Annotated in this window: 92 protein-coding genes and 1 pseudogene (2 of these 93 cut by a window edge); 58 read left to right on the forward strand and 35 right to left on the reverse strand. The window is 50.5% G+C overall.

Features of this window, described 5'->3' with window-relative positions; translation table 11 throughout:
• On the reverse strand, positions 1 to 566 hold the 5' portion of the coding sequence (locus ACF8PK_RS05630; protein ID WP_038151059.1) for an OmpA family protein. 46 nt of this gene lie to the left of the window's left edge; only the first 566 of its 612 coding nucleotides appear in the window; it begins with the start codon at positions 564 to 566; its stop codon lies beyond the left edge, outside the window.
• A 1-nt stretch (position 567) separates the two neighbouring features.
• Complete coding sequence (locus ACF8PK_RS05635; RefSeq protein WP_392440614.1) at positions 568 to 1,845, reverse strand: TolC family outer membrane protein; 1,278 nt, start codon at positions 1,843 to 1,845, stop codon at positions 568 to 570.
• A 363-nt stretch (positions 1,846 to 2,208) separates the two neighbouring features.
• Between ACF8PK_RS05635 and ACF8PK_RS05640 the strand changes: the two genes are divergently transcribed.
• The 4 genes from ACF8PK_RS05640 (at position 2,209) to nspC (ending at position 12,804) form a co-directional block, all read left to right on the forward strand.
• Positions 2,209 to 6,840, forward strand: coding sequence for a cadherin repeat domain-containing protein (locus ACF8PK_RS05640; RefSeq protein ID WP_392440459.1), 4,632 nt, complete (start codon positions 2,209 to 2,211; stop codon positions 6,838 to 6,840).
• Between the two features lie 554 nt (positions 6,841 to 7,394).
• The gene (locus ACF8PK_RS05645; protein ID WP_158140718.1) at positions 7,395 to 10,280 is read left to right on the forward strand and encodes a pyridoxal phosphate-dependent class III aminotransferase; all 2,886 of its coding nucleotides are present in this window, start codon (positions 7,395 to 7,397) and stop codon (positions 10,278 to 10,280) included.
• A 15-nt stretch (positions 10,281 to 10,295) separates the two neighbouring features.
• Positions 10,296 to 11,540 carry a carboxynorspermidine synthase gene (locus ACF8PK_RS05650; protein ID WP_004725628.1) on the forward strand — a complete coding sequence of 415 codons (1,245 nt, stop codon included), beginning with the start codon at positions 10,296 to 10,298 and terminating at the stop codon, positions 11,538 to 11,540.
• Positions 11,541 to 11,670: 130 nt separating this feature from the next.
• Positions 11,671 to 12,804, forward strand: coding sequence for a carboxynorspermidine decarboxylase (gene nspC / locus ACF8PK_RS05655; RefSeq protein WP_392440461.1), 1,134 nt, complete (start codon positions 11,671 to 11,673; stop codon positions 12,802 to 12,804).
• A 52-nt stretch (positions 12,805 to 12,856) separates the two neighbouring features.
• Here the strand turns inward: nspC and ACF8PK_RS05660 are convergent, their stop codons facing one another.
• Together ACF8PK_RS05660 and ACF8PK_RS05665 are read right to left on the reverse strand one after the other, a co-directional pair.
• Positions 12,857 to 14,464, reverse strand: coding sequence for a methyl-accepting chemotaxis protein (locus tag ACF8PK_RS05660; RefSeq protein ID WP_014204979.1), 1,608 nt, complete (start codon positions 14,462 to 14,464; stop codon positions 12,857 to 12,859).
• 220 nt (positions 14,465 to 14,684) lie between these two features.
• Positions 14,685 to 15,197, reverse strand: a complete 513-nt coding sequence (locus ACF8PK_RS05665; RefSeq protein WP_004725634.1) for a glycine cleavage system protein R — start codon at positions 15,195 to 15,197, stop codon at positions 14,685 to 14,687.
• Positions 15,198 to 15,530: 333 nt separating this feature from the next.
• Between ACF8PK_RS05665 and ACF8PK_RS05670 the strand changes: the two genes are divergently transcribed.
• The 5 genes from ACF8PK_RS05670 to gndA all read left to right on the forward strand — a co-directional run bounded on the left by ACF8PK_RS05670 (position 15,531) and on the right by gndA (position 20,520).
• Entirely contained in the window at positions 15,531 to 16,547 is a 1,017-nt protein-coding gene (locus ACF8PK_RS05670; RefSeq protein WP_004725636.1) for a TRAP transporter substrate-binding protein, read from the forward strand.
• A 63-nt stretch (positions 16,548 to 16,610) separates the two neighbouring features.
• Positions 16,611 to 17,168, forward strand: a complete 558-nt coding sequence (locus ACF8PK_RS05675) for a TRAP transporter small permease subunit (protein WP_004725638.1) — start codon at positions 16,611 to 16,613, stop codon at positions 17,166 to 17,168.
• Entirely contained in the window at positions 17,161 to 18,477 is a 1,317-nt protein-coding gene (locus ACF8PK_RS05680) for a TRAP transporter large permease subunit (RefSeq protein ID WP_014204981.1), read from the forward strand. The genes ACF8PK_RS05675 and ACF8PK_RS05680 overlap by 8 nt, the downstream gene beginning before the upstream one ends.
• A 61-nt stretch (positions 18,478 to 18,538) precedes the next feature.
• Positions 18,539 to 19,036: a gluconokinase gene (locus ACF8PK_RS05685; protein WP_392440464.1), complete on the forward strand. Its 498-nt coding sequence runs from the start codon at positions 18,539 to 18,541 to the stop codon at positions 19,034 to 19,036.
• The gene (gndA, locus tag ACF8PK_RS05690; RefSeq protein ID WP_283512976.1) at positions 19,033 to 20,520 is read left to right on the forward strand and encodes an NADP-dependent phosphogluconate dehydrogenase; all 1,488 of its coding nucleotides are present in this window, start codon (positions 19,033 to 19,035) and stop codon (positions 20,518 to 20,520) included. Before ACF8PK_RS05685 ends, gndA begins: the two co-directional genes overlap by 4 nt.
• A 149-nt stretch (positions 20,521 to 20,669) precedes the next feature.
• On the opposite strand, the gene ACF8PK_RS05695 is transcribed toward gndA, so the two are convergent.
• Positions 20,670 to 21,608 (reverse strand): DUF3943 domain-containing protein, encoded by a 939-nt coding sequence (locus ACF8PK_RS05695; protein ID WP_370447161.1) that lies wholly within the window; start codon positions 21,606 to 21,608, stop codon positions 20,670 to 20,672.
• A 136-nt stretch (positions 21,609 to 21,744) separates the two neighbouring features.
• Here ACF8PK_RS05695 and ACF8PK_RS05700 point away from each other — a divergent pair, with 136 nt between their 5' ends.
• Together ACF8PK_RS05700 and ACF8PK_RS05705 are read left to right on the forward strand one after the other, a co-directional pair.
• Positions 21,745 to 22,986, forward strand: coding sequence for a CinA family nicotinamide mononucleotide deamidase-related protein (locus ACF8PK_RS05700; protein WP_014204985.1), 1,242 nt, complete (start codon positions 21,745 to 21,747; stop codon positions 22,984 to 22,986).
• A 247-nt stretch (positions 22,987 to 23,233) separates the two neighbouring features.
• Positions 23,234 to 23,482 carry a hypothetical protein gene (locus ACF8PK_RS05705; RefSeq protein ID WP_004725650.1) on the forward strand — a complete coding sequence of 83 codons (249 nt, stop codon included), beginning with the start codon at positions 23,234 to 23,236 and terminating at the stop codon, positions 23,480 to 23,482.
• 72 nt (positions 23,483 to 23,554) lie between these two features.
• On the opposite strand, the gene yfaE is transcribed toward ACF8PK_RS05705, so the two are convergent.
• The 4 genes from yfaE to ubiG form a co-directional block, all read right to left on the reverse strand.
• On the reverse strand, positions 23,555 to 23,833 hold the full coding sequence (gene yfaE, locus ACF8PK_RS05710) for a class I ribonucleotide reductase maintenance protein YfaE (protein WP_004725654.1): 279 nt from the start codon (positions 23,831 to 23,833) through the stop codon (positions 23,555 to 23,557).
• Positions 23,833 to 24,966 (reverse strand): class Ia ribonucleoside-diphosphate reductase subunit beta, encoded by a 1,134-nt coding sequence (nrdB, locus tag ACF8PK_RS05715; RefSeq protein ID WP_392440468.1) that lies wholly within the window; start codon positions 24,964 to 24,966, stop codon positions 23,833 to 23,835. Before nrdB ends, yfaE begins: the two co-directional genes overlap by 1 nt.
• Positions 24,967 to 25,038: 72 nt before the next feature.
• Positions 25,039 to 27,321 carry a class 1a ribonucleoside-diphosphate reductase subunit alpha gene (nrdA, locus tag ACF8PK_RS05720; protein ID WP_004725657.1) on the reverse strand — a complete coding sequence of 761 codons (2,283 nt, stop codon included), beginning with the start codon at positions 27,319 to 27,321 and terminating at the stop codon, positions 25,039 to 25,041.
• Positions 27,322 to 27,770: 449 nt separating this feature from the next.
• Positions 27,771 to 28,478, reverse strand: coding sequence for a bifunctional 2-polyprenyl-6-hydroxyphenol methylase/3-demethylubiquinol 3-O-methyltransferase UbiG (gene ubiG, locus ACF8PK_RS05725; protein ID WP_004725659.1), 708 nt, complete (start codon positions 28,476 to 28,478; stop codon positions 27,771 to 27,773).
• Positions 28,479 to 28,831: 353 nt separating this feature from the next.
• Here ubiG and gyrA point away from each other — a divergent pair, with 353 nt between their 5' ends.
• The 10 genes from gyrA (at position 28,832) to ACF8PK_RS05775 (ending at position 41,110) form a co-directional block, all read left to right on the forward strand.
• Positions 28,832 to 31,459: a DNA topoisomerase (ATP-hydrolyzing) subunit A gene (gene gyrA, locus ACF8PK_RS05730; protein ID WP_392440470.1), complete on the forward strand. Its 2,628-nt coding sequence runs from the start codon at positions 28,832 to 28,834 to the stop codon at positions 31,457 to 31,459.
• 517 nt (positions 31,460 to 31,976) lie between these two features.
• Positions 31,977 to 32,156 carry a hypothetical protein gene (locus tag ACF8PK_RS05735; protein WP_004725663.1) on the forward strand — a complete coding sequence of 60 codons (180 nt, stop codon included), beginning with the start codon at positions 31,977 to 31,979 and terminating at the stop codon, positions 32,154 to 32,156.
• 171 nt (positions 32,157 to 32,327) lie between these two features.
• Complete coding sequence (gene ribA, locus ACF8PK_RS05740; RefSeq protein ID WP_004725665.1) at positions 32,328 to 32,975, forward strand: GTP cyclohydrolase II; 648 nt, start codon at positions 32,328 to 32,330, stop codon at positions 32,973 to 32,975.
• Positions 32,976 to 33,129: 154 nt separating this feature from the next.
• Positions 33,130 to 34,389: an imelysin family protein gene (locus ACF8PK_RS05745; protein WP_392440473.1), complete on the forward strand. Its 1,260-nt coding sequence runs from the start codon at positions 33,130 to 33,132 to the stop codon at positions 34,387 to 34,389.
• Positions 34,390 to 34,512: 123 nt separating this feature from the next.
• Complete coding sequence (locus ACF8PK_RS05750; RefSeq protein WP_392440475.1) at positions 34,513 to 35,895, forward strand: di-heme oxidoredictase family protein; 1,383 nt, start codon at positions 34,513 to 34,515, stop codon at positions 35,893 to 35,895.
• 8 nt (positions 35,896 to 35,903) lie between these two features.
• Complete coding sequence (locus ACF8PK_RS05755) at positions 35,904 to 36,929, forward strand: imelysin family protein (RefSeq protein ID WP_286279139.1); 1,026 nt, start codon at positions 35,904 to 35,906, stop codon at positions 36,927 to 36,929.
• Positions 36,919 to 37,995, forward strand: a complete 1,077-nt coding sequence (locus ACF8PK_RS05760) for a DUF1513 domain-containing protein (RefSeq protein WP_014204990.1) — start codon at positions 36,919 to 36,921, stop codon at positions 37,993 to 37,995. Before ACF8PK_RS05755 ends, ACF8PK_RS05760 begins: the two co-directional genes overlap by 11 nt.
• A 114-nt stretch (positions 37,996 to 38,109) precedes the next feature.
• The gene (locus ACF8PK_RS05765; protein WP_392440478.1) at positions 38,110 to 39,663 is read left to right on the forward strand and encodes a murein L,D-transpeptidase; all 1,554 of its coding nucleotides are present in this window, start codon (positions 38,110 to 38,112) and stop codon (positions 39,661 to 39,663) included.
• 178 nt (positions 39,664 to 39,841) lie between these two features.
• Complete coding sequence (locus tag ACF8PK_RS05770) at positions 39,842 to 40,390, forward strand: DUF882 domain-containing protein (RefSeq protein ID WP_014204992.1); 549 nt, start codon at positions 39,842 to 39,844, stop codon at positions 40,388 to 40,390.
• 63 nt (positions 40,391 to 40,453) lie between these two features.
• Positions 40,454 to 41,110: an MBL fold metallo-hydrolase gene (locus ACF8PK_RS05775; protein WP_014204993.1), complete on the forward strand. Its 657-nt coding sequence runs from the start codon at positions 40,454 to 40,456 to the stop codon at positions 41,108 to 41,110.
• On the opposite strand, the gene ACF8PK_RS05780 is transcribed toward ACF8PK_RS05775, so the two are convergent.
• The gene (locus ACF8PK_RS05780; RefSeq protein WP_154181217.1) at positions 41,104 to 41,781 is read right to left on the reverse strand and encodes a DUF2982 domain-containing protein; all 678 of its coding nucleotides are present in this window, start codon (positions 41,779 to 41,781) and stop codon (positions 41,104 to 41,106) included. The genes ACF8PK_RS05775 and ACF8PK_RS05780 overlap by 7 nt on opposite strands.
• 221 nt (positions 41,782 to 42,002) lie before the next feature.
• Between ACF8PK_RS05780 and ACF8PK_RS05785 the strand changes: the two genes are divergently transcribed.
• The 6 genes from ACF8PK_RS05785 (at position 42,003) to ACF8PK_RS05810 (ending at position 47,885) form a co-directional block, all read left to right on the forward strand.
• The gene (locus ACF8PK_RS05785; RefSeq protein ID WP_004725680.1) at positions 42,003 to 42,392 is read left to right on the forward strand and encodes a hypothetical protein; all 390 of its coding nucleotides are present in this window, start codon (positions 42,003 to 42,005) and stop codon (positions 42,390 to 42,392) included.
• A 371-nt stretch (positions 42,393 to 42,763) separates the two neighbouring features.
• Positions 42,764 to 43,852, forward strand: a complete 1,089-nt coding sequence (locus tag ACF8PK_RS05790) for a TRAP transporter substrate-binding protein (protein ID WP_004725682.1) — start codon at positions 42,764 to 42,766, stop codon at positions 43,850 to 43,852.
• 104 nt (positions 43,853 to 43,956) lie between these two features.
• Entirely contained in the window at positions 43,957 to 44,496 is a 540-nt protein-coding gene (locus ACF8PK_RS05795; protein ID WP_038151068.1) for a TRAP transporter small permease subunit, read from the forward strand.
• Positions 44,497 to 44,508: 12 nt separating this feature from the next.
• Positions 44,509 to 45,792 (forward strand): TRAP transporter large permease subunit, encoded by a 1,284-nt coding sequence (locus tag ACF8PK_RS05800; RefSeq protein ID WP_014204996.1) that lies wholly within the window; start codon positions 44,509 to 44,511, stop codon positions 45,790 to 45,792.
• 103 nt (positions 45,793 to 45,895) lie between these two features.
• The gene (locus ACF8PK_RS05805) at positions 45,896 to 47,263 is read left to right on the forward strand and encodes a cache domain-containing protein (RefSeq protein WP_004725687.1); all 1,368 of its coding nucleotides are present in this window, start codon (positions 45,896 to 45,898) and stop codon (positions 47,261 to 47,263) included.
• The gene (locus ACF8PK_RS05810; RefSeq protein ID WP_154181216.1) at positions 47,247 to 47,885 is read left to right on the forward strand and encodes a response regulator transcription factor; all 639 of its coding nucleotides are present in this window, start codon (positions 47,247 to 47,249) and stop codon (positions 47,883 to 47,885) included. Before ACF8PK_RS05805 ends, ACF8PK_RS05810 begins: the two co-directional genes overlap by 17 nt.
• Positions 47,886 to 47,985: 100 nt before the next feature.
• On the opposite strand, the gene ACF8PK_RS05815 is transcribed toward ACF8PK_RS05810, so the two are convergent.
• Positions 47,986 to 48,462 carry a MarR family winged helix-turn-helix transcriptional regulator gene (locus ACF8PK_RS05815; RefSeq protein ID WP_014204998.1) on the reverse strand — a complete coding sequence of 159 codons (477 nt, stop codon included), beginning with the start codon at positions 48,460 to 48,462 and terminating at the stop codon, positions 47,986 to 47,988.
• 380 nt (positions 48,463 to 48,842) lie between these two features.
• On the opposite strand from ACF8PK_RS05815, the gene ACF8PK_RS05820 reads away from it, so the two are divergent.
• Positions 48,843 to 50,420: a BCCT family transporter gene (locus ACF8PK_RS05820; RefSeq protein ID WP_004725692.1), complete on the forward strand. Its 1,578-nt coding sequence runs from the start codon at positions 48,843 to 48,845 to the stop codon at positions 50,418 to 50,420.
• Between the two features lie 202 nt (positions 50,421 to 50,622).
• Positions 50,623 to 52,506, forward strand: a complete 1,884-nt coding sequence (locus ACF8PK_RS05825) for a methyl-accepting chemotaxis protein (protein WP_004725693.1) — start codon at positions 50,623 to 50,625, stop codon at positions 52,504 to 52,506.
• A gap of 104 nt (positions 52,507 to 52,610) precedes the next feature.
• Here the strand turns inward: ACF8PK_RS05825 and ACF8PK_RS05830 are convergent, their stop codons facing one another.
• Positions 52,611 to 53,327 carry a 3'-5' exonuclease gene (locus ACF8PK_RS05830; protein ID WP_392440483.1) on the reverse strand — a complete coding sequence of 239 codons (717 nt, stop codon included), beginning with the start codon at positions 53,325 to 53,327 and terminating at the stop codon, positions 52,611 to 52,613.
• Positions 53,328 to 53,336: 9 nt separating this feature from the next.
• Complete coding sequence (locus ACF8PK_RS05835) at positions 53,337 to 55,226, reverse strand: DUF294 nucleotidyltransferase-like domain-containing protein (RefSeq protein WP_392440485.1); 1,890 nt, start codon at positions 55,224 to 55,226, stop codon at positions 53,337 to 53,339.
• A gap of 177 nt (positions 55,227 to 55,403) precedes the next feature.
• On the opposite strand from ACF8PK_RS05835, the gene ACF8PK_RS05840 reads away from it, so the two are divergent.
• Entirely contained in the window at positions 55,404 to 56,021 is a 618-nt protein-coding gene (locus ACF8PK_RS05840) for an Ail and OmpX (RefSeq protein WP_392440487.1), read from the forward strand.
• 85 nt (positions 56,022 to 56,106) lie between these two features.
• Here ACF8PK_RS05840 and ACF8PK_RS05845 read toward each other — a convergent pair whose 3' ends face one another.
• On the reverse strand, positions 56,107 to 57,297 hold the full coding sequence (locus tag ACF8PK_RS05845) for an amino acid aminotransferase (protein WP_014205002.1): 1,191 nt from the start codon (positions 57,295 to 57,297) through the stop codon (positions 56,107 to 56,109).
• A gap of 400 nt (positions 57,298 to 57,697) precedes the next feature.
• Positions 57,698 to 57,997 (reverse strand): hypothetical protein, encoded by a 300-nt coding sequence (locus ACF8PK_RS05850; protein ID WP_232657843.1) that lies wholly within the window; start codon positions 57,995 to 57,997, stop codon positions 57,698 to 57,700.
• 345 nt (positions 57,998 to 58,342) lie between these two features.
• On the opposite strand from ACF8PK_RS05850, the gene ACF8PK_RS05855 reads away from it, so the two are divergent.
• On the forward strand, positions 58,343 to 58,552 hold the full coding sequence (locus tag ACF8PK_RS05855; protein WP_004725704.1) for a hypothetical protein: 210 nt from the start codon (positions 58,343 to 58,345) through the stop codon (positions 58,550 to 58,552).
• A gap of 90 nt (positions 58,553 to 58,642) precedes the next feature.
• Here the strand turns inward: ACF8PK_RS05855 and asnS are convergent, their stop codons facing one another.
• Both asnS and ACF8PK_RS05865 read right to left on the reverse strand, forming a co-directional pair.
• Positions 58,643 to 60,043, reverse strand: coding sequence for an asparagine--tRNA ligase (asnS, locus tag ACF8PK_RS05860; RefSeq protein WP_014205004.1), 1,401 nt, complete (start codon positions 60,041 to 60,043; stop codon positions 58,643 to 58,645).
• A 164-nt stretch (positions 60,044 to 60,207) separates the two neighbouring features.
• The gene (locus tag ACF8PK_RS05865) at positions 60,208 to 61,821 is read right to left on the reverse strand and encodes a methyl-accepting chemotaxis protein (RefSeq protein WP_055466890.1); all 1,614 of its coding nucleotides are present in this window, start codon (positions 61,819 to 61,821) and stop codon (positions 60,208 to 60,210) included.
• A 282-nt stretch (positions 61,822 to 62,103) separates the two neighbouring features.
• Between ACF8PK_RS05865 and queD the strand changes: the two genes are divergently transcribed.
• Both queD and ACF8PK_RS05875 read left to right on the forward strand, forming a co-directional pair.
• Entirely contained in the window at positions 62,104 to 62,469 is a 366-nt protein-coding gene (queD, locus tag ACF8PK_RS05870; protein ID WP_004725710.1) for a 6-carboxytetrahydropterin synthase QueD, read from the forward strand.
• Positions 62,470 to 62,788: 319 nt separating this feature from the next.
• Positions 62,789 to 63,622: an alpha/beta fold hydrolase gene (locus tag ACF8PK_RS05875; protein ID WP_392440491.1), complete on the forward strand. Its 834-nt coding sequence runs from the start codon at positions 62,789 to 62,791 to the stop codon at positions 63,620 to 63,622.
• 69 nt (positions 63,623 to 63,691) lie between these two features.
• Here ACF8PK_RS05875 and ACF8PK_RS05880 read toward each other — a convergent pair whose 3' ends face one another.
• From ACF8PK_RS05880 to ACF8PK_RS05910, 7 genes are all read right to left on the reverse strand, one after another.
• A complete protein-coding gene (locus ACF8PK_RS05880; RefSeq protein WP_392440493.1) occupies positions 63,692 to 67,093 on the reverse strand; it encodes a hypothetical protein in 3,402 nt (1,133 codons plus the stop codon).
• 414 nt (positions 67,094 to 67,507) lie between these two features.
• On the reverse strand, positions 67,508 to 68,878 hold the full coding sequence (locus ACF8PK_RS05885) for an efflux transporter outer membrane subunit (protein WP_392440495.1): 1,371 nt from the start codon (positions 68,876 to 68,878) through the stop codon (positions 67,508 to 67,510).
• 6 nt (positions 68,879 to 68,884) lie between these two features.
• On the reverse strand, positions 68,885 to 70,843 hold the full coding sequence (locus tag ACF8PK_RS05890) for a MacB family efflux pump subunit (RefSeq protein WP_206980263.1): 1,959 nt from the start codon (positions 70,841 to 70,843) through the stop codon (positions 68,885 to 68,887).
• Positions 70,843 to 72,030 carry an efflux RND transporter periplasmic adaptor subunit gene (locus tag ACF8PK_RS05895; protein ID WP_055466885.1) on the reverse strand — a complete coding sequence of 396 codons (1,188 nt, stop codon included), beginning with the start codon at positions 72,028 to 72,030 and terminating at the stop codon, positions 70,843 to 70,845. Before ACF8PK_RS05895 ends, ACF8PK_RS05890 begins: the two co-directional genes overlap by 1 nt.
• Positions 72,031 to 72,197: 167 nt before the next feature.
• On the reverse strand, positions 72,198 to 73,559 hold the full coding sequence (locus ACF8PK_RS05900) for an L-serine ammonia-lyase (RefSeq protein WP_038151083.1): 1,362 nt from the start codon (positions 73,557 to 73,559) through the stop codon (positions 72,198 to 72,200).
• Positions 73,560 to 73,651: 92 nt separating this feature from the next.
• Positions 73,652 to 74,905 carry an aromatic amino acid transport family protein gene (locus ACF8PK_RS05905; protein ID WP_392440498.1) on the reverse strand — a complete coding sequence of 418 codons (1,254 nt, stop codon included), beginning with the start codon at positions 74,903 to 74,905 and terminating at the stop codon, positions 73,652 to 73,654.
• A gap of 296 nt (positions 74,906 to 75,201) precedes the next feature.
• On the reverse strand, positions 75,202 to 75,807 hold the full coding sequence (locus tag ACF8PK_RS05910) for a CoA pyrophosphatase (protein ID WP_055466883.1): 606 nt from the start codon (positions 75,805 to 75,807) through the stop codon (positions 75,202 to 75,204).
• An 84-nt stretch (positions 75,808 to 75,891) separates the two neighbouring features.
• Here ACF8PK_RS05910 and ACF8PK_RS05915 point away from each other — a divergent pair, with 84 nt between their 5' ends.
• The gene (locus tag ACF8PK_RS05915) at positions 75,892 to 76,434 is read left to right on the forward strand and encodes a heme NO-binding domain-containing protein (RefSeq protein WP_014205013.1); all 543 of its coding nucleotides are present in this window, start codon (positions 75,892 to 75,894) and stop codon (positions 76,432 to 76,434) included.
• A gap of 8 nt (positions 76,435 to 76,442) precedes the next feature.
• Entirely contained in the window at positions 76,443 to 78,149 is a 1,707-nt protein-coding gene (locus tag ACF8PK_RS05920) for an ATP-binding protein (RefSeq protein ID WP_392440501.1), read from the forward strand.
• On the opposite strand, the gene pabB is transcribed toward ACF8PK_RS05920, so the two are convergent.
• Positions 78,146 to 79,513, reverse strand: coding sequence for an aminodeoxychorismate synthase component 1 (pabB, locus tag ACF8PK_RS05925; RefSeq protein WP_392440503.1), 1,368 nt, complete (start codon positions 79,511 to 79,513; stop codon positions 78,146 to 78,148). The two genes, ACF8PK_RS05920 and pabB, sit on opposite strands and share 4 nt — an antisense overlap.
• Before the next feature lie 198 nt (positions 79,514 to 79,711).
• Between pabB and ACF8PK_RS05930 the strand changes: the two genes are divergently transcribed.
• From ACF8PK_RS05930 to ACF8PK_RS05965, 8 genes are all read left to right on the forward strand, one after another.
• Positions 79,712 to 81,229, forward strand: a complete 1,518-nt coding sequence (locus ACF8PK_RS05930; RefSeq protein ID WP_004725734.1) for a fumarate hydratase — start codon at positions 79,712 to 79,714, stop codon at positions 81,227 to 81,229.
• 142 nt (positions 81,230 to 81,371) lie between these two features.
• On the forward strand, positions 81,372 to 81,557 hold the full coding sequence (locus ACF8PK_RS05935) for a hypothetical protein (protein WP_004725736.1): 186 nt from the start codon (positions 81,372 to 81,374) through the stop codon (positions 81,555 to 81,557).
• A 130-nt stretch (positions 81,558 to 81,687) separates the two neighbouring features.
• Positions 81,688 to 83,067 (forward strand): YcjX family protein, encoded by a 1,380-nt coding sequence (locus ACF8PK_RS05940; RefSeq protein WP_004725738.1) that lies wholly within the window; start codon positions 81,688 to 81,690, stop codon positions 83,065 to 83,067.
• Positions 83,064 to 84,086, forward strand: a complete 1,023-nt coding sequence (locus ACF8PK_RS05945) for a YcjF family protein (RefSeq protein WP_143678956.1) — start codon at positions 83,064 to 83,066, stop codon at positions 84,084 to 84,086. Before ACF8PK_RS05940 ends, ACF8PK_RS05945 begins: the two co-directional genes overlap by 4 nt.
• Before the next feature lie 102 nt (positions 84,087 to 84,188).
• Positions 84,189 to 85,733, forward strand: coding sequence for a transcriptional regulator TyrR (tyrR, locus tag ACF8PK_RS05950; RefSeq protein ID WP_004725743.1), 1,545 nt, complete (start codon positions 84,189 to 84,191; stop codon positions 85,731 to 85,733).
• Positions 85,733 to 86,308 (forward strand): ribosomal protein S5-alanine N-acetyltransferase, encoded by a 576-nt coding sequence (gene rimJ / locus ACF8PK_RS05955; protein WP_392440506.1) that lies wholly within the window; start codon positions 85,733 to 85,735, stop codon positions 86,306 to 86,308. Before tyrR ends, rimJ begins: the two co-directional genes overlap by 1 nt.
• A gap of 1 nt (position 86,309) precedes the next feature.
• Complete coding sequence (locus tag ACF8PK_RS05960; RefSeq protein ID WP_004725748.1) at positions 86,310 to 86,900, forward strand: HD domain-containing protein; 591 nt, start codon at positions 86,310 to 86,312, stop codon at positions 86,898 to 86,900.
• Positions 86,901 to 86,910: 10 nt separating this feature from the next.
• A complete protein-coding gene (locus ACF8PK_RS05965; RefSeq protein ID WP_143678957.1) occupies positions 86,911 to 87,387 on the forward strand; it encodes a DUF2947 domain-containing protein in 477 nt (158 codons plus the stop codon).
• 77 nt (positions 87,388 to 87,464) lie between these two features.
• Here the strand turns inward: ACF8PK_RS05965 and ACF8PK_RS05970 are convergent, their stop codons facing one another.
• A complete protein-coding gene (locus ACF8PK_RS05970) occupies positions 87,465 to 88,343 on the reverse strand; it encodes a DMT family transporter (RefSeq protein ID WP_004725753.1) in 879 nt (292 codons plus the stop codon).
• A gap of 283 nt (positions 88,344 to 88,626) precedes the next feature.
• Here ACF8PK_RS05970 and ACF8PK_RS05975 point away from each other — a divergent pair, with 283 nt between their 5' ends.
• From ACF8PK_RS05975 to ACF8PK_RS05985, 3 genes are all read left to right on the forward strand, one after another.
• Positions 88,627 to 90,045, forward strand: a complete 1,419-nt coding sequence (locus tag ACF8PK_RS05975; protein WP_172475424.1) for a DASS family sodium-coupled anion symporter — start codon at positions 88,627 to 88,629, stop codon at positions 90,043 to 90,045.
• 72 nt (positions 90,046 to 90,117) lie between these two features.
• On the forward strand, positions 90,118 to 91,440 hold the full coding sequence (locus ACF8PK_RS05980) for an ATP-binding protein (protein ID WP_392440509.1): 1,323 nt from the start codon (positions 90,118 to 90,120) through the stop codon (positions 91,438 to 91,440).
• The gene (locus ACF8PK_RS05985; protein WP_014205019.1) at positions 91,427 to 91,900 is read left to right on the forward strand and encodes a response regulator; all 474 of its coding nucleotides are present in this window, start codon (positions 91,427 to 91,429) and stop codon (positions 91,898 to 91,900) included. The genes ACF8PK_RS05980 and ACF8PK_RS05985 overlap by 14 nt, the downstream gene beginning before the upstream one ends.
• A 9-nt stretch (positions 91,901 to 91,909) precedes the next feature.
• Here ACF8PK_RS05985 and ACF8PK_RS05990 read toward each other — a convergent pair whose 3' ends face one another.
• The 5 genes from ACF8PK_RS05990 to ACF8PK_RS06010 form a co-directional block, all read right to left on the reverse strand.
• Complete coding sequence (locus tag ACF8PK_RS05990; protein ID WP_038151421.1) at positions 91,910 to 92,851, reverse strand: LysR family transcriptional regulator; 942 nt, start codon at positions 92,849 to 92,851, stop codon at positions 91,910 to 91,912.
• Between the two features lie 108 nt (positions 92,852 to 92,959).
• Positions 92,960 to 93,256, reverse strand: coding sequence for a putative quinol monooxygenase (locus tag ACF8PK_RS05995; protein WP_014205020.1), 297 nt, complete (start codon positions 93,254 to 93,256; stop codon positions 92,960 to 92,962).
• A gap of 1 nt (position 93,257) precedes the next feature.
• Entirely contained in the window at positions 93,258 to 93,911 is a 654-nt protein-coding gene (locus tag ACF8PK_RS06000; RefSeq protein WP_004725762.1) for an oxygen-insensitive NAD(P)H-dependent nitroreductase NfsB, read from the reverse strand.
• A gap of 145 nt (positions 93,912 to 94,056) precedes the next feature.
• Complete coding sequence (gene nqrM, locus ACF8PK_RS06005; protein WP_004725763.1) at positions 94,057 to 94,260, reverse strand: (Na+)-NQR maturation NqrM; 204 nt, start codon at positions 94,258 to 94,260, stop codon at positions 94,057 to 94,059.
• A 9-nt stretch (positions 94,261 to 94,269) separates the two neighbouring features.
• Positions 94,270 to 94,755: a NifB/NifX family molybdenum-iron cluster-binding protein gene (locus ACF8PK_RS06010; protein WP_004725766.1), complete on the reverse strand. Its 486-nt coding sequence runs from the start codon at positions 94,753 to 94,755 to the stop codon at positions 94,270 to 94,272.
• A 306-nt stretch (positions 94,756 to 95,061) separates the two neighbouring features.
• Here ACF8PK_RS06010 and ACF8PK_RS06015 point away from each other — a divergent pair, with 306 nt between their 5' ends.
• The 4 genes from ACF8PK_RS06015 to mglC all read left to right on the forward strand — a co-directional run bounded on the left by ACF8PK_RS06015 (position 95,062) and on the right by mglC (position 102,218).
• Positions 95,062 to 98,154: a beta-galactosidase gene (locus ACF8PK_RS06015; RefSeq protein WP_392440513.1), complete on the forward strand. Its 3,093-nt coding sequence runs from the start codon at positions 95,062 to 95,064 to the stop codon at positions 98,152 to 98,154.
• Positions 98,155 to 98,526: 372 nt separating this feature from the next.
• A complete protein-coding gene (mglB, locus tag ACF8PK_RS06020; RefSeq protein ID WP_004725769.1) occupies positions 98,527 to 99,501 on the forward strand; it encodes a galactose/glucose ABC transporter substrate-binding protein MglB in 975 nt (324 codons plus the stop codon).
• A 190-nt stretch (positions 99,502 to 99,691) separates the two neighbouring features.
• Positions 99,692 to 101,200, forward strand: coding sequence for a galactose/methyl galactoside ABC transporter ATP-binding protein MglA (gene mglA / locus ACF8PK_RS06025; protein WP_004725771.1), 1,509 nt, complete (start codon positions 99,692 to 99,694; stop codon positions 101,198 to 101,200).
• A 10-nt stretch (positions 101,201 to 101,210) separates the two neighbouring features.
• Complete coding sequence (mglC, locus tag ACF8PK_RS06030) at positions 101,211 to 102,218, forward strand: galactose/methyl galactoside ABC transporter permease MglC (RefSeq protein ID WP_004725773.1); 1,008 nt, start codon at positions 101,211 to 101,213, stop codon at positions 102,216 to 102,218.
• 113 nt (positions 102,219 to 102,331) lie between these two features.
• Here mglC and ACF8PK_RS06035 read toward each other — a convergent pair whose 3' ends face one another.
• The 4 genes from ACF8PK_RS06035 to ACF8PK_RS06050 all read right to left on the reverse strand — a co-directional run bounded on the left by ACF8PK_RS06035 (position 102,332) and on the right by ACF8PK_RS06050 (position 106,130).
• Positions 102,332 to 102,643, reverse strand: coding sequence for a DOPA 4,5-dioxygenase family protein (locus ACF8PK_RS06035; RefSeq protein ID WP_392440615.1), 312 nt, complete (start codon positions 102,641 to 102,643; stop codon positions 102,332 to 102,334).
• Positions 102,644 to 102,894: 251 nt separating this feature from the next.
• Positions 102,895 to 104,445, reverse strand: coding sequence for a tripartite tricarboxylate transporter permease (locus ACF8PK_RS06040; RefSeq protein WP_041942538.1), 1,551 nt, complete (start codon positions 104,443 to 104,445; stop codon positions 102,895 to 102,897).
• A 9-nt stretch (positions 104,446 to 104,454) separates the two neighbouring features.
• Positions 104,455 to 104,952, reverse strand: coding sequence for a tripartite tricarboxylate transporter TctB family protein (locus ACF8PK_RS06045; RefSeq protein WP_004725779.1), 498 nt, complete (start codon positions 104,950 to 104,952; stop codon positions 104,455 to 104,457).
• Between the two features lie 206 nt (positions 104,953 to 105,158).
• Positions 105,159 to 106,130: a tripartite tricarboxylate transporter substrate binding protein gene (locus ACF8PK_RS06050; protein ID WP_392440517.1), complete on the reverse strand. Its 972-nt coding sequence runs from the start codon at positions 106,128 to 106,130 to the stop codon at positions 105,159 to 105,161.
• 278 nt (positions 106,131 to 106,408) lie between these two features.
• On the opposite strand from ACF8PK_RS06050, the gene ACF8PK_RS06055 reads away from it, so the two are divergent.
• From ACF8PK_RS06055 to ACF8PK_RS06090, 8 genes and pseudogenes are all read left to right on the forward strand, one after another.
• Entirely contained in the window at positions 106,409 to 107,008 is a 600-nt protein-coding gene (locus tag ACF8PK_RS06055) for a LysE family translocator (RefSeq protein WP_392440519.1), read from the forward strand.
• A 9-nt stretch (positions 107,009 to 107,017) separates the two neighbouring features.
• On the forward strand, positions 107,018 to 107,854 hold the full coding sequence (locus ACF8PK_RS06060; RefSeq protein WP_392440521.1) for a helix-turn-helix domain-containing protein: 837 nt from the start codon (positions 107,018 to 107,020) through the stop codon (positions 107,852 to 107,854).
• 164 nt (positions 107,855 to 108,018) lie between these two features.
• Positions 108,019 to 108,717, forward strand: coding sequence for a GntR family transcriptional regulator (locus tag ACF8PK_RS06065; RefSeq protein WP_038151103.1), 699 nt, complete (start codon positions 108,019 to 108,021; stop codon positions 108,715 to 108,717).
• 10 nt (positions 108,718 to 108,727) lie between these two features.
• Positions 108,728 to 109,624 carry a methylisocitrate lyase gene (gene prpB / locus ACF8PK_RS06070; protein ID WP_004725787.1) on the forward strand — a complete coding sequence of 299 codons (897 nt, stop codon included), beginning with the start codon at positions 108,728 to 108,730 and terminating at the stop codon, positions 109,622 to 109,624.
• Between the two features lie 233 nt (positions 109,625 to 109,857).
• On the forward strand, positions 109,858 to 111,003 hold the full coding sequence (gene prpC / locus ACF8PK_RS06075) for a 2-methylcitrate synthase (protein ID WP_392440524.1): 1,146 nt from the start codon (positions 109,858 to 109,860) through the stop codon (positions 111,001 to 111,003).
• 165 nt (positions 111,004 to 111,168) lie between these two features.
• Positions 111,169 to 113,766 (forward strand): Fe/S-dependent 2-methylisocitrate dehydratase AcnD, encoded by a 2,598-nt coding sequence (gene acnD, locus ACF8PK_RS06080; protein ID WP_392440526.1) that lies wholly within the window; start codon positions 111,169 to 111,171, stop codon positions 113,764 to 113,766.
• Positions 113,767 to 113,822: 56 nt separating this feature from the next.
• Positions 113,823 to 115,037, forward strand: coding sequence for a 2-methylaconitate cis-trans isomerase PrpF (gene prpF / locus ACF8PK_RS06085; protein ID WP_392440616.1), 1,215 nt, complete (start codon positions 113,823 to 113,825; stop codon positions 115,035 to 115,037).
• 13 nt (positions 115,038 to 115,050) lie between these two features.
• Positions 115,051 to 115,343, forward strand: a pseudogene (locus ACF8PK_RS06090) (propionyl-CoA synthetase) (its annotated part continues 1,597 nt past the right edge of the window); the annotation flags it as partial.

The following is a 115,343-nucleotide window of genomic DNA, read 5'->3' on the forward strand; positions in this document are numbered from 1 at the left end:
TCTTTTAGGCCAACCACGGTGGCCGTCACACGTCGGTTTACGGCGTGCGCAGAGTTGGTATCTCCGTCATCCAACAGACGTGTTTCACCAAAACCGATGATGCGCACGCGTTTGGGCGAGATGCCATAAGAGAGTAGTTTCCTTTCCACCGCTTCAGCGCGTTTTTGTGAAAGTTCTTGATTGTATTCATTGGTCCCCACTTTACTGGTGTAACCCTGAATCTCAATGGAAGCACTCTGATAGGTTTTCAAAAATTCAGCCATGGCCTGAATTTGATCGGCAAACACGGGGTTTATCTCATACGAGTCATTGGCGAACAGGATGTGCAATTGACGCTTCGCCGAGTTTCGAATCACTTCGCCGCAGCCGTCATTATCGATCTCTGCACCAGACGGTGTACCTGGGCAAATATCACGCGCATTGACGACACCATCGCTGTCATCATCTTGCAAATCAGCAATCTGATTCGCTTGCGGCGCCTCCATATAGTCATACTCATCGTTGGCATACGCCGGAAAGGTCAACAGACTCGCCAGTATGGAGATTGAAAAGAGTTTAGTCGTCATATCAGTACTCCACTTTCTGTGTCCATTCTTCCGGAACATCCACCAACAGGGCATCGATCAACACACCAATGGCGTTCATCACGCGATATTTGGCGTATTGCTCGGCGTAGTTTGCGTCGAGATAGTCTTTACGAGCTTCAAACAGTTCGTTTTCGGTGTTGAGTAAATCCAGCAACGTACGTTGGCCGATTCGATACTGTTTCTCGTAGGCAATGACCGTCTGCGAGGCAGAATCGACATGGTCTGCGAGGAAGTTTTTCTGTTGCAGTGTTAAGTCGAGCGCACTCCAAGACAGACGCAAGCTTTCTTCGATTTCGCGATAGGCGTTATCACGTAAATCTTTTGCTTTATTGAGTTGGTATGCAGCACTTTCACTGCGGTCGCTATCGCTGCCACCGTTATACAGGTTGTATTTCAGACGCAGCATGGCCACCGTTTCACTGGCTCCACCTTCATAGCCGCCCGCATCGTCTCGCCATGTTTGACGGGCTTCAATAGAGAGCGTTGGGTAGTTGGTGCCTTTCGACTGCTTGTATTGAAAGCGTGCCGAGTCGACGTCTGCGGCTGCAATCTGAATGACAGGGTGACTATCAAACGCTTCCACCAGTGCATCAGACAAAGACAATGGGATTTTAGACACATCCGCGCGCGGATAGAGCAGGCCCAGCGGCTCTTGTCCCACTAAACGCCGGAACTGCGTGTGTGTGTCGAACAAGTTGTTTTGCGCTGCAAGTAAGTTGCCTTGCGCTTTGGCGATCCGCGCTTCGACTTGCGTTAAGTCCGCCGTCGAGCCGACACCCGAATCAACCCGTTTTTTGATGTCACGATAAATTCGTTTATGCACCGCCAGATTACTCTCTGACAGAGCCAAGACTTCCGTCGCTTTCACGGCATTGAGGTAGACTTTGGTGACTTCCAACGCCATGTTGGACGCATCATCAAGAAGTTGTAGACGAACGGATTCAGCTTCCGCTGCTGTGCGATCCATGTCGTTGAGCGTGGCGTTACCGTCCCACAAAAGTTGGTTGAGGATGATGCTGGCTTCCTTTCGAGTCAGATCCGTATCGTCTCGGCCCACTGTATAAGCAGGTCGAATGCCTTCGTAACCGATCCCGGCATCTAAATCGATCGTCGGTAAGTAGGCGCCACCAGAAGCATCGCTTTCTTTCGCGCTACTGACGAACTGGTTGTAACTGGCTTTGATTTCAGGATTGTTTGCTAAAGCAAGCGCAACAGCCTGTTCTAACGTTTGGGCTGAAGCTTGAAGCGGCAAAAACAACAAACATCCTGAGAGAAGTGGAATGTTCCGTTTCACAGGGGTGCTCCTATGGTTTTTATGGGTCTGTTGCTTCTCGCGTTTCCGATCATCATGCGAAAGGTCAGCGTCGGAGCGTTCACAGGCAAACATAAGTTTACTGGAAGCTTAGTAGATAAATTATCAATATGAGATATTAGTTCAAAAAAGTACCAATGATTAATTCCCTTAGTTATTGACACCTTAGTGAATTTTTGAGTTTAAGCTCTACTTATTGAGTTGCGTGTCAATATCGGTCTCACTAACTTTAAATCATGAGAAATTGTGAACCGGGTGTTGGGTCAGTGGGGCCGGACGCCTCATCGCATGTATAAAGGACATACGCTCATGAGTACTCGAACCCTAACTCCATTTATGTTGGCTAACGTAACCTTAATCATTGATCGTCAGGGTCAGTTTCGGGAGCAAGCGGCTGGTGAACCTTTGAGACCGGGCGATGTCGTCGTGCAAGTGAGCGACGATCCATCACCGACCGTCACCGCAGAATTAGTCAATCCTGGCAATGCCGCACCGACCAATTTGGATGGTGAAATTGCCCAGATCCTTCAACAAATTGAACTGGGTGTCGACCCGACCCAAAACCCTGATTTGGCAACTGCTGCCGGGGGCCAAAATGGGTCGAGTCCTACCGCATCAGGTACGGTAAACCGGACTGGCGATGAAGTGTTGGCGTCTACCAGTTTTGAAACCCAAGGATTAGAAAGCTTGGGTTTGTCATCAACCCAAAGTATTGCGCTGGTTGATCTGGTGAGTGATACCGTTTCTGCCGTGATTGATACGCCACCAACATTTGACCCCAATGATCCCGACAATGATGCAGGACCGCGTTACAGCTTCAGTTACGATGAAAATCGCTCGGATAGCGACGTGATCGGGACGGTGCAAGCCACCGATGCAGAGGGGGAAAGCGTGACCTACGCCATTACCACCAATGTGTTTGATTCCGACAATAATGCGCTGTTTGAGATTGATGCAGAGAGTGGTGAAATCAGTCTGACCGCTGCCGGTGTTGCTGCGTTTGCTAATGATTATGAAGAAACGCCTAACGTGCATGACATTATTGTCACCGCGACAGAAGTTGACGGATTAGGTGAGCAGAACACAACCAGTGTCCTTGTGGAACTGAGTGAACGAAATCTGGATGAGTTTGCCCCAGAGTTCGACCCGAACGATCCGGACAATCCAGATGGCCCACGTTACGTGTTCTCGTATGACGAAAACAGCAGTGATGCGTATGTGATTGGGACTGTTTCGGCGACTGACGGCGATGGCGAAGCGGTGACCTATTCGATCACCACCAACGTGTATAACGATGCCGATGAAGCGCTGTTTGAAATTGATGTCAACAGCGGGGCAATTAGTTTAACGGCCGCTGGCGTGACGGCGTTCTCTAATGATTACGAGACCACGCCGAACATGCATGACCTCGTGGTGACCGCCACAGAAGTGGCGGGGTTGGGCGATCAAAAATCCACCGACATTCCCGTGCAGCTCAACGAACTGAATTTGGATGAGTTCGCTCCAGAGTTTGACCCGAACGATCCGGACAACCCAGATGGCCCACGTTACGTGTTCTCGTATGATGAAAACAGCAGCGATGCGGATGTGATTGGGACTGTTTCGGCGACCGACGGCGATGGCGAAGCGGTGACCTATTCGATTACCACCAACGTGTATAACGATGCTGATGAAGCGCTGTTTGAAATTGATGCCAACAGCGGGGCAATCAGTTTAACGGCCGCTGGCGTGACGGCGTTCTCCAATGATTACGAGACCACGCCGAACATGCATGACCTCGTGGTGACCGCCACAGAAGTGGCGGGGTTGGGCGATCAAAAATCTACCGACATTCCTGTACAGCTCAACGAACTGAACTTGGATGAGTTTGCGCCGGAGTTTGACCCGAACGATCCGGACAACCCAGATGGTCCCCGTTACGTCTTTTCGTATGATGAAAACAGCAGCGATGCGGATGTGATTGGGACTGTTTCGGCGACCGACGGCGATGGCGAAGCGGTAACCTATTCGATCACCACCAACGTGTATAACGATGCTGATGAAGCGCTGTTTGAAATTGATATCAACAGCGGGGCAATTAGTTTAACGGCCGCTGGCGTGACGGCGTTTTCCAATGATTACGAGACCACGCCGAACATGCATGACCTCGTGGTGACCGCCACAGAAGTGGCGGGATTGGGGGAACAGAAATCCACCGACATTCCCGTGCAGCTCAATGAGCTGAACTTGGATGAGTTTGCCCCAGAGTTCGACCCGAACGATCCGGACAACCCAGATGGCCCCCGTTACGTGTTCTCGTATGATGAAAACAGCAGCGATGCGGATGTGATTGGGACCGTTTCGGCGACCGACGGCGATGGCGAAGCGGTGACCTATTCGATCACCACCAACGTGTATAACGATGCCGATGAAGCGCTGTTTGAAATTGATACCAACAGCGGGGCGATCAGTTTAACGGCCGCTGGCGTGACGGCGTTCTCCAATGATTACGAGACCACGCCGAACATGCATGACCTCGTGGTGACCGCGACGGAAGTGGCAGGGTTGGGGGATCAGAAATCCACCGACATTCCCGTGCAGCTCAACGAACTGAATTTGGATGAGTTTGCGCCAGAGTTCGACCCGAACGATCCGGACAATCCAGATGGTCCACGTTACGTGTTCTCGTATGATGAAAACAGCAGTGATGCGGATGTGATTGGCACCGTTTCCGCGACTGACGGCGATGGCGAAGCGGTGACCTATTCGATCACCACCAATGTGTATAACGATGCCAATGAAGCGCTGTTTGAAATTGATACCAACAGCGGGGCGATCAGTTTAACGACCGCTGGCGTGACGGCGTTCTCTAATGATTACGAGACCACGCCGAACATGCACGACCTTGTGGTGACCGCCACAGAAGTGGCGGGGTTGGGCGATCAGAAATCTACCGATATTCCCGTGCAGCTCAATGAGTTGAACTTGGATGAGTTTGCCCCAGAATTTGACCCGAACGACCCGGATAATCCAGATGGCCCACGCTACGTGTTCTCGTATGATGAAAACAGCAGTGATGCGGATGTGATTGGGACTGTTTCCGCGACTGACGGCGATGGCGAAGCGGTGACCTATTCGATCACCACCAATGTGTATAACGATGCCAATGAAGCGCTGTTTGAAATTGATACCAACAGCGGGGCGATCAGTTTAACGGCCGCAGGTGTGACGGCGTTCTCCAATGATTACGAGACCACGCCGAACATGCACGACCTTGTGGTGACCGCCACAGAAGTGGCGGGGTTGGGCGAACAAAAATCTACCGACATTCCTGTACAGCTCAACGAGTTGAATCTTGATGATAACGCGCCAATTTTTGATGATGCCTATGTATTTACGTATCAAGAAGACAGTGACGAGACACATGTGATTGGCACCGTGTCAGCAACGGATGCTGACGGTGAAAATGTATCTTACAGCATTAAAACTAATGTTTACGATAGCGAAAATAGAGCGCTGTTTCGGATTAATTCAACGACGGGCGCTATCTATCTGACCTTAGATGGCGTGAACGCTTTTACCAATGACTATGAACTAGAATCCAATATTCACAATCTGGTCGTAACCGCGACTGAAGTGGCTGGGTTGGGTGATGTGAAATCCATCGATGTAGATGTCGTGCTTAAAGAGCTGAACCTGAACGAGCCACCGGTTGCAGAAGACTTCACTGTATTGCTGGGAGAGAGTTCTGAAACAACGATTGTGTTTGATTCTGACGTGGAAGCGGACGACCACATTTCCGACGTCGATGATGACTTTACCGACACGCAATTGAGCATCGTGATTACCTCACTACCAGACAGTGGGACCTTGTTGTATACCGATGAAAACGGTGTGACTCGAGAATTAACGGCTGCAGATGTTTATGTGGCAAATCAAGTCGGCGACCCAGTGCTGTTCAATCCCGACAACATTACCTTCGTTCCAGAAGGCAATGAAGTTGTCATTGGTTCAACAGAAGATGGCGAATTGGTTAAGGTTGATGACGATTATCAATTTGTTCTTGATAACGGCAATGTTATCTATATCTCTGCATACAAAACGATAGGGAATGACGAACAAGTCTCGCAACAAGTGACGTTGATCGACACAGTGCAGCAAGGGACAGGGCTGTCGGTGGCATCGGGTAACGGGATCAACACGCAAGATACGTTGCATGTCGATTTGAATGAAAACCCGTTGTATACCGTTACGTTTGGTGTCGACGGTTTGAATACCAATCATGCGGCCACGGTAACCTATTATCTCGCCAATGGAGACACCTATACGGAGACCTATCTGGGCGATGGCGAATACACTTATTCGGCGCCGTCAGATAGCCCCGTCGTTGGGTTGGACTTCACTGCTTCGGATAACGATGGTTCATCCGGTTCAAACTATGTGGTGACGCATTTGTCGGGTACCGAAACCGTGGTGGATAGCACCAGCTTCACGTATCAAGCCGTTGACTCGGACGGTGAGTTCAGTAATGAAGCGACAGTGACACTTGAGGCTGACAGTTCGACGCCGTCATACCATGTGTTCTCTGCGCAAGATGGCGAACCTGTGCTGAATGCCACAGCGGGCAATGATGTGCTGATTGGTGATGCGCAAGCCAACGTTTTCACTTGGTTGGATGACGCATTGGATAACAGCATTGATGTGGTGAAAAACTTTGAGTTGGGCACAGACAAACTTGATTTGTCGGCCGTACTGGATGGGGGCACTTTCGAAGATTTACTCGACCAAATTGAAGTGGTGGTCGGTGATGAAGATGTCACCTTACAGGTGTCCTACGATTCGGGACAAACGCAGTCGATTGTGATCGATAACGGGGTCGAAATCTTTGACATCACGGGGGCGTTATCTGACGCTGCTGCGGATACATTACTGAGTCAAATAGTTAAAAACGAAACCGTTTAACGGATGCAAATCATCAAGCCCTTATTCATGCGATAAGGGCTTGCTATTGGTTGGATTTTATAACGTTCTGAATAATAGATAACTGTGATATTTCCTGTTGAGTTAGTTGTTATTTGGTGGAGAAAAATGATTGCGGATGAGACACGTTTTGTGTTAACTTCCGCAGCAATCTCGGACAGTGCTTCCGAGGGATACGCGTAGTGACCATTCAGGCTGATTGGGACATTACGTAGGGTAGGTATCAGTAAGTCCTTTTACTGATAGACGGGATACTCTTGCTGTGGGAACAGCATGTGAATGGGATACCCAACATTGAACTCACTTAACTTACACACATTAATCAGCTTTGTACTTCCTCTATGCCCTGTTCGTCAGGACAGCAGCATAACCGAACCTTGATTCCTGTTTTTTTGTGATTTGTCATCAAGCTGATGACCTGCAGTATTTCCGAATTTGTCTGAGGACTCAGTCGGAACGTTTTGCTATTTGTCATTTCTCAAAAACAACGAACAGCCGAGAAATGAACAGCGGTTTAACCATTCAAGGGGACGAAGATGAGTACAGCCTTTGAAGTCGATAACACTATCGCAACCATGTTTACCAACCAAGTACCAGTTCTAGAAGGTACTTATGACCTTACTCCAGATGAAGTTTTGATTGAACAAGCAGAGCACGAATCTGAAGTACGTTCATACCCACGCCGTATACCTATCGCCATCAAACAAGCGTTTGGCTGTTTGGTTGAAGACACGCGCGGTCAGATCTTCCTAGACTGTCTGGCGGGCGCAGGTACTTTGGCACTGGGTTACAACCACCCAGAAATCAACCAAGCTCTGAAAGATCAACTGGATTCAGGTCTGCCTTACCAAACGCTGGATATTGCAACCAAAGCAAAAACCAACTTTATCAAAGCAGTAAAAGCATTCCTGCCGGAAGAGCTGGGTAATAACTGTGTGATTCAGTTTTGTGGTCCATCCGGCGCTGACGCCGTAGAAGCCGCAATCAAACTGGCAAAACAAACCACCGGCCGCAATACCATGTTTGCGTTCCGCGGTGCATACCACGGTATGACCAACGGTACGATGGGGATGATGGGTAACCTGAATACCAAAGCACGTCGTACTGGCCTGATGTCTGACGTTCACTTTATGCCATTCCCATACAACCTACGTTGTCCGTTTGGCCTAGGTGGTGATGAAGGCGCGAAAGCCAGCATCCGTTACATCGAGCGTCTACTGAACGACGACGAAGCGGGCATCATGAAGCCAGCGGCGATCATCGTTGAACCGGTACAAGGTGAAGGCGGTGTTATTCCTGCGCCAGCATTCTTCCTGCGCGAACTTCGCCGCATCTGTGACGAATACGGCATCCTGCTGATTTTTGATGAAATCCAGTGTGGTGTGGGTAAATCTGGCTACAACTTCGCTTTCGAAGAAGCGGGTATCGTACCGGATGTACTGTGTTTGTCGAAAGCGATCGGTGGCGGCATGCCAATGTCTCTTCTTGTGATCAACAAGCAGCATGACACATGGCGTCCAGGTGAACACACGGGTACATTCCGTGGTAACCAGCTGGCAATGGTCTCGGGTGCCAAAGCACTGGAAATCATTGAGCGCGATAACCTGGTTGAACAGGCAAACATCAAAGGCCAATACCTACGTATGGGTCTGGAAAAAATTCAAAGCCGCGTGAACTGCATTGCAGAAGTACGTGGTAAAGGTTTGATGCTGGGTCTGGAAATTCAAGATCCAAGTGGCGAATTGAACAAATTTGGTGAGCCAAAATCGGCACCTCAACTGACTCTGGGCATTCAGCGTGCAGCGCTGGAGCGTGGTTTGATGGTTGAAAAAGGTGGCCGCGAAGGTTCTGTGATTCGTTTCCTTCCACCGTTGATCATCTCTTTTGAGCAGATCGACTTCGCCTTGCGCACACTGGAAGAAGCGATTCTTGCCGCTGGTGGCGGTCAGAAAGATCCAGAACAAGCAAACCAAGAGTGGAAAAAACACTTCATTCATACCGGTCACATGGGCAGCCAAGAGTTCTCACAAGTGATGAACCACACCACTGCTGCAATGAAAGCCGTATTTGAAGAAGTGAACGCGCCGTATTCAGGCATCGACCCGAAAGCGCTAGAAGAAGCGATTTACGCGGTTGATCTGGATAACAAAAACGCATCGCTGAAAGACGTGATCTCTGACACTGCGGAACTGGTTGCGAAGCACTCAATCATCGTTCAGCACCCAGACTGCATTGCGCACCTGCACACACCACCCCTGATGCCTTCCGTTGTTGCGGAAGCGATCATCGCATCGCTGAACCAATCCATGGATTCATGGGATCAGTCGTCTGCGGCAACGTTTGTTGAGCAGAAAGTGATTGACTGGATGTGTGAGAAGTACGAACTGGGCGCGCAAGCGGACGGTATCTTCACCAGTGGTGGTACGCAGAGCAACCAAATGGGCCTGATGTTGGCTCGCGACTGGATTGCGAATAAACTGAGCGGTCACTCGATTCAGAAACTGGGTCTGCCAGAGTACGCGGACAAACTGCGTATTGTGTGCTCGAAGAAATCTCACTTCACTGTTCAGAAGTCTGCTTCTTGGATGGGTCTGGGTGAGAAAGCCATCTTGGCGGTTGACGCGCTACCAAACGGTACAATGGATGTGACGAAGCTGAACGCTGTTGTTGAACAAGCGAAAGCGGAAGGTCTGATCCCATTTGCGATCGTTGGTACGGCAGGTACAACGGACCACGGTGCAATCGACGACTTGGTAACCATCGCTGATGTTGCAGAGCAGCACGAGATGTGGATGCACGTTGACAGTGCTTACGGCGGCGCGCTGATTCTGAGCAGTCATAAAGCTCGTCTGAGCGGCATCGAACGTGCGCAATCAGTGAGCGTGGACTTCCACAAGCTGTTCTTCCAAACCATCAGCTGTGGCGCATTGCTGCTGAAAGATAAAAGTAACTTCAAGTTCCTGCTGCACCATGCAGATTACTTGAACCGCGAACACGATACACTGCCAAACCTGGTAGACAAGTCGATCGCGACCACAAAACGCTTTGACGCTCTGAAAGTGTTTATGACCATGCAAAACGTGGGTCCTAAACAAATGGGCGCAATGTACGATCACTTGCTTGACCAAACTCAACAAGTGGCCGAATTGGTTCGTCAGCATAAAGCCTTCGAGCTTTTGGCTGAACCATCTTTGTCTACTGTGTTGTTCCGCGCAGTAAACAGCCAAGCGTCTGATATGGATGAATTGAATAAAGTCGTTCGTATGCAGGCATTGGTACGTGGTGTCGCTGTACTTGGCGAAACCATTGTGGATGGCAAAACTGCCTTGAAATTCACAATCTTGAACCCATGCTTGAAGATTTCGGACTTCGAATCTTTACTGGCTAAAATTGAAACTCTAGCGGAAGAGCTAGCGAAATAAAGGTAAACGGATACTATGTCAATTCTACAGATTGGGGCGGGCGGCGTTGGCTGGGTTGTCGCACATAAAGCGGCACAAAACAACGACGTGCTGGGTGATATTACCATTGCTTCTCGTTCAGTTGAGAAGTGTGAGAAGATCATTGAATCAATCAAGGGCAAACAAAACTTGAAAGATTCTACTAAGAAGCTAGAAGCGCGAGCAGTAAATGCTGACGATGTTGACGCACTAGTAACGTTAATCGAAGCGGTCCAGCCTGATCTGGTGATCAACGCTGGCCCGCCTTGGGTTAACGTACCAATCATGGAAGCCTGTTACCGTGCAAAAGTGTCCTATTTGGACACTTCTGTTGCGGTGGATCTATGCTCTGAAGGCCAGCAAGTGCCAGAAGCGTACGATCCTCAGTGGGCATTCCGCGAAAAATTCAAACAGGCAGGCATCACCGCAATTTTGGGCGCTGGTTTTGATCCCGGAGTGGTGAGTGTGTTTGCAGCGTATGCCGCAAAACACCTGTTTGATGAGATTGATTCCATCGACGTGATGGACATCAACGCGGGCGACCACGGCAAGAAATTCGCGACGAACTTCGATCCTGAAACCAACATGTTGGAAATTCAGGGCGACTCTTTCTTCTGGGAAGAGGGAGAATGGAAGCGCGTACCATGCCACTCTCGTATGATGGAATTTGATTTTCCTCAATGTGGTCCTTTCAAAGTGTACTCAATGGCACACGATGAAGTTCGCTCACTAAAGGAATTTATTCCTGCAAAACGTATTGAGTTCTGGATGGGCTTCGGTGACCGTTACCTGAACTACTTCAACTGCATGCGTGACATTGGTCTGCTCAGTCCGGATCCGATTGCACTTCAGGATGGCACCGTGGTTCAACCATTGCACGTTCTGAAAGCACTGTTACCGGATCCGACCTCTTTGGCTCCAGGATACAGCGGTTTAACCTGTATCGGTACTTGGGTTCAAGGCAAGAAAAATGGTGAACAGCGTAGCGTATTCATTTACAACAACGCTGATCACGAAGTCGCTTACAAAGATGTTGAGCATCAGGCGATTGCATACACCACGGGTGTACCAGCAATCACGGCTGCGCTGCAATTCTTCCGTGGCGAATGGGCTGACGCTGGCGTGTTTAACATGGAGCAGCTCAACCCAGACCCGTTCCTCGAAACCATGCCGTCGATCGGCTTGAGCTGGAACGTGCAGGAATTACAACCGAGCCAACCGGTGATCAACATTCTTGATTGATCGAAGCGACTAAAAGGCATAACACCTTTTGGTTCTGAAACAAACAGCCGTCATTCGTGATGGCTGTTTTTTCCATTTTAAAGATTCAGAAACTGTTGCGATTAATGCGCAGCATTTAGGAACCGACACGATGCAAAAAAACGAACTCAAAACCCCATATTTCATGATTGACGAAGGCAAGCTGATTGCGAACCTCGAAATTGCGAAACGCTTGAAAGACATTTCCGGTGTAAAACTGGTACTGGCACTGAAGTGCTTCTCGACTTGGGGTGTTTTTGACATCATCAAACCGTACCTGGACGGTACAACCAGCTCTGGCCCATTTGAAGTCAAACTCGGCCACGACACCTTCGGCGGCGAAACACACGCCTACAGCGTGGGTTACAGCGAAGACGACGTCAAAGAAGTTGCCGACATCTGTGACAAAATGATTTTCAACTCACAGTCTCAACTGAGTGCGTACCGTCACTTGGTAGAAGGCAAAGCGTCATTGGGCTTGCGCTTGAACCCAGGCGTTAGCTATGCGGGTCAAGATTTGGCGAACCCAGCGCGTCAGTTTTCGCGTTTGGGCGTACAAGCCGATCACATTGATCCTGCGGTCTTTGAAACCATCAATGGCGTCATGTTCCACATGAACTGTGAGAACAAAGATGTGGATGCGTTTATCCACCTGCTGGATTCCATTTCAGAGCGTTTTGGCGCGTACCTGAACACATTGGATTGGGTGAGCCTCGGCGGCGGTGTCTTCTTCACTTGGCCGGGTTACGATGTGGAGAAACTGGGCCTCGCTCTGAAAGCCTTTGCTGAAAAGCACGGCGTGCAGCTTTACCTAGAACCGGGTGAAGCGGTGATCACCAAAACGACCGACCTGGTCGTGACGGTGGTGGACATCGTTGAAAACGGCATGAAAACCGCCATTGTTGACTCAGCAACCGAAGCGCACCGTTTGGACACGCTGATCTACAAAGAGCCAGCATCAGTATTAGAAGCGAGCGAGAGTGGCGAGCACGAGTACGTGATTGGCTCTTGTTCGTGTTTGGCGGGCGACCAATTCTGCGTTGCGAAGTTTGATGAGCCGCTCAAGGTCGGTCAAAAACTGCATATTCTCGACAGCGCAGGTTACACCATGGTGAAACTGAACTGGTTCAACGGCCTGAAAATGCCATCGGTTTACTGTGAACGCACCAACGGTGACATTCAGAAACTGAACGAATTTGGTTACGACGATTTTAAACGCTCACTCTCGTTGTGGTCGGTTAAATAATCGTTCGCTGATGAAAAAATCCACCGCATGCGGTGGATTTTTTGTTTGGCATCTAAAGCTTAAAGTGCAACAACTTCTCATCGAGCTGGCGTGACAGGTCGGCGAGTTTTTCACTCTCTTCGGCTAAGTAATTGGCGGCTTGTGACATTTCCAATGCGGCGTCGTTAATGCCACTGACGTTGCGATTCATCTCTTCTGCCACTGCGCTTTGTTCTTCTGCTGCGGTCGCAATTTGGGTCGCTTTATCGCTGACGTGCTGAATGTGATTCACTATCAATGACAAATCGCTGCCCGCATTTTCAGCGCGCTCTACGCTGCTGTAGGCCAAATCTTGACTGGTTTGCATCGCACTCGCGGTGGTGACCGCCAATTGTTGTAGGCGATTGATGGTGGTTTGAATTTCATCGGTCGAATGGTGAGTGCGGCTTGCCAAATTGCGCACTTCGTCTGCGACGACGGCAAAGCCACGGCCTTGCTCGCCAGCTCGCGCAGCTTCAATTGCCGCGTTTAAGGCCAATAGGTTCGTTTGTTCGGAAATGCCGCTGATGACGGCGGTCACTTCGCTGATCTGCATGACGCCTTCTTTCAGTTTATTGACCTGTTCGGCCGCAATTTCCAATTCATTAGACAGCGATTTGATGCTGTCGACACTGGAATGCACATCTTTGTCGCCAAGGCCCGCTTCGTTACTGGCATCGAGCGTATCACGTGCTGTTTCTTCGGCGTGTCCGGCGACATCGGCCACGGTGGCGCTCATTTCATTCATGGCGGTGGCGAGTTGGCTGAGCTGATCACGTTGGCTGACGACGGCTTGGCTGGTCTCTTCCGCGGATGAGGAAATGCGAATCGCCGCTTCAGCAACTTCATTGGCCGAGTTCACCGACTCCAACAATGCCCCGCGCATGGCGGCCACACTTTCGTTAATGCGTGTGGCAACGATACCAATCTCATCTTTGCCTTGTACTGGAATGGTGGCGGTTAAATCGCCTTGAGCCACTTTTTTCATCGAATCTTTGATCAGTTCCAACGGGCGTACAATGGCGCGGCTGATGACCACGCCGAACGCTGCCATGACGATAATCGCCACGAAGGTCGCAATCGCCATGGTCCAAAACTGGCGTTCTACCGCGTGCTCAATATCATCCAACAACATGCCGGAACCGAGTACCCAGCCCCAAGGTGCAAATCCATGCACCGCGGAGAGTTTGTCGGCCTCTTTACCGGCCGCGGTCTGCCAAGGGTAGGTGAGCACGCCATGTTGACCGCCTTTCGCCAAATCCACCATGGTGTACCAGAACCCATCTTCACCGCTGCGTTGTTCGCCCATCTGCTGCCCAACCAAGTCTTGGCGCAGTGGATGTACAAGCATTTTTCGCGTTTCATCCAGCACAAACAGATAGTTGTTACCATCGAAACGAATGGCATTGATCAGTGCCTTGGCTTGTTTTTGCGCGTCGTCTTTGGGCAGGGATTGTTCTAGAAAACTCACTTGGGACAAGGTGCTATTGATGACCGCGTATAGCCGAGCTTCTCGTTCTGCGATCAAATTGTGTTTGAGGGCGGTGGCTGCAATGAATAGCAGACTGATAAACCCAATGATGCTGACCAACAGAATAATTGCCAGCTTATAGCTGACCTTGATGTTTTTGAGCTTCAACATGATGTTTTCTACCTAGCCAAAGTTGTATGTGCTTTCTCGTTACAGAGTGCTGTTTATTAGAATAATGTTGGAATCGAGATCCCGAATTAAGCGTGGTAGAAAAGTGCGAGAATTCAAACGAATCGGACGAGAGTGTTATCTGGTTCAAGAAAATTAGGTGTCACTGATGAAAAAGGGAGGCCAAAGGCCTCCCGTCGAAATGATACATTCGTGTGTGCTGTTAGGCTTCGAGGATGACTCGGGTGTCTTCACTCAACGCTTCTAGCTCTTTGGCGACATCTTCGATGTCAATTTCTGGTGGTAAGCGAATCGCCATGTTGGCGGTAAATAGGCTGGAGCTGACGCCACCACCACCCGCAATAAAAACGCGTTGGCAGTCCATATCCAAAATGCTGATGCCTTGGCCATCCAACACATGAGTGATGTCGTTGACAATGCCGTAACGGTCATTGGCATCGAGGCGTAATTGGTAAATCGTATCTTCTTTGAGTGGTCGCGTATCGCAGTCGACGATATTCACCATCAAATCAGGGTAGGATTGGAATGCGTGTTTAACAACGTTTGCTTTGGCAAGCGGCATTTCAACCTTAATCACGGCTGCCACTTGATCTTCAATGAAATTTACTTTGCTGATTAACCACTTACCATCGTTCTCATGCGTAATGGCAGCCAGTTGTTTAATCGTGGACGGCGTGGCAGTTCCCACAAAGTTTACAATAAATGTACAAGTCATAATGGCCTCCGAACTTCACTTGGTCACTCTATCTTTGAGTTTAGGTGTTATGCGTCGATAAGGATTGACGAAAGTCAATTTTTTGGACGACAACGATGGGCAACTTTCAATACTTCAATCCTCTGCACAAATTTGACCTTGAGAGACAAAGGGTTATGTCATGTCGGTTACCAGAAATTATGCAATGTTGAGATTGTTGTTAATAATTGTTTAAAAGCTGTGATCGATCTCATGGACAATGAATGGTAGTTACCAGTAACATTCGCGATGCAAGTTACCGGTAACATAAAAATATAAACCGGTTTGTTACGTGAAACTCTTAAGGACGATTCAATGAAAACAATGACAAGAACACTGATCGCTGCGGCGGTCACGGGTTTGGTATCCATGTCTGCCATGGCGGCAGATTTCAAACTCAAGATTCAGTCTTCTGATCCCTCTGGTGACCGCAACTTCCAAATTCAGCAAAGCTGGGTGGATCGCGTCGAGAAAATGTCAGGTGGCCGCATCGACATTGACTTGCTGCCTGTTGGCGCGGTGGTGAAACACACTGAAACCCTGAGCGCGATTAAGATGGGGATTCTGGACGGTCATGTCACTGCGACGGAGTTTTTCTCGGGTCAAGATCCTGCATTTGGCCTGTTGGGTAACATGGTTGGTGCATGGTCTGACACCACTCAATTACTTCAATACATGAACTACGGCGGTGGGAACGAACTTTTAACCGAACTTTACAAACCATACGGCGTACATTTTGTTGGCGCTTCAACCACTGGCGTTGAATCTTTGGTATCGAAAAAGCCGCTGGATGGGGTCGCGGATCTGAAAGGTCTGAAACTACGTGCGCCAGAAGGTTTGGTTCAACAAGTCTTTGCTGCTGCGGGAGCTACGCCTGTGAACTTGCCGGGTTCTGAAGTGTTTACGGGGCTAAGCAAAGGGGTGATTGACGCTGCCGACTACACCGTTTTCTCCACCAACCAAAAAGCGGGCATGAACGACGTCGCGGTGCATCCAGTTCAACCAGGGTTCCACTCGCTGCCGCTGATCGATATCTCTATCAGCCAGAAAAAATGGGACAAGATGCCTGCGGATCTGCAGCAGATTCTTGAAACTTCGGTTCGTGATTTCTCGTACGACATCACCACGCAATTGAAGATTGCGGACCAAGCGGCGGTGAAAGAAGCCAGCGCGAATCCGAAAATTACCATTCACAACTGGTCTGATGAAGAGCGCAAGAAATTCCGTGAAATTGCACGCAGCCAGTGGAAAGTGTTTGCTGAACGCTCACCCAATGCGCAAAAAGTGTATGACTCAGTGACCACCTTCCTAGAACAAAACGATCTACTGTAATCACGGTTATTCCTTTCTTTCCGAGAGGGCGCTTTGCCCTCTCATTTTAAACAAGAGTTCGTTATGAGCGAGAATAAGCTTCCTGCTGCGTCTATCCATGACGGGCAGCCGAAAAATGCGCTGGATCGCTGGATTCTGCGTCTGGGCAACGCGCTAAGCTTGCTGTTTCTGTTTACGGTTGCGATTTCCTTTTACGAAGTGGTGATGCGTTATGTGTTCAATGCGCCGACCACTTGGGTTCATGAAACTGCCGCGTTTGTCGGCGGCACACTGTTTGTGTTTGGTGGCGTTTATGCCATGGCGGCCGACAAACACGTGCGTGTGGTGTTGATTTACGATCACGTTTCGCAGCGCACCAAACATTACCTCAACATCGTCCATCACATAGTTGGCCTCGCGTTTGCGGGCATGATGGCTTATGCCTCTTACGTGACGGTGGAAGCCGCTTGGTTTGCCCCTTGGGGGGAGTTTCGTTTGGAAACCTCGGGGTCTGCATTTAACCCGCCTTATCCGGCGCTGCTGAAAGCGGTTATTTTCATCACTTTAGTGATTCTGGTCGTGCAGTTCGTGCTGCATCTGATTCAAGAGATTCAAGCCCTGAGGAATAAACACGATGTTTGATCTGTCTTCGATAGGTATTGAGTGGGGCAGCGTATTGATGCTGGCGATGATGATCGGCCTGCTGCTCACGGGGATGCAACTGGCGTTCGTGACCGGTTTTGTCGCGATTTTCTTCACGCTAGGTTGGTTTGGGGTGGACGCGATTCCTCTGGTGACCAGCCGCATGTACAGCTTTGCGTCGGATTATATCTTCCTCGCGATTCCGATGTTTGTGTTGATGGCGGCAATGCTCGATCACTCGGGTATTGCTCGTGATTTGTTCGATGCGATGAAATCAGTTGGCCGTAGAGTGCGCGGCGGCGTTGCGGTACAAACGCTGTTGGTGGCGGTGCTGCTTGCATCGATGTCGGGCGTGATCGGTGGCGAAACCGTGCTGCTGGGTATTCTGGCGTTGCCACAAATGCTGCGCTTGGGCTATGACCGTAAACTGGCGATTGGTACCACGTGTGCCGGTGGTGCGTTGGGCACCATGCTGCCACCAAGCATTGTCCTCATTATCTACGGTATGACGGCGAGCGTCTCGATTGGCGATCTGTTTAAAGCTGCGTTTATTCCGGCCTTTATTTTGGCGGCGTGTTACATCGCGTATGTTCTGATTCGTTGTTATATGAATCCGGCGCTGGCACCAAGTTTTGAAGACGAGTTGGAAGATGAGACTCAACGACCGAATTACTTCAAAGCCTTGTTCTTCCCTTTACTTTCGGTGGCGGTGGTGCTGGGCAGTATCTATACCGGTGTGGCCTCGGTGACTGAAGCCTCAGCACTGGGCGTGGTGGGGATCATGATCAGCGCCATCATCCGCCGTGAAATGAGCTGGAATATGCTCAAAGAGAGTGCCGTCGCGACCATGCGGACTTGTGGGATGATCATCTGGATTGGCATTGGTGCGAGCGCGCTGGTTGGGGTTTATAACCTGATGGGCGGTATCGATTTCGTTGAAGAAACCATTTTGGCCCTGTCTGGCGGTAGCGCCATGGCCACACTGCTTATCATGATGGTGATTTTGTTGGTGCTGGGGATGTTCCTCGACTGGGTTGGGGTTGCGTTGCTGACCATGCCAATCTTTGTGCCGATTATCAGTAACTTGGGCTTTGACCCGATTTGGTTTGGTGTGGTGTTCTGTTTGAACATGCAGGTGTCTTTCTTGTCACCGCCATTCGGCCCTGCGGCGTTTTACCTCAAGTCTGTGGCACCGAAAGACATCAGCTTGGGCCTGATTTTTACCTCGCTGATTCCATTTATTTTCATGCAGATTTTCGTCCTGGCGCTGGTCATTGCGTTCCCGCAATTGGCGATGTGGTGGCAATAAACCAACCGATAACGAGTGTAGAGTGGCTCCATGATGTGGAGCCTTAGGGAAGATGTGTCCTATGAAACCGAAAAAAATATTAGTGATGGGGGTTTCTGGCTGCGGAAAGAGCTCGATTGGCAGTAAAATTGCCGATGTGCTGGGCCTGAAATTCTTTGATGGGGATGATTACCATCCACAAGATAACGTCGACAAAATGCGTCAAGGTATTCCACTGACCGACGATGACCGCTTGGGTTGGCTGCAAACGCTCAATCGTTTGTTCATCGAACAAGCGGGGGCAGTGATTGCCTGCTCCGCGTTGAAACCGGCGTACCGCGACATCTTGCGCGCCAACAACGACGACTTGGTGATTGTGTATTTGCAGGGCGATTACGAGACCATTTGGTCGCGTTTGCAGCAGCGTTCGGATCATTACTTCCAAGGTGAAGCGATGCTGAAAAGTCAGTTCGACACGCTGGTCGAGCCCGACGCCAATGAAGCCATTTATGTCGATATCTCTCAATCATTGGATGGGGTGTTAACGCAAGCGTTGCAAGCTTTGGAGGCGCAATCATGAGTTGTCAGATTGCGATGATTGGGCTGGGTGTGATGGGCAAAAGCTTGGCACTGAATTTGGTGGATCACGGTTTCTCGGTTGCGGGATATGATCTCAACCAAGCCAACCGACTGCGAACCTTACAAGAAGCCGCCTCGTTGAGTACCATTGCGGGTAAAGGCACGTTTGCCGCCGCTGACGATTTGACTCATCTGCTGCGCTTGCTGAACACGCCGCGCGTGATTGCGTTGTCGGTTCCCGCCGGCGATGTAGTGGATGAGGTGATTGCACAATTGCTCGACGCGGGTTTGTCACCGCAAGATATTGTTATCGATACTGGTAACAGCTTGTGGACCGACTCCGAGCGTCGCGAAAAAGAATACACGGGCCGTTTACGTTTCTTCAGCACTGCCGTCTCTGGGGGAGAACAAGGTGCGCGTCACGGCCCGTCTCTCATGGCCAGTGGGGATCCGGAAGCCTGGACATTCGTGCAACCGCTGTGGCAAGCGATTGCTGCAAAAGTGGATGCGTCGGGTCAGCCGATTGATTCCCATCAACAAGGTGAATCGTGCGCGGCGTATCTTGGCCCTGCGGGTGCGGGTCATTACGTGAAAATGGTGCACAACGGCATTGAATATGCGGATATGCAGCTGATTTGCGAAGCCTATCAATACTTGCGTGATGTGATGACGCTCTCCGCGCCCGAGATTGGTCAGGTGTTCGAACGTTGGAACCAAGGCGTGCTCAATAGCTATTTGATGGAAATCAGTGCCGATATTTTGCAGCAGCACGACCCTGAAACTGGTGCGGCGTTGGTGGAGATGATCCTCGATACCGCGGAACAAAAAGGAACCGGATTGTGGACGGCGGTCAACAGCCTGCAAAGTGGCAGTCCGGCCCCGAGTTTGGCGCAGGCGGTATTTGCGCGCTCACTCAGCGCAAACAAGGCGCGTCGCATGACGGCCAGTAAACAGTTGCCCGCGCAGACGTTGATTGCAGAGCCGTGCTTGGATTCGACATTGCGCGATTTGGAATCGGCTTTGTATTGCGCCAAGTTGGTGGTGTATGCGCAGGGCTTTGACCTGATGAAAACCACGTCGGATTCCGAAGGTTGGCAACTGAATTTCACTGACATCGCTCGCATTTGGCGTTCAGGCTGCATTATTCGTGCGGGCTTCTTACACCAAATTGCGCAGGCGTATCAGCATCAGCCGTTGTTGGATCACCTGCTGCTCGCGCCTGAATTTGTGTCGGAACTCTCGAAGCGACTGTTAGGTTGGCGGCACATTGCTGCACAATCGATGCAAAGTGGTGTGCCGATGCCATGCTTGACGTCGGCGCTGAGTTACTACGATGCGCTACGTTGCGAGGTGTTGCCTGCCAATCTGCTCCAAGCACAGCGTGATTATTTCGGCGCGCATACCTACGCACGAGTGGATCATCCAGCGGATAAGAAATTCCATGTATTATGGGAAAAATCACAGCGTCAGCAGGTTGCGCGTTAAGTCGTCAAGAGGTGACGAAGCGACAATGTGACAGGAAGGCCGTGACGGAAGATCGCGATAAAAAGTAAAAAACAAAAAGCGCCGAAGGGCGCTTTTTTACGTTCAATCTTGCAATTGTTGAAGCAATAAATCGAGTCGTGGCAGGCGGATCAGAATGTCACTTTAAAGGTTGCTCCCACAAACTGGGTGTCGTACGTGGCGCCGGAGTCGAGCGCAAATTTAGCCGCGTCTTGATTGCCAAACCACGGGTGACTTTCAAATTGAAATTCGGCAGAACCGCCCCAAGCATTGCTCACCCAGCCATGAATGTGGCCCACGGGGTTTAAGAAAAACAGCGTGAAGCTCCCCATGCGTTCAGAACCCCAAACTTCACCCCCGTTATCGACAATGTTCTGCTCGGCTTCAAACATCATTTCGCCCACCACCGCACCGAAAAATGGTGTAATAAACAGATCTTGCCAAGAGGGGACTTCGGCAAAGGCTTCTACGCCGTATTCCCAAAACAGGCCAGACATCGCGGCGGAGTAAAGGAAAGATTCAAACTCGTTAAACCCAGCATGACGTGCCGCCGTGTAGTAAACACCGCCAAAATATGGGTGCATGACGTAGTTGAGGTAATGTTCGTCGCGATCCCACGTTGGGCCGGAAGAGACGTTGTCTTTCCATTTCTTACCCAGACCACTGAGGTTGCGGTCTTCTTCATCCCATTGCGTTACCGACTCGGGCAATAAGGTCATCAAGCCCACTGTCGCAATACTTAAACCCAAAATGGTGTACGTTTGATCTTTCAGGTAATCCCAGTCTTTGGTGTCAGAAATGGTCAAGTAACGCGGTAAGGCGGGTTCATCCAAATGAAGTTCTGGCTCGCCAGCAAGATTCACCGCAAGGGGAGAACGCGCACGGTATGCCAACGGAGAGGCATCACTGCAATTGATGCTCTGACAGTTTGCTGAGTAAGAGAGTTCGATGTGAGGGCTTATCCCGTATGGCGCAGCACTGGCGCAAGCGGGGAGCGATAACATCAGCGCAGTGATGCTTTTAATTGACACAGTAGCTCCAAGACGTTGTTTTATAATGATCAGAATCACAATTATCTAGTAAAGTCCTAAGGATGAAAATAAGCAAATCGCTTATTGACATAAAACTGATGGAGATAGCAGGCCAATCAACGATATAGTGGCTTGATAATAGCCTCAAAGAAGGCCCGGAGATAAGGTCATAGTTATGCTGAAAATCGCAATGCTCAGTACTGGTGAGGAAGTACTACACGGTGATATTACCGATACCAACGCCGCTTGGTTAGCGCGAGAATTTTTCGAACATGGATTCTCGTTGACGAAACGCTCTACCGTGGGTGATGAACAATCAGCGCTGGTTGAAGAGCTGATGATGTTAAGTTTTAACAGCGATGTGGTGGTCGTCAATGGCGGTTTGGGGCCAACAACGGACGATTTGAGTGCTGCAGCGGCGGCTCAGGCAGCCGAGCAGCCATTGGTGCTGTTTCCCGAATGGCTGAAAGTGCTGGAGGCATTCTTTGCTCAGCGCAAGATGAAGATGCCAGAAAGCAACATCAAACAAGCGATGTTGCCCGAACAGGCGACGATTTTGGATAACCCGATCGGCACCGCGTGCGGTTTCAAAATGCAGATCAATGAGTGTTGGTTCTATTTCACGCCGGGCGTACCCAAAGAGTTCAAACGCATGGTCACGGAACAGATTCTGCCCGATTTGCATGCGCTGTTTCCCAATCAGGCTGGATTAGAATGTAGCCGCATATACACGTTTGGGACCTCTGAATCGGGTATTTCGGACAAGTTGGATAAGTTGCAGTTGCCGAAAGGGTATGTGTTGGGCTATCGCTCATATCTGCCATTCATTGAAGTGAAGTTGTTTGGCCCGCGCAAGGATTTAGAGACACGGGTGAAACTGCTGCAACTGATTTATTCTCACCTTGAGCAACATGTGGTCAGCGTTGATGAGCCAATGTTGGCGCATATTGGACACTTGATGGCCGAGAAAGGGTTGTCGCTGTCGATTGCCGAGCAAGCGACCAAAGGTTGGCTGTCCAATTGGTTGTTGAGTAATGAACAGATTGAACGCCTGAGTGGGCACAGCTGGATTTTGAGCCATCGCACCGATGCGGGGCTGGGAGAGAAAGATCCTCTCGCGGCCGTGTTTGCGTTAGCGGGGGCGACCAAAGATAAATGCAGTACTGATTTGGCGATTGTCACCGGCGCGTTGAGTGATGAGACCTTCAGCGTGGCGTTATCTGCGCCTCAAGGCGAGTGGGGGCAACTACTCAAATTTAACCGTGCGTATAGCGCGCAAGAGCAAAAAGAGCTAATTGGTACCGTGGCTGCGGATATGCTACGTCGTTACCTTGCTGGGAAACCGGTGCTGGCCAAATACGGCTCGGTCTCTACGGTGAAAGAGCTCTATTTGCCCGCCAATGTATTGAACGGTTAATCGGCGTTGTTATCGCTGAATTGCATATAAATAAAAACTGCATACGGTAAAAGGTAATAAGCAAATGATTTCGTTGCTTATTACCAAACCTCTTTTCTGCCTTCTTTTCTATTCGTAAATTGTCTAAATGATAAGCGCCTGATTTCTGAAGTGGTCCCGATTTTGTCTTAAAAATGAGCCGACTTTAGGACTTTTTTATTTGTACACTGAAATCTCGTTTGAACCATTACGTCGGCAGGAGGCTGGTATGTTCCATCAATCAAGAATTTTGGTTTGGTATGAGGTGGCAAGTCAAAAAGTGGTTTTGGGAGAAGCACTTGGCAGCGTTCATCGTGACGTGGTGTCGTTGTGGCTGCATGCCCCTGTAGACAATAACAACATCAGTTATCCGGGATACCGCTTGGCGTTGTATGATGATGATGGCCGCGAGATCGCCAATAAGTCCGTCTCCATGGGGACGGCAGACCAAATCTTATTTGGCGGCGTCGCCGAATGAATTAACTGTGTTGACCCTGCGTGCAAAACAGAAAAGCCAGAGCAATGCTCTGGCTTTTGACGTCATGGCTGATCAAGCGCGTTTGGCTTTCACCCGGTAGTTGACGTTCGTCAGCTCCAGTGCTGTTTTCGCTTTACAGATACACGGTAATATTTCATCACGTTGTGTAAATGCCATGGCAAAACCAACATATTCGACTTCGCCAGAGGCGAGGGTACAACGGCACGCGCCACAATGGCCATCTCGGCAGTTGTACTCAGGTTCTAATCCGGCCTGCTCCATGGTTTCCAGCAGCGTATTGGACGGGTTCGACTCAATGTTGACGACTTTGTTGATTTTGATCGTTGCCATTACAGTTCGAAACCTTCGAAGTCGTTTGCACGAACTTCGTTGTCGATTTGGCCGACAAGGTATGAACTGATTTCCGCTTCTTGTGGCGCAACCTGTACGTTGTCTGACGACAACCAAGCGTTGATCCATGGAATCGGGTTCGTCGTTGCGCTTGGGTACGCAGCATCAAGACCGACCGCTTGCATGCGGATATTGGTGATGTATTCCACGTACTGGCACAGAATGTCTTTGTTCAGGCCGATCATTGAGCCATCCTTGAACAGGTATTCTGCCCATTCTTTTTCCTGCTCAGCAGCTTGCTTAAACAGGTCAAAACACTCTTGTTTGCACTCTTCAGCGATTTGCAGGAACTCAAAATCATCCATGCCGTTGCGCAGCAGGTTGATCATGTGCTGGGTACCGGTCAGGTGCAGCGCTTCATCACGTGCAATCAGTTTGATGATTTTCGCGTTACCTTCCATCAGCTCACGTTCTGCGAACGCAAATGAACACGCAAAGCTCACGTAGAAACGGATCGCTTCCAGTGCGTTCACGGACATCAAGCATAGGTACAGTTTCTTTTTCAGGCCTTTCAGGCTGAAATGAACAGTTTCACCATTCAGTTCGTGTGTGCCTTCACCGAAGCGATGGTAATCGTTCGTCATCTGAATCAGGTCATCATAGAAGTGAGCGATATCTTTCGCGCGCTTAATGATGTGTTCGTTTTCAACGATGTCGTCAAACACGATCGCTGGGTCATTCACGATGTTACGAATGATGTGTGTGTACGAACGTGAGTGAATCGTTTCAGAGAACGACCATGTTTCAATCCACGTTTCGACTTCTGGCAGAGACACCAATGGCAGCAGCGCCACGTTCGGGCTACGGCCTTGGATTGAATCCAGTAGCGTTTGGTATTTTAGGTTTGAGATGAAAATGTGTTTTTCATGCTCGGGTAGTTTCGCGTAATCGATGCGGTCGCTGGACACGTCCACTTCTTCCGGACGCCAGAAGAACGACAGCTGTTTTTCGATCAGCTTTTCGAAAATTTCGTATTTTTGTTGGTCATAACGTGCCACGTTGACGGGCTGACCAAGAAACATCGGTTCTTTAAGTTGGTTATTCTTTTTCTGAGTAAAAGTACTGTAAGCCATTGTGCCTTCATCCGTTTGGCCCTTCGCCTTAGCGAAGGGCATGCAAATCATTAAGGGAAAGTTCGAATCTGATTAGATCTTACAAGCGCCGCCTGCACAATCGTCATCGGCAGGTTGCACCGCATCTTTCTGATCGTCTTTCGCACCATCACGAGTGTTATGGTAGTACAGTGTTTTCACACCAAACTTGTACGCGGTCAGCAAGTCTTGAAGCAGTTTCTTCATTGGGACTTTGCCTGAATCGTATTGGCTTGGGTCATAGTTGGTATTGGCGGAAATAGCCTGATCGACAAATTTCTGCATGATACCCACTAAGTGTAGATAACCATCGTTAGACCCGATGTTCCACAGCAGTTCGTAGTTCTCTTTCAGACGAGTGAACTCAGGCACAACCTGCTTCAAAATACCGTCTTTAGACGCTTTGACTGATACGTAGCCGCGAGGTGGCTCAATACCGTTGGTCGCGTTAGAGATCTGAGAAGATGTCTCAGAAGGCATCAGCGCGGTCAGTGTTGAGTTACGCAAACCATGTTCCATGATCTCTTCGCGCAGTGCATTCCAATCGTAATGCAGTGGTTCGTCGCATAATAGGTCAAGGTCTTTCTTATACGTATCAATTGGCAGAAGGCCTTTCGCGTAGTTGGTTTCATCAAACGCAGGGCACTTGCCTTGTTCTTTCGCCAGATTCACAGACGCTTTCAACAGGTAGTACTGCATCGCTTCAAATGTGCGGTGCGTCAGGCCGTTTGCGCTGCCATCTGAGTATTTCACGCCATGACGAGCGAGGTAGTATGCGTAGTTGATGACGCCCACACCCAGAGTACGACGGTTCATGGTTGATTTACGTGCTGCTGGTAGCGGGTAATCTTGGTAATCCAATAGCGCATCCAGAGCGCGAACAACCAGCTCGGCCAGCTCTTCGAAATCATCCAGTTTTTCGATGGCACCCAAGTTGAATGCAGACAGCGTACACAGCGCGATTTCGCCGCTGTCGTCTTCGACGTTCACCAGCGGTTTGGTTGGCAGTGCGATTTCCAGACACAGGTTCGACTGACGGACTGGCGCAACACTCGCATCAAACGGGCTGTGCGTATTACAGTGGTCAACGTTCTGAATGTAGATACGACCCGTCGACGCGCGTTCTTGCATCAGCAGGGAGAAGATCTCGACTGCTTTCACTGTGCGTTTCTTGATTGATGGATCGTTTTCGTATTTCACGTACAGACGTTCAAATTCGTCTTGGTCTTGGAAGAACGCGTCGTACAGTCCCGGAACATCTGAAGGCGAGAACAGTGTGATGTTGCCACCTTCAACCAAGCGTTTGTACATCAGCTTGTTCAGCTGAACACCGTAGTCCATGTGGCGAACACGGTTTTCTTCAACGCCGCGGTTGTTTTTCAGCACCAATAGCGATTCGGCTTCGCCGTGCCACAATGGGTAGAATACCGTGGCTGCACCGCCACGAACGCCGCCTTGTGAGCAACATTTAACGGCAGTCTGGAAGTACTTGTAGAATGGGATACAACCGGTGTGGAATGCTTCGCCACCACGGATTTCTGAACCCAGCGCACGAATACGACCCGCGTTAATACCGATACCCGCACGTTGTGACACGTAACGGACGATCGAGCTAGCGGTCGCGTTGATAGAATCTAGGCTGTCACCACATTCAATCAGTACACAAGAGCTGAACTGACGAGTCGGCGTACGCACGCCAGACATGATTGGCGTTGGCAGCGAGATCTTGAATGTGGACGTCGCATCGTAGAAACGCTTCACGTAATCTAGACGTGTCGCTTTCGGGTATTTTGCAAACAGGCACGCCGCAACCAGAATGTACAGGAACTGTGCACTCTCGTAGATTTGACCGGTGACACGGTTTTGTACGAAGTATTTACCTTCCAGCTGTTTCACAGCGGCGTAGGAGAAGTCCAGATCGCGGCGGTGGTCGATAAAGCCATTCAGCAGTTCAAACTCTTCGCGAGTGTAATCTTCTAGCAGGTGTTTGTCGTACTTGCCTTTTTCCACCATCGCTGACACATGGTCGAGCAGCGTTGGCGGTTCATATTGACCATAAGCCTTTTTGCGCAGGTGGAACACCGCAAGGCGCGCAGCCAGGTATTGGTAATCAGGGGTCTCTTCGGAGATCAGATCCGCGGCAGACTTGATAATGGTTTCGTGAATATCTGACGTGGTAATGCCATCGTAGAACTGGATGTGAGCGCGAAGTTCTACTTGCGATACAGAGACGTTATCGAGGCCTTCTGCAGCCCATGTGATTACGCGGTGTATCTTGTCTAAATCGATGTTTTCTTTGCGGCCATCACGCTTGGTGACAGTAAGTTGTTGGTTCATTCTGCTTTATTTCCCTAACAAAACTGATAAAAGCCGTGTTTTAGTGTAATTCTTGTAAAGTGAATCCCGGCTTTGTGATCAAGCTCGCCCTACATATAGTGTCATAAACACTATATGTAGGGGTGCATCAGTGTTCGCATTACAAGATAGTGCTATTGAGGGGGTATTGCAAGTTACAGATCGGGGACAGTTTGTGGATAACTAGCAAATTGAAAAAAAACAGTTAGTAGCCACTCACCGATGATCAAAGAGCAGAATTGATTGTAGAAAATCGTCATTTCAAGATTGGTTTTTTCATAACCACGATCGAAAAAAAATATCTTGATCTTTAGGTAAAAACTCTAGTGTGTTCCGGATTGATTAAAGTGGAATCTAGAGCACAAAAAACACGCTAAAAATCGATCGTAGAGTGTGCTATTTGACCATCGACTTTTAGCGTATAACACCCCTTAAATCAGGCGTGTATGGATGATGTAGTTGACGTCAACGTTTGCGCCTAAACGGTACGTGTCGGTCAGCGGGTTATAGAGTAATCCGGTGATGCCTTGCTCTTGTAAAGGTGTTGCATCGATCATCTTGAGCAGCTCAGAAGGACGAATGAATTTCTCATGGTCGTGCGTACCTTCCGGTACAATCTTGAGCAGCTTTTCCGCGCCGACAATCGCGAACAAGTATGACTTAAAGTTGCGATTGAGTGTAGAGAAGAACACATGACCACCGGGTTTGACCAACGCTGCGCATGATTGAATCACGGACAGTGGGTCGGGCACGTGCTCAAGCATTTCCATGCAAGTCACGACGTCATAAGTCTGTGGGTTCTCTTGCGCGTGATCTTCAATGGTACTTTGGATGTAAGTCAGCTTCGTGCCCGTTTCAAGAGCGTGTAGACGAGCAACTTCTAATGGCTCTTTGCCCATATCCAAACCCGTCACGTGGGCACCTTCGCGGGCCATACTCTCCGCAAGAATACCACCACCACAGCCCACATCGAGCACCGTTTTACCAAACAGCCCGTCGGCGCGTTCTAGCACATAGTTCAGACGCAGTGGGTTAATCTGATGAAGGGGTTTGAATTCGCCTTCAAGATCCCACCAACGTGAGGCCATCTCTTCAAATTTCTTGATTTCATTGGGGTCGACGTTTTGCGGTTTGCTCATGCTACTCGTTGCCTGTGTTATGCATCCATGAATAAGGGGGCATTATAGCGCCGTTGTCATTTCGCACCACTTGTTATCTTTGATTCCCAAATGGATGGACAAAAAATAACCGCTTATCAGTTGGATATGGGAGGAATGTGTAAATTCTCAGCAGTTGATTCACAACAAAGGTCACAACCTGATAAAAGGGGAGGGAAAGTGATGCCGAAGCTTAGGAACTTGTGTTATATTTTTTCACCTTATAAGTATCAATAATATTCAGGTCTTTCTGCATTCAATGTTTCATGCTGAGATTGGCATGCGCTGAATGTTGTCTGGATATACCGATCAAACTATAGAGGGATAATGGCTCTATGAGCGATCTAGCTAAAGAGATCACGCCCGTAAACATTGAAGATGAGCTTCGAGGTTCATACCTAGACTACGCGATGTCAGTTATCGTCGGTCGTGCTCTTCCAGATGTGCGTGATGGCCTAAAACCAGTTCACCGTCGCGTTTTGTTCGCGATGAACGTTCTGGGGAACGATTGGAACAAAGCATATAAAAAATCTGCCCGTGTGGTTGGTGACGTTATCGGTAAATATCACCCGCACGGTGATAGCGCGGTATACGATACAATTGTACGTATGGCGCAGCCGTTCTCACTCCGCTACATGTTGGTCGATGGCCAAGGTAACTTCGGCTCGATTGATGGTGACTCAGCGGCGGCAATGCGTTACACCGAAGTACGTATGGCAAAAATTGCCCATGAGTTGCTGGCAGACCTTGATAAAGAAACCGTGGATTACGTACCAAACTATGATGGTACTGAACAGATCCCTGCGGTTCTTCCGACCAAAATTCCTAACTTGCTGGTCAACGGTGCCTCTGGTATCGCAGTAGGTATGGCAACCAATATCCCACCGCATAACTTGACGGAAGTGATTGATGGTTGCTTGGCATTCATTGACAACGAAAGCATCACCATTGATGAGTTGATGGATTACATTCCGGGCCCGGATTTCCCAACGGCAGCATTGATCAGTGGCCGCAAAGGCATCGTTGATGCATACAAAACCGGCCGCGGCAAAATTTACATGCGCTCAAAAGCTGAAATTGAGGCGGATAAGCACGGTAAAGAAACCATCATCGTGACCGAAATTCCTTATCAGGTGAACAAAGCTCGCCTGATCGAGAAAATTGCGGAGCTGGTGAAAGACAAGAAAGTAGAAGGCATCAGTGCACTGCGCGACGAGTCAGATAAAGACGGTATGCGTATTGTGATTGAATGTAAGCGTGACGCGGTTGGCGAAGTGGTTCTGAACAACCTCTACGCGAACACTCAGCTACAAACCACTTTCGGTATCAACATGGTCGCGCTGGACAATGGTCAGCCGAAACTGTTTAACCTGAAAGAGATGCTGAAATGTTTCGTCGATCACCGCCGTGAAGTGGTGACACGTCGTACCATTTTTGAACTGCGTAAAGCGCGTGAACGTGCACATATCCTTGAAGGTTTGGCACTGGCGCTGGCCAACATCGACGACATCATCGACTTGATCCGTAAAGCATCGACGCCTGCTGAAGCGAAAGCAGGTTTGGTTGCACGTGGTTGGGCTTTGGGTAACGTTGCGGCGATGCTTGAGCGCGCGGGTACCGATGCAGCACGTCCTGAGTGGCTTGAGCCGCAATACGGTATTCGTGACGGCCAGTACTTCCTGACTGAACAGCAAGCGCAAGCGATTCTGGATCTGCGTCTACACAAACTGACCGGTCTGGAACACGAGAAGATTCTTGACGAATACAAACAGCTTCTGGAAGAGATCGCTGAACTGATGCACATTCTGGCTAGCACAGAACGTCTGATGGAAGTGATCCGCGAAGAACTGCAAGCTGTGCGTGATGGTTACGGTGACGCGCGTCGCACTGAAATCACCGCAGCAAGCCATGACATTGATCTGGAAGAACTGATCGCGCGTGAAGACGTGGTGGTCACGCTGTCTCACGAAGGTTACGTGAAATACCAGTTACTGAGCGACTACGAAGCTCAGCGTCGTGGTGGTAAAGGTAAGAGTGCGACTCGCATGAAAGATGAAGACTACATTGAACGTCTTCTGGTTGCGAATACGCACGACAACATCCTGTGCTTCTCGACTCGCGGTAAGACCTACCGCATGAAAGTGTATCAATTGCCGCTGGCAAGCCGCACCGCGCGTGGTAAGCCAATCGTCAACTTGCTGCCGTTGGAAGATAACGAGCGCATCACTGCAATTCTGCCAGTGACAGAATTTAGTGATGATAAGTTCATCTTCATGGCAACCGGTGACGGTACAGTGAAGAAAACTTCTTTGGATCAGTTCTCCAACGTACGTTCGAATGGCCTTATCGCCGTGAACCTGCGTGACGACGATTCTCTGATTGGTGTCGATATCACCAACGGCGACAGCGAAATCATGCTGTTCTCGAAATCAGGTAAAGTGGTTCGCTTCAACGAAGATCAAGTTCGTGCCATGGGCCGTACTGCGTCAGGTGTTCGCGGTATGAAGCTAATGGAAGGTGACCAAGTGGTTTCACTGATCGTACCGAAGACTGATGGCGATATCCTGACTGTGACTGAAAATGGTTACGGTAAACGTACTGTTCTGGCGGAATACCCAGCGAAGAGCCGTGCAACACAGGGTGTAGTCTCGATTAAAGTCTCTGAGCGTAATGGCCGAGTTGTCGGTGCCGTTCAAGCGGACGAAGGCGACGAATTCATGATGATCACCAATGCGGGCACACTGGTACGTACTCGTGTGGCAGAGGTGAGTCAAGTAGGTCGTAACACCCAGGGTGTTACGCTCATTCGTACCTCTGAAGACGAACAAGTGGTTGGTCTGCAACGTATTGAAGAAATTGAAGAATCCGAACTTCTTGAAGGAGAAGAAGGTTCAGAGATGACGGAAAACGTTGACGCGGCGGAAGCACCAGAAGCGCCAACAGAAGGTGATTCTGAAGCGTAACGCTTCACAAATTAAAAAGCCGGGCAAATTAGCCCGGCTTTTTTGTATCCTCAAGAAAGGCAATTAAATAGTTGAGTCGCACACTGGGTTAATAAAACGGTTTTAATATAGCTGGTGAACATTATTTAAAAATGCCGCTGTTAAAATTGACGATCATCAATTTTGTTCTTCGATCATACCGCTATGCCGCTTTAATTTGAGAATAAACGTTGGGTGATGTTGTTCTATTTTAGTGACAATTTTCCTTTATAAAGAGTAGGTTATCATCATTTTTTTGGCCTGTCGGTTTCCACGTTAGGTGCATAAAATAACGGCAATGCTACGTCGATATATAATAAAACGATCGTTGAATTGTTGATCAAATATAAGTGAACGGATCGGCGAGTTTTATTTGCGTTCTTTTTAACTTTAGCGGAAATAATGTGACGATTATTCCAATATTTAAATTTACACAACACTGACAAAGAGAAAATGTTATTATTTCCTCAGTGCAAATAATAATCAGCAGGAAAAGGCAGTGGACTATTCAGTGATTACACAGTTGAAAAAAGACTTTTACGCGCAAATTAGCGCGCTGCAGTCGTGCACGCTGCCGCAGTCGAAACCAACGTTGTCTATCCTCACGCCAGAAGAGTTGAAAGAGCTAGAACAATTGTGGGTTGAATTGGCCGTATGGAAGAAAACCCAAAGTCACTAATGCTCTGAACACGCTGAATTTTTGCAAACCCAGTTTACTCGTAAAGAGGCTGGGTTTTTTGTTGCGCAAATTTCAAATTGTTATAATATAACATTTATAGTAGTTTTGTGATCTTTTCGTTGAAAAGTGGGGTATCAGACCCCATAGTAAAGTCACAAGTAAGGTATAAGAATGCATACAATAACCAGCATGCATCCAGTAATGAATCAGGTGAGTGCAGATATGGCGGAAGTAAGAGCCAGAGTTGATTTAAAAGTAGGTGCGAAAAGTAATATTGATGCAGAAATCCTGTCTTTCAGAGGATTGAAGACCGATAAAGAGCACGTTGCCGTCATTTTCAAGTCAGCAGATAAAACCCAAGAAGTTCCACTCGTGCGCATGCACTCTGAATGTCTCACTGGCGATGTATTCCATTCATCGCGTTGTGATTGTGGTGAGCAACTCGAAGAAACGATCGCGAAAATGGGCGAACATGGCGGGATCATTTTGTATCTGCGTCAAGAAGGTCGTGGTATTGGCCTTTACAATAAGATTGATGCTTACCGACTACAAAGTCAGGGCATGGATACGTATCAAGCCAACAATCATCTTGGTTTTAGCGATGATCTTCGCGATTTTGCTGAAGCCGCTCAGATGCTGAACGCACTGAACGTCAATAAAATTCGCTTAGTGACGAATAACCCGAAAAAAATTCGTGAACTGAAAGAGTATGGGATCGAGATCGTGGAAGTCGTCCACACTGCTGCACACATCAAGTCAGGCAACGAGAACTACTTGAAAGCTAAAGTGGCGCACGGTAAACATCAGCTCAAACTCTGAGCAATTTTCGCTAATCGTTGATAAAAGCCTCACTTCGGTGAGGTTTTTTTCGTTACAGCTTGCAAAAAAAATGTAAATTTGTATTATCGCGGCTAAAAGTGCAAATGATAATAATTAGCACTAGCAATGAATCATGCTCAACAAGGATGCTTAAATGAAAGTTAAGTCACTTTTAGTCCAATCTATCGCAGCATCTCTGGCACTGGCCAGCAGTGCTAGTTTTGCCGCTGTCACCCAGGATCAGGTGGTCGCTCATTACGCCGATATCGCGCACGCTGTCTTTTCTGACTCGCTCACCACGGCAAAGAATCTTGAGAAATCAATCGATTCGTTCCTTGCTGCACCTTCTGAAGCCAAACTTCAGCAAGTGAAACAAGCATGGATTGTCGCACGCGTTCCTTACCAACAGTCTGAAGTTTTCCGTTTTGGTAACGCGGTCGTTGATGATTGGGAAGGCCAATTGAATGCATGGCCACTCGATGAAGGCCTGATTGATTACGTGTCCGACGATTACCAATATGAATTGGGTAATGAAGGCGCGAGCGCAAACATCGTTGGCAACGCGTCGATCACCATTGGTGCGACCACCATCGATGCTTCTAAAATTACGCCGGAGCTGATTGCAAGCCTGAATGAGGTCGGTGGTTCTGAGGCTAACGTTGCGTCCGGATATCACGCCATTGAATTCCTGCTTTGGGGCCAAGATTTGCACGGCACTCAAGCGGGTGCGGGTGAACGCCCATACACCGACTATGCTCAAGGTGATGCTTGTACGCATGGCAATTGTGATCGCCGCGCTCAATACCTGAAAGCATCTGCACAACTGTTGGTGCAAGATCTCGAGTGGATGGAAAAGCAGTGGTCTGAAAAAGAGAAAGGCAATTACCGTGAAGCGCTGTTGGCGGATTCATCAACGAATGGCTTGCGTAAAATGCTGTTTGGCATGGGGTCGCTGTCATTGGGTGAACTGGCTGGTGAGCGCATGAAAGTGGCTCTGGAAGCGAACTCTACTGAAGATGAGCACGATTGTTTCTCAGACAACACGCACAACTCTCACTTCTATGACGAGCAAGGCATCTACAATATCTACACCGGTACGTACACGCGTGCAGATGGCTCAACGCTAACGGGTGCTTCGATTTACGATTTGGTTGCACAGAAAGATGACGTCGCTGCGAAAGAAATCATGAAGCAATTCGATGCGGCGCGCGCTCAAGTGGGTGAGCTGGTGAATTCGGCAGAGAAAAACAATCAGCATTTCGACCAACTGATTGCGGCAGACAACAAAGCGGGTAACGCGCTGGTGAACAAAGCTATCATGGCTTTGGTGGCGCAGACGGCTTCAATTGAACGTGCTGCAAACGTGATTGGTATCGATAACCTGAACCCAGATACTGCGGATCACGAATTCTAAAAATCGATCGTAGGAGCCCGCGTCGCAGGGCTCTTTTTACCCAATCCTCAGCGTGTCAAAGAGCGTATTTTTGTCATGTATGGCGATTGGGTTTCTTGCTTTTTATTACACGAGAAGAATGGAATGAAGTTGTATTACTCCGCGCTCCTTCTTGGATTGATGTCGGCATCCGCGCTGGCGGGTGAACCCAAATCTGGCGGTGGTACTAGCACCACCAAATCAGGGCAGAATGCGTATTCAATGCCTGCCTCCAACTTACCGCTGTCTAAGCGCCTCGATTTCAGTGTCGGCAACAGTTTCTTTCGCAATCCTTGGGTCGCAGCGCCGTCGTCAACGGAAGCCCGTGATGGCCTTGGCCCGCTGTTTAATACCAACGGGTGTCAAAACTGCCACATCAAAGATGGCCGGGGTCATCCTCCAGAAGAAAACGACACGCAAGCGGTCTCTATGCTGGTGCGCATGAGCATTCCCGCCACATCACCTGAAGACCACGCGCTGTATGAAAAAGAGGGCGTGGTGCCAGAGCCAACGTATGGCGCTCAACTGCAAGATTTTGCCTTGCCGGGTAAAAAGCCGGAAGGGCAGATCCACATCACCTACGATGACGTGGCGGTGCACTTTGCCGATGGTACGCCGGTGATGCTTAGAAAGCCGAATGTGTCTATTGTTGAATTAGCGTATGGTCCGTTGCATGCAGATACACAGTTGTCTGCGCGTGTGGCGCCACCCATGATTGGTTTGGGATTGCTTGAAAGTATCCCGGAATCGACACTGCTTGAGTGGGCAGACGAACACGATCTCAACCGTGATGGGATTTCTGGCAAACTGAACCGCGTATGGGACGTTCAAGCCGAGAAAACCGTCATCGGTCGATTTGGCTGGAAAGCTGGTCAACCTTCGTTAATGCAACAAAATGCGGCGGCATTTAATGGTGACATTGGTTTAACCAGTCGGTTGTATCCACACGAAAACTGTACAACGAAGCAAACACTGTGCGACAGTTTGCCCAACGGCGGTACGCCGGAAGTGAGCGATAATATTCTCGATTTCGTTGAGTTTTACTCGCAACATTTGGCGGTGCCGGTACGACGGAATCTTGATGATCCACAAGTCATGAAAGGTGAACAGTTATTTCATGACAGCGGCTGTGTGGCATGCCACAAAACGCAGGTGGTGACGGCCAAACGCGCGTACCTTCCCGCGCTGTCAGAGCAGACGATCCATCCCTATACGGATCTGCTGTTGCATGATATGGGCGAAGGGCTGAGCGATGGCCGACCAGAAGCATTGGCGAGCGCACAAGAGTGGCGAACGCCACCGCTGTGGGGCATCGGGTATACGCAGGAAGTCAACGGACATACCTATTATCTGCATGACGGACGTGCGCGAAATGTAATGGAAGCGGTGTTGTGGCATGGCGGTGAAGCGAAAGCGTCGCGTGATCGTGTGTTGCAATTTGATCAACAACAGCGTGAAGCGCTGATCGCATTTTTGAATTCTTTATAGGTGTGAGAATGACGTTTAAATCAATGACACCAGTGGCACTCGCGCTGGTTTTGTCTGCTTGTCAAAGCACAGGGATGCCAGATTCCAAAGCCGAGCAGACACAACATGTCAGCCAGCCAGTGTACGTGCTGGAATATCAATCCGCGGAACGCTTTAAAACAGAGGCGGACCAATTGGCTCAGGCGTTTGGCCGTTATTGTGAACAGGCCGATCTGGATACGGATCCGTTGAAAACGCAGTGGCATCAAACCATGACGGCATGGATGGCGCTGCAAGGGCAGGAGCGTGGCCCGGCGGCGGCACTGGAACAGAGCTGGAATGTGCAATTCTGGCCTGATAAAAAGAACACCACCGGTCGCAAGATGGCTGCGTTAGTGCATCAAGACCGCGCATGGAGTGCTGAGCAAATTGCGCAGCAGAGTGTGACCGTGCAAGGGTTGGGGGCGTTGGAATGGTTACTGTACGATGCGACATCTCCGCTGACATCGGCACCGAAATCGGCGTGCCAATCGGCGTTGGGGATTAGCCAAAACTTGGCCAATAAAGCCGATGTGATTGCGCAAGCGTGGCAGCAGAACCCCTGGAAATCGATGGACGTCGCAACGTGGGAATCGGAATACATAGCGCTGCTATCGAATCAGTTGGAACATGCGATGTCGAAAATGACACGCCCACTGGCCAATGTTGGCAAACCGCGTCCCTATTTCTCGGAATCTTGGCGTTCGAAAACGTCCATGCTGAACCTGAAAGCAAACGTAGAAGCGATGCAGGCGCTTTATTTGGCAAGCCTGGATGGGCAACTTCGTGAGCGTAATCTGGTTGAACTGGCTGATCGCGTGAAAACTCAATACGCCAATCTGGTTGACACTTGGCCTGCGGAACCAAGTTTGTTTGATATGCTGCAAACCAAAGAAGGCTACCGCGACGCGTTGTCTCAGTACAACAAGTTGGATCAACTGAAATACCTGCTGCATGAAGAAGTGGCTGTGGCATTGGGTGTGGTGATCGGGTTTAACTCTAGCGATGGTGACTGATCAAACGCGTCGCTCGCTATTGAAAGCGGCATTGTTTGGCGCCTGTGCGCCGATGATGCCCTTTGGCTGCGCGAGCCAGCCTAACCAAACGCCTGCGCTGATTGGTTGCGCGATTAAAAATCGCAATCAGTTCAGTGCGGTCATTGCCAACAGCCAAGGTCAAGCCATTCACCAATTGCCGCTGCCTGGGCGCGGTCATGGTGTGGCGATTCACCCGACACTGACTCAAGCCGTGGCGTTTGGTCGCCGGCCGGGTGAGTTTTTGATGGTGTTTGATTATCAGACCCAAGCGATGATGCAACTACGCCCAGCAGATGACAATCGTCACTATTATGGTCACGGCGTGTACTCAAACGATGGACAATGGTTGTTTGCGACCGAAGGGGAGCGAGGCACCAGCCGAGGCATCATTGGTGTGTATGATGTCGCGCATCACTATCAGAAAGTGGCAGAATTGACCGGTTTTGGTATTGGCCCACATGAAGTGATTGTGATGCCGGATGATACCTTGGTGATTGGTGTGGGCGGTGTTCATACCAACGGTCGTGAACCGCTTAACATTGCCACCATGAAACCAAGCCTGACTTATTTGTCTGCGGAAGGCGTGATTCTTGATCAGGTATCCTTGCCGGACCATCATCTCAGCATTCGTCATTTGGCGCATGATGGGAGTGAGACGGTGCTGTGTGGTCAGCAATATCGCGGTCAACCCGATGACTACCCATCGTTGGTCGCGATGCATACTCGAGGTGGTGACATGATTCCGCTGTTGGCGGAGCCGGAACAGTGGGCGCGGTTTAACCATTACATCGCGAGCATTGCGGCGACGGATCAATGGATTCTGGCAACGTCGCCTGTGGGCAACTGTTACGGCATTTGGTCAAAAGAGACGCGTGAATTGGTTGAGCTGTCGGCATTGCCAGATGCGTCCGGTGTCGTGGTTCATGGCGACCGTTTTCAGGTCAGCTCCGGTTCGGCCTTGGTCGTGACCAGTGAATATCCGCAACCGGCCCAACAAACGGTGACCAATGTGCAGTGGGACAACCACTGGTCGGCGATTCTCTGACGCAATTCGTGATCGCCTCAAGCGAAAGCGCATTTCTGACACATTGATGAACTAACATATGCCCATTTCTTTTGCCATACTTGATGTATTGGCGAGTGATTTGGGCATTGTGATATGAAGCGTTGTTCATTTGTTGTTTTATTATTGATTTTCTTTAGTTTTCCTTCGGCTTCCTCACCTTACTTTGCCAATCTTGGCTGGGTCGACAGCCGCTCGTCGGTCACGCCTTTACTGCAATACCCGCAACAACTTGAACGCCTTTACCACGAAAACAATGACCAACTCATCTGGACGGATATGCTCACGATGCAGCATTTCGAGCAACAGCTGGATATGATTCGTCGCGCCAACATCAGCCCTTTGTTTGAACGCCAATATCACGCCTTGGTTCAGTATCGAGAAGCGGGCGAATGGTTTGAATATGACTTGCTCGCCACCGACACGTTATTGCTCTATCTCAGTTATGCCGAGCGAGCGCCGCAAGAGGGGATGACTTGGTTTTTTGAAGGCAATCTCAACCATTCGTTACCCTTGCCCAGTGAACAGGCGAGGCTGGCGCTGCATATCGCGGTGGGAATTCATGGCATCACAGATTTAATTGATGAGTATACACCGCAAGATGCGGCCTATCGTCAGTTGGTGAGCGCCTATCGCTATTTGAGTCAGATTGAGCCACAAATGCTGTCAGTGTACGTTCAGGCTCGCTTGAAGAGACCGGGCGATAAATTGGAAGATCGGCGCACGCTGATCCAGCGACTCTCTTTGGTCAACATTGATGTGGCTGGAATCAGTGACAATGTCACGTGGTACGACAACTCGCTGGTGGAACCGGTCAAACAGTTTCAAAAAATGCATGGCTTGAAGGTGGATGGCATCATCGGCCCTGATACGCTGAAGTGGCTCAATATGAAAGTTCCTGAGCGTTTGGCTCTCTTGGCGTTGAACGCGGAGCGGATGCGGCTTTGGAGCACTCAGGATGACACTGTGATTGTCGTTAATGTCCCAGGGTATAATCTCAAATATTGGTACTCGGGCAAGCCTGTGTTTGAATCCAAAGTCGTCGTTGGACGTGTCACACGCCCGACACCCGTTATGTCGACCAAGTTGGATTCTTTGATTCTGAACCCGACGTGGAATGTACCGCACAAAATCATGGTGGAAGATATTCTGCCGATGACCAAGCGTGATGCTTCCTACTTAAGCCGTCATCACATCGATATCATCGAGAGCTGGAAATCAGACCAAACGCTTGATCCCGCGTTGATTGATTGGCAAAACGTCAATCCGAAAACCTTTCCTTACCGCATGCGACAACAGGCTGGCAACCAAAATGCATTGGGGCTGTATAAATTCAACACGCCGAATAAACGGGCGATTTATTTACACGATACACCCAGTAAACATTTGTTTAATCACCCAACACGTGCATTCAGCTCCGGTTGTATTCGGGTGGAACACGCCGATCAGTTTGCCACCGCATTGTTGGAGACGCAGGGCATCAAGCACAGTGAATTGATTCCCAACCCTGACGCAGCCAATCGCGCCATTCCGCTGAAGAAGCGCATTCCCGTGCACATCATTTATCAAACGGTATGGTACGAAGGGGGGGAAGTGCACTATCGGGACGACATTTACCGCTTGGACCGAATCAAACCCAACCGTGGGTGATGCAGTTCAAAATTTACTAAAATATTACACAAGGAAAATTTCTTTACTGGTCAATTAGTAAGCTATTTGACCGGTAAAATGTGACCGAATTAGCACAAATTATGCATTTGATCTTCGCGGAGGAGTCCGGTAGTTTGCCGGATTGTTAAGATCGAATTCCGTAGTTAAAGGTGCTGTTTTGAGTCTGTCACGTCGAGATTTTCTAAAGTTTGCTGGTTCTGGTTTGGTGGTTGCGACTTGTGTCCCGGGGATTGCCCATGCCTCGTATCCCGATAAACCTCGTGTTTTAGCCATGAACAACCTCCATACCGGTGAAACATTAGAAACCTGTTATTTTAATGGTCAACGTTATGTACGTTCTGAATTGCAACGTTTGAATCATATCTGTCGTGACTTTCGTCAGAATGAAGTCCATCAAATGGATAAAAAGCTGTTTGACCAGATTTCGCGCATTCAGGCGGTGTTGGGCACCGAAGCTGAAGTGCAGATCATTTCCGGTTACCGTTCACCAGCCACGAACGAAATGCTGCGCGGGAAGTCATCCGGCGTGGCAAAGAAGAGCTTTCACATGTTAGGGCAGGCCATTGATTTCCGTTTGGATGGTGTGTCGCTCAAACAAATTCATGAAGCGGCGTTGAGCTTAAAAGCGGGCGGCGTGGGTTACTATCCCAAGAGTCAGTTTGTTCACATCGATACCGGCCCCGTTCGCCAGTGGCGTGGCGCCTAGCTTGTCAAATTAGAATGAGAGTGTCATAGTTCGAGCAAATTCGTTGTTCGAACAAGGTTTAGCATGTCTTTAAAATATCAAATTGTTCCCGTAACGCCGTTTGCGCAAAACTGCTCGATCGTCTGGTGTGATGAAACCATGGACGGTATCGTGGTGGATCCGGGCGGTGACGTGAAACAACTGAAAATGATGATTGATGAGCTGGGTGTGAACGTGGTCAAACTGGTGCTCACACATGGCCACTTGGATCACGTCGGTGGCACAGAACCGCTGGCCGCGTTGCTTGGCGGCATTGATATCATTGGCCCTCATAAAGACGATAACTTCTGGTTGCAAGGTTTGGAAGGCCAGAGCCAGATGTTTGGGTTTCCGTTGACCGAGGCGTTTGAACCGACGGCGTGGCTAGACGAGGGCGATACCATCACGTTTGGTCATCAGACGCTGAATGTGTTGCACACACCAGGGCACACACCGGGTCACGTGGTGCTGTTTAGCGACGAAGCGCGCTTAGCCTTTGTGGGTGACGTGCTGTTTAATGGTGCCATTGGTCGTACCGATTTCCCTCGAGGTGACTTCAATACCCTGATCACGTCGATTAAAACCAAACTATGGCCGCTGGGGAACGATGTGACGTTCATTCCGGGTCATGGCCCAACGTCGACCTTTGGTCGAGAGCGTGCAAGCAATCCGTTTGTTGCGGATGAAATGCCGCTTTACTGATTCAGTTCCGGCTCGGCCGCGGCAAGATAGCGCCGAGCCAATCCAACAAACTCCTCAGGACTGCGGTCGAGATCGCTGGCCGAAATAAACACATCATAATCATAGTATTGGCGCTGATAACGCATTCGGTTGGCCAGCATGGCCATCAACCCTTTATACACTTTGCCTTGGTGGCGTTCGCAATAAGGCTCAGCGTCTAACACCATGTCTTCAAATGCGGATTCTTGATTTTTCTGCCGTGCGCCGAGATAAAGCAGCGCGCGTTGACTGAGCAGAATCTCGGTTGCGATGCGCGGACAAATGCCATCGAGATAAGGTTCGTATTGCTTTAGCTTGATCCCAATCCAAGGCAAGGGCTGATACCAGCCTTCCTGCTCATAACTGCAAATGCCGATGCGGCTGATATTATTCCATTTCACCACCCAACCGCCATGAAACAGATGTTGCTGAAAATGGGTCGGCGTGAGTGTGTAACCCACCCAGCTTTTGCGAATGAGCCAATAGCCCAAACCGCACAATGTTGTCATCGCCAAGAGGGAAATCAGCGCTTGCGGCCAGCTTGGTGACAGAATGACCAGAAACAGCGTGGCGACGATCACGACAAAACCCACGACTTTGGCGTAAGGGGAGTTCAGGTCGAAGTGATGATTTGATAAATGAACAGTTTGCATACAGCTCGCTACAATGGTCTGAAATTTCTCTGTATTTATACCCAGTGGTGCGGCAAGTGATCACTTTACCTCATGGTTAAATTGTAGTCATCCATAACAGAAAAGCGTGTTTTTGCCCTCGATCTTGACCAACACCCTACAAAAGGCACTCGAATTTTGTTATAAAACGCGCTTCAAATTTTCACCACTGCGCCTTGTGCAGTGAAATGGAGACATACTCGATGAGACTTGCTCATAAGCGTAACGTGCAGGCTAAACTGCAAAAACGCATTAAAGCGATTGTAGCGAATCTGGCTCAAGCGCCTAAAACAGCAAAGCCTGTAACTGCGAAGCCTGTTGTTGAAAAGAAAGCGGCCGTGAAACCTGTCGCAGAAAAAGTTGCAGCAGCGACAAAAGTAGACGTAGCGTTAACTCCAAAGCAGCAACAGGTACTGGATATCGTTGTTGCGAATGCAGAAGGCATCAATCCTAAGTCGATTGGTCTGGCTGCTGGTCAAGAAGATGCAAAAGCTGCTTCTTGGGCCACCGGCGCTCTGAAAAAACTGCTGGATGAAAATCTTGTGGTGAAAGAGCAACTGGCAGGCAACAAAGTTATCTACAAAGCGAACTAAGTGTCTTTGCCGATAACGACAGTTTGTACGCAAAAAGCCTCGGTTTAGCCGAGGCTTTTTGTTGGGCACGATTCGTCGTTCATCACAGTTTTGATCACTTTCTGTATCAAGTACGTGGTGAAAAACAACTACGTATTTCTATCCTATTCAATTCAACCTTCCCTTCATTAATTCTCAATTAATCAACCAATTATCATTAGTTTTAGCGGATTAGCTACGTAGTTCTACCTACGACCTTGGTGGTATGCGCTGTTTTCGATGTTATCGGAATGCGTAATCACGCTCATTTCCTCTTGCGTTAAGTTCTTCCACAGTGACAACGAACCCATGGCTCGCATGAGCTGAGGAACAATAACAAAAGGACGTGAATAATGAGTCTGATTCATCAATCTGTAAAACGTGTTGTCACCGGCCTCGCGGCGGTTGCGACATGCTTCGCTCTGTTTTCTGCCTCTGCAAACGCTGCGGAGAAAGTCTACCGTTTGAAACTGGCCGAAACGTGGGGGCCAAACTTTCCCATTTTCGGCGATGCAACAAAAAACATGGCTGAAATGGCAGAAAAAATGTCAAACGGCCGCCTGCAAATCCGCATTGATTCTGCCAACAAACACAAAGCGCCGCTGGGCGTGTTTGATATGGTGAAATCGGGTCAGTACGACATGGGCCATTCGGCCTCTTATTACTGGAAAGGCAAAGTTCCAAACACCCTTTACTTCACTTCGATGCCTTTCGGGATGACGCCGCCAGAACAGTACGCATGGTTCTACTACGGTGGTGGTATGGAACTGATGGAGAAAGTGTATGAGCCGCACAATATGCTGTCTTTCCCCGGCGGGAACACAGATGTGCAGATGGGCGGCTGGTTCCAAAAAGAGATCAACACCGTCGACGACCTGAAAGGGCTGAAGATGCGTATTCCGGGGTTTGCGGGAGAAGTGCTGGCTGAAGTGGGCGCTAAACCGACCAACATCGCACCGGGTGAACTGTATACCTCGCTAGAACGTCGCACCATCGATGCGCTGGAATGGGTTGGCCCGTCACTTGACCTGCGTATGGGCTTCCACAAAATCGCACCGTATTACTACACCGGTTGGCATGAGCCAGCGACCGAGCTGCAATTTTTGGTGAATAAGCGTACTTGGGAGCGTCTGCCAGCGGATCTACAAGAGATTCTGCGTGTGGCAATGCGCACGGCTGCATACGACATGTATACCCAGTCAGTTCATGAAAGTGGCAAGAACTGGGCATCGATCACCACTGAATATCCAAACGTGAAAGTGAAAACTTTCCCACCGGCAGTGATTGACGCGCTCCGTGCTGCAAATGATCGTCTGCTAGCAGAACATGCAGCGGCAGACCCACAAGCCAAAGAGATTCAGGAATCTCAAGCGAGCTACATGAAACAGGTTCGTGCGTGGACGGATATTTCAACGCGCGCTTATCTCAATAGCGAGCAGTAAGACCGCTGGGAGCCAATCCCACGCACAGATTAAAAACTATAACGACAAGCTCCGCGAACGCGTGCGTTACGCGGAGCACTTTTCCGTTTTCCAGGGAGTGAGGAATGAGAAGTCTCATTTATATCGAAAGGTTGATCAATCGCATCAGTGATTTCTGGGGTTGGGTCGCCAGTGTGCTGTTTATTTTGCTGGTGGCCAACGTGGTTTATGACGTCGTCATGCGTTATGTCTTCAACGATGTGTCGATTGCGTTTCAGGAGCTTGAATGGCACCTGTTTGCGGCGGTGTTTCTGTTGGGCATTCCATACACCATTAAAGCGGGCGGCCATGTGCGCGTCGACATCATTTATGAACGTCTATCTTATAAAGCGCAAGCGATGGTCGATGTCGTCGGCACGTTGATTTTCCTCCTGCCGTTTTGTCTGCTCGTGATGTATTTCGGGATTGATTTCGCCAAAGAGAGTTTTGAACTGGGCGAGATGTCGGGCGATCCGGGTGGCTTGCCGCATCGCTGGCTGATCAAATCGGTGATTTCGTTGTCATTTTTCTTTATGGCGGTGAGTGGATTGGGGCTGTTGCTGCATTCCGTCAACAAAGTAGTGAATCCACGTCTGATGCATTCAGACCTCCATGATTCGAAGTAAAAGGATGACGCGATGATCGGTATTGTGATGTTTTTTGTGGCGTTGTTTGCGCTGCTCTTAGGGTTTCCTGTCGCCTTTACGTTTGGCGGCATTGCGTTAATTTTTGGTGTGTGGGCGGAAGGGATCGAGATGTTTGCCTTCATGCCATATCGCATTCAATCCATTATGGAAAATACGGTCATGATGGCCGTGCCGCTGTTTGTGTTCATGGGCTTGGTGCTGCAAAAGACCAAACTGGCGGAGCAACTACTCGAATCCATGGGACGTTTGTTTGGCGGCGTGCGTGGCGGTATTGCGATTTCGACCGTCTTAGTGGGCGCGCTCTTAGCGGCGTCGACAGGCGTGGTTGGTGCCTCCGTGGTGGCAATGGGGCTGATTTCGCTGCCGGTGATGCTTAAATACAACTACGACAAAGGGTTAGCATGCGGCACCATTTGTGCCTCGGGCACCTTAGGACAAATTATTCCGCCGTCCATCGTGTTGATTTTGTTGGGGGATGTACTCGGCGTGCCCGTGGGCGACTTATTCCAAGCCGCCCTGTGGCCGGGATTAGTCTTGGTTGGCGCGTACATTCTCTACATTCTGATTTATGCCAAACTCAACCCGATGGCGGCGCAGCCGATTGAACGCGATGACAGTATGAGCCGCTCTCAAGAAGTGGTGCAGGCTTTGAAAGCGGTGATTCCACCCTTGGCGCTGATCATCGTGGTGTTGGGGTCGATTTTTGCCGGTGTGGCGACGCCCACTGAATCGGCGGCGCTGGGCGGCGCAGGCGCGTTGCTGCTGGCAATCGCCTATCGTCAGTTCAGTTGGCGAATGGTGTACGATGCATCGAAAGAAACCGTGAAAGTCACGGCGATGGTGTTTGCGATTCTGCTGGGTGCGACGGCGTTTTCCATGGCGTTCACCTACACCGGGGGTGATTTGCTGGTGGAAGAGTGGATGCTCAGCATTCCGGGCGATAAATGGGGCTTTTTAATCGTCACCATGGTTGTGATTCTGATCTTGGGCTTCTTCATCGATTTCGTTGAAATCTGTTTCATCATTGTGCCCATCATTGCGCCAGTCGCCAGTTTGTTGGACATCGACATGACGTGGTTTGCGATTTTGGTGGCGATGAACTTACAAACGTCGTTCCTGACGCCGCCTTTTGGGTTTAGCTTGTTCTATCTCAAAGGGGTTGCGCCGAAATCGGTGACCACGATGGATGTGTATCGCGGCGTGATGCCATTCATCACCATTCAGATTCTGGTGCTGGCGTCACTCTTGGTATTCCCGGGTTTCTATGGAATGTGATCGAATTCGAGGTTGTTGACTTCGCGTTTCTTAGTCTGCTGACAACTTGCTACAGTAAAACAGCTTACTGATGTTCAGTAAGCTGTTTTTTATGGGGAAAGGAATGCCTCTTAAAGTCAAATTGATCCTGCTGACCTTGTTGCCGCTGCTGTTGGTGACGGCCAGTATCAGCTGGATATCCATCCATCAAGCCAAAAGCTTGGGGGAACGCGAAGTGGAAATCTTTCGCGCCAATCTGATCAAAGCTCGCGAAACGGCACTCAAAGACAGTGTGGATATGGCGTTGGATGCCATTGCACTCGTCTATAACGATCCCAACCTTTCCGATGATGAAGCGAAATCAAAAGTCAAAAAAGTCCTCACCAAGCTGCGTTACGGCTCTGACGGCTATTTCTTTGCCTATGATGCGAAAGGCATCAATTTGGTTCACCCCACACAACCTGAACTCATTGGCCGAGACTTGCTGAAACTGCAAGATCGCGAAGGTGACTATCTGATTGAAGCGCTACTGTTTCAGGCGCAATCCGGCGGTGGTTTCCATCAATATTTGTGGCAGAAACCCTCTTCTGGTGAAGTGGTGCCGAAACTCAGTTACGTGGAATGGTTAGACAAATGGGGCTGGATGGTTGGCACCGGTCTGTATATCGAAGATGTCAGTCAGGAAGTCGCGGCAATGCAGGCGACGATCAACAAAAACATCGACACGACCTTCTTTTCGGTGATGGTGATTCTGGCGGTGACCGTTGCGGTGATCATCGTCCTGACGCTGGCGATTAATCTGCATGAGCACCGCCTTGCGGATAAAAACCTCAAAGAATTAGCCCATAAAACGGTGATGTTTCAGGAAGATGAGAAGAAACATCTGGCGCGAGAGCTTCACGATGGTATCAATCAGTTGTTGGTGTCGAGTAAATGTCATTTGGAGCTGTTAGGTCATAAGCTGAAAGACGACACGCTCTCGGGGCACGTGGACAAAGCGCAGCAGTCGCTGATCACGGCGATCAACGAGGTGCGACGAATTTCCCACAATTTGCGCCCCAGTGCGCTGGATGACATTGGCTTACAAGCGGCAATCGTCACGCTACTGGAGGATTTTCAGTCGCACTCCGGCATTTTGGCCGACACCCATTTTGACACACTGCCAAGCACGCGGCTGCAGTCTGATGTGGCGACGACGCTGTATCGGGTCGTACAAGAGTCGCTGAACAATATTGAGAAACACGCGCATGCCAAGCAAGTCAGTGTGATGATTCAGCAAATGGGTGGTCTGCTGCAATTGATGATTCGTGACGACGGTGTGGGCTTTTCAATCAAAGACGCACGCGTCAAACGCGGTATCGGGCTGCGCAATATGAGAGAGCGAGTCGAATTTTTAGGCGGTGAACTGGAGCTGATGAGCGAACCAGGATTTGGGACTGAAATCACCGTGCTGTTGAATCTGGATGGATTAGTGTATGGAAAAGCCAATTAGTGTGGTGATCGTCGACGATCACCGAGTGGTTCTTGAAGGGTTTATGGCCCGGTTGGAAATGGAGCCGGAAATCGAGGTCATTGCGACAGCCAGCAATGGCTTGGAAGCGATTGACGTGGTCAAGCAGCATCGTCCAGATGTCATTTTGATGGACGTCAGCATGCCCATTATGAATGGCATTGATGCGACGCGGTTGATCAAAGAAGAGGTACCCAATGCCAAAGTGTTGATGCTGACCATGCATGACAATCGGGAATACATCATGAAAGTCATGCAGGCGGGGGCGGTGGGGTACATGCTCAAGGAAATTTCAGCCGAAAACATGGTGCAGGCCATCAAAACGGTCAAGTTAGGCTCAACCTATTTTTGCGAGTCCGTCACGCAAACGCTGTTTACGCAGGAGGTGATCCCCTCGGCGCAAAAACCAAACCCGCTCAGTCGCCGCGAAGAAGCCGTGCTGAAGCTGGTCGCACAAGGTCACAGCAGCAAGAAAATTGCCTCCCTGCTGAACATCAGTTATCGCACGGTGGAAACGCATCGCCAAAACATTAAACACAAGCTCGATATTCATTCGACCGCAGAGCTTGCACACTATGCGAGTCAGCGAGGTTTGTTGGAATAAGCCGCTGATTGTGAATGCGCTGGTCGTGAGCCGAAACGAAAAAAGGTTGGGATAACCCAACCTTTTCTATGTCCGCAAGGGAATGGTGTTGCCGCGCCGTTTATTCAGGCTTGGTGATGCTGCCAATTTCCAGCATCGGTGCCACATCAATCTTCTCGGCATTCATCATGGCTGATAATCGCTGCACCGAAGAGAGGAGCAGTGACTGTTCCCAATCTTCCAACTGATGGAAACGTTCGACGAAATCTTCTTGCAGAGGCTGAGGTGCTTCAGCCAGCAACTTGCGGCCCGGCTCAGTCAGGTGTGCGTGCACTTTGCGTTTGTCAGTACTGCTGCGAATACGTTGGACGTAGCCGTTGCGCTCAAGGCGATCAAGAATCGTTGTTGCAGTCGCCTGACTCATGTTCGTGTGCTTGGAGAGCTCACGGATCGTCACTTCCCCCAAATCCTGAATTGAACGCATCAGAATTAATTGAGGCCCGGTTAATCCGGCGCTTTTGCTAAGCTTCTTAGAGTGTAGGTCAATGGCTCGGATGATCTGGCGAATTGCGACCAGTACTTCTTCATGTTTTTCCACAATGGTCATCCACAACGTAGAGGAGAATTTAGGCGCGACGATACATCACTTGAAGACGGATGAAAAGTGTTGACTTCATACTTTTTTATCGACGATTTGACGCTATTTTGTGGCATGTTGGATGATGTGAAATGTTTTGTGTACGAATTAATTAGATACTATATTTGTTTAATATATAAACGTTCGTTAGTGTTTTTAATGAAAATTGGGTCATAAATTCGCCTTTGAGTAGATCTTTACCACTTGATATGTAAAATGTAGGTCAACTTTGAGTGCGCTTGATAGTTATGAGTACGAAATATATTTACTGGTTTGAAACTGAATTTATTTCGTTGTCATGGCTATAGAGTTCAATCTGGAATCAATAAAAGAGAGGACAAATGACGAAAGGTATCGATAAGTACAGTATCGACAGTACCGATTACACCGTCGGGCAGGACAATGTCCAAAAGTGGGGGTTTGACGTTCACAACCCTGTATTCGGTATCAGTGCAGGTTTGATTATGCTGTTTTTGCTCGCCACTTTGGTGGTCGATGCAGACACGGCGAAAACTGCGCTGGATGGCATTAAGTGGAAAATCATTGGCTCGTTTGACTGGCTGTTTATCTGGTCCGGTAACATTTTTGTGATTTTCTGTTTGGCGCTGGTGGTGTCACCCTACGGTAAGATTCGCTTAGGTGGCCAAGACGCAGTGGCCGATCACTCATTCATTTCATGGCTGTCGATGTTGTTTGCTGCCGGTATGGGTATCGGCTTGATGTTTTGGAGTGTGGCAGAACCGGTTGCTTACTTTACCGGTTGGTATGAAACGCCACTGGGCGTGGAAGCCAATTCGCCAGAAGCGGCAAAATTGGCGCTGGGCGCGACCATGTTCCACTGGGGGCTTCACCCTTGGGCCATTTACGGCGTCGTGGCTTTGTCGTTGGCATTTTTCTGCTACAACAAAGGCTTGCCACTATCGATTCGTTCGATTTTCTATCCAATCCTAGGCGATCGCGCATGGGGTTGGGCGGGTCACATTGTGGATATTTTAGCCGTGCTGGCGACCTTGTTTGGCCTAGCGACATCGTTGGGCTTAGGGGCTCAGCAAGCGGCGAGTGGTATTCATCACGTCTTTGGTATTGATGCGGGCATTGGCCTTCAAGTGATCGTCATCATCGGCGTCACACTGTTGGCGACCTTTTCGGTTATTCGCGGCATTGATGGCGGGGTCAAAGTGATCTCCAACATCAACATGGTGGTGGCATTCTTGCTACTGATTCTGGTGGCGTTGATTGGTTATGCGGTCACGTTCGCTTCAATTCCAACCACACTGATGGCTTACATTGAAAATATCATTCCATTGAGTAACCCACATGGTCGTACCGACGAAGCATGGTTCCAAGGTTGGACGGTATTCTACTGGGCTTGGTGGATTTCATGGTCGCCATTTGTGGGCATGTTCATTGCGCGTGTTTCGAAAGGCCGTACAGTGCGTGAATTCATTACCGCAGTGCTACTGGTCCCCACCGCTGTGACACTGATCTGGATGTCAGTCTTTGGTGGTCTGGCTGTGGATCAAGTCGTGAACCAAGTGGGTGAGCTCGGCACGAAAGGCCTAACGGATGTTTCGCTGGCGATGTTCCAAATGTTTGATGTGCTGCCTTACGGCACCATTTTGTCTGTGATTGCCGTGGTACTGGTTCTGGTGTTCTTTATTACCTCATCAGACTCTGGGTCATTAGTGATCGATAGCATTACCGCTGGCGGTAAGTTGGATGCGCCTGTTCTACAACGTATCTTCTGGGCATTGATGGAAGGTGCGATCGCGATTGCGCTCTTGTGGATCGGGGGAACAGAAGCGGTTCAAGCGCTGCAAGCTGGCGCCATTTCAACCGCGTTACCCTTTACCATCGTACTGCTGCTGATGTGTGTCAGCCTCATCTTGGGGATGCGAACCGAGCGGTTTGAACGTTAATCATCGAATGAATCAAAAGTCGGCTTAGGCCGGCTTTTTTTTGGTTTGTAAATTGACGTCTGTCAGCCTTTTGACGGGTTAAATATCTGTGAAAGCAAACACTTAATCGATTGTGAACGGATTTTTACTTAATGCGTGCAACGACAACAAAATGTAGCTAATATCTGACACGAATTGTTCCGAATTCTTACAAGAAATTGCGATGAAACTGACATTAAAACAAAAACTCATCGGCGCAAGTCTGTCTGCAGTGGTCGTAATGGCTGGTGCATTGACGTGGTTGTCTGCCGATCAATTGAAAGAACAAACCAGTCGTGGTGTCCTAGACCGCGCTGTGGCCATCTCTGAAACAGCGTCCAAAGGGATCTCTGACTGGATTAGCATCCGTAAAGAAATTTCCTCTGCGTTCAATGATTACACGAACCAATCCGATGTTGTTCCGTTCCTCCAACAAGCACGTAAAGCGGGCGGATTTGACGACATCTTCTTTGGTACGCCAAAGGGTGAGATGTATCGTTCGCACCCTGAACGTAATCGTGCGGACTACGATCCTCGCACGCGTCCTTGGTATAAAGATGCCAACAGCGCGGGCAAACAAATCATCACCACAGCTTACAAAGATGCCATCACTAATGCGTTGTTGGTGACTATTGCTGAACCAGTTCGTCAGAACGGCCAGTTTGCGGGTGTGGTGGGTGCAGACGTCTTGATCGATCAGTTGATCAACGACGTGTTGAGTATCGATGCGGGTGATAACGCGTACGCGATGCTGATTGACACGCAAGACGGCACGTTCCTGGCGCATCCCAACAAAGATCTGCTGCTGAAACCCGTGAACAGTTTTTCTAAATCACTGACCATGGGTACGATTGAAAACGCCGCGGCCGCGCATCAACTGATCACGCTGACGCGTAAAGGCAATGACGAGTTTTTCTACTTCACGAAAGTACCGAACACCCCTTGGGTATTTGCAGTGCAGATGGACAAAGACACTGAGTTTGCATCGCACATGCAATTATTGACCGGTCTGTTGGTGACAGCGGTCATCATCACCATCATTGTGGTGCTGATTGTTTCTTGGTTGGTGAGCTTCCTGTTCCGCGACTTGGGCCGCGTGTCGAAAGCACTGGCCGAGATTGCATCGGGCGAGGGTGATTTGACGCAACGTCTTGAACCACGCAGCGATGACGAAGTGGGCCAACTGGCGACCAACTTCAACACCTTTGTTGGTAACATGCACGCCATGGTGATGAAGCTGAGCCACGTCTCTCAATCGCTTTCGTCTCAGTCGCAAATGACCGCGGCGCACGCAGAAGAGCGTAGCGCACGGATTCGCATGCAGCAGGACGAAATCAACATGGTGGCGACCGCCATCAATGAAATGGCTGCGGCGACGCAAGAGATTGCAAACAACTCAGAAAACACCGCGCAAAATTCTTCTGAAGCGGTCAGCGCCTGTGTTCATGGCGCGAAGCAGGTTTCTCAAACTCAAAACTCGATTCACTCCTTAGCGCAAGAAGTTCAAGTTGCAACGGGTGTGATTCAAGAGCTTGAAGTGCACGGCAATCAAATCAGCACCATCTTGTCGACCATTCAGGATATCGCAGAGCAGACCAACTTGCTGGCACTGAACGCGGCGATCGAAGCGGCGCGTGCGGGCGATCAAGGCCGTGGCTTTGCGGTGGTTGCAGATGAAGTTCGCGTGCTGAGCCAACGAACACATGCCTCAACCAAAGAAATTCAAACCATGATTGAGACGCTGCAAGGCACAACGTCTAAAGCTGTCGGGATCATGAATGATAGCCGCATGCTGGCGGATACCAGTGTGGATGATTCAAACTCTGCAGCGGCAAGCTTGACGCAGATTCACAATGCCGTTGAAAACATCAGTGATATGGCGACTCAGATTGCATCGGCGGCTGAAGAACAAGCATCGGTCACTTCTGAGATCACGCGTAACACTGAAGGCATCCGTGATGTGTCAAACGATCTGGCTCAAGAAGCGCACGAAGCGGCTTCTCAAGCAGCTGAATTGTCTCAGCTCTCGTTTGAACTTGAACAAGAAATTCGTCGCTTCAAGCTGTAAGGTTGAAACGCGAATGAAGAAAAAGGAGCCATTTGGCTCCTTTTTGTGTATTTGCACTTTGTCTATCGCATTGGGGGAAGATGCGAACGGATGCGTTGTCGCGTTTAGAGCCAAAAGTTGCGAATGAGCTGGTCAGGGGAATAGTGATGCGCGATTTGAGCCTGCAACAGTTCTGCGGTGGCAATGGCATCGGTCAACGCGTGGTGCGGCGTATAAGCGGGCAGCCCGTAGCGCATGCGTGATTGTCCCAGCCGTACCGATTCCGGTTTCTTGCCGCGCAGTCGGTTCCACAGCCCCGCCGTCAGGCGCTTTTGAATTAACGTCTCGATTTCCATCGTATCAATCACCGGAAATTCAATGCCTTCGCCGATACGGCGCTTGAGCGCTCGGTCAAGAAACTCACGTTCGATGCGGTGGTAATGGACCACCAATACACGCCCCGCCAAGTGTTCCAACACCTCTTCAAAAATGTCGCTCAGATCGGGAGCATCCATAATGTCATTGTGTGTAATCCCATGAATGACGATGGAATGTTCATCCAGCTTTTGACGTGGGCGCACGGTCCAGTGTTTGGCGCGATTGAGGTAAATGCGCTCCAAAGTGAAAGGCACCAAGCCAATCGTGATGATTTCGTCTTTGTCGACACTCAGGCCGGTTGTTTCAAAATCCATCGCCACGAATTCCACCTCGCTCAGTGGCGTGTAGCCATCGGGGAGGGTGGCTGCATAAAACCGTTGCAGACACGGGTGACTGACCACATTCTGCTTGGCCCGGTATTTGTACGGCCAGTCGATGCTGGGCGCTTGAAAAAGTCTTTTCATGGTCGCTGCCTATTTGAAACTGTTGCTTGCCTGATAGCGGTACTTCAGGAAGTTTTGTGCGTTACTGAGGATCTGAAACGCATCTTTCAAATTTCGACGTTCAAATTCCGACAAGTTTTCGGGTTCGATGTTGTTGTCTGGGTCAATGTCGTTTTCCACATCGATGGCTTGGTGACGAATACGTACCATGGAGATGAACTCCAAGGCATCCCGCAGATCTTGTCCACGACCTTTGGGCAGTATTCCTGCGTCAATAATGTCATCCAGTCGTTCAAACGAGTTTTTCGCGCGCGAACCGACGGCGAGTGAGTGTACACGAATCAAGTCGGCGAGCGGCGCGGTCCCACGACGTTTGAGGTTGATGGAGTTGTTGTGGCGGCCATCTTTTTCCATCACGAAGTCTTTGAAAAAGCCCAGCGGCGGTGTGCGATTGAGCGCGTTTCGAGCCAGACACGCCAAGAATCGATTGTTGCGACGGGCGCGGCGGACGATGAATCCGTTGAGTTGCTCTGCCCATTTCAAACGGCCATAGACGCCATCTAAATCAAAGAAGATGGAGGCGTTGAGCAGCGCCTTTGGATTAGGGTCATCAATCCAATCTGCAAAGCATGCTTCCCACTCTTGGCGGGTCATTCGCCACATTGGGTTGGTGGCCATGATGTCGCCGGTGCAGTAGCTATACCCGCATTGATCAAGGCCATCGCAAACGAACTTAGCTAACGCTGCGAAATAGTCGCCGTGTTCGCTTTCATCGTAGCTGTCATCGAGAATAATGGCGTTGTCTTGGTCGGTCACGATCAATTGCTCATCGCGCCCCATTGAGCCTAGCGCAAGGAAGCAGTAAGGAATCGGCGCAGCGCCCAAATGCTCCTCGGCGAGTTCAATAATGCGTTGCTTGAAGCTTCGACCAATCACCGACATTGCGGTGCCAACCATGTGGGAATTTGCGTCTTCGTTGACCATGCGCACGAAGCTGTCTTTCACCTGCTTTGAAATTTGCGCCAAGTCGGCGATGGTGTTTTGTTGGAAAATGCTGCTCACCAGTAGCAGAGAGTTTTGCGATTCGTAACGTACGATGTCGGTTAAATCGATGATCCCAATCGGGGTCTGTTCTTTCAGTACCGGTAGGTGGTGAACGTTATAACGCAGCATGGTGAGCATGGCTTCGTACACATAGGCATTGTGATCGAGCGAGATCACTTCCGTGGTCATCACGGTGGTCACCGGCTCATTGTGGTCGATGCCGGTTGCAATGACGCGGCGGCATAGGTCACGATCAGTCAAAATGCCCATCAGCGGGCGACTGTCATCTTCTTCGTCTTGCAAAATTTCCGGGTCGATCACCAAGACGGACGAGACGTTTTCTTCCGCCATTTTTACCGCCACTTCTTGGATCGTTGCCGTGTTATGCACATAGGGCGCATCGCCGGTAATCAAGCGTTTGACCTTTACCGTGGTGAGGTCGTTTTGCTCGGCGGTATTGGACACGGTTTGACGCAGGCGAGCGTTGTCTTGCACTTCAACATAATCGGCAAAGGCATCGTGCTCTTCATACAACGATTGGAACATCGCTTCGGGAATGCAGTACACCAAGGTATCTTCAATGGCTGTCACCGGGAAGCGGACTTTGTTGTTGGTCAGCAGTCCCATTTGTCCAAACAACCCACCTTCGGTCAGGCGGTTATACAGCTCACCTTTGCGTCGGTAGACTTCCACCACACCGCTGCGCACCATGAACAAGTCTTCGATGTGATCACCAAAGCGAATGATGGGCGTGTCTTGACGGTAATAGGCGATTTCGATGCTGTGGGCGATCGCTTCCAGCGTCTCCTCGGGCAGATCGCTAAAAGGCGGGTATTGGCTGAGGAAGTTTTTTATTTCTAAAAGTTCGGCTTCCATCTTGGGCTCCTGTCGTTACGTCGTGCATGTTTCTCAAACAGACACAGCTTGGCGGTGTTGGAAACCATTAATTCTACACGAAATTTTGTCTTCCCGCAGAATTGCTCAAGATATCGCAGTCGCATAGCACGGTTTGGACTAAGATTGATCGAAGACGTTCGACACAAGGAGCCTGTGATGAGAAAACGTTGGGGAATCATGATGCTATTCGCTGTTGCATCGACCGTGTCTGCCCATCGTCTTAATGAACAATTGCCATTGCAATACGATTATCTGGATGCACACCTCAGTTCTGGGAGTGTCACGGGCTTATATGCGAAGGGTGAAAGCGACAACGTGACGAGTGTGGGGCTTGGCGTCAGCTATAAATGGCAAGAGTCCAATGGGTTGTTGGTTGGTGATTATAGCGCTCGGTTTTATCACCCGGATGACGACACCATTGAACGCTATCAATTGCGTTTTGGGGGCGGTTATCGCTGGTCATTGGCGAAGCAACTGGACTTGGTGACGCATGTGAAAGTTGGCGGGGTACGCATTCGAGTCGAACAGGGTGACAACGAAACTGATTTTGTGTATAGCGCGGATATCGGTTTACGTTATGCCGTCACGCCCAAGTTTGAGATGAGCTTGACGGGGGAAGCCATTCGCAATCAGTGGCAGGATGAAAACATCGCGACGTTGCGCGCGGATTACGCCTTGTTTCGCCGTGTGGCCTTGGGCGGGTTTATTGCCTACCGTGATGGGGAAGGGCATTACATCAATGAAATGGCGCTGACGCTGCGCTTCAATTACTAAGCCACGCTGTAACACGCCGTAGAACCGATGATACAAAAACAAAAAGCCGGCATTTGCCGGCTTTTACAGATGACCATCGCGGTGCTTATAAGACGGCTTTGATGCCTTCACACAGCGGTGCCATATTTGACTTCGTCATGCCTGCAACGCTGATACGGCCAGAGCCGACGATGTAAATCGCAAATTCATCTTTCAGGCGAGCCACTTGCTCTTTGCTCAGGCCAGAGAAAGAGAACATGCCGTTTTGACGCTCGATGAAGCTAAAGTCTGCGGTGACACCGATGTCTTTTAGTGTGGTTACGAACAGCTCACGCATCTCTTGAATGCGCTCACGCATTTCAGTGACTTCTGCTTCCCATTCTGCGCGCAGTGCGGCGTTGTTCAGAATGTGAGTTACCACTGCAGCACCATGTGCAGGTGGGTTCGAGTAGATTGAACGGATGATTGCTTTCACTTGAGAGAATGCAGTCGTCGCCACGCCTTCAGATTCTGCAACGATGGTGAATGCACCAACGCGCTCGTTGTACAGACCGAAGTTTTTCGAGAATGAGCTCGCAACGAGAATTTCTTTGTTGTATTTCGCAAATGTACGCAGGCCAGCCGCGTCTTCTTCCACACCTTTTGCGAAGCCTTGGTACGCAAAGTCAAACATCGGCAGCAAGCCTTTGTCTGCCACCAACTTCGCCAGAACTTCCCACTCTTCTGCGGTTGGATCGATACCGGTTGGGTTATGGCAGCATCCGTGCAGGAGAACCACATCGCCTGCTGAGGCGTTTTCTAGATCTGCAACCATGGCAGCGAAGTCTTTGTCTTTCGCTGCTGCATTGTAGTAAGCGTATTGTACGGTTTCTAGACCCGCTGCGTTGAACACACCGTGGTGGTTTGCCCATGTCGGGTTACTGATCCACACCTTAACATCGCCGATTTGGCGTTTGATGAACTCGCCCGCAACACGCAGTGCACCGGTACCACCAGGCGCTTGAGCTGTTTTTGCCAGCTTTTGGGTCACGATGTCAGAGTCGGCACCAAAGAGCAGTTTTTGAACCGCTAGGCCGTATTCTGCAGTCCCTTCAATTGTGAGGTAAGATTTGGTCTTTTCTGACTCAAGCAGTGCTGCTTCTGCTTTTTTCACTGTCGCAAGAACTGGTGTTTCACCGGCTTCATTCTTGTAAATACCAACGCCGAGGTTGATTTTTTCTGCACGAGGATCTTTTTTAAACTCTTCAGTGAGGCCAAGAATGGGGTCAGCCGGGGCCGCGACAACTTTTTCAAACATAATGCTCATCCATGTTAGTTAAGGAGGGTGGGAAATTTCATCGAAATTTATCGTATTTATACCTTTCTGAAATACCTGTGACAACTGCGCGTAACAGAAAAATTCAAAAAATTTTCATTTGGCGTTGAAGGTCAGAAAAAGCGATCGTTTTCGATGAAAAATCTGCGATAAAAAGCAGGGATTTTTAAATTTTATTGATGTGATGATGAAAAAGTGCGCAGCGTGCAAATGACGGAAATGCTCAGAAATACAGGTGTTGTGTCGAAAGATGCGTAAAGAAATTGTTATGCAATCGTTATCGTCGGCGTTGGGCGGCCACTGTGCGTGATTTTTACACATTCATGGGCCAGAAACGGGCGCACTTTAGTGGGTATAAGTGCCGCCCTGATTAAATTGTGCACTATCGCTTGAGATTGAATTCAGATTCGTGTGCTTGCGTTTCAATGTCGCCATGTTTGGTGAACTGATCCGCTGCCCATTGATTGATGTGTTTGAGAATCGCAGCAACCGCGTGCTGTTTGGTCGCGGTTTGTCCGGGTTTGATGTCGAGTGGGGTTGGCGCTTTTTGTCCGGTGGTGTCTTCAGCAATGTGCAGCCAGTCGGGATGCCAATAGTAAGGTTGGCCGCTTGGGGCATTCCATTGATGAATCCCGTTTGTTTCGCCGCGATAATCCAATTTGTTTTCATCGATCGTTTTCATGGTCGCTTCTCTTCAGTGGCATGTACTCAGTCGTCTGAGCGCATCAAGGCGATGCGCTTTGCAATCGGAGTCATAATGTAGCAAACCGACACATGATATGTGTGACTTAAATCACATTAAGGTGGGAGGCTTTCATCGCAACGCGGTGGCTCATTCCGGAGTGACCATGACGGATGGTCATTCAGGTGTTGAATGTGCGGGCGATTCGTTCGGTTTGGGGCGCGATGTGGAGCAGGTATTGAGATGACATCAACTGTATCGCTTTTATCGTTGGGATCTGTTCTAGGCAGTTGAGAAGCGGCTGTGCTTCAATGGGTTAGGGCAGTTGCTAGCTTAGGAGCAAAGATGAAAAACAGATCGATTCGACCCGAAGTGAAGTTGATTGGCGTGGCAATTCTCAGTGCGCTGATCCTGATTTTCGCACACCTGATTTTAGCCAAGTCGTTTGCGGGATTGTTTTGGACCGAATACACCGCCGCGGCGATCCCATTTGTGATGTTGGCGATTTGCGTACTGAGCGTGCGCTACGCGGCCAAAATGGACATCGACTCATAGCCAAACCAAGCCAAACGCAGATACAAAAAAGCCTCCGCATGCGGAGGCTTTTCTTAATTCAAACTAACTTCGATCTCGGTTAGAACCAAATTAGAAGTTTGCGCTACGTGGTGTACGTGGGAATGGAATCACGTCACGGACGTTGCCCATACCAGTCACGTAAGACACCAAACGCTCAAAGCCGAGACCAAAGCCTGCGTGTGGTACGGTGCCGTAACGACGCAGGTCGCGGTACCAGCTCATGTGCTCAGGGTCGATGCCCATTTCAATCATACGTGCATCCAGAACGTCTAGACGCTCTTCACGTTGAGAGCCACCGATGATTTCACCGATGCCAGGGGCAAGTACGTCCATTGCTGCAACGGTTTTGCCGTCGTCGTTCAGACGCATGTAAAACGCTTTGATGTCTTTCGGGTAGTTCTTCACGATAACCGGCGCTTTGAAGTGCTCTTCAGCAAGGAAACGCTCGTGCTCAGAAGACATATCGATGCCCCATTCAACTGGGAATTCGAACTCACGACCAGAATCAAGCAGGATTTGGATCGCGTCGGTGTAGTCCACTTGTGCAAAATCAGAAGCAACGAATTGCTCCAGACGAGTGATCGCTTCTTTATCGATGCGTTGAGCGAAGAACTCAAGGTCATCACGACGCTCTTCCAGAACAGCTTTGAAGACGTACTTCAGCATGTCTTCTGCCAGTTTCGCCACGTCGTCTAGTTCAGCAAACGCCACTTCAGGCTCAACCATCCAGAATTCCGCAAGGTGGCGGCTGGTGTTTGAGTTTTCAGCACGGAACGTCGGACCGAAGGTGTAGACTTTGCTCAGTGCACACGCGTAAGTTTCTGCGTTGAGCTGACCCGATACAGTCAGGAACGTTTCTTTACCAAAGAAGTCTTCGTTGTAGTCCACTTTGCCTGCGTCTGTGCGAGGGAGGTTTTCCATGTCTAGCGTTGATACGCGGAACATTTCGCCTGCACCTTCAGCGTCAGAAGCGGTGATCAGTGGCGCAGAGACCCAGAAGTAGCCTTGCTCGTGGTAGAAACGGTGAATCGCTTGTGACAGGCAGTTACGCACACGGGCCACAGCGCCGATCACGTTGGTACGTGGACGCAGGTGCGCCACTTCACGAAGGTATTCGATTGAGTGACGGGTTTTCGCCATTGGGTAAGTGTCTGCATCTTCGACCCAGCCAACCACTTTCACGTCGGTGGCTGCCAATTCGAATGCTTGACCGCTCGCAGGAGATTCAACCACTTTACCTGTTACTTCGACAGAGCAGCCGGTTGTCAGCTTTAATACTTCGTCGTTGTAATTATTCAGATTATTAGGGACCACGGCCTGAATCGGGTCGAAACAAGAGCCGTCATAGATGGCAAGGAATGAAATTCCAGCTTTGGAATCGCGACGCGAACGGATCCAGCCACGGACAGTGACTTCACTGTCTACTGCCAGCTTACCGCTAAGTACGTCTTTTACAGGCGCGTAAGTCATGTTTGATATAGTCTCCATTGAGGTAAAAACTCCACCCACGGTTCTAAAATGTGCTTAATGTTTAAAAAATAAGCGAAACATTGGGTTGGATTGAATTCTACAGATTCAACGGGACATATTACCTGTCAATTCGCTGGCATCAACCATTAATGTGCTCTGAACGCTCATTTCTTATGCGAAAGCGTAAATTGATTGAGCAAAGATTCCAGGCGTTGCGACAACTGTTCGAGATCCAAGCTGATTTCACGTGTTTGTGTGGCCGATTGTGAGGTGTCATCGGCATGACGGGTGATGACTTCGATCTTGCCCTGCACATCTTGGCTGACTCGCGTGGTGAGGCGCGTTTGCTCTTGAATACTGTGCGCGTGGGCCAGCACTTGTTGCATTTCCGACACTGCGTTGGTCATGGCCGCAGACAACTCTTCCACCTCGCCTGAACGTTGATGGGCTTGCGCGCACACCGTGTCGACCGACGAAAGCGATTGTTCACTGTCTTGCTGGAATTGAGCGATGATTTTTTCGATGTTGCCGGTGGCTTCGGCCGTGCGCGAGGCGAGGTTGCGTACCTCATCTGCCACGACAGCGAATCCGCGTCCTTGTTCGCCCGCGCGGGCTGCTTCAATGGCGGCATTCAGCGCCAGCAGATTGGTCTGTTCAGCAATACCTTTGATCACTTCCAAAATGGACGACACTTCACCCGTTTGATCATTGAGCTGGGAAATTTTATCTTTCACCGATTCAATGTCGCCGACCAAATGCTTGATGTCTTGACTGGCCACATGTGCTTGTTGTGCACTTTGTTGCGCGACCGATGTGGTGTGATTGATGAGCGAAGACGCATCGACGGTGGCTTGTTCGACATCACTCTGTTTGGCTTGCATTTCTTCGATGTTGATCTGGACTTCGGCGGTTTCACGTTGCTGATTATTGGCCGCTTGGTCAGTGACCTGCGCCACATCCGTGAGTCGGTTTGCCGAACTGGCGAGCGAATGAGACGTTTTCTGGACTTGTTCCAAGCTGTGAGACACCGTATCCATGAGCGAGTTGATGGCGGTGGCGAGTTGTCCCAATTCGTCCTTCTTGCTGTGCTCAAGGCGTTGTGACAAGTTTTTGCTCTCGCTCACGCGGCTCATGAAGCTGGATGTACGCTGTAGCGGGCGGACGATGATGCGGCGAATCAGCATCATGGTGACCAAAAAGCCCACCAATGCGATGACGGCCATGATGCCCACACCAATCAGTGTGCGGTGGCTAATGAGTTTGTTGAGGTGGTTGAGATTGTATTCCAGACGAATCACACCGAGGACTTCACCTTCTGGTGCCATGTGGCAGGCGACACAGTTGGTGCCGCGATAGCTTTCGCTCGATTTCATCGGCAGGGCAACCACAATGCCTTTGCCCCAGTCGGCCTCATAGGGCTCAAGGATGAATTCGCCGCCTAGCGCGCGGCGATCGATGTCGTCGACTGGTTTTTGGTTTTCCTGTCCGGGGCCATACAACTTGCTGACAGCGTCAGCACGCAACACACGCACTTGTTCAATGCCATCTTGCGCTAACGCCTTTTGGCGCAATGTTTCTTTTTGCGCCATGGTGCCGGTGAGCATCATCATATTGAGGCTGTCAAAATAGTTGCTCGCTTTATCGTGCAACTGTTCACTGAGGACGGAGTTGATCAGATCGCGCTGTTGCCAATATTGGTAGGCGGTTGAGCCAGCCAACACCATGGCGAAAACGGAAATTAGGGTCAACAAAAGCTTAGTTGTAATGGTTGAGCTCATGATTCGCTTATAGTTTTTAATGTAGGGTTGACGATGTGAATATAGCGTTAAAGTAAAGTAGTGCAAAAATGAAACTTAAGTTACTGTGACCACAAACAAAATATGGTTTTTAGAAATGTGACGCAGCAACATTGCGCTCAAAAATTTGACATCGGTGCCATATTTACGACGCTGATAAGAGCGCGATGCGTACTCGAAAGTGTGGAATTACTGATGGAGTGACTTGTCTCACAGAGCGAGATTCCGTAGTATTGCGTCTCTTTTGAAAGCCCGAGAACCAAGATGAAAACCGAGATTTACAAAGAGTTCATGTTTGAAGCAGCTCACCATTTACCACACGTGCCGGAAGGCCATAAATGTGGTCGCTTGCACGGACACTCTTTTTTGGTTCGCCTGTATGTTGCAGGTGACGTGGATCCTCATACGGGTTGGTTGGTCGACTTTGCTGAAATCAAGGCTGCGTTTAAGCCGATTTACGATCGTCTCGACCATTACTACCTGAATGACATTGACGGTTTGGAAAACCCAACCAGCGAAGTGCTGGCGAAATGGATTTGGCAACAGCTCAAGCCAAGCTTGCCGTTGCTGAGCAAAGTCGAAATTAAAGAAACCTGCACCGCAGGTTGTATCTACAGCGGCGACGCCTAAGCCCTGAGCAAATTGCGACGAAGCCAGTCTATTAACGACTGGCTTTTTTTGTGTCTGCTTTTCTTATCCACTGGCATCAAGTGACTATCACGTGGCATTCAGTGACGGCAAAAGCGGGCTTCACGAATGAGGTGATGTCCTTAAAGCAGGCATACGGGGAAAGAGTATATTCACATCCATGGCACAAGGTCTGAGAATTTTTTTCATTAATCCCATCGATTAATTCCGTTATACACGTAGGGTTTTTAGGCGCAGCATGAGCCCTGTCAAAACAACAACGACAACAAAAACAGATGTATTACGATTTAAGTGGAGATTTATGATGAACAACTCAGGCTACTTGGTTTTAAAAGATGGCACATCGCTTTACTACAAAGATTGGGGTGAAGGTCAACCGATTGTGTTTAGTCATGGTTGGCCGTTGAGCTCAGATGCATTTGAAGATCAAATGCTGTTTCTTGCACAACAGGGTTACCGCGTGATTGCGCATGACCGTCGTGGCCACGGCCGCTCGTCACAACCTTGGGAAGGTCACAATCTCGACCAATATGCAGATGACCTCGCTGAATTGATGGCGCATCTGGATATTAAAAATGCCATCCATGTGGGTCACTCCACTGGCGGCGGCGAAGTGGCGCGCTACATTGGACGTCATGGCACTGCACGTGTGGCCAAAGCGGTCTTAATTGGTGCGATTACCCCCATCATGCTGAAAACCGAATTCAATCCAAATGGCGTGCCACTTGAAGTGTTTGATGGCATTCGTCACGGTGTCGAAGAGGACCGCTCGCAGTTCTTCAGCGATCTGTCCGAAGCGTTTTTCGGTTACAATCGCCCGGACGCTAAACCGTCGCAAGGGGTGAGAGACAGCTTCTGGCGTCAGGGTATGCAAGGGTCAATCAAAGCCTTGTATGACTGTGTGAAAGCATTTTCTGAAACGGATTTGCGTGAAGATTTGAAAGCGATGACCATTCCTACTTTGGTGATTCATGGCGACGACGACCAAATCGTCCCGTTTGAAACCTGTGGTCAAGCGGCCGCGGCGCAGCTGCCTCATGCAGAATTGAAAGTTTACCAAGGTGGCTCACACGGCATTTGTACTACCCATAAACACCAAATCAATCAAGACCTGTTGCGTTTCATCCAACAATAAGTCAATGAAGAAAGCCGCCCAATCGGGCGGCTTTTGCGTTTTATCGTTTATGTTGGCGTGTGGGGGGAATTATTCAAATGTATAAATTCCCGTCCACAGATCGCCGCCACTGGTTTCATCGGTGCCATCCAACTCAGTTGAGCGCGAGAGCACTTTCATTGAGAACTGAACGCCATCGGAATCGACGATACGGATATTATCAATGTAAGTTTGCCCATTGACGTTCAACGTGACAATTAACTCGCCCAACTCATCGTCAACGCTCCAGCTAAAGTTGAAGGATTCAGCGCCTTCACTGTAGGTGCCTGTGGCGCCATCCGCGTTGAAGGTATAGGACTCAACTTCGCCGTCATAAGTGGTGTTCATGCTGCGTGGCAACTGTTCCATGAAGTCGCTGCTGAATGCGGCACCAGAGCCTGTTGTTGCCAAGCAATCGTCCACGTACTGGGTGTATTCTGCATAGGTCGAGGTGGTGATTGGATCATCATTCTCATCGTAGTCAGAGTTACCCGTTGTGCACTCTTCAATGTCGGGATAGCCATCAATGCTGGTGTATTGGGTGAGCCAGATTTCGCTGTCGTCCGGAGCAAACACGGCAAATTGGAGTTCATCGTTTTCTGGTTCATCCAGCAGCGCCAGGTATTGATCGATACCGGTGTCGGAATACCGAATTTCAATGAATCCTTCGTCATTGATCGACCAGGTTCTCGAACGTGCGACGCCATTTTTGTAGTACGTTGCGGTGCCATCTGAAACGAAGGTATAGAGTCGCGTTTCGCCATTGGACTTCACGCGATACAACTCAGCACCATCCAGGTCGGCTGTCGAAATACTTGGCAGCCCTTCGTGACACTGCTCATAGGCGCTCAAGGTCGCAACAAAGTCGCTGTAGGTTTTCTCCAAACCCTCTTCAATCACGCAGCTTCCCACATCCACCAAGCTCACCGTGTCCGCCCAAATTTCAGTGATGGGTGTGGTGTCTTCGAGATAAGTCTCAAGGAATTTCAGTGACCAGTTGGTGTCGTTGTAATCGACCAGCGCCCAATACCAGCTCTCCTCGGTATTGCCTTCATACGTGATCTTGACGTAGTTGTTTTCGATGGTCCACAAGGCGGTGTACGACTCAACACTGTCTTTGTAAACCGTCAGCGAACCATCGGCATTGAAGGTGTAATCACGCGTACTCCCGTCACCACGGATGCGATGGAAGTTCTGGCCGCTTACCATCTCAGTGGTGATTGGGCTCGCCCCGTAACAGCTTTCGATCGCGGCTTCAAATTCGGTCATTCCCACAGAGGAGGTACCGTCCGAATCGCCTTCGTTGCACTGGGTGAGTGGAATGTCGGCGGCGTTAATCAACGCTTCTTTCGCTGCGGCGCTGATCAGTACGATGTCTTCTTTCTCAAGCAAAACATCCGCTGTTTCGTGATTCCCGATGTAAACGGCGCCATCATACACGCTGACCAACATGTCCGCCGTTGGTTCATCGAAATCATCGCCAAACGCGGTGAGCGCAGCGCTCGGAACGCTAAACAGCAACAAGGATTCGGTGTTGACCGTTTCCAAAGACCAGGTGCCGGTCGCAACGAGTGTGGCAAAGCCTGAATCCCAATCGATGGTGTAGTATTGCGCGGTTTTGCTGCTGCTATCATCGACGAATTTCACCGCAATGTCCTCGCCGATACTCATGCCTTGGAACTCTCCGGTGGATACCGAGCTGGCCCCCAGCGTGTCAAATATCAACTCGCTCAGTGCAGTGATGTCATTGCGGCTATCACTATTGAGGTTGTCATGCAAATACGGGGTCCAATCCCACAAGTAGTAAGTATCTTGTGTTGGCGTTAACCCCAGTTTGATCAGATAAGAATCGGCCGGGAAGGTGGCGCTCTCATCGGTATACTCATCCCAATCAAAGTCACTCTCTGCAATCACCTCATCGACCAGTGACGTAATACTGCCGCTGAGCGAATAACTCATGTCAGGATAATCGGTGGGATAAGCGACTAACAGATTGTTGGAAAAGTCGATGGTGTATTCACCACTTTGCGTCGCCCAGCCTGACGATGTCAGCAACCAATCAGAATTGCCAATATCGACGTCGACTTCGGTTTTGTTGGCTTTCACAACCGTCTGTGTGGTCATGGTCGCCATGGTGCCGTTGACATCGAGTTGCTCACTATAAACGCGCATCACGTCGTTGTCGTCTTCGTCTGCATACACGGCGTAGAGCGTGGTTTGCTCAGCCATGTAGGCAATGATCTGGCCAATATCACTGGCGCCAACGTCAGGATCCAAGGCGTCGCCGTCGATCACGTCAGGCACGCCATCACCGTCGTCATCGGTATCGGCTTCGTTACCAATGCCATCACCATCGGTATCGGTGGTTTCGCTGCTATCTAGTGGGAAGTCATCTTCCGTATCGAGCACGCCATCGCCATCATCGTCGGTGTCAGCGTTGTTTCCGGTGCCATCGTCGTCGGTGTCTAACCACTCAAGTGGGTTCGTTTGGAAATCATCGTCTTCGTTGAGGTAGCCGTCGCCATCAATATCGGGGTCGGCGTTGTCACCAATGCCATCACCATCAGTGTCTGTGGTTTCGTCCCCGTTGCGTGGGAAAGCATCGTCTGTATCGAGTACGCCATCGTCATCATCATCGGTATCGGCATTGTCGCCCGTACCATCCTGATCGGTGTCGCGCCATTCCAATGGATCGTCGTCGAAATCGTCGTCGGCGTTTGGAAATCCATCACCGTCGGAGTCTTCGTCGAGATTACCGGCACTGTTGAGGTAAATGTTCTCCAACTCTTCTTCACTGCTTGACTCGACGGTGGTCTTAATCGTGGCTGATTTTTCTGCCGCGTTGTCGAGGACTTCATTGGTGCCATCGGTGTCATTGGCGGCATCATTGAGTTCGCTGGGTGATTCTGGAATGGATTGCGATGACACCAAGTTACGCGCAGCGAAAGCCGCCGTTTTACTGCCGCTGTCGGTTCCATAATCAGACAGAACGTCGGCTTCGTTAATGCCAAGTTGATCGGCGATTTTGGTGGTTGCGGCGGCAATGTCGGCCGAGCCGCCGGATTTCACTTCAAGATGCACCAAGGTCGACAAGGGGGTGACTTGAGCGACACCGGGGGGAGCCGACATGGTAAAGCCTGTGACAATGGCGTTGCCCGTGTCTTCATCAATGGTTTCGTTGGCGATCGCCTGCACGACGACCGGATAAATCGAGGGATCTTCAATGCCGTCAACATCGAGTGTTGCGACCCCGCCAGCTTGGGAGGTCGCACTTGGCTCACCTTCATCCAGTTGGAAGTTTTCATTTAGGTCAAGCCAGACCAGAGCGCCGTTTAAGTAACCATCGATCGCTTTGACACTGTAACTGGTGGTGGATTCCTCTGAATCATCACTTCCACAACCGTACAGTGTGAGGCTACTGAACAGCCCCAATGCGATTACTGACGTTTTCATTCGCATAGACAATTCCTTAGTTCTGATGTGAATCGTTATTTTTGATATTTATTGGATGAATATCACATCGAAAAATAATTTATGAACCGTATTTGTCAAATGACGAATCGTTGACGAATCAATGACGATGGTCGTTGAGTGTAAATAAAATGAACAGGATATATTCAGGTTATATGTCAATAAGGGGGAGGGGGAAAACGATAGGTGGATGTAATCACGCCATAAAACAAGTGGCTACAGCGAAGAGGCGTAAAATACAGAGATAATAATAATAATTGGGAACACTGTGACGCATCTCTCTTAAACATGTGTTGAGTACCAAGCTTTTGAAATGATCATCGTGATCGGACAAAAGCGTTGGTACTCATACGTTAGGTGAGTTTTTATCAATCAATAACTCAACGAAAGAATGAATTATTCCTGAATAATATCCTCACCCCCTAAGCTCTGATAGACCGTCGCCATATTCACCAATTGGTTGTAACGGTTTTCCAATAACGAGGCTTTAGCGCTGCGTTCATTTTCCTGTGCATCGAGCAAGGTGGTGATCTCAATCGCGCCGTATTCATACTGACTTTGATAAATGCGGGCGGCCTCTGCTGCTGCGTCGTACTGTTTTTGCAGTTTCTCGGCCTGAAACGCGTAGTTTTCTTTGGCGGACAGCGCATTGTCGACATCTTGGAAAGCGGCATACAGTGTTTTGCGATAAGTGATGATGGCTGATTCATATTTCACTTGCGCAATGTCGCGATTGAGCTGCATTTCATTCCAATTCAGAAACGGCATGGTCAGGTCAGCGCCCAGTGAGCCAATGGGATCGCTCAGCAACTTACGCAGTTCGGTTGACGAACCGCCCAACGCGCCCGTCAGCGTGAGCGATGGGAAGTAGTTGGTGTCGCTGTAATCTTTGGCGGCGAGTGTTGATTTCAGTTCGAACAAGGCTTGTTTGACATCGGGACGACGGCTCAAGACATCGGCAGGCACACCCGCTTCCACCGCAGGAACGGCGTAATTGGGTAGGGCAGGAATGCGTGATGCCAAGTCTTGCGGCGGCTGGTCAAACAAAATCGCAAACGCGTTCACTGCTTCCGTGCGTTGTTGCAGGTAGTCGCGATGTGTTGCTTCAAGCCCGGCCAGTGTGCGCTGCGCTTCAAGCACGTTCAGGCGCGTCACCGACCCGTGACGATACTGACTTTCAGTCAGTGCGAGCGTCTCTTGGGCATCGTTGATGTCATTGTTGCTCAGTTCGACCCGTTGATTGAGGTAACCAATCTGCCAATACAGCTGCGCAGTGGTTGCGACCAAACTTTGCGCTGTGGCTTCACGCTCTTGTTGTGTTGCTAGCGCTGTCCACATCGCCTCGTCTTTGGCGGCTGACAATTTGCCCCATAGATCCAACTCATAACTGACACTCAGACTGGCTTGATAACTCTTCGAACTGTCGCCACCATCGAGTGGCTTGGAGCGATCTGCCGACACTGTGCCGGAGACATCCGGATACGTATCGCTGGTGGCTAAACCGGCTTCTAAGCGTGCTTGGCGCAGTGTGAGGGTGGCCAGCGCTAAATCACTGTTGGATGCGAGCACTTGGTCGATCCAACCATCGAGTTGTGGATCGCCAAAGCTGGTCCACCAATGGCTTATGGCTTGTTCTTGAGGCTGTGACTGGCCGTTTTGCCATTGCGCTGGCACATCCAGCTGTTGCTCGGGTAGTTCGGAGCGCGCCACGCAGCCTGTTGCCAACAAGACGCACAAAGCGATGGTCGAATATTGATAGCGTTTCATGAAGGGTTACTCCCGTGCCAAGGCGTCAATTGGGTTCAGTTGCGCTGCATTTTTCGCAGGCAAATAACCAAACAAAACGCCGATCAGGGTGGAACACAAGAACGCAGACACAATGGATGTGGTTGAATAAATCATAGAAAAACTACTACCAAAGGTGGCAAACAGCGCACCAATTAAATAGGCGACCCCGATACCGATCGTCCCGCCACACAAACAAACCAAAACCGCTTCAATCAAGAACTGGCGCAATATGTCGCTTTGTCTCGCGCCCACCGCCATACGCACCCCAATTTCACGCGTCCGTTCTGTGACCGACACCAGCATGATGTTCATCACCCCAATGCCGCCAACAATCAGGGATATGACCGCAATGGCGGAGATCAGCAGCGTCATGGTCGCGGTGGTTTTCTGAATGTTTTGCTGAATGGTATCGGTGTTGATGGTAAAGAAATCCTGCGTGCCGTGGCGCATTTTCAGCAAGGAGATGATCGCCTGTTCAGCGGCATCGCTCGGCGTATGGTCATTCACGCGAACCGAAATACGGTTCAAATAGTTCTGACCCATCATGCGTGCGCTGACGGTGGTGTAGGGTACCCAGATGTTGAGCGAGTCGCTATTACCGAACGCACTTTCTTTGGCCTTTGTGACACCAATAATGCGCACCGGCAGATTGCCTGCGAAAATCACTTCGCCAATCGGGTCTTGATTCGGGAACAAGGATTTCAGGGTGTTGTTGTCAATCACGGCTTCTTGCGCCATGGCTTGCACGCTCGATTGATCCCAGTATTGACCATCGCTTAGCTCATAGCCGCGCACGCGGAAAAAGTCTGGGCCAACCCCTTGCACTGTGGCGGTGACGGCTTGGTTACCGTATTTGATCGTCACGGACGTACTCAGCGTGGGCGTCACGCTGTCGACAAACGAGAGATTGGATAGCGCATTCGCATCCGCCGCCGTTAAGGTGCGGACTCGCCCGGAGCGCCGGTCACCAAATCCGGTCCCGGGCATGATGTCGATGGTGTTGGTCCCCATGGAGGAGATACTGTCGAGAATGGATTTCTGTGAGCCGTTCCCGAGCGCCACCACCGACACCACGGAGGCGATACCGATGATGATGCCCAACATGGTTAAGAAGGTACGCAATCTGTGGTTTGACATGGCGAGCAGCGCCATTTTGAGCGCTTCCCAAAAATCATCCAGCAGTTTGCGGCTGCGAGAAAACGCCGTGTTGGCTTTGGGGTCTTTGACGGCGTCGAAGTTTGTCGCAGCTTGAGCTGGTTTGTTGACGGTGTCGCTGAGGATCTCACCATCTTTAATTTCGATGATACGGTCAGCGTACTCGGCCACCTTCATATCGTGCGTCACGATGATGATGGTGTGACCCATTTGATGCAGCTCTTGCAGGAGCTGCATCATTTCTGAGCCGCTTTTACTGTCGAGCGCGCCGGTGGGCTCATCAGCCAAAATGACATCGCCACCGTTGACCAATGCCCGTGCAACGGACACCCGTTGCTGTTGGCCGCCACTGAGTTGGTTCGGTTTGTGATCCAAGCGATCAGACAATCCCAAACGGCCGAGCAGGGCGGTGGCGCGTTCTTGGCGCGATGTTTTGTCGTAACCAGCGTAAATGGCGGGAATTTCTACGTTTCCAAGGGCCGTCAAATCACCGAGCAGGTGATAGCGCTGAAAGATAAAGCCGAAGTATTCACGGCGCAGGCGTGCCAGTTCGTCGGAATCGAGAGTCGACGTATCTTGGCCGTTGATCCAGTACTCGCCCGTGCTGGGCTGATCAAGACAACCCAGAATATTCATCAGGGTCGATTTACCGGAGCCGGATGCGCCGACGATCGCGACCATCTCACCGCGCTCAATCGTCAAGTTGACGTCTTTGAGTACGGTCAGCGTCTCGTCGCCTGCCGCAAAGTGGCGGTAAACGTGATTAATTTGAAGTAACGCTTGTGTCATCAGAAACGCATCCCCGGTGGGCCCATGCGACGGTTCGATGAGGAGGCATTTTGACCCGGCATGCCCAAAATGATTTGATCGCCTTCATTCAAACCAGACGTGATTTCGGCGTTGACCTTGTTATTAATGCCAACGGTCACATCACGCATCTCTTCCTTGCCATTGACTAGCACGGGTACTTGATAGCTCTGTTCGCGCCCCGGTTGACGAATCAAGACTTGCGCAGGGACCAAGAGCGCGTCATCGGCTTTATCTAAAATCACAGAGACTTGCGCCGTCATGCCAATGCGCAGCACGCGATCTGGGTTATCCACTTCAAACAGGCCGTGGTAGTAAATTGCTTCTGAATCACTCACGGACAGATCTTTATCATCCCCATCCATCAGGGTTGGGCCCGGTTCAATGGCGCGTAATGTGCCGTGATAACGCTTATTCGGTTTCCCCAAAATGGTGAAATAGACGGGCAGACCCGGCTTCACATTCACCACGTCGGCTTCTGAAATTTGCGCTTTGATGGTCATCTTGTCGAGCTGAGCCAGTTCGATGATGGTGGGGGTGGTTTGATTGGCGTTCACGGTTTGGCCTTCTTCGACGGCGCTGTAAACCACGGTGCCATTAAACGGCGCTTGAATGGTGGTGTAGCCCAAATCGACTTTGGCGCTGTCCACGGTAATTTTGGCTTGCTCCAAATTGGCTTTTAGTTGTTCCAGCTCTGCTTTATAAACTTCAAGCGATGCTTCCGCGGATTCATAGTCGGCTTTGGAGCTGGCTTTGTCTGCCAACATGCCTTTTTGACGATTGTATTCGGCTTGCGCTTGGCGAATTTGCGCCTGTTTGGCGCGGATTTGTGCGTTGATGCTATTGAGCGACGCATTGGCTTCTTTGAGCGAGTTTTGTTGGGTTAGGCTGTCAATTTGAGCCACCAAATCGCCTTGTTTGACTTCATCGCCCAGCGAAACGGCCAGTTTCTCAATTTGACCGGAGACCTGCGCACCCACAGCAACTAATTTGGACGCTTGCAGCATCCCGGTGGCCAGCACAGTATTTTCAATCTTGCCACGATAGACCGTTTCGGTTGCAAAACTCGGTGGCGTTTCTTTTGGATAGAAATAGTAGCCAGCTCCGGCTGCAAAAAGGCCAACTAACGCGATGGCAATGACTTTTTTCTTCATAAGACGTTTTGACATGAGACTAAAAACAAACCCATTTTTGCATGGTGATAATGATGACTATTTATAAGCGGATCACGATTTGAAACAAGTCGTTAGTGAGTAAAACTAAGTAAAGATTCGTCAAGCAGGCACAAAAAAGCCCGATGACAGGGCATCGGGCTCAATTTTGTTCCGGTGGGGGATTAGCAGATCACTTTCACTGCCAAACCGCCTGTGGACGTTTCGCGGTACTTCGCGTTCATGTCTTTACCGGTTTCCAGCATGGTCTCAATCACTTTATCCAGAGACACGCGCGGCGCAGAAGAGCGACGCAGTGCCATACGGGTCGAGTTGATTGCTTTCACTGCTGCAATACCGTTACGTTCGATACATGGCACCTGCACTTGACCGGCAACCGGGTCACACGTCAGGCCAAGGTTGTGTTCCATCGCGATTTCAGCCGCCATACACACTTGCTCAGGGCTACCACCCAGCAGTTCAGCCAGACCCGCAGCCGCCATTGAACAGGCAACGCCCACTTCACCCTGACAGCCCACTTCAGCGCCAGAGATGGATGCGTTTTGCTTGTACAGACCACCGATTGCGCCAGAAGCCGCAAAGTAACGGATGTAATCTTTTTCGGTTACGGTTTGGATGAACTTGTCGTAGTACGCCAAAACCGCAGGAATGATGCCACAAGCGCCGTTCGTTGGTGCGGTCACCACGCGGCCACCGGCAGCGTTTTCTTCGTTCACGGCAAAAGCGTACATGTTCACCCAGTCAACCACAGCCATTGGGTCGTTGGTGATTTTTTCAGATGTCAGCAGTTGTTGACGCAGTGCTGCCGCACGGCGAGGCACGCGCAGTGGCCCAGGCAGAATGCCTTCAGTGCTCATGCCGCGTTCCATACACTCACGCATGGTGCGCCAGATGTTGGCAAAATAAGTGCGTACTTCTTCATCCGAATGCAGCGCTTTTTCGTTTGCCATGACCAGTGTACTCATCGACAGGCCACTTTCTTTACACTGATGAACCAGTTCTTCAGCAGAGCTGAATGGGTAAGGCACTTGAACCGGAGATTCAATCGCTTTACCAAAGTTCTCTTCGTCAACAATGAAACCACCACCGATCGAGTAGTAAGTTTTCGAGTAAGCAACTTCATCGTCAATCCACGCGTGGATCTGCATGCCGTTTTCGTGCAGTGACAGATTCGATTTGTGGAAATTCATGCCGCCTTCGCGAGGGAAGGAGACTGTATGACAGTGCATGCCAACAGGAAGGCGTTCAGTTTCTTCAACGCGAGCCATGAAGCCCGGAATTGCATCGATATCCACTTTCTCTGGCGAGTTGCCTGCCAGGCCCATGATGATTGCGATATCAGTGTGGTGACCTTTCCCTGTCAGTGATAATGATCCATAAACGTCCACGGTGATTTTAGTGATGTCGCGCAATTTTCCCATTGCACGCAGGTCATCAATAAACTGCTTACCCGCTTTCATCGGTCCGACTGTATGTGAGCTCGAAGGACCGACACCGATTTTATAGATATCAAATACACTAATCATATTGATTACCTCAAAAGTAAGCCCCCCTTAGAAAAGGGAGGCTCTTTATTATCGTTATATTCTGTGCTTTAAACTCATGCGTGAGGCCGAGATTAAAGAGCGCCGTAGATTACAGAACTAATGGCAGCAAGACCACAAATAACTGTGAAAATTTGCACTGGTGTTGAAGTCTTGTACTTCGCCATCGCAGGCACTTTTTGCATTGCGAATACAGGCAGTAGGAACAAGATTGCAGCAATCATTGGTGCGCCCATGGTTTCAATCATGCCAAGGATACTTGGGTTAACAATCGCGACGATCCAAGTGGTGACGACGATGAATGCCAGAGAGATTTTCTCGATTTTGCTAACTGGCATTGCACTGCGAGATTTCACCAGACCAACCAGACCTTCGTGTGCACCCAAGAAGTGACCAAAGTAGCTTGATGTGATTGCCGCAAATGCCACGATTGGACCTAAGTAAGAGATCAGTGGTGATGCATGGATGTTGGCCAAGTAAGACAGAACGCTGATGTTTTGCGCTTGTGCCATCGCTAGCTCTTCTGGTGACAAAGACAGAACCACAGAAAAAACGAAGAACATCACAAAACCCATCAGCATCATCGCTGCGCCACCAGTGATCATGTCCGTTTTAACAACGGCATTTTCACCATGTTGCATGCGCTGTTCTTTGGTGAACTGGCTGATGATTGGGCTGTGGTTGAATGAGAACACGATGATTGGAATCGCAAGCCAAATGACTGCTGGCATAGCAGACCAATCAGGTGCCACTTGCATCATGGATGTGTTCCATTCTGGGATCAGGAAGACAGACAGCGCCAACAGGATGAATACCAGTGGGTAAACCATCGCAGAGGTTGCTTTCAGCATCAATTCCTTACCAAACACAACGCCCGCTGTCATGGCTGAAATCAGCGCAGCAGACAGTAGCCAGCGTGGAATAGATTCCATGCCGATTTGGTTAACCAAGAACGAATCCACCGTATTCGTGATACCAACACCGTAGATCAGCACGATAGGGTAAATCGCAAAAAAGTAAGCAAAGGTAATAAGGTTAGCGCCAGTTTTACCAAAGTGCTCTTCTACTGTGTCGGTGATGTCCGATTCAGGGTTTTTCGCAGACAAAACAAAACGGGCCAAGCTTTTGTGAGCGAACCACGTCATTGGAGCAGCGATAAGGGCTAAAATAACTAATGGCCAAAAACCGCCCGCACCTGCTTTGATAGGTAGGAACAGCACGCCTGCACCAACGGCGGTGCCGAATAGCGACAGAGACCATACGAAATCTTTATAGGTCCATTTACCAGCAGATTGTGTGGTAGACGAAACCGTAGTTGTTGTATTCATGTTGTTTTACTCATTTTGGGAACAGGAAATAAGTCGAGCGCAATTTTGCAGAATTTTCTCCTACGAAAAATAGATCTAAATCATGAATTATCTGCGCTTATTGAATGATATGTCAAAAACACATCGTGGATCACGAAAAAACTGTGCTACATGTAAAAAATGTTAACGGAATGGATTAGATAAAGTTATCCGAGTATGTCGAAGGATGAGAAAAACTCAGAGCAAACGATTGCGCAAGGGGTGCAAAATGTAGGCAACCTGTTAGCAAAAGGCTAATACCACTAGGTTGTTTGGGGTTACTGACCACCATTTATATGTTTTTGTAGGGATTGGATGATTTGTGCTGTCATACCCCATATAAAATGATGTTTATATGGGATGGCGAACACCCTGTGCGGGGTGTTTTTTATCTGAAAGGTGTTACTGAACAGTTGTCGACGATCCAGTAGGAAGTCGGCCGGTACCTCGAATACTTCTTCCACTTCGTTCTTATCGATGCGGCTTCTATAATCTGGCGAAATGAATGCTAACACCGGCGTTACAGCGAATTTACTGACGGTGACCAGTTCAGGCAATTGCCCCAGAATCTGGATCTGATCTTCCGAAATCCCAATTTCTTCGCGCGCTTCGCGCATGGCTGTTTGATACAGCGTGCCGTCGCCTTCTTCATATTTCCCGCCGGGAAAACTGATTTGACCGGGGTGATGTTTCAAATGCGCGGCGCGTTTGGTCAGTACCACGTTTAACCCGGTCGGACGTTCCACAAAACCAATCAGAACGGATGCTTTTCGTAAGGAACGTGAGGCGAGGTGAGCGACGCGATGGAGCGATTCTGCGTGATAACCTACAGGCGTTTTCAACTGGAAACCCTGAATTAATTCGGCTTTGCTAATACGACGCAAAATGATTCTCTCCCTCGGTGATTTGAAAATCTAAACTTTATGAATCATGCTTTTATGAGCCTAGTTTAAGGATAGCTCAATAATATGAAAGGAATTATTTTTACTGAGTTTCTCGAGCTGGTTGAAGATAAATTTGGCTTAGCGGTATTAGACCAAGTTCTTGAACAAGCAAAAGATTCGGGTGTGTATACGTCGGTAGGCAGTTACGATCATCAAGCGTTAGTGAAACTCATTGTTGAGCTCAGTCAGGTGACGGGGATCGATGCCAATGAGCTGCAACGCGTGTTCGGCGCCAGTGTTTTTCAGTCGCTGTATCGCACGGTACCCGCGTCGGCCAATCTGTCCCAGGTCAACGGATGCTTTGCGTTCATTCGCCACGTGGAGGACTACATACACGTGGAAGTGAAAAAGCTCTACCCCGATGCCAAACCACCTAAGTTTGAATTTATCGATGAATCATCCACCGCAGTGACGTTCGATTACCAGAGCGCACGGTGTATGTCCCATGTTTGCCTTGGGCTTTTGCAAGGCTGCGCGGATTACTTCGGTGAAAAAATCGATGTGGTGATGGAACCCCAAACCGACGACAACCGCTGTGTCAGGTTTACGGTCACGCAAATGGAATAGGTGAACGCATGAGTCCTGAGTCTCCGATGGAAAGGAAACTCAAACGGGAAATTGCTGCGCGAAAAGAAGCTGAGAAGTTGCTCGAACAGAAGAGTTATGAACTCTACCACGCCAACCAACAGTTGAACCTGGCTCTGAAGCAGTTGCAGAAACAGACATCGCAGGATTTGCATAAGTTTGAGTTTGAAGAGCACATCGATTCCACGCTGATTTATTTTGGGCGGGCGTTCTTGTCACGAACGTTAGACAGCGCGCTGTTGACGACGTTGCTTGAACGCTTGACGCAAAGCCCAGTGATTGAGCATGTGTTCCTGCAGTTGTCTCCCGATCAAGTCGATGGCTTAGTGGACAATCAATTGGGCGTCTCGGAACTTGCGACCATTCAACCTTATGTGGAAGTGCCGCACTGGCAGCACGATCATTTGTGCTTGCCATTGATGGTCGAACGCCTTGCTGCGGGACATTTGGTGTTTGCCACTCATCCCGACAACATCGAGCGAGATTTCATTGTGAAGCAGTTGTCGCTGGTGGGTGAGTTGCTATGCAGTGCATTGAGCCGCCAGTTGATCATGAAACGCCAAGATGAGTCGCGTAAACGGGCGGAGGAGTCTGAAAAGGCGACCAAAGAGTTTGTCGCGATGATTAACCACGAGCTACGCACGCCACTGAACGGATTGCTTGGCAGCGCCGAGCTGCTGTCGGATACGCCGCTCGATCCAGAGCAACTCAGCTATTTAACCAACCTTCAGCATTCGGGCGACATGCTGCGCGTCATCATCAACGATTTGCTGGATTTCAGCAAAATGAACGCTGGCATGATGCAACTCATCCTGACTCAGTTTCGCTGGCAAGATTTGGAACATACCCTCAACGGCATCTTTTCCCCCAAAGCGCATGAGAAAAAGATCGAGTTTGTGGTCAACACGCGTGGTGAGTTTCCAACCTATTGGATTGGCGATGTTGAACGGATTAATCAGATTTTGGTTAATCTGGTCGGTAATGCGATCAAGTTTACCCATCGAGGCGCGGTGACGGTGGCGGCGCGCTGGGTGGATGAGCGACTGCTGCTGCGCATCAGCGATACCGGCATTGGCATTCCGCTGGCGGCTCATGACACTTTGTTTGACCCGTTTACCCAAGTTGATCGTTCATCAAGCCGCCAATACGAAGGCACGGGATTGGGGCTGGCTATTTGCAAAAATCTGGTAGAGCTGATGAACGGGAGCATCGATTTTTCCAGCGTCGAAGGGGAAGGCACCGAGTTTTTTGTCTCCATTCCACTGCAAGTCGGCACGCAAGATGCTCGTGTGCCGATATACGAAGGCCGCCCATCGCGCTCGCAAAAGCCGCCGTTACCTGAGCGCGCCATTTTGGTGGTCGATGATATCCGCATGAATCAGTTGGTGATTAATCAGATGCTCAAAAAGGTGAATCTGACACCGGACAACTGCGAAAATGGCATTGAGGCAATCAAAGCGGTGGAAAGCAAGCCGTACGATCTGATTTTTATGGATTGTCGTATGCCCGGGATGGATGGTTTTGATGCCACGGAAAGGCTGAGGGAAAGCGGCTTTGGGATGCCCATCATCGCGTTAACGGCGGCCACCACACTAGAAGAGCGCGCCCGTTGTATGGCGTGTGGCATGAATGACATCCTGACCAAGCCGTATACTGCGACCGAGCTGGATGCCATTCTCAATAAATGGTTGAGTTAATCGGCCAATACCGGAAGGATGCGGCTGAGTTTATCCAGCGTTTCCTGATATTCAGCTTCCCATTGGCTGTCGGCGACCAGACCACCGCCAGCCCATGCATATAACTGTTGTTGTTGCGCGACCAGCGTACGAATGGTGATGCTGGTGTCCATGCGGCCATGACGGCTGATGTAACCAATCGAACCGCAATAGGCGCTGCGGCGATGCGGTTCTAATTCCTCAATGATGGCCATGGCTCGCACTTTAGGGGCGCCGGTGATGGAGCCACCCGGAAAGCCTGCGCGTAGCAGGTCGGCGTAACTGTATTGTGCGTCCAGCTCGGCACGAATGGTGCTCACCAAATGATGCACCGCCGGGAAGGTTTCGATGTCGAACAGTTTTGGCACATGCACAGACCCCGGTTTGGCCACGCGGCCAATGTCATTGCGTAGCAAATCGACAATCATCAGGTTTTCGGCCTGATCTTTTTCCGCCGCTGCCAGCGCTTTCGCATACTCAGCGTCGATGATGGGGTCATCGCTGCGTGGACGAGTGCCTTTGATTGGCTTGGTTTCGATTGCGCGCTCGTGCGCCTGAAGAAAGCGCTCTGGCGACACGCTTAAAATCGCGCCTTGTTCGATACGAATGAAGGCCGAAAATGGCGCCAAGTTAAACTGTTCAAGCTTCAAATAGGCGTGCCATTCGCTGCCTTGGTAATGGGCTTGAAAACGCTGCGCTAGGTTGATTTGGTAACAGTCACCCGAACGCAGGTACTCTTGCACCTGAATGAATTTTTCTCGATAGCTATTCGGCGTCATGTTAGAGCGCCACGGTGACGTCAACGCAAAGGGATTGGCTTGGGTTGGCGTGGGGGCTTCAAGCAGCGCATCCGCGCTCGCAATGTTTTGACCAATCAGCCGCGCGGTTTGGGTGTGGTGGTCGACGACCACCGCCCATTCATACAAACCGATGGCCATATCCGGCACGGTCAGATCGTGCTCTGCCAAGGTGGGAATGCGCTCAACACGACGGCCTAAATCATAAGCAAAGTAACCTAATGCGCCGCCAATAAATGGCAGATCGTCGTCGTAGGGGAGTGCTGGCAAGTAATGCTGTTGCAGCGTTGCGATGAGGTCGAATGGATCGTCTTGTGACAATGTCACGCCACTAGGTTCACGCACTTCGGTCTCTTCGCCAAATGTGGTCAGGGTGACGAGCGGGCGCGCGACCAAAATGTCGAAGCGACTGTCGATATGCGTCTCGGATGCAGAACGGAGTAACATCGCCCAAGGCTCATGTTCGACCTTAGAAAACAGCTGATTGGCAAGATCCGGTTGATAAGTGAGCGGCTTGGCTTGAATCGGGGATTTTTCGTTGTTATTCATTTGTGTAAATTGTGACAAAGAGACAGTTCACTGCGTAGCGTGTTGAGGAAAGCAAGAGTATCATAAAACTCCAACGAAAAGCTGCTACTTGATAGACGTGCTCATGTTCGGTCGAATTTCGCCTTCTGGCTCCGCGGACATGCCGCGCAATTCTCTCAAGCCTCAGCCCATGGAAGCATAATGATAACGAGGCATGCAATGACGGTAATACGCAAGCAGGATGTGATCAGCAGTGTCGCTGATGCACTTCAGTACATTTCTTACTACCACCCTCTGGACTTTGTCCAAGCCCTTGAAAAAGCCTACCACCGTGAAGAAAGTCAGGCCGCGAAAGACGCGATTGCCCAAATTCTGATTAACTCTCGTATGTCTGCAGAAGGCCATCGTCCTATCTGTCAGGATACCGGTATCGTGACCTGTTTCGTCAACATCGGTATGGGTGTTCAGTGGGACTCGACCGACATGACGGTTCAGCAGATGGTGGATGAAGGGGTTCGTCAGGCTTACACCAATCCGGATAACCCGTTGCGTGCATCGGTACTGATGGATCCTGCTGGCAAACGCATCAACACCAAAGACAACACTCCAGCCGTGGTACACATCAACATGGTACCGGGCAACACGGTGGAAATTCAGATCGCAGCGAAAGGCGGCGGTAGTGAAAACAAAACCAAGATGGTGATGTTGAACCCGTCTGATGACATTGCTGAATGGGTGGAGAAAACGCTGCCAGCCATGGGCGCAGGTTGGTGTCCGCCGGGCATGTTGGGTATTGGTATCGGCGGTACGGCTGAGAAAGCGGCGGTACTGGCAAAAGAATCATTGATGGAACACATCGATATTCAAGAACTGATTGAACGCGGTCCACAAAACGCAGAAGAAGAGCTGCGTCTGGATATCTTCAACCGTGTGAACAAGCTGGGTATTGGCGCGCAAGGTCTGGGCGGTTTGACGACAGTCGTTGATGTGAAGATCAAAACCGCACCAACGCACGCGGCATCGAAGCCGGTGTGCTTGATTCCGAACTGTGCGGCAACGCGTCACGTACACTTCACGCTCGACGGCACGGGTCCTGCGGATCTGCAGCCACCAAAACTGGAAGAGTGGCCACAAATCACGTGGGAAGCGGGCGCAAACACACGTCGCGTCAACCTAGATACGGTAACGGCTGAAGAAGCACAACAATGGAAGACCGGCGAAACGTTGCTGCTGTCTGGTAAATTGCTGACGGGTCGCGATGCGGCGCACAAACGTATTCAAACCATGCTCGATAACGGTGAAGGCTTGCCAGAAGGCGTCGACTTCAAAGGTAAATTCATTTACTACGTGGGCCCCGTTGACGCGGTGGGTGACGAAGCGGTGGGTCCTGCTGGCCCAACGACCTCGACTCGTATGGATAAATTCACTGACATGATGCTTGATAAAACCGGCATCATGGGCATGATTGGTAAAGCAGAACGTGGCCCAGCAACGGTTGAATCCATCAAAAACCACAAAGCGGTTTACCTGATGGCCGTGGGCGGCGCAGCGTATCTCGTGTCGAAAGCGATCAAGAAAGCGCGCGTGGTTGCGTTTGAAGATCTGGGGATGGAAGCGATTTACGAATTTGAAGTTGAAGACATGCCTGTGACGGTTGCGGTCGATTCGCAAGGGGTCAACGCACACCAAGTGGGCCCAGATACGTGGAAAGTTAAAATTGCTGAAGCAGCAAAATAAGCGTTACAGCTCGGGTCTGTGATCCGAGTAATGCAACTCTTAGCAAATAAATGACAAAGGTGCAGCGTCCGCAGCACCTTTTTTCTATATACTCTTTCTCTATCATACTTAAGTCACTTATTAAAAACGTCAGGAGAGCAACATGCCTCGCTTTATTCGAATCCTGCAAATCGCGATTGCGGTTGTGGTGGGAGCTTTTCTTGGTTACGACCTGATTTTGCACGGGATCAGTATCTTTGATAATAACTACGTTACGATCACCTGTGTTCTGTTTGTCTTGCTGCAAATTTCGTTGTTTGTGATCTACAAGCTGATTGAAGAAGATTAGACCGAATCAATCGCAACAAACGAATACTAAGCCTCTGATTTTATTCAGGGGCTTTTTTATTCATCTCGTATTAAGATTACAGCAGCTACCATGCTCGATATCAGTGATTGAATTCCAGTGGAGACCTTGAATGAAGCGAATTGGCCAAGAAGTATCGGACCTGATCCATCGCGGTTTAGATTCTCACGTGCGTTTGGCGGTGACGGGGCTATCTCGCGCCGGGAAAACGGCGTTTATCAGTTCTCTGGTTAATCAGCTTTTGCACACCTCAACGCACGACAACTTGCCGCTTCTGGCCGCCGCGCGTGACAAGCGCATCATTGGCGCCAAACGAGTGCCGCAGACCAACTTAATGGTGCCGCGCTTTGGGTACGACGAAGCGATGGAACAGTTGCACAGCCTGCCGCCGCAATGGCCGGTGCCGACTCGCGATGTCAGCGAAATCCGGTTGGCGATCAAGTATCAAAGCAAGCGCCGCACGCGCAAACTCATCAGCGCGACGTCGACGCTTTATCTCGACATCATCGACTATCCGGGCGAATGGCTATTGGACTTGCCGCTGCTGGAACTCGATTTCGCGACGTGGTCTGCGCAGCAGTTTAATGCGCTGCATGGCACGCGTGCTGAATTGGCGAAACCTTGGCTGGCGGCGCTGGAGACGCTCGATTTAGATCAGGAAGCGAACGAAAAGACGCTGGCGCAGATTGCTGAGCTGTACACCGATTACCTGCATCAGTGCAAAGATCAAGGGTTGCATTGGGTGCAACCTGGGCGTTTCGTGTTGCCCGGTGAGTTGGAAGGCGCGCCAGTGTTGCAGTTCTTTCCGTGTCGCGACATCAGCAGTGACCGCAAAACAGTGAAGCACTCGATGCTTGCGCTGCTCAAACAGCGTTATGAAGAGTACCAAAACAAAGTGGTAAAGGCGTTTTACAAACATCATTTCGCCACCTTTGATCGTCAGATTGTGTTGGTGGACTGCTTGTCGCCGCTCAATGAAGGACATGAATCATTTATGGATATGCGCAGCGCCATTGAGCAGATCATGCAGAGTTTTCGCTACGGCCGCAGTGGCATGTTGAGCCGCATGTTTGCACCTAAAATCGATAAAGTCTTGTTTGCTGCGACCAAAGCTGACCACGTGACACCGGATCAGCACCCGAATATGGTGTCGCTGCTGCAACAGATGATTCATCCCGCGTGGCAACATGCCGCATATGAAAACATCGAGATGACCTGCATCAGCATGGCGTCGGTGCGCGCAACGCAATCGGGCTACATCGAGACGCCTCACGGAAAAGTCTCGGCGATTCAAGGGGTCACGTTGGGAGGGGACGCGCTCACCATTTATCCGGGCGATGTCCCGAAAAAGCTGCCAAATCCGAACTATTGGCAACAGAGCCAATTTGATTTCACGGCGTTTCGCCCGATGGACAACAGCAGCGACGAGCCTTGCAAACACATTCGTCTGGATAAAGCGTTAGACATTTTGATTGGAGACAAACTGAAATGAGCGAATTAAAAACGAAGCAAGTGTTCAGTCAGCCGCTGCAAGCAGATGAACCTCACGTCGAATTGAATGCGCAGCAACAGTTTGCTTCCACCGAGCGGTTTGTACCCACGGTGACGGAAGAGAGCGAAACAGCCGTGGAATCGCAGCTAGAACAAGTGATTCGCCCCAAACGGGGGCGCAAGTGGTTTGCCGTGACGCTGCTCAGTACATTTTCCGGTTTAGTGGCGTGGCAGGCCATCGATAATGTGGTGACGTCGATTCAAAGTGCCGATTGGCTCAGCTTGGGCTGGGCGGGTTTCATCTCTGTGTTGGCGGGGCTTGGCGTGAGCGCAATGGGAAAAGAGTTGTGGAAACTGCGCAAACTACGCCACCATTTCTCGGTGCAAGAACAGGCTGAGGCGCTGATCACCACCGATGCGGTGGGACATGGTCAGGCGTTCTGTGAGCAGATTGCCAAAGCGAGCGGCATTCAAACCAAAAGCCCGGCTTATCAACGTTGGCAGAGCAGCCTCGACAGCAGCCACAGCGATGCTGAAGTGCTGGAGATGTACGACGCGATGGTATTAAGCGAACAAGACAAACAGGCGACCCAACTGGTGTCGCAACATGCCACCGAAGCCGCAGCGTTGGTGGCCATCAGCCCGTTGGCGATCGCCGATATGTTGCTGGTGGCGTGGCGCAATTTCAAAATGATTGATCAGCTCGCCGATTTGTATGGCGTCGAGCTGGGGTATTGGTCGCGTTTGAAATTGTTTAAAGCGGTGCTGGTGAACATGGCGGCAGCGGGTGCGAGTGAGCTGGCAATTGATGCCAGCATGGATCTGCTGTCGATGGATTTAGCCGGTAAAATTTCTGCGCGCGCAGGGCAGGGATTGGGCGTGGGTATTTTGACTGCGCGGCTGGGCTTGAAAGCGATGTCGTTACTGCGCCCACTGCCGTGGCACAAAGAGCGCGCGGTTAAATTGAGCGCCATTCGCAAACAAATCGTGGCAAAAGTCACGGCGCTTACCGTCAAATAAGCGAAAGTGCGACCTGAAACAAGAGATTGCTTGACGCCCTAAAGGCCTTGATAGAAACTACTGTCAACTTTTCGTGACACTTTCTGATTAGGATACCATTCAGTGCGTCTTGAAGTCTCTTGTGAAGACAGGCTCGGGTTAACCCGAGAACTGCTCGATATTCTCGCTTCGAAAAACATCGATTTACGTGGAATTGAAATCGATGTGATCGGCATTATTTACCTCAACTGCCCTGACATTGATTTTGAAACCTTCAGCGAGCTGATGGCGGAAATTCGTCGTATTCCGGGTGTCAAAGATGTTCGTAAAATCCAGTTCATGCCCATTGAACGCCACAACACCGAACTGATTTCGCTACTCAACAATTTGCCGGATGCGGTGCTTGCTATCGATCTCAAAGGGTCGGTGGACATGGCAAACCACGCTGCGCTTTCATTGTTTAACAAAGAGTCGCAAGAGATGATCGGCGTTCATGCATCGACATTGCTGCCCGCATTCAACTTCGCCCGTTGGGTGGATGGCAGTAAAGCGCGCGTGCGTGAAGACGTGGTGTTGGACGGCTTGGATTACGTGATGGAGTTGATGCCGGTCTACATTACCGGGGAGTCGAAAGAGTCAACGTTGGCGAGCTCGATGATGATCATTCGCCCGGCGTCAACGCATGTGGTGGCGAACGATCACTTGCCGCTGCACAACAACCTCGGCTTCGAACATTTTGTTGGCGTATCAAACCGCCACAAAGCGTTGATGAATCACGCCAAAAAACTCGCCATGCTTGATCAACCGCTGTTGCTGGAAGGGGAAACTGGTACGGGCAAAGAAATGTTGGCGCGTGCGTGTCACAATCGCTCCAACCGTGCAGGCTTACCATTTTTGGTGTTGAGCTGCGCGTCCATGCCGGATGATGTGGCGGAAACTGAACTGTTTGGCCATGCGCCCGGTTCGTTTAACCATCAGCAGGGTCACAAAGGCATTTTTGAGCAAGCCAATGGCGGCACCGTGTTTCTCGATGAAATCGGAGAAATGAGCCCCCACTTGCAAATCAAATTGTTGCGTTTCTTGCAAGACGGCACCTTCCGCCGTGTGGGAGAAGAGCACGAAGTGCACGTCGATGTGCGCGTGATTGCGTCAACACGTCACAATTTGGCGGAGCTGGCTGAATCCGGAAAATTCCGCGAAGATCTGTTTTATCGCCTCAATGTCCTGACACTGCGCATTCCACCATTGCGTGAGCGCCCGAGCGACATTCAACCACTGCTAGAACTGTTCATTGCCAAACACAGCAACAAATTGGGCATGATGAAGCCGAAGCTGGCCGACGATTTGCTCGATCAACTGGCACAGTATCAATGGCCGGGCAACATGCGTCAGTTGGACAACATGGTGCTGCGCGCGCTGACGGAAATGCCGGATGGTTTGCTGACGGTCGATTACTTCCATTTGCCACAGCTTGAAACGGTGGCAACGGGCACGGCCAACATCAATTTGGACGGCTCGCTCGACGACATCATGAAGGACTACGAAGCGCAGGTGCTGGATCGCCTGTATCAATCGTTCCCGTCGAGTCGTAAATTGGCGAAGCGCCTCAATGTGTCGCACACGTCGGTGGCGAATAAACTGCGTGATTACGGGATTAAGAAACGCTAATGGATGGATACAACACCTCAGGTCATGTCTACAAAGTGGATGGTGAGATTATTTTGCGCACGGCGGATTTTGATGACGCTGCGCGCATCACGCACTATTTCATCACCAACCGTGACTACCTCCAACCTTGGGAGCCCAAGCGTGAAGAGGCGTTTTTCTCAGAGCTAGGCTGGCAGCAACGCCTGATTAAGCTGCAAGAATTGCACAAAATGGCGCTGGGGTTTTATCTGTTGATTATCGATGCCGAGAGCGATGACATGCTGGGCACGATATCGTTTAGTAACATTTCACGCTTTCCGTTTTATGCGTGCAATGTGGGGTATTCGTTGGCTGAACACGCTCAGGGAAAACACATCATGACACGCGCGCTGAAGATGGCGTGCGATTACATGTTCAATGAGCAAAAGATGCATCGCGTGATGGCGTCTTACATGCCGCACAACACTCGCAGTGAAGCGGTCTTGCAGCGGCTCGGTTTTGTCATTGAAGGTCATGCCAAAGATTATCTGTTGATCGATGGTCAATGGCAGGATCACAACCTCACCGCTTTGGTGAACCCCAACTGGAAGGAATAACATGCCGTCACGAATGCAGCAGCAGTTGAACTTAGTGCTGGAATTGGATCGTCTCAAAACGGTGTTGCGTCGTACACGCGTGAAAAGTGCCGATGGCCGATTGGAAAACAGTGCCGAACACAGCTGGCATGTGGCGATGATGGCGCTGTTGATGCAGGAACACGCCAACGCGCCCGTTGATATTCACCGCGTGATCAAGATGTTGTTGATGCACGACATGGTGGAGATTGATGCGGGCGACACCTTTGTTTACGATACCGCCGCGTCTGCACAACAAGCTGAAAAAGAACTCGCTGCCGCGCAGCGTCTGTTTGGTATGTTGCCTGCCGACCAAGGCGAAGAACTGTTTGGCTTGTGGCGTGAATTTGAAGCGGCACAATCGGCGGACGCCAAGTTTGCCAAAGCGCTGGATCGCCTGATCCCGATGATGTTGAATTATCACAATCAGGGCCAGAGTTGGATCGAAAATGGCGTGTCTCGCCAACAAGCACTGACCGTGAACCGTCGCATTGACGAGGGTTCACATGCGCTGTGGGAATACGCACAGCAAATGATTGAACATGCCACCGAACAAGGTTGGCTTAAAGCCTGAAGGACATTTCATGTCGTATTTGCCTTTGGATCAGTACCAAAGAAAATGGATTTTTACTCATCAGTCTATGCCCGTTCCGGCGCAGGACCTCGAACAGATTAAACCCATGTCCCAGATGCGCGCCGCGCAGTTTTGGAAAGAAAACTTAAGCCCACAAAGTCCGGACGCAGAACGTTTTAGTTCGCAGGATTGGCCAAGCAAAGCCAGTAACTGGTGCGCGGAAGTGGATTGGATGAGCGAGTGGGAGAGTGATGACCCCGCGCTGCCCCAAGCCATTTTGGATCACATGGATTGGCAAGATGACGTGACCGTGTATTTTTGCTACGAAAAATACAACGTGATTGAGACCAAATGGTCGGTCTTCAAACGTCATTGGAAAAACTTCCTGTTTTACGATGATGGCCCCATTCTGCTGGGGCGCCGCCGCCAACAAGCCTTGTGGTTTCATACCGATGGCACGGTCAAAATTGGCCAACACAACGATTAATAAAAAACCGGCTCAGCGCCGGTTTTTTATCGGGTTTAGAAGCGGTTGCAGGCTTTTACAACCGCACGTTGTCACGATTATTCCTGCGTAATAACGACTTTCCTTTTTGTCGCAGAGAGCGTGCTGCCCATCGATGCGCTGATGATCAGCAAAATTGCTGCCCATTGCGACCAAGCAAGTGTTTCGCCCAAAATCACTAAGCCTGCCATAGCGGCAATGGCCGGTTCCAAACTCATCATCACGCTAAAATGCTGTGTTGATAAACGGCTCAGCGCCATCATCTCTAAGCTGTAAGGCAGGGCGCTCGACAGCACCGCGATGGTCAATGCCATGGGTAAAATCGACCACGTAAACAGCGGGCCAGTCGCTAAACTGGCGCCAATCGGAAAGTAAATCACGGCGGCAATGGACAAGCCAATCGCCACGGTTGCGCCGCCGGAACCCACCGAGCCCGCGCGCTGACCAAACCAAATGTATCCTGCCCAGCAACCCCCGGCCGCCAGTGCCAGTGCCACACCAATCGGATCGAGCGCATCGACGCCAGACATGTCCGGCAGCAGCAATGCCAGTCCCGCCACAGCAAGGGCAATCCAGATGAAGTCACGTTTTTGGCGGGATGACAGCAACGCCAGCATCAAGGGGCCGGTGAATTCGAGCGCGACGCCAATGCCCAATGGAATCCGTTCCAGTGCAAAGTAAAACGACATCTGCATGCCGCCCAAACTTAAACCGTACACCAACATGGCACGCCATTGCGGCACACTCAGGCGCAAACGCCAAGGCCGGAAAATCATCACCAGAATGAGCGCAGACAGCGCGATGCGCAGTGCAACCGTGCCGCCAACACCGACGACCGGGAAGAACTGTTTTGCAATCGACGCACCGGATTGAATGGTCACCATGGCGCACAACAGGCAACCAACAGCAAGCAACACCGGGGATTTGTTCAAAGACATAGACACCAAAAATAAATATGAAACAGGAGGCGCAGCGATTATGCCCCAAATTATGTGTGGTGAATAGAAGCCGCCGTTTCATTTATTTGACGGCCGCGAAAAGGGCGATATTTGCTAGCTGGAACGCACTTTTGAGCACTGCTTTTCAAAGTGCCGTTAATCATTGATCTAACGCCAAACTTTTGTTTTTTGCTGCCTGATAATGAATCCATTCGTTTGGAAAATCTGATTCAAGGCAGGGTGTTTTTTTCGCCGTGCTAAACCCTCAGGAAGAGAGCTTATGATTCGTCACTACCTCAAATACATTATCCCCATCATGGTGCCATTGTTGGTGTTAGCGTTGCCCCTCAGCGCGTTTCCTTTTGACGGGCTTACCATCATTCAGCAACGGGTGATTGCAATCTTCTTGCTGGCAGCCTTGCTGTGGGTGTTTGAGCCGATTCCGATTTATGCCACGTCGGTGGTGATCATTGTGCTTGAGTTATTGATGTTGTCGGACAAAGGTTTGGTGCTGTTTCGCTTGAATCAATCGGCGCCGGAATTTGGTGGCTTATTGCATTACAGCGACATCATGGCGACGTTCGCCAGCCCGATCATTATGCTGTTTTTGGGGGGATTCTTCTTGGCCATGGCGGCGACCAAATATCGCTTGGACGTCAACTTGGCGCGGGTGCTACTCAAGCCGTTTGGTCAAAATCCTAAATACGTGATGCTTGGGCTGATGTTGATCACCGGCGTGTTCTCGATGTTTATGTCGAATACGGCAACCACCGCCATGATGCTGTCAATTCTGACGCCAGTTATTGCAGTCTTTGGCCCTAAAGACCCAGGTCGCATTGCGTTTGCCTTGTGTATTCCCGTGGCAGCCAACATTGGTGGGATTGGTACGCCAATCGGCACGCCGCCGAACGCCATTGCGCTGAAATATCTGGTGGGCGAAAACCTGATTACCTTTGGTCAATGGATGGCGTTTGGTGTGCCGTTTGTGATTATCTTGATGACGCTGGCGTGGTTCCTGATTGGCTTTATGTATAAAGCGGAGCAGACCCAAATTGAACTCAGCATCAAAGGCAAATTCCTGAAAACACCGAAAGCGCTCGTGGTGTACGCGACGTTTGCCGTCACCATCATCATGTGGCTGATGGGTTCGCTACACGGCATGAACTCGTATACGGTGGCGTTGATCCCGGTCGCAGTGTTCTCGGTGACCGGCATCATCAACAAAGAAGATTTGAAGAAAATTTCGTGGGACGTGCTGTGGTTGGTGTCCGGCGGTATCGCGCTCGGATTGGCGCTCGACAAAACGGGCCTTGCCGAATTGATGGTGAACAGCATTCCGTTTGATCAATTCTCGCCCTATGTGGTGCTGTTTGGAGCCGCGTTCTTGTGTTTGCTGATGGCCAACTTTATGTCACACACGGCGACTGCCAACTTGCTGATGCCGATCATGGCAGCACTCGGCGCATCGATGGCTTCACTGGTGCCGCTTGGCGGCGAAGTGACCCTGATTCTGGTTGTGACCTTTGCCGCATCATTGGGGATGTCACTGCCAATTAGTACGCCGCCTAACGCGCTGGCACACGCCACGGGCCATGTGCAGAGTAGCCAAATGGCACGCATCGGCGTGATCTTAGGGGTAGTTGGCGTGTTGCTGAGCTTTGTGATGGTGTGGCTGCTGCATGTGTTGGGCCACATTGGTTAACGATCGGTGGTGAACGCACCAGGGTGAAACGTCCGTGAGACACAGTCAGTGGTTAAGTGAATGAACACACAGATGCACGCATTGGTTTTGCGCTATTTCTCCAGCCCGGAACGCACGCTGCGCCTTGACAGTGGTGCGGTGGTGCTGGAACAAAACGGCTACAACGACCGCCTTTACTATGTGCGGTCGGGGGAGTTGACGGGCCATTATCAAGAGAAAGAGGGCAAGTCGATTCGCGTTTTTTCCGCGTCGCAAGGCGCGTTCATCGGGGTGCACAGTTTCTTTTCGGGCAACTGGTTGGCATCGTCAACGGTAGTGGCGCAAAGTGAGGTGGAACTTGGCTGGATCGATCGCCGCACGCCAGTGGTCGATGAAGCCGATTACGGACCGCTCAGCACGCAATTCATGCCGGTGATGGTTGCCGAGCTGAATCGGCGTCAACGCCGCGCGATGCAGGAATCGGTTGCCAAAGAAAAAGCCTTGGAGCGCTTGCATACCGCCGAGCAGATGACGACTTTGGGTCAACTGGCTGCTGGGATTGCGCACGAGTTGAATAACGCGATTGGCGTGGTGAGTAGCAAAACCGAACGCTTAGAAACCTTGTTTTTAGAGCTGTTGGAAGAAGTACACCCCGAAGCGAGCCAATTTTTTGATTTTGGCTTAATGCATGGGCAGAAAGTGTCATCTAGCGAAGCGCGCGAACGGGGCTTGCGTTTTGAGCAGCAATATCATTTGCCGCGCAATGTGGCGCGTGAATTGGCACGTGCGGTGCCAGAACAGGCGTTGTCATCCCATTGGTTGAAGAACCCGCACTTGGCGATTCGCTACTGGCAAATGGGGCGCGACTTGCACGACTTGCGTTTGGCTTCTAAACATACGGTAGGCATTGTGAAGTCGGTGAAGCAACTTGGCCGCACAGAAATCAATTTAGATGAAGACCTCGATCTGAACGATACGCTCAACCGAGCATTGGCGCTGTTGCAAAGCGACTTACGCCGCGTGTCGGTGCGCATGCGTCCGGGTATTCTGCCGGTGATCAAAGGCTCGGTCACGGAGTGGGTTCAGGTGTGGGTCAACATCATCAAAAATGCCTGCGATGCCATGCAGACCACCGCTGATCCGGCCATCGATATTCATACTCGATACAGCAAACAGCGGCTCTTCATTACGGTCGCCAACAACGGCCCAGAAATTGACGAGGCAACTCGAAGAAAGATATTTCAACCCAGCTTTACCACCAAGAAAGACGGCTTGTCGTTTGGCTTGGGGCTGGGGCTCGCCATCGTGAAACGGATTGTCTCTAGTAACGGCGGCACGATTGTGGTGAAAAGCAATCACGACACCACCATTTTTAGGATCAAACTACCTGTCGAGGATGACTATGGAGAAGCTTAATATCATTTGCGTCGATGACCAGCGAGAAGTGCTGAGCGCGGTGTTACAAGATCTCGAACCGCTGGCAAACTGGCTGAACATTGAAGATTGTGAGTCGGCTTATGAAGTGCTCGATTTGATGGACGATCTCGATGCGCAGGGAGAACACATTGCGCTGATCATTTCTGACCACGTGATGCCGGGTAAAACGGGCGTTGATTTGCTCACGGAAGTGGCGCAAGACTCGCGTTTCAGAGGCACGAAAAAAGTATTGCTCACAGGGCAAGCGACGCACACCGACACCATCAATGCCATCAATACGGCTGGCATTGATCGCTATTTCGAAAAGCCTTGGCACGCCAAGACGCTGGTTGAGTGCGTGCGCAGCCTCGTGACCGAATATGTGTTTGAGCAAGGCATGGATTACACGGAATGGCATCACGAGCTGGACCAGAAAATCGTGCTGGCCCGTTTACGATGAGGCCCGCCGTTACATCACCTGACTGTAACGTTGGGAGATGATGTTTTTCACCTGACGCATGCGCTGTTCACATTTCGCCTGAAGGAATTGATGCAGCGCGCGCGTCGCGTGATTGAGCAAGCGCTTGTCAGCGCAAACCAAGTAGACCGGACACGGTTCCGATTGCCAATCGGGCATCAGGGGCACCAGTCGACCATCAATGATGTCCTGACTCACATCCAACAAGGATTTGTACGCCACACCGCGACCATTGATCGCCCAGCGGCGCACCACATCGCCATCGTTCGCACTGCGTTTACTTTTCACCACCACCGTGTCGGTTTCCCCCTCTTTCCAAAACGTCCATCGGTTGTGATACGTGTCAGACAGCATAAAACAGAGGCAGTGATGCGCCAGTAAATCGCTGGGTTTGGCGATGGCAGGTTTGTTCGACACATAGTCGGGGCTGGCACAAACAATACGCGTGTTGCACGTGCAAATGGGCAATGCGACAAAGTTGGAATCTGGCGGTGTGCCGTAGCGAATCGCCAAATCGATCGGGCGGTGATACAAGTTGGTGATGCCGTCGGAGAGATCCAAATTGATCGAAATGTTGGGGTACAGTTCGGCAAATTCATCCAGCCATGTCAGCAGTTGATTGCGGCCAAAATCGGACGGCGCGGAGAGGTTGAGCGTGCCGGAAATGTCTCCTTGCGCTTGCGCGATTTGATCGAGCCCTTCTTGAATGGTGCTGAGCGCCGTTTGGGTTTTTTGCAGCAGAATATCGCCTTCATGGGTTAAGCGTAAGCTGCGCGTGGAGCGGACAAACAGCGCGAATCCCAACTGGGCTTCTAAACGTTTGATGGTGGCACTGATGGCTGCCGGCGTCACATCTAAACTGTGCGCGGCTTGAGAGAAACTGCCCTGACGAGCGGTTTCGACGAAAATATTGAGATCGTTTAACGCTTTCATGTCGTGTCGCAAGTGGCGATAGCTGGGCGTATCACACCATAATTGATTGGCGATGAAAAGCGCCATTTCCGTTGAGGGGATGAAAACGGCGCTTAGAGAATAGCGAGATTAAGCGAGGAACTTAAGCTGGCGTGGCTGCAAATATTCAATCCAGCCTTTGTCTTGGGTTAATTTCACGAAGTGCTGAAAATGCTCGGTTTGTTCGTGTTGAGCCAATGCCGCTTCAGAACACCAAATTTCCTGCATCACAAACAAACCGGGAATGGATTCATCTTGAAACAGTTCGTATTGGCAGCAGCCATCTTCATTGCGTGATGGCTCAAGCAGCGCGCGCAAGGCGTGTTCAAGATTTTCCTCTTGTCCGTGGTTGGCTTTGATTTCAGCCATCAAATGTATTGTTGCCATGTTAGCACTCCGTGATGATTTCAGTTTCTGGCCAGCGCGATTTTGGCAGCTTGGCATTAAAGTCGTCTTCTGCGCGGTAACCCAGTGGTACCACCACTACGCTGGTCAAGCCTTTTTCACGCAGGCCAAACTCTTCATCCAACACTTTAAAGTCGACCCCTTCGATAGGCACGGCGTCAATCCCCAAAGTGGACACGCCCAGCAGAACGGTTCCCACGTTCAGGTAAACTTGTTTTTCCATCCAGTGCTGTGCATCTTTCAGGTCAAAACGGTGCATGTTGACAAAGAACGAGCGGCCATTGTGCATGCCTTGTTTGGCGTCTGCGTTGGCAAAGCGGCCATCTTGGTCTTCCACTTCAAGAAGATTGAGCAAGTACTCTTCGTCGATGTTGGTTTTGGCACAGAACACCAACACGTGAGACGCATTCAGAATTTTGGCTTCGTTGAAGATGTAACGATCGTGCGCAGATTTGGCGATACGTTGTTTGCCTTCTTCTGTGCTGGCAAGAATAAAGTGCCAAGGTTGTGAGTTGGTGCTGGATGGGCTAAAACGAATCAGCTCTTTAATTGCTTCAATGTGTTCATCGCTGATGCGCTTTGTGGCATCGAACGATTTCGTCGAGTAACGAGATTTTGCGTGAGCAGTAATATTCATGGATTGTTCTCATTGGACAGTGATTGGCCCAAAAGATAACGTCTTGATGAATAGGGAAAAAGAGTGTTTAGCTTGAAGGACTTTCAAAAAATTTTTGAAAATCGAATCCGCGATGGACGTCAATCGTCGCCATCGCGGGGTTGTGTTAGGGTTTGTCGCTGGGTTCTTGGATCTGATACAGCTTCGATTGGTGCGCATCGCAGGTGGTGTCGCAATCGCACACTTTGTCGACACCAACACTCGACAAGCCGCCGCAACTGCCTTGAATGGGTTTACGGCGCATCAATACGCCGATACTCATCAACACCACCAAGATGAGAAACAGACCAAAAGCGAGTAGGTAAGTCATCGATTGTCCTTAGCGGTGAATCTTTAGCACACGCTGTAATTTTTCTAAGGTACTCGGTTTGAGTTTAGTGACTGGCGCCGGTTTATGACAGCACGATCCCTGATGACCGCATCCTGAATGTCCTCCGCACGTCGATTTTGCTTTATTGATTGAAGGGCGCGCGTAACTCATGCTGGTCACGGGCGTGAGGCTGCGTTCCGTGAATTGGTCGAGGTCATTGAGGGCAGGGCTGGAAAACACAGCCATTTCTGACGCAAACAGATGGCGAAGCATCGATTCGCCAATGTTTCGCACCACCACCGCTTGCACGTGATGCTGTTGCAAGAGCGTGAGCAACGCGTTCTTTTTGCCACAAGACGTGTGGCGCTCATCGCGATCGAGCGTCGTCTCAATTAATTGTTTGGTCCCCGTTTCACTCTCAAACAGCAGAAACTGCGGGGCTTTAGAAAAATGGTTACTCAGACGTTGGTTTTGAACAGGCAGCGCGTACAGCATCTCTCAGCTCCTTAATGAATGAAGTGGTCTTTATCTTGCGCCAATAATTAGCATATGCCAATTATTATTTTTGCAAATTCATGTTGGCGCGCCAATTTTGTAATTGCAGCGTGACCGGATTCAACATGACCGCTGTATCCGCGCAAGAATTGGCAAAGTTGGTGATGAAGAGCAAAGATACAGTGACGTGAACTGTATTTGTTTTTGTGCCAGCGCTAGAGTGTTTTGTAAACGTTACCAAATAAACCGGCACTTCATGCTCAAACCAAATCGGACCGGTAATCAAATACAACAGGACTTTGAAGAATGAGAACTTTTGCTCAGGTTATCTCAGCGAGAGAGTGGGAAAATCAACACGTTACACATCATCACGTACTGAACGCCCATGCGCCATTGCATGCGTATCACAGCGAAGAGGCGGCGCGAACAAAGCAGCCATCTGCCAATCAACGGGTGTTAAACGGCCTTTGGAAGTTTGCGTTGTACACCAATCCTGAAAGCGTTCCCTCTGCGGTGATTGAGACAAATTTCAACGATGTTGATTGGGCGAATATCGCCGTTCCGGGCAACTGGCAATGTCAGGGATTCGATAAACCGATATACACCAACATCAAATATCCGTTTGCAGATAACCCGCCGTATGTGCCGCAAGATAACCCAACCGGCATTTATCGCACCCAGTTTAGCCTGGATGAGCACAGCGAAGCATCGCGTTACGTCATCACGTTTGATGGGGTGAACTCAGCGTTTCATCTGTGGTGCAATGGCGAATGGGTGGGCTACTCACAAGACAGCCGTTTGCCCGCAGAATTTGATCTCTCCTCCTATGTGACGGAAGGGGATAACCAACTGACGGTGATGGTAATGCGTTGGTCAGATGGCTCGTATTTAGAAGATCAGGACATGTGGTGGCTGAGTGGCATTTTTCGCGATGTGACGCTCACCACCAAACCAAAGGTGTCAATTGCAGATGTCGAGATCAAGACCGAGTTGGATGCTTGTTTTCGTGACGCCTCACTCAACGTCACCACGTCGCTGAGTGAATGCACGTCGGCGTATCAAGTGGCCATTGAGCTATTTGATGCCCAAGGCCAGAGTGTGTTTGGCAAACGCCACGCGGCTACCGGACAACAGATCGTCGATGAAAAGGGCGCTTGGCAGGAACGCACCCAGCACCGAGTGCTGGTGGCGAATCCGCGTCAATGGAACGCTGAAGATCCGTACCTCTACCGGTTGGTGGTGACGCTGCATGACAGCGCGGGCGAATGCGTGGATTGCGAAGGATACGACGTTGGGTTCCGTCAGGTCGATATCACCAACGGTGTCCTGCGCGTCAATGGGCAGCCGCTACTGATTCGGGGTGTGAACCGCCACGAACATCATCCGGAATTGGGTCATGTGATGACCCGTGACAGCATGATCCAAGACATCATTCTGATGAAGCAGCATAACTTCAATGCAGTGCGCACCGCCCATTATCCCAACCACCCGATGTGGTATGAATTGTGTGATGAATACGGGTTGTACGTGGTGGATGAAGCCAACATTGAAACCCATGGTCAGTTCCCGATGTGCCGTTTGGCCGATGATCTCACGTGGTTGAATGCCTTTTCGCGCCGCATGACGCGCATGGTCGAACGCGACAAAAACCACCCGTCTATCATCATTTGGTCGCTAGGCAATGAATCCGGAATTGGTGCCAATCATCACGCACTGTATCAATGGACCAAACAACGCGATCCGTCGCGTCCGGTGCAATATGAGGGCGGCGGCTCCGACACCGCTGCGACGGACATCATTGCGCCGATGTATGCGCGAGTGGACACCGATCAGCGGCTGGCTTCTGATCCGGCGGTCACCCCCAAACTGGCGCTGAAAAAGTGGATTGGTATGCCGGGCGAGCAGCGCCCCCTGATTCTGTGCGAATACGCTCACGCCATGGGCAACAGTTTGGGTAATTTTCATCAGTATTGGGAAGCTTTTCGCGAGTATCCGCGCCTGCAAGGTGGCTTTATCTGGGATTGGGTCGACCAAGGCTTAACCCGCACAGATGAGCATGGTCAGTCATACTGGGCGTACGGCGGTGATTTTGGCGACGAAATTAACGATCGCCAGTTTTGCATCAATGGATTGATTTTCCCTGACCGCAGCGTGCATCCAACCTTATATGAGGCCAAGCAAGCGCAGCAATTTCATCAGATTGAACTGGTCAGCACCGAGCCGCTCACCATTCGTGTGGTGAGTGAGAACCTGTTTACGACGCCCCAAGAGCGTTTGATATGGCACATTACGGAACAAGGCCATCCCATTGCTCACGGTGAGTGTGACCTCACGTTGGCACCGCAAAGCGATGCGACGTTTGTACTGGCTGACACACTGCCGCCTGCTAAAATCGGACTGGATTATCACCTCAACGTGCGTGTCGAACTGGCGCACGATACCTCGTGGGCACCGCGCGGCCACGCGGTGTCGTGTCAGCAGTTTGAGTTGCCGGGTGTGTTTGGTTTGCCACTTGAGCAGGGCAATTTATCGGGCGTACCGAAACTTGAAAATGCGCTGAACCGCCTGAAAATTCATGCCCTAACGCAAACCATTGAGTTTGACACGCAAACCGGTGAACTCGATGCGTGGTGGGTGAATGGTGAGCAGCAACTGACGCGTGGCCTGCGAGACAACTTTTATCGCGCGCCGCTGGATAACGACATTGGCACCAGTGAAGCCAATAAAGTGGATCCAAATTCTTGGATTGCGCGCTGGGATGCCATGGGTTTACCGCACTTAAAACGCGAATGCGTGCAGTTTCGTCACCACCAGTTGAGTGATTGCTGTTGGATTGACGTGCGGTATGTCCACAGCTTTGAAGGCATGGCCGTGATTCACACCCAATGGCAGTACCACATTTATGCCGATGGGGAAGTGCGACTCAGCGTGGATGTGCAAACTGCGTCTGGATTGCCGTCATTACCACGTGTGGGGATTGAACTGGCGCTGGCCGATAAGATTGACGATGTCCGTTGGTTTGGTAGAGGCCCGCATGAGAATTATCCGGATCGCAAAACATCGGCGCACATCGGCGCCTATCAAGCTTCGGTGGCCGAGATGCACACGCCCTATATTTTCCCAAGCGACAGTGGGTTGCGCTGCGATGTGAAAGAGAGTGTGGTGGGTGGCTTTACGGTGACTGGGCTGCACCATTTGTCGGTCAGCCGTTATGACGCGCAAGCTGTTGCCAACGCGCGCCATACTCACGAGCTACAGCCCAGTGGCAAACTGTGGGTACGGTTGGATGCCGAGCACATGGGGGTTGGCGGCGACGACTCTTGGACGCCAAGCGTTCATCTGCAATATCAACTGCTCAAACGTCATTATTATTATCAATTCACCTTGGCATTTCGTTAAGCAGTGTCGCAAATTCAAGGGGAGCGGCTTGCTCCCCGATTGCACTCGCGCTACATTGTAAACGTTTACTTAATCCTGCGTCATGGCCGTCTCATTTCGTCTGAAAAATTCGATCATGACCCCCTGCGAAAAAGAGAACCGGATCTCGCTGTTACACTGTGTTACGTTGGCGGCTCTTATTTGTAATTAGCTTCAAAATATTTAAACAAAATTTTACATTTGGATGCGATTGCAACCAAAACATTAACTGCTTCACATTAATTGTCCTTTTGCTCACTATACTTGGCCAAGTAAACGTTTCCATGCAAGTTGCATTTCGATAACGTTTGTCCCCTACATCTATATAACAAAACAACAAATAGGACTTGTTCAATGAGAAAGTTAACTGTACTCGCGATGCTGACTGCCGGCATGGGCTTCGGTTCTCAAGCAATGGCTGACACCACCGTAGGTTTTACCATCTACAAATACGACGACAACTTCATGTCGGTCGTGCGTCAAGCGATTGAGAAAGAAGCAGCAGCAGATAGCAACACTCGCATCCTGATGAACGACTCTCAAAACAGCCAATCGATGCAGAACGACCAAATTGATGTCATGCTGGCTCGTGGTGTGCAAGCGTTAGCTGTCAACTTGGTTGACCCAGCGGCCGCGAAAACCATCATCCAAAAGGCGAAAATGGACGATGTACCCGTGGTGTTCTACAACAAAGAACCAAGCGCGGATGCGATGGCAAGTTACGACAAAGTATTCTACGTCGGTACGGACTCGAAAGAGTCTGGCATCATTCAAGGTGACTTGATTTCTCAGCAGTGGAAAGCAAACCCATCTTGGGACAAAAATGGTGACGGCGTGCTGCAATACGTGATGCTGAAAGGCGAACCAGGCCACCCAGACGCGGAAGCACGTACCACCTATTCCGTGAAAACCATCAACGAAAACGGCATCAAAACCGAACAATTGCACATGGATACCGGCATGTGGGATACCGCGATGGCAAAAGACAAGATGGATGCATGGTTGTCTGGCCCGAACGGTGCGAAGATCGAAGTGGTCATCGCGAACAACGACGGCATGGCGATGGGGGCAGTTGAAGCCCTGCGTGGCGCGGGTGCGAAAATCCCAGTCTTTGGTGTCGATGCGCTGAGCGAAGCGCTGGCGCTGGTGAAATCAGGTGACATGGCGGGTACGGTGCTAAATGACGCGGATTCACAAGCCAAAGCGACCTTTGAACTGGCGCGTAACCTGGCGGAAGGCAAAGAGCCAACCGCAGGCACCCAATGGCAAATGGTGAACAAAGTGGTTCGTGTACCTTACGTGGGCGTGGATAAATCGACCCTCGAATAATGCACGGATTTGGGGGAGGGCATGCGCGCTCCCCAATACCACTGTAACCAATCACCTTTACCCACGATGCAATCAAACGACACACAGATCATGCGCGATGGCATGAGGTCAGGTTTCGTTTGTTCATCGTCGGGAATATGTATCTAAGCGATATTTATTGGTTCTCGTTTAAAAACAGAAAAGTGATGTCATGGTCGATCAAACACATGAATTCCTGTTAGAAATGACAGGCGTGAGCAAATCATTTCCAGGCGTAAAAGCATTGGACCGCGTCAATTTAAAAGTACGTCCGCATTCCGTCCATGCACTGATGGGAGAAAACGGTGCGGGTAAATCGACGCTGTTGAAATGTTTGTTTGGAATCTATGAAAAAGATGAAGGCGATATTCTTTTCTTAGGAAAGCATATTAATTTCTCATCATCAAAAGAGGCCCTGGAATCTGGCGTTTCCATGGTGCACCAAGAATTAAACCAAGTAAAACAGTGTTCAGTGATGGACAATATTTGGCTTGGCCGTTATCCGAAAAAAGGCTTATTTGTCGATCACGATAAAATGTATCGGGATACCAAAGCTATTTTCGAAGAACTCGATATTCATATCGACCCGAAAGTGAAAGTTGCCACGTTATCGGTTTCGCAAATGCAAATGCTGGAAATCGCCAAAGCATTCTCTTATGACGCGAAAGTGGTGATCATGGACGAACCCACGTCCTCACTGACGGAAAAAGAAGTCAATCACCTGTTCACCATCATCAACAAGCTGAAAGAGAAAGGCTGTGGCGTGGTGTACATCTCGCACAAGATGGAAGAGATCTTCTCCATTTGTGATGAAATCACGATCCTGCGTGATGGCCAGTGGGTGGAAACGCGTCCGCTGAAAGGCCTCGATATGGATCAGATCATCGCGATGATGGTGGGCCGTGAACTGACGCACCGTTTCCCGGAAAAAACCAACACACCGAAAGACGTCATTCTGGAAGTGAAAAACCTGACTGCGTTGAATCAGCCGTCGATCAGCGACATTTCGTTTGACCTACGCGCTGGCGAAATTTTGGGCGTTGCGGGGCTGGTGGGATCGCGCCGAACCGACATTGTCGAAACCATTTTTGGCGTGCGCGAACGCAGTGAAGGGCATATTCAACTCCATGGCCGCGAGATGAAAAACCGCGATGCCCATGAAGCGATTCGCAACGGGTTTGCATTGGTGACAGAAGAGCGTCGCTCGACGGGCATCTACAGTAACTTGGACATTACGTTCAACTCACTGGTGGCCAACGTCGATGAGTACAAAACTCCTTATGGTCTGCTGAGCGACAAAAAAATGAAGAGCGATACGCAGTGGGTGATTGACTCCATGCGTGTGAAAACGCCATCGCATCAAACTTCGATCGGTTCTTTGTCGGGCGGTAACCAACAGAAAGTCATTATTGGTCGCTGGCTGTTAACGCAACCTGAAATATTAATGTTGGATGAACCGACTCGCGGCATTGATGTGGGCGCGAAGTTCGAAATTTACCAACTGATTCTGGAACTGGCGAAGAAAAATAAAGGCATCATTATTATTTCCTCTGAAATGCCAGAGTTATTAGGAATTACAGACCGTATTTTAGTGATGAGTAACGGTCGTGCCGCAGGTATTGTCAATACCAAAGAAACCACACAAAACGAAATATTAGAGCTAGCCTCTCGTTACCTCTAGGGAATGTATTATGGATGCAGTTAAATCTTTTGCACTAAAGCATTTAAAAGAAGGCGCGATCTACGCAGTATTATTTGTATTGCTCGCCGTGATCGTGATTCAGGAGCCTTCCTTCTTAAGTCTTCGTAACCTGAGTAATATTCTGACTCAGTCCTCCGTGCGCATTATTATCGCACTGGGTGTTGCGGGGTTGATCGTCACGCAGGGCACCGACCTTTCCGCTGGTCGTCAGGTGGGTTTGGCTGCGGTGATTTCCGCGACCTTGCTTCAATCCATCGACAACGTGAACAAGGTGTTCCCAAGTATTGGTGAAGTGCCCATCATTGCTGTTATCATCTGCGTGTGTCTGATCGGTGCCATCATTGGCTTGGTCAATGGTGTGATTGTCGCTTACCTCAAAGTGACGCCATTTATCGCCACATTGGGCACAATGATCATCGTGTACGGTATCAACTCGCTTTACTACGACGCGGTTGGCGCATCACCCATTGCTGGCTTTGATGACCGCTTCACGGCATTCACCCAAGGCTTTATTCGAATCGGCGGGTTCAGGTTCTCCTACATCACCTTCTACGCCATTATTGCGACGGTGTTCATGTGGATTCTGTGGAACAAAACCGTGTTCGGCAAAAACATTTTTGCGGTCGGGGGCAACCCTGAAGCTGCGAAAGTATCCGGTGTGAACGTGCCACTGACGTTGCTGAAAGTGTATGCATTGTCAGGTGTCTTCTATGCATTCGGGGGGATGCTGGAAGCGGGACGTATCGGTAGCGCAACCAACAACTTGGGCTTTTTGTACGAGCTCGACGCTATTGCAGCGTGTGTGGTTGGTGGCGTGTCCTTCGCGGGCGGTGTGGGGAGCATCGCTGGCGTGGTAACGGGGGTTTTGATCTTTACCGTTATTAACTACGGTATGACGTACATTGGGGTCAGCCCTTACTGGCAATACATCATCAAGGGTTCCATCATCGTCTTCGCGGTGGCACTGGACTCGATGAAGTACGCCAATAAAAAGTAAAACTAACGACACAGTTGCTGCTGGTTCAAAACCGCTCCCTCGGGAGCGGTTTTTCTTTCTATTTTTATTTTTCTTTTGTCCGCGACATGATCGTCAAACTCATTGCATGACGTCTAAAACTGACTCAAATCCAAATCAACCGCGTCACCCAGCCACGATGCGTGCGTGGTGTGATCGGCCAAATCATCGCCGGTATCGGCATGCACCAACACACTCAATTTGCCGCGTTGCTGATCCAGCCACGGAATGAACTGATCGAAATCGTCATGGCTGAACAAAATCTGATAGCTCCACATGGTATGCGGGCCAACGAGACGTTGATGCAGCCTGCCGAGTTGGAGTGGGAATGTTTGTCCGATGCGCTCATACAAGCGGGTCGCAAACGCCAATGTGTTGGCATCAAAGTACACATGCGCGTGGTACATCGCATGGTCGTTCACGGGTCTTTTTTCTGTTTTCACGGCGTCACACTTCATTTGAATGGAGACACGCTGCCGGTCATGGGATTGATTTCCATGTATTTGGCAGGGCGCTTTCTTGATGCGGGGAGGGTAACACACTCGGCGGGAAAGTCAGGGGAAACGTGAACAAGTTGCGTCTGCGGCAACGCTTTGTGTGTCACACGGCGAGACGAAAAAGCCCGACCAATTGGCCGGGCTGAATCACGTTCACGGAATTATTCGTGTGCTTTATTTGAATTGCAGGATTTTGATGAGGTTGAATTGCCACGCAGTTTGTTGACCACCATCATCACGATTGGACTGGCCAGAATCACCACCGACAGGGCTGTAAACGCCAGCGTGATTGGACGTTCCCACAAGAAGCTCAGCTCGCCGTCGGTAATCATCAGTGCACGGCGCAGGTTTTCTTCCATCAGGCCGCCAAGGATAAAGCCCAACAATAACGGCGCGAGCGGGAAGTTTGCCAAGCGCAGCGCAATCGCACCCATCGCGACAAGCAGCATGATGAAGACATCCATGGTGTTGAACGACACCAGATACACACCGGTGATGGAGAAGAACAGAATCATCGGCAGCAGCACGGTGCGAGGCACGGCCAGCAGCTTCGAAATGTACGGAATCAGCGGCAGGTTGAGGATCAACAGCACAATGTTCCCCACGTACATCGAGATGATGACGGACCAGAACACATCCGGGTGATCGACAAACAGACGTGGGCCGGGTTGGATGCCGTAAGCAAGCAGTGCGCCGAGCATGATCGCCGTGGTGCCTGAACCCGGAATCCCCAGCGTGAGTAGCGGAACAAATGAGCCACTAGACGCTGCGTTGTTGGCCGATTCTGGCGCAACTAGGCCGCGAATGGAGCCGTGACCAAACTCCTCGCGTTTGTCTTTCGGCGCCAGATTACGTTCCATGCCGTAGCTCAGGAAGGCGGCAATGGTTGCGCCTGCGCCCGGTAGTACGCCGGTAAAGAAGCCAAGGATAGAAGAACGAATCGACACAGGCGCCGCTTCACGCACTTCTTCTTTGGTGATTTTCATGCTGCCGATGTTGCTCAACTTGCTGTTTTCTTCATCGCGCGTGTCGGATTCAGGTTTCAAAATGCCCATCAAGGTTTCGCCTAAAGCAAAGGTTGCCATGGCGAGCAGTAGGAAGCTAAAACCGTCCATCAGGTCGGTGAGGCCGAAGGTGAAGCGTTCTACCCCCACGCCCTTATCGATACCCACTGTTGAGAGCATCAAACCCAAAATGGTCATCATCCACGCTTTGATCACTTGGCCTTTGCCCGCGAACGCGGCCACGGCAGATAAGCCCAGCAGCATCAACGCAAAGTAGTCGGCCGACTGGAAACTCAGAGAAACCTGAGCCAGTGCAGGTGCAGCGACCAACAGCATGATGGCCGACAGTGTCCCGCCCGTGAATGAGGCATACGCCGCCAGTGCCAAGGCTTTACCCGCTTGGCCTTTTTGCGCCATCGGGTAGCCGTCAAACGCGGTTACCACAGTCGATGAACAGCCCGGCGCGTTGATCAGAATTGATGACGTGGAGCCGCCAAAAATGGCGCCGTAGTACACGCCCGCCATCAGGATCAGGCCGGATGACGGTTCCAGACCGTAAGTAATCGGAATCATCAACGCGATGGCGGAGATAGGGCCAAGGCCCGGTAGCATCCCAATGAAGGTTCCCACGAAACAGCCGACGATCACCATCAGCAGGTTAAAAGGCATGACTGCAGTCGACAGTCCTTGCAAAATTCCGTCTAACATAATCCTTTCCTACCAAAGCGTGAAAATCAGACCCGGTTCCAGATATACATCCAAACCTTGAGTCAGCAGTAAATAAAAGGCGATCACAAACGGGAACGATGCACCGAATAGAATCGATTTGCGGCGTTCACCCAGAATGTAGAAGCCTGCCATGAGGAAGAAACCGGTCGCCAGCACAAAGCCAAGATAGGTTAATCCTGCGCCGTAGAGCGCCATCAGCACCAAAAAGCCAATCAGCAGTTTCCAGTTGAACGACATCACTGCGCCGCTCTTTTTGTCCGGTTGACCAACCACTAACAACAGTAGTGACAAGCCGACACCGGCGTAAGTGAGCAGGGTCGGGAGGGTGCGCGCGGTAAACGGTTCGTACTCGTCGCCGGGAAACATAGGAATGAGTGTGCTTTGATAGCCGTAGCACAGGCTAAGGACAAGAAAGATCATCGCGCCGACGCGATCGCGGCACAGGAGATATTCCTTGCTGAATAATTTGGTTGGCAGATCCGACATATCCAACTCCATGACATCAGGTAGTGGTGAAGAAAAGGCCGCAGACAAGCGGAGTTAACGAAGGAATTAACTAAGGGTAAACGGATTGCTGCTAGTCAAAACATCTACCAAAACAAAGGAGTAATTTTTCGCTCGTCTGCGGCAAAAGTGCTGGAACGAGGCAACACTCGGTTGCCCGTTCCGTTGTTTGTGGAGAAAACGCAGCGTTATTTGAGGAAGCCCAGTTCACGCATCAGGTCGCCCATCTGCTTTTCCTGATCTTCGAGGAAAGCGAAGAAGTCTTTATCCGCTTTGTAGCTGTCAATCCAGCCGTTGCGGTCACGAACCACTTTCCACTCATCTGTGTCATACATTGTCTTCAGCGCGACGTTCCATTCATCAATCTTCTCTTGGCTGACACCCGGTGCTGCGAAGAAACCACGCCAGTTCGCAAACACAGTTGGGTTGTTGTATTCAGACAAGGTTGGAATGTTTGGCGCAACGTCCAAGCGTTTCGGGGCGGTGATTGCGAGGATCTTCACCTGGCCGCTTTTCGACATTTCGAGCACTTCACCAAGGCCGGTGGACAGAACTTGCGTTTCGCCAGACAGCAGGGCTGCCATCGCTTTACCGCCCGCATCGTAGGCGATGTAACGCACTTCTTTTGGATCGAGCCCTTGGCCTTTGAATGCCGCTGCGGCGACAAGGTGGTCCATACTGCCGCGTGCAGAACCGCCCGCGATTTTCACTTTGCGTGGGTTGTCTTTAAAGTCGGCAACCACTTCTTCCCAGCTGTTGTATTTGGAATCACCCGCAACCACGAACGCGCCGTAATCGGACACCGTTGCTGCCACTGGGGTTAAATCACGGAACGATTGTGGGAAAACGCCGGAGAGCGAACGCACCACGATGGGCGTTGAGTTCACCATCAAGGTGTCTTCTTGACGATCAGCCGTCTCGATCAGGTGTGCAATGGCTTTACCGCCGCCGCCGCCCGAAAGGTTTTGATAGGATACATTGTCGATCAGGTGTGTTTTCATCAGCACGTCACCGGTGCCACGGGCAGTCATGTCCCAGCCTCCGCCTGCACCGCCGGGGATCAGAAAGTGGATTTTTTCCAGATCCGCTGCCAGAGCAGAGAAAGAGAAGGTGGCGGCAAGCAGCGACGCTGCGAGGGTCGGTTTGAAATGCTTCAACATATTCACGTTCCTTATGTAGGTGCATCATCCAGAGGTATGACGCTTATCGTTATCATCGCGGTAGCAGGGCAGAAGTTTGCTACCGTGTTATTGTAGGTTAAGAATGTGTTAATGGTTTGTCTCTAAAGCGGCGATAAAAACATTATTGGGCATAAAGGGAGTTATGTTCATAAAGTTCACGGCACATTCGCCCGCATCGCCCTGCGCAATTTTGTTCAATATTCTCCCGTTCCCGCTGGTTACTATCACCCCGTGAAAACGCACGAAAGGACGGGATGATGGTTTCTTTATTAAGCGCAATGGCGCTGTTTGCTTTTGTTGGGGCGGTCTCTCCAGGACCGGTGAATGTGATGGCGACTTACGCGGGCGCGCAGTTTGGCTGGCGCAAAGCGTCCATCCATGTGTTGGGTGCCTCCGTGGCTTACGTGTTGGTGGTGTTTATCTGTGGCGTGGCACTTGGCGAAATGAGCCAAGGCATCCCGCTGCTGGTGCCGGTTATGCGTTGGGTGGGCAGTTTGTATTTGCTCTATTTGGCCGTACGTATCCTGCTGGCTAAGGATTTGGGGCTCAACTCCAATCCGCAAATGGCGATGAAAGCGCTGTTTGTGCAAGGCAGTTTGATACAATTACTCAACCCAAAAGCGTGGATTTTTGCCAGTTCCGGGGTTAGCTTGTATGTTTTGAATCAGGTGAACACGCACTCGGCATTGGGATGGTTTTGCTCGCTGTCGCTGGTGATCTGTTTTATTGGTGTGGGGGTGTGGGCAGTGCTCGGTCAATCGGTCGCGCAATGGCTCAATTCACCACGGCGTCAACGCTGGTTTCAACTCATTTTGGCGGCGATGCTCTGTGGGTCGATGATCATCATCTGGATGTGAGGATAGGGAATGTCAACATCGTTAAGCAGTAACATCATGCGCCCGACGGCGCTGCCGCAGGTCGAAGCGCGTATCGCCAAGTGGTCGCATGTCTGTTATCAAAAGCATTCTCACGACGAATTTTCGTTTGGCATCATTGATAGCGGCAGAGCGCGCTATGACAATCACGTGCGCCAGCATCAAATCGGCAGTGGCGATGTGGTTACCATCAATCCTGCCGACATGCACTCGTGCAACCCACATGAGGGCGAATGGTCGTATCGAATGCTATTTGTCGACACATTATGGATGGGGCAGATGCAGCAAGAGGTATTAGGGCGCCGCCAGATGGATTACTACGCCTTTATTTCGGACTTTGAACGTCGCGCCGATTTCAGCCTTCAGTTTGAACAGTTATTTGCCGCTCTCCTGCAAGAGCAAGATGCTTTGTCTGCGCATACCTTGATGTATGAATTCATCGAGCGATTGTATACGCCGTCGGCGGTGGTGACCGACGGCAGCCAGCTTGCCACCCAGCGTAAACGTGCCCCGGATTATCTGCTGCGCGCCCGTGAGCGGCTGTTTGATGAAATCGATCAATCGATTGGTCTCGATGCGCTTGCCATTGAGGTGGGCGTGAGTCCGTATCATCTGATCCGCACGTTCAAGCAATACTATGGCCTGTCGCCCCATGCGTACCTCATGGATGAACGCATCAAACGCGCCAAACAGTTACTGAAGCAGGGTGAAACAATTGTCGACACCTCGCTTGCTTTAGGATTTGCTGATCAAGCTCACTTTCAACGTAGTTTTAAAAGTCGTATTGCACTGACACCTAAGAAATATCAGTCCTTCTTCACACTTTAAATCCTCTCAAATCTCCCTATTAGGTCTGCTTACGACCTTAGTCTAAATTGTCGACAATTTGCTTGATTGTCGACAATTTGATCGTCTATCTTAAGTTTAACCCTTTGGTAAGCCCTTCATCGTTGGATGACTTTTCTTGGCTTACCCACTTTGTAGAAGATGAGATGATGACGACTGAATTAAAAAAGCGCGCGGCAGGCGAGAAAGAACATACCAAATCAGAAAGCCTGACCGAATTTTTGATCGAAGCGATCGTAGAAGGGGGCATGGCGCCGGGCAGTAAAATCTCGGAACCCGAGCTGGCCAAGCGTTTCCAAGTGAGCCGCGGCCCGCTGCGTGAAGCGTTAATGCGTGTGGAAGGGTTGGGGTTGATTGAACGTATTCCGCATGTCGGGGCGCGTGTGATTCAGTTCTCCACGGAAAAATTGCTGGAACTGTACGCGGTTCGTGAAGCGCTGGAAGGCATGGCGGCACGCTTAGCGGCGCGCAATATTACTGAAATCGAACTGGCTGGGCTGGAAACGTTATTGTCGACACATTCGGCGCACATCGATCAAGTTGATGGCGCGTCGTATTTCCACCAGCAAGGAGATTTCGATTTCCATTACCGCATTATTAAAGCCAGCCGCAACACACAACTGGTGTCGCTATTGTGCGATGAGCTTTACCACTTGCTGCGCATGTACCGCTATCAATCGCCACGCGCTCATTCGCGTCCGATTGAAGCGTTGGAAGAACACAAATTCATTCTGCAAGCGATTCGCGATCGCGATGAAGAGCTGGCAGAAATGCTGATGCGTCGACACATTTCAGGTAGTCGTCGCCTAATCGAAAAACAGATACAAAACGAAGCCCAAGATTAAGGAGAATCCCATGAGCTTAAGTCCGGGTGCGAAGTTCAGGCTCGCTATTCAAACCAATCAGCCGTTGCAGATTGTTGGCACGATCAACCCTTACTGCGCCATGATGGCGAAGAAACTGGGGCATCAGGCGATTTATCTGTCGGGTGGTGGTATCGCTAACGCGTCTTATGGCTTGCCGGATCTCGGGATCACGACACTCAACGACGTGCTGGTGGACGTAGAACGCATCACCAACGCGTGTGATTTGCCTTTGTTGGTCGATATCGACACCGGTTTTGGCGGCGCATTTAACATTGCGCGTACCATCAAAGCGATGGAAAAAGCTGGCGCCGCAGCGGTGCACATGGAAGACCAAGTGGCGCAGAAACGCTGTGGTCACCGACCCAACAAAGCGATTGTCAGCCAGCAAGAGATGGTTGACCGCGTGAAAGCGGCGGTGGATGCGCGTGACAATCCGGAATTCGTCATCATGGCGCGTACCGATGCGCTGGCGGTAGAAGGCATGGACAGTGCGATTGAGCGCGCGATTGCGTGTGTAGAAGCGGGCGCTGACATGATTTTCCCAGAAGCGATGACCGAACTGAAACAGTACGAGCAGTTCTCGACCGCGCTGCATTCGGCAACCGGTAAGCATGTGCCGATTCTGGCCAACATCACTGAGTTTGGTCAAACACCGCTCTATAACTGTGAAGATTTAGCCAAATCGAACGTGGATATGGTGCTTTACCCATTGAGTGCGTTCCGCGCGATGAACAAAGCGGCCGAAATGGTTTATCGCCACCTGCTGGAGATGGGCAATCAGGAAGCCTTGCTTGGTCAAATGCAGACGCGTAAAGAGCTGTATGAATACCTCAATTACCATGATTACGAAGACAAGCTGGATCAGCTGTTTTCGGAAGGAAAGTAGGCGACGTTGAACCTCGGTTCGACAAGGTTCAACGAAGGAAGCCCAAAGAAAAACGAAGCCCAAGAAAAATAAATTCGGAAAGAAAATAGTATCGGAAAGAAACAGGCCCCGACCGGATCATGTGTCAGGCGGGGAACACCCAATAACGTGAAACCGCTGCGCCATCGAGCTTAAGCTGGCCCAATGAGGCCGATTCAATAGGATCCGAAGCGCGGCAAGAAAAGGAGTTCTACATGCCTCAGTCTTTGACAAAGAAAGCTGAATTAGGCGGAGCAGGCCTGCGTGGCCAAAGCGCTGGAAGCACAGCTTTATGTACGGTTGGTAAAACCGGAACCGGTCTAACCTACCGTGGTTATGACATCACGGATCTGGCAAATCATGCGCAATTTGAAGAAGTCGCGCATCTACTGCTCGTCGGTCACTTGCCTACGCAAGCTGAACTGGATCAATACAAAACCCGTCTGATTGGTCTGCGTGGCCTGCCGCAAGCATTGAAAGAAGTGCTAGAGCGTATTCCTGCGGACGCGCACCCGATGGACGTGATGCGTACCGGGTGTTCCATGCTGGGGAACTTGGAAACTGAACACGATTTTTCACAGCAGCTCGCTGCGACAGAACGCATGCTGGCGCTCTTCCCAGCCATTATCTGTTATTGGTATCGCTTTAGCCATGATGGCGTGCGCATTGATACCGAAGACACCAGCGAAGCTTGTATCGGTGGTTATTTCCTGAAAATGCTGACCGACCAGGCGCCGAGCGATCTGTTCAAGCAAGTGATGCACTGCTCGTTGATTCTGTACGCAGAGCACGAGTTCAACGCATCCACGTTCACGGCGCGCGTCTGTGCTTCCACGTTGTCTGATATTCACTCGTGCGTGACAGGCGCGATCGGTACGCTGCGCGGCCCGCTGCATGGCGGCGCGAACGAAGCGGCGATGGCGATGATTGAGAACTGGAAAACGCCGGATGAAGCGGAACAAAACATTCTGCGCATGCTGGAAAACAAAGACAAAATCATGGGCTTTGGTCATGCGATTTACCGTGAGAGCGACCCGCGTAACGCCCTGATCAAACGCTGGTCAAAAGAACTGTCCGAAAAAGTCGGTGACACCCATTTGTATGCGGTTTCTGAACGCGTGGAAGCGGTGATGAAACGTGAAAAAGGCTTGTTCTGTAACGCCGATTTCTTCCATGCCTCGGCGTATCACTTCATGGGGATTCCAACCAAACTGTTCACGCCCATCTTTGTGATGAGCCGTTTGACGGGGTGGGCTGCCCATGTGTACGAGCAGCGTGCGAACAACCGCATCATTCGTCCAAGTGCGGACTATGTTGGCCCGGATCATCAGCAATGGTTGCCGATTGAAAAACGCGGCTAACTCGCTCAGCAATGACCGTGCGAATGAGCGCGGTCATCATGGATTTGCGATTCGCTGATGGGCGAATTTGCCTGCCACGGTTGTGACGCCCAAACAACTTAAAGCGCTTGCGACACGCTTGCTGCTTTAAGTGGCAAGGGAATAGTAATGAATCGGATGGATACTATGACCACTCAAAACGATATGAACAGCCAATACCGGAAACTGCTACCCGGCACAAATATCAGTTATTTTGATGCCGAAGAAGCAGTCAACGCAATTGCGCCCGGTGCCTACGCGACGCTGCCTTATACCTCGCGCGTTCTGGCTGAAAACTTGGTTCGCCGCTGCGAACCCGAAGCACTGACAGACTCCCTGAAACAACTGATTGAACGCAAACGCGACCTTGATTTCCCTTGGTATCCGGCGCGCGTGGTGTGTCACGACATTCTTGGCCAAACCGCGTTGGTTGATTTGGCTGGCCTGCGCGATGCGATCGCAGAGCAGGGCGGCGATCCGGCCAAAGTGAACCCGGTGGTGGAAACGCAACTGATTGTTGACCACTCGCTTGCGGTCGAACACGCAGGGTTTGAACCGGATGCGTTTGAGAAAAACCGCGCGATTGAAGATCGCCGCAACGAAGACCGTTTTCACTTCATCGAATGGTGTAAAACCGCGTTTAAAAACGTCAGCGTGATTCCTGCTGGCAACGGCATCATGCACCAGATCAACTTGGAAAAAATGTCGCCCGTGGTGCAACTGAAAAACGGCGTGGCGTTTCCAGATACGTGTGTCGGCACCGACAGCCACACGCCGCACGTCGATTCTCTTGGTGTCATCGCGATTGGTGTCGGTGGTTTGGAAGCCGAAACCGTGATGCTAGGCCGCCCATCCATGATGCGCCTGCCGGACATCGTCGGCGTGAAACTGACCGGCAAACGCAAACCGGGTATTACCGCCACTGACATCGTTTTGGCAATCACTGAGTTTCTGCGCGGCGAACGCGTGGTGTCGTCTTATCTCGAATTTTTTGGCGAAGGGGCGAAACAGCTCACCATCGGCGACCGCGCAACCATTTCCAACATGACTCCGGAATATGGTGCCAGCGCGGGCATGTTCTACATCGATGAGCAGACCATCAACTACCTGAAATTGACCGGCCGCGACGCCGAACAAGTGGCGCTGGTTGAACAGTACGCCAAACAAACCGGCCTGTGGGCGGATGCGCTGGAGACGGCGCAATACGAACGCGTATTGGAGTTTGATCTCTCCCAAGTAGAACGTAACTTGGCTGGGCCTTCGAACCCGCATCGCCGCTTGCCCACCTCGCAACTGGCTGAGCGCGGTATCGCCGGAAAATGGGAAGAGAAAGCGGGCGAAATGCCCGATGGCGCTGTGATCATCGCCGCGATTACCTCGTGTACCAACACCAGTAACCCACGCAACGTGGTCGCAGCTGGCTTGGTGGCGAAAAAAGCCAATGAACTGGGTTTGGTGCGTAAACCGTGGGTGAAAACCTCGTTTGCGCCGGGTTCCAAAGTCGCCAAATTGTATCTTGAAGAAGCCAATCTGTTACCTGAACTGGAACAGTTGGGCTTTGGTATTGTGGCCTATGCGTGTACCACCTGTAACGGCATGAGTGGCGCGCTGGATCCGACCATCCAACAAGAGATCATCGATCGCGATCTGTATGCGACCGCCGTATTGTCGGGCAACCGCAACTTTGATGGTCGGATTCACCCCTACGCCAAACAGGCGTTTCTGGCCTCGCCACCGCTGGTGGTGGCTTATGCGCTGGCGGGTACGATTCGCTTTGATATTGAGCGCGATGCGTTGGGGCATGATGCCAACGGGAAGCCGATTTACCTCAACGACATCTGGCCAAGCGATGAAGAGATTGATGCGATTGTGAATCAGCACGTCAAACCGGAGCAGTTCAATCAAGTCTACATTCAGATGTTTAAACTCGATGACGCCGAGCAAAACAGCAATCCGCTGTACGACTGGCGCCCAATGAGTACCTATATTCGCCGTCCGCCGTATTGGGAAGGCGCACTGGCGGGTGAACGCACGCTGAAAGGCATGCGCCCATTGGCGGTGGTGGGTGACAACATCACCACTGACCATTTGTCGCCATCGAATGCGATTCTAGCCAGCAGCGCCGCGGGTGAATACCTGACGAAAATGGGCGTGCCGGAAGAGGACTTTAACTCCTACGCGACGCACCGCGGTGATCACCTGACGGCGCAGCGTGCAACGTTTGCCAACCCGAAACTGTTCAATGAGATGGTCAAAGCGCATGGCGACGTGGTGCAAGGCTCGCTTGCGCGTATCGAACCGGACGGCAAAGTGACCCGCATGTGGGAAGCGATTGAAACCTACATGCAGCGCAAACAGCCGCTGATCATTGTGGCGGGCGCCGACTACGGCCAAGGCTCTTCCCGTGACTGGGCGGCCAAAGGCGTGCGCTTAGCAGGTGTGGAAGCGATTGTCGCCGAAGGCTTTGAGCGCATCCACCGTACCAACCTGGTCGGCATGGGTGTGTTGCCATTGCAATTCAAAGAGGGCGTGAATCGCCTCACATTGGGACTCGATGGCACCGAACTGTACGACGTGGTGGGTGACATCAAGCCGGGCTGCGATTTGGCGCTGGTGATCACGCGACAAAACGGCGAGAAGCTGGATGTCGCGGTGACTTGTCGTTTAGATACCGCCGATGAAGTGCATGTGTATCACGCGGGCGGTGTGCTGCAGCGTTTTGCACAAGACTTTTTGGCGAGCTGAGAAGGAGTGATGCAATGAGCAATGTCAGCACAACTTCTCCATGGACCACGGCTGAGATGCTGTCTCAGCCCCTATCTTTTCAAAACCGAGAGTCTTCTCAAACCCGAGTGCCTGCGACGTACATGCGTGGCGGCACCAGCAAAGGGGTGTTTTTCCGTCTGGGCGATCTGCCGCCTGCGGCGCAGGTGGCGGGCGCGGCGCGCGATCGCTTACTCATGCGCGTGATTGGCAGCCCGGATCCGTACGGCAAACAGATTGATGGCATGGGCGGCGCCACTTCAAGCACCAGTAAAACCGTGATTGTGTCGCAAAGCACCCAAGCGGATCACGACGTCGATTATCTGTTTGGACAAGTATCGATTGATAAAGCGTTTGTCGACTGGAGTGGTAACTGCGGTAATCTGTCGGCGGCGATTGGCCCGTTTGCAATTTACGCCGGATTCATTGCGCCCGAGCGCATTCCTCACAACGGCGTGGTTGCGGTGCGTGTGTGGCAGGTCAATATCAGCAAAACCATCGTCGTGCATGTGCCGATCAAAGATGGCTTGGTGCAGGAAACGGGCGAGTTTGAACTTGATGGCGTGACGTTCCCAGCGGCGGAAATTCAGGTCGATTTTATGGATCCGGCTGATGGGGAAGGCGCTATGTTCCCGACCGGAAATCTGGTCGATGATCTTGATGTTCCGGGCGTCGGCACATTGAACGCCACGCTCATCAACGCGGGCATTCCGACGATTTTTGTCGATGCCGCGTCGATTGGTTATCAGGGCACGGAGCTACAGGATGACATTAACAACGACAGCCAAGCGCTGGCGATGTTTGAAACCATTCGTGCTTACGGCGCGCTGAAAATGGGGCTGATTGAAGACCTCAGCGAAGCGCAAACCCGTCAACACACGCCCAAAATTGCCTTTGTCTCCAAACCGCAAACCTACACCGCATCCAGCGGCAAACCCGTTGCAGCCAGTGATGTCGATGTACTGGTGCGCGCGTTGTCGATGGGCAAATTGCATCACGCCATGATGGGAACCGCTGCCGTTGCCATCGCTGCCGCGGCGTGTGTGCCAGGAACGTTGGTCAATTTGGCCGCCGGGGGCGGAGAGAAAACGTCGGTGACTTTTGGTCACCCTTCGGGAACATTAAAAATTGGCGCCAGTGCAAGCGAAACGACGCAAGGTTGGGTGGTCGAAAAAGCCGTGATGGGTCGCAGCGCACGTATTTTGATGGAAGGTTGGGTGCGCGTGCCCGCAGAAACCATCAACCACGGCTAAGCCAGAACAATCAAGGAGAAGCACCATGTCTGCATATTTAAAGGAATATCAATGGGCTAAGGATGAGCCGCAAGCGTTCTGGAAAGCGCAAGCCCAAAACATCGACTGGTTTGAATTCCCTCAAACCATTTTGCAAAAAGACGAACACGGCATTGAACGCTGGTTCCCGGATGGGTTGCTCAACACCTCGTGGTTGGCGTTGGATTACCACTGTGAGCAGGGTCGTGGCGATCAAACCGCGCTGATTTATGACTCGCCGGTGACGGGTAAAAAGCAGCGTTACAGCTACACCGCGCTGCGGGATTG

Origin of the sequence: Vibrio sp. CJQ_6 (assembly GCF_043106745.1) — a bacterium.
GTDB lineage: Bacteria > Pseudomonadota > Gammaproteobacteria > Enterobacterales > Vibrionaceae > Vibrio > Vibrio furnissii.

Excerpts from the sequence above, each read along its gene's own strand:
- ACF8PK_RS05640 (WP_392440459.1), top strand. The coding sequence starts at position 2,209 with ATGAGTACTCGAACCCTAACTCCATTTATGTTGGCTAACGTAACCTTA.
- ACF8PK_RS05645 (WP_158140718.1), top strand. The coding sequence starts at position 7,395 with ATGAGTACAGCCTTTGAAGTCGATAACACTATCGCAACCATGTTTACC.
- ACF8PK_RS05650 (WP_004725628.1), top strand. The coding sequence starts at position 10,296 with ATGTCAATTCTACAGATTGGGGCGGGCGGCGTTGGCTGGGTTGTCGCA.
- nspC (WP_392440461.1), top strand. The coding sequence starts at position 11,671 with ATGCAAAAAAACGAACTCAAAACCCCATATTTCATGATTGACGAAGGC.
- ACF8PK_RS05660 (WP_014204979.1), bottom strand. The coding sequence starts at position 14,464 with ATGTTGAAGCTCAAAAACATCAAGGTCAGCTATAAGCTGGCAATTATT.
- ACF8PK_RS05665 (WP_004725634.1), bottom strand. The coding sequence starts at position 15,197 with ATGACTTGTACATTTATTGTAAACTTTGTGGGAACTGCCACGCCGTCC.
- ACF8PK_RS05670 (WP_004725636.1), top strand. The coding sequence starts at position 15,531 with ATGAAAACAATGACAAGAACACTGATCGCTGCGGCGGTCACGGGTTTG.
- ACF8PK_RS05675 (WP_004725638.1), top strand. The coding sequence starts at position 16,611 with ATGAGCGAGAATAAGCTTCCTGCTGCGTCTATCCATGACGGGCAGCCG.
- ACF8PK_RS05680 (WP_014204981.1), top strand. The coding sequence starts at position 17,161 with ATGTTTGATCTGTCTTCGATAGGTATTGAGTGGGGCAGCGTATTGATG.
- ACF8PK_RS05685 (WP_392440464.1), top strand. The coding sequence starts at position 18,539 with ATGAAACCGAAAAAAATATTAGTGATGGGGGTTTCTGGCTGCGGAAAG.
- gndA (WP_283512976.1), top strand. The coding sequence starts at position 19,033 with ATGAGTTGTCAGATTGCGATGATTGGGCTGGGTGTGATGGGCAAAAGC.
- ACF8PK_RS05700 (WP_014204985.1), top strand. The coding sequence starts at position 21,745 with ATGCTGAAAATCGCAATGCTCAGTACTGGTGAGGAAGTACTACACGGT.
- ACF8PK_RS05705 (WP_004725650.1), top strand. The coding sequence starts at position 23,234 with ATGTTCCATCAATCAAGAATTTTGGTTTGGTATGAGGTGGCAAGTCAA.
- yfaE (WP_004725654.1), bottom strand. The coding sequence starts at position 23,833 with ATGGCAACGATCAAAATCAACAAAGTCGTCAACATTGAGTCGAACCCG.
- nrdB (WP_392440468.1), bottom strand. The coding sequence starts at position 24,966 with ATGGCTTACAGTACTTTTACTCAGAAAAAGAATAACCAACTTAAAGAA.
- nrdA (WP_004725657.1), bottom strand. The coding sequence starts at position 27,321 with ATGAACCAACAACTTACTGTCACCAAGCGTGATGGCCGCAAAGAAAAC.
- ubiG (WP_004725659.1), bottom strand. The coding sequence starts at position 28,478 with ATGAGCAAACCGCAAAACGTCGACCCCAATGAAATCAAGAAATTTGAA.
- gyrA (WP_392440470.1), top strand. The coding sequence starts at position 28,832 with ATGAGCGATCTAGCTAAAGAGATCACGCCCGTAAACATTGAAGATGAG.
- ribA (WP_004725665.1), top strand. The coding sequence starts at position 32,328 with ATGCATACAATAACCAGCATGCATCCAGTAATGAATCAGGTGAGTGCA.
- ACF8PK_RS05745 (WP_392440473.1), top strand. The coding sequence starts at position 33,130 with ATGAAAGTTAAGTCACTTTTAGTCCAATCTATCGCAGCATCTCTGGCA.
- ACF8PK_RS05750 (WP_392440475.1), top strand. The coding sequence starts at position 34,513 with ATGAAGTTGTATTACTCCGCGCTCCTTCTTGGATTGATGTCGGCATCC.
- ACF8PK_RS05755 (WP_286279139.1), top strand. The coding sequence starts at position 35,904 with ATGACGTTTAAATCAATGACACCAGTGGCACTCGCGCTGGTTTTGTCT.
- ACF8PK_RS05760 (WP_014204990.1), top strand. The coding sequence starts at position 36,919 with ATGGTGACTGATCAAACGCGTCGCTCGCTATTGAAAGCGGCATTGTTT.
- ACF8PK_RS05765 (WP_392440478.1), top strand. The coding sequence starts at position 38,110 with ATGAAGCGTTGTTCATTTGTTGTTTTATTATTGATTTTCTTTAGTTTT.
- ACF8PK_RS05775 (WP_014204993.1), top strand. The coding sequence starts at position 40,454 with ATGTCTTTAAAATATCAAATTGTTCCCGTAACGCCGTTTGCGCAAAAC.
- ACF8PK_RS05780 (WP_154181217.1), bottom strand. The coding sequence starts at position 41,781 with ATGCAAACTGTTCATTTATCAAATCATCACTTCGACCTGAACTCCCCT.
- ACF8PK_RS05785 (WP_004725680.1), top strand. The coding sequence starts at position 42,003 with ATGAGACTTGCTCATAAGCGTAACGTGCAGGCTAAACTGCAAAAACGC.
- ACF8PK_RS05790 (WP_004725682.1), top strand. The coding sequence starts at position 42,764 with ATGAGTCTGATTCATCAATCTGTAAAACGTGTTGTCACCGGCCTCGCG.
- ACF8PK_RS05795 (WP_038151068.1), top strand. The coding sequence starts at position 43,957 with ATGAGAAGTCTCATTTATATCGAAAGGTTGATCAATCGCATCAGTGAT.
- ACF8PK_RS05800 (WP_014204996.1), top strand. The coding sequence starts at position 44,509 with ATGATCGGTATTGTGATGTTTTTTGTGGCGTTGTTTGCGCTGCTCTTA.
- ACF8PK_RS05805 (WP_004725687.1), top strand. The coding sequence starts at position 45,896 with ATGCCTCTTAAAGTCAAATTGATCCTGCTGACCTTGTTGCCGCTGCTG.
- ACF8PK_RS05810 (WP_154181216.1), top strand. The coding sequence starts at position 47,247 with ATGGAAAAGCCAATTAGTGTGGTGATCGTCGACGATCACCGAGTGGTT.
- ACF8PK_RS05820 (WP_004725692.1), top strand. The coding sequence starts at position 48,843 with ATGACGAAAGGTATCGATAAGTACAGTATCGACAGTACCGATTACACC.
- ACF8PK_RS05825 (WP_004725693.1), top strand. The coding sequence starts at position 50,623 with ATGAAACTGACATTAAAACAAAAACTCATCGGCGCAAGTCTGTCTGCA.
- ACF8PK_RS05830 (WP_392440483.1), bottom strand. The coding sequence starts at position 53,327 with ATGAAAAGACTTTTTCAAGCGCCCAGCATCGACTGGCCGTACAAATAC.
- ACF8PK_RS05835 (WP_392440485.1), bottom strand. The coding sequence starts at position 55,226 with ATGGAAGCCGAACTTTTAGAAATAAAAAACTTCCTCAGCCAATACCCG.
- ACF8PK_RS05840 (WP_392440487.1), top strand. The coding sequence starts at position 55,404 with ATGAGAAAACGTTGGGGAATCATGATGCTATTCGCTGTTGCATCGACC.
- ACF8PK_RS05845 (WP_014205002.1), bottom strand. The coding sequence starts at position 57,297 with ATGTTTGAAAAAGTTGTCGCGGCCCCGGCTGACCCCATTCTTGGCCTC.
- ACF8PK_RS05850 (WP_232657843.1), bottom strand. The coding sequence starts at position 57,997 with ATGAAAACGATCGATGAAAACAAATTGGATTATCGCGGCGAAACAAAC.
- ACF8PK_RS05855 (WP_004725704.1), top strand. The coding sequence starts at position 58,343 with ATGAAAAACAGATCGATTCGACCCGAAGTGAAGTTGATTGGCGTGGCA.
- asnS (WP_014205004.1), bottom strand. The coding sequence starts at position 60,043 with ATGACTTACGCGCCTGTAAAAGACGTACTTAGCGGTAAGCTGGCAGTA.
- ACF8PK_RS05865 (WP_055466890.1), bottom strand. The coding sequence starts at position 61,821 with ATGAGCTCAACCATTACAACTAAGCTTTTGTTGACCCTAATTTCCGTT.
- queD (WP_004725710.1), top strand. The coding sequence starts at position 62,104 with ATGAAAACCGAGATTTACAAAGAGTTCATGTTTGAAGCAGCTCACCAT.
- ACF8PK_RS05875 (WP_392440491.1), top strand. The coding sequence starts at position 62,789 with ATGATGAACAACTCAGGCTACTTGGTTTTAAAAGATGGCACATCGCTT.
- ACF8PK_RS05880 (WP_392440493.1), bottom strand. The coding sequence starts at position 67,093 with ATGAAAACGTCAGTAATCGCATTGGGGCTGTTCAGTAGCCTCACACTG.
- ACF8PK_RS05885 (WP_392440495.1), bottom strand. The coding sequence starts at position 68,878 with ATGAAACGCTATCAATATTCGACCATCGCTTTGTGCGTCTTGTTGGCA.
- ACF8PK_RS05890 (WP_206980263.1), bottom strand. The coding sequence starts at position 70,843 with ATGACACAAGCGTTACTTCAAATTAATCACGTTTACCGCCACTTTGCG.
- ACF8PK_RS05895 (WP_055466885.1), bottom strand. The coding sequence starts at position 72,030 with ATGTCAAAACGTCTTATGAAGAAAAAAGTCATTGCCATCGCGTTAGTT.
- ACF8PK_RS05900 (WP_038151083.1), bottom strand. The coding sequence starts at position 73,559 with ATGATTAGTGTATTTGATATCTATAAAATCGGTGTCGGTCCTTCGAGC.
- ACF8PK_RS05905 (WP_392440498.1), bottom strand. The coding sequence starts at position 74,905 with ATGAATACAACAACTACGGTTTCGTCTACCACACAATCTGCTGGTAAA.
- ACF8PK_RS05915 (WP_014205013.1), top strand. The coding sequence starts at position 75,892 with ATGAAAGGAATTATTTTTACTGAGTTTCTCGAGCTGGTTGAAGATAAA.
- ACF8PK_RS05920 (WP_392440501.1), top strand. The coding sequence starts at position 76,443 with ATGAGTCCTGAGTCTCCGATGGAAAGGAAACTCAAACGGGAAATTGCT.
- pabB (WP_392440503.1), bottom strand. The coding sequence starts at position 79,513 with ATGAATAACAACGAAAAATCCCCGATTCAAGCCAAGCCGCTCACTTAT.
- ACF8PK_RS05930 (WP_004725734.1), top strand. The coding sequence starts at position 79,712 with ATGACGGTAATACGCAAGCAGGATGTGATCAGCAGTGTCGCTGATGCA.
- ACF8PK_RS05935 (WP_004725736.1), top strand. The coding sequence starts at position 81,372 with ATGCCTCGCTTTATTCGAATCCTGCAAATCGCGATTGCGGTTGTGGTG.
- ACF8PK_RS05940 (WP_004725738.1), top strand. The coding sequence starts at position 81,688 with ATGAAGCGAATTGGCCAAGAAGTATCGGACCTGATCCATCGCGGTTTA.
- ACF8PK_RS05945 (WP_143678956.1), top strand. The coding sequence starts at position 83,064 with ATGAGCGAATTAAAAACGAAGCAAGTGTTCAGTCAGCCGCTGCAAGCA.
- rimJ (WP_392440506.1), top strand. The coding sequence starts at position 85,733 with ATGGATGGATACAACACCTCAGGTCATGTCTACAAAGTGGATGGTGAG.
- ACF8PK_RS05960 (WP_004725748.1), top strand. The coding sequence starts at position 86,310 with ATGCCGTCACGAATGCAGCAGCAGTTGAACTTAGTGCTGGAATTGGAT.
- ACF8PK_RS05965 (WP_143678957.1), top strand. The coding sequence starts at position 86,911 with ATGTCGTATTTGCCTTTGGATCAGTACCAAAGAAAATGGATTTTTACT.
- ACF8PK_RS05970 (WP_004725753.1), bottom strand. The coding sequence starts at position 88,343 with ATGTCTTTGAACAAATCCCCGGTGTTGCTTGCTGTTGGTTGCCTGTTG.
- ACF8PK_RS05980 (WP_392440509.1), top strand. The coding sequence starts at position 90,118 with ATGCACGCATTGGTTTTGCGCTATTTCTCCAGCCCGGAACGCACGCTG.
- ACF8PK_RS05985 (WP_014205019.1), top strand. The coding sequence starts at position 91,427 with ATGGAGAAGCTTAATATCATTTGCGTCGATGACCAGCGAGAAGTGCTG.
- ACF8PK_RS05990 (WP_038151421.1), bottom strand. The coding sequence starts at position 92,851 with ATGAAAGCGTTAAACGATCTCAATATTTTCGTCGAAACCGCTCGTCAG.
- ACF8PK_RS05995 (WP_014205020.1), bottom strand. The coding sequence starts at position 93,256 with ATGGCAACAATACATTTGATGGCTGAAATCAAAGCCAACCACGGACAA.
- ACF8PK_RS06000 (WP_004725762.1), bottom strand. The coding sequence starts at position 93,911 with ATGAATATTACTGCTCACGCAAAATCTCGTTACTCGACGAAATCGTTC.
- nqrM (WP_004725763.1), bottom strand. The coding sequence starts at position 94,260 with ATGACTTACCTACTCGCTTTTGGTCTGTTTCTCATCTTGGTGGTGTTG.
- ACF8PK_RS06010 (WP_004725766.1), bottom strand. The coding sequence starts at position 94,755 with ATGCTGTACGCGCTGCCTGTTCAAAACCAACGTCTGAGTAACCATTTT.
- ACF8PK_RS06015 (WP_392440513.1), top strand. The coding sequence starts at position 95,062 with ATGAGAACTTTTGCTCAGGTTATCTCAGCGAGAGAGTGGGAAAATCAA.
- mglB (WP_004725769.1), top strand. The coding sequence starts at position 98,527 with ATGAGAAAGTTAACTGTACTCGCGATGCTGACTGCCGGCATGGGCTTC.
- mglA (WP_004725771.1), top strand. The coding sequence starts at position 99,692 with ATGGTCGATCAAACACATGAATTCCTGTTAGAAATGACAGGCGTGAGC.
- mglC (WP_004725773.1), top strand. The coding sequence starts at position 101,211 with ATGGATGCAGTTAAATCTTTTGCACTAAAGCATTTAAAAGAAGGCGCG.
- ACF8PK_RS06035 (WP_392440615.1), bottom strand. The coding sequence starts at position 102,643 with ATGTACCACGCGCATGTGTACTTTGATGCCAACACATTGGCGTTTGCG.
- ACF8PK_RS06040 (WP_041942538.1), bottom strand. The coding sequence starts at position 104,445 with ATGTTAGACGGAATTTTGCAAGGACTGTCGACTGCAGTCATGCCTTTT.
- ACF8PK_RS06045 (WP_004725779.1), bottom strand. The coding sequence starts at position 104,952 with ATGTCGGATCTGCCAACCAAATTATTCAGCAAGGAATATCTCCTGTGC.
- ACF8PK_RS06050 (WP_392440517.1), bottom strand. The coding sequence starts at position 106,130 with ATGTTGAAGCATTTCAAACCGACCCTCGCAGCGTCGCTGCTTGCCGCC.
- ACF8PK_RS06055 (WP_392440519.1), top strand. The coding sequence starts at position 106,409 with ATGGTTTCTTTATTAAGCGCAATGGCGCTGTTTGCTTTTGTTGGGGCG.
- ACF8PK_RS06060 (WP_392440521.1), top strand. The coding sequence starts at position 107,018 with ATGTCAACATCGTTAAGCAGTAACATCATGCGCCCGACGGCGCTGCCG.
- ACF8PK_RS06065 (WP_038151103.1), top strand. The coding sequence starts at position 108,019 with ATGATGACGACTGAATTAAAAAAGCGCGCGGCAGGCGAGAAAGAACAT.
- prpB (WP_004725787.1), top strand. The coding sequence starts at position 108,728 with ATGAGCTTAAGTCCGGGTGCGAAGTTCAGGCTCGCTATTCAAACCAAT.
- prpC (WP_392440524.1), top strand. The coding sequence starts at position 109,858 with ATGCCTCAGTCTTTGACAAAGAAAGCTGAATTAGGCGGAGCAGGCCTG.
- acnD (WP_392440526.1), top strand. The coding sequence starts at position 111,169 with ATGACCACTCAAAACGATATGAACAGCCAATACCGGAAACTGCTACCC.
- prpF (WP_392440616.1), top strand. The coding sequence starts at position 113,823 with ATGCTGTCTCAGCCCCTATCTTTTCAAAACCGAGAGTCTTCTCAAACC.